107 protein-coding genes, 1 tRNA gene and 1 pseudogene (2 of these 109 cut by a window edge) are annotated in these 113,765 nt (G+C 61.5%); 55 read left to right on the forward strand and 54 right to left on the reverse strand.

Features of this window, described 5'->3' with window-relative positions; all coding sequences use genetic code 11:
- The 4 genes from PBR20603_RS10320 to PBR20603_RS10335 all read right to left on the reverse strand — a co-directional run.
- Positions 1-373: the beginning of a sulfate adenylyltransferase subunit 1 gene (locus PBR20603_RS10320; protein ID WP_150559441.1), read on the reverse strand. The gene continues 929 nt to the left of window position 1, outside the view; only the first 373 of its 1,302 coding nucleotides appear in the window; its start codon is at positions 371-373; its stop codon lies off the left edge, out of view.
- A 99-nt stretch (positions 374-472) separates the two neighbouring features.
- Positions 473-1,420 (reverse strand): sulfate adenylyltransferase subunit CysD, encoded by a 948-nt coding sequence (gene cysD / locus PBR20603_RS10325; protein WP_150559442.1) that lies wholly within the window; start codon positions 1,418-1,420, stop codon positions 473-475.
- A gap of 105 nt (positions 1,421-1,525) precedes the next feature.
- Positions 1,526-2,242 (reverse strand): phosphoadenylyl-sulfate reductase, encoded by a 717-nt coding sequence (locus PBR20603_RS10330; RefSeq protein WP_150559661.1) that lies wholly within the window; start codon positions 2,240-2,242, stop codon positions 1,526-1,528.
- A gap of 104 nt (positions 2,243-2,346) precedes the next feature.
- Positions 2,347-3,123 (reverse strand): sulfite exporter TauE/SafE family protein, encoded by a 777-nt coding sequence (locus tag PBR20603_RS10335; protein WP_150559443.1) that lies wholly within the window; start codon positions 3,121-3,123, stop codon positions 2,347-2,349.
- Between the two features lie 133 nt (positions 3,124-3,256).
- On the opposite strand from PBR20603_RS10335, the gene PBR20603_RS10340 reads away from it, so the two are divergent.
- The 11 genes from PBR20603_RS10340 to PBR20603_RS24575 all read left to right on the forward strand — a co-directional run bounded on the left by PBR20603_RS10340 (position 3,257) and on the right by PBR20603_RS24575 (position 12,391).
- On the forward strand, positions 3,257-4,198 hold the full coding sequence (locus tag PBR20603_RS10340; protein WP_150559444.1) for a CysB family HTH-type transcriptional regulator: 942 nt from the start codon (positions 3,257-3,259) through the stop codon (positions 4,196-4,198).
- A gap of 771 nt (positions 4,199-4,969) precedes the next feature.
- Complete coding sequence (locus PBR20603_RS10345; protein WP_150559445.1) at positions 4,970-6,139, forward strand: ABC transporter substrate-binding protein; 1,170 nt, start codon at positions 4,970-4,972, stop codon at positions 6,137-6,139.
- Between the two features lie 7 nt (positions 6,140-6,146).
- On the forward strand, positions 6,147-7,031 hold the full coding sequence (locus PBR20603_RS10350; RefSeq protein ID WP_150559446.1) for an NAD(P)-dependent oxidoreductase: 885 nt from the start codon (positions 6,147-6,149) through the stop codon (positions 7,029-7,031).
- A gap of 120 nt (positions 7,032-7,151) precedes the next feature.
- A tRNA-Leu gene (locus tag PBR20603_RS10355) sits at positions 7,152-7,236 on the forward strand.
- A 375-nt stretch (positions 7,237-7,611) separates the two neighbouring features.
- Positions 7,612-7,806, forward strand: coding sequence for a helix-turn-helix transcriptional regulator (locus PBR20603_RS10360; protein ID WP_150559447.1), 195 nt, complete (start codon positions 7,612-7,614; stop codon positions 7,804-7,806).
- Entirely contained in the window at positions 7,803-8,669 is an 867-nt protein-coding gene (gene repC / locus PBR20603_RS10365) for a replication protein C, IncQ-type (protein ID WP_150559448.1), read from the forward strand. The genes PBR20603_RS10360 and repC overlap by 4 nt, the downstream gene beginning before the upstream one ends.
- Positions 8,670-9,277: 608 nt before the next feature.
- On the forward strand, positions 9,278-9,949 hold the full coding sequence (locus PBR20603_RS10370; RefSeq protein ID WP_150559449.1) for a hypothetical protein: 672 nt from the start codon (positions 9,278-9,280) through the stop codon (positions 9,947-9,949).
- Entirely contained in the window at positions 9,946-10,530 is a 585-nt protein-coding gene (locus tag PBR20603_RS10375; RefSeq protein WP_150559450.1) for a PAAR domain-containing protein, read from the forward strand. Before PBR20603_RS10370 ends, PBR20603_RS10375 begins: the two co-directional genes overlap by 4 nt.
- A gap of 4 nt (positions 10,531-10,534) precedes the next feature.
- On the forward strand, positions 10,535-11,422 hold the full coding sequence (locus tag PBR20603_RS10380) for a hypothetical protein (RefSeq protein WP_150559451.1): 888 nt from the start codon (positions 10,535-10,537) through the stop codon (positions 11,420-11,422).
- Complete coding sequence (locus PBR20603_RS10385) at positions 11,419-11,820, forward strand: DUF7079 family protein (RefSeq protein ID WP_150559452.1); 402 nt, start codon at positions 11,419-11,421, stop codon at positions 11,818-11,820. Before PBR20603_RS10380 ends, PBR20603_RS10385 begins: the two co-directional genes overlap by 4 nt.
- Entirely contained in the window at positions 11,810-12,391 is a 582-nt protein-coding gene (locus tag PBR20603_RS24575; RefSeq protein ID WP_150559453.1) for a PAAR domain-containing protein, read from the forward strand. Before PBR20603_RS10385 ends, PBR20603_RS24575 begins: the two co-directional genes overlap by 11 nt.
- Positions 12,392-12,565: 174 nt before the next feature.
- Here PBR20603_RS24575 and PBR20603_RS10395 read toward each other — a convergent pair whose 3' ends face one another.
- The gene (locus PBR20603_RS10395) at positions 12,566-13,264 is read right to left on the reverse strand and encodes a YozE family protein (protein ID WP_150559454.1); all 699 of its coding nucleotides are present in this window, start codon (positions 13,262-13,264) and stop codon (positions 12,566-12,568) included.
- Positions 13,265-13,635: 371 nt separating this feature from the next.
- On the opposite strand from PBR20603_RS10395, the gene PBR20603_RS10400 reads away from it, so the two are divergent.
- From PBR20603_RS10400 to PBR20603_RS10410, 3 genes are all read left to right on the forward strand, one after another.
- Entirely contained in the window at positions 13,636-14,475 is an 840-nt protein-coding gene (locus tag PBR20603_RS10400) for an abortive infection family protein (RefSeq protein WP_150559455.1), read from the forward strand.
- 42 nt (positions 14,476-14,517) lie between these two features.
- Complete coding sequence (locus PBR20603_RS10405) at positions 14,518-16,263, forward strand: ATP-binding protein (protein ID WP_150559456.1); 1,746 nt, start codon at positions 14,518-14,520, stop codon at positions 16,261-16,263.
- A gap of 167 nt (positions 16,264-16,430) precedes the next feature.
- Positions 16,431-17,165: an AbiU2 domain-containing protein gene (locus PBR20603_RS10410; RefSeq protein ID WP_246174532.1), complete on the forward strand. Its 735-nt coding sequence runs from the start codon at positions 16,431-16,433 to the stop codon at positions 17,163-17,165.
- Here PBR20603_RS10410 and PBR20603_RS10415 read toward each other — a convergent pair.
- The 3 genes from PBR20603_RS10415 to PBR20603_RS10425 all read right to left on the reverse strand — a co-directional run bounded on the left by PBR20603_RS10415 (position 17,148) and on the right by PBR20603_RS10425 (position 19,325).
- A complete protein-coding gene (locus PBR20603_RS10415; RefSeq protein WP_150559457.1) occupies positions 17,148-17,633 on the reverse strand; it encodes a protein-tyrosine phosphatase family protein in 486 nt (161 codons plus the stop codon). The genes PBR20603_RS10410 and PBR20603_RS10415 overlap by 18 nt on opposite strands.
- Positions 17,634-17,660: 27 nt before the next feature.
- Positions 17,661-18,017 carry a hypothetical protein gene (locus tag PBR20603_RS10420; RefSeq protein WP_150559458.1) on the reverse strand — a complete coding sequence of 119 codons (357 nt, stop codon included), beginning with the start codon at positions 18,015-18,017 and terminating at the stop codon, positions 17,661-17,663.
- A gap of 471 nt (positions 18,018-18,488) precedes the next feature.
- Entirely contained in the window at positions 18,489-19,325 is an 837-nt protein-coding gene (locus PBR20603_RS10425) for a hypothetical protein (protein ID WP_150559459.1), read from the reverse strand.
- 80 nt (positions 19,326-19,405) lie between these two features.
- Between PBR20603_RS10425 and PBR20603_RS10430 the strand changes: the two genes are divergently transcribed.
- Together PBR20603_RS10430 and PBR20603_RS10435 are read left to right on the forward strand one after the other, a co-directional pair.
- The gene (locus tag PBR20603_RS10430) at positions 19,406-19,657 is read left to right on the forward strand and encodes a hypothetical protein (protein WP_150559460.1); all 252 of its coding nucleotides are present in this window, start codon (positions 19,406-19,408) and stop codon (positions 19,655-19,657) included.
- Positions 19,658-19,684: 27 nt separating this feature from the next.
- Positions 19,685-20,020 carry a helix-turn-helix domain-containing protein gene (locus tag PBR20603_RS10435; RefSeq protein WP_150559461.1) on the forward strand — a complete coding sequence of 112 codons (336 nt, stop codon included), beginning with the start codon at positions 19,685-19,687 and terminating at the stop codon, positions 20,018-20,020.
- Between the two features lie 361 nt (positions 20,021-20,381).
- On the opposite strand, the gene PBR20603_RS10440 is transcribed toward PBR20603_RS10435, so the two are convergent.
- Complete coding sequence (locus PBR20603_RS10440; protein WP_150559462.1) at positions 20,382-24,035, reverse strand: hypothetical protein; 3,654 nt, start codon at positions 24,033-24,035, stop codon at positions 20,382-20,384.
- A 422-nt stretch (positions 24,036-24,457) separates the two neighbouring features.
- Here PBR20603_RS10440 and PBR20603_RS24315 point away from each other — a divergent pair, with 422 nt between their 5' ends.
- The gene (locus PBR20603_RS24315; protein WP_246174533.1) at positions 24,458-26,326 is read left to right on the forward strand and encodes a hypothetical protein; all 1,869 of its coding nucleotides are present in this window, start codon (positions 24,458-24,460) and stop codon (positions 26,324-26,326) included.
- A gap of 84 nt (positions 26,327-26,410) precedes the next feature.
- On the opposite strand, the gene PBR20603_RS10450 is transcribed toward PBR20603_RS24315, so the two are convergent.
- From PBR20603_RS10450 to PBR20603_RS10455, 3 genes are read right to left on the reverse strand one after another with little or no spacing between them, the layout of a single operon-like run.
- Positions 26,411-28,411, reverse strand: coding sequence for a DUF3732 domain-containing protein (locus tag PBR20603_RS10450; protein ID WP_174977870.1), 2,001 nt, complete (start codon positions 28,409-28,411; stop codon positions 26,411-26,413).
- A 1-nt stretch (position 28,412) separates the two neighbouring features.
- Positions 28,413-28,901 carry a three component ABC system middle component gene (locus PBR20603_RS24580; protein WP_425495801.1) on the reverse strand — a complete coding sequence of 163 codons (489 nt, stop codon included), beginning with the start codon at positions 28,899-28,901 and terminating at the stop codon, positions 28,413-28,415.
- A complete protein-coding gene (locus PBR20603_RS10455) occupies positions 28,901-30,220 on the reverse strand; it encodes an ABC-three component system protein (RefSeq protein WP_150559464.1) in 1,320 nt (439 codons plus the stop codon). The genes PBR20603_RS24580 and PBR20603_RS10455 overlap by 1 nt, the downstream gene beginning before the upstream one ends.
- A gap of 583 nt (positions 30,221-30,803) precedes the next feature.
- On the opposite strand from PBR20603_RS10455, the gene PBR20603_RS10460 reads away from it, so the two are divergent.
- Complete coding sequence (locus PBR20603_RS10460) at positions 30,804-33,161, forward strand: ATP-binding protein (RefSeq protein WP_150559465.1); 2,358 nt, start codon at positions 30,804-30,806, stop codon at positions 33,159-33,161.
- A gap of 100 nt (positions 33,162-33,261) precedes the next feature.
- Here the strand turns inward: PBR20603_RS10460 and PBR20603_RS10465 are convergent, their stop codons facing one another.
- Positions 33,262-34,554, reverse strand: a complete 1,293-nt coding sequence (locus PBR20603_RS10465; RefSeq protein ID WP_174977871.1) for a tyrosine-type recombinase/integrase — start codon at positions 34,552-34,554, stop codon at positions 33,262-33,264.
- Positions 34,555-35,143: 589 nt separating this feature from the next.
- Between PBR20603_RS10465 and PBR20603_RS24585 the strand changes: the two genes are divergently transcribed.
- The gene (locus tag PBR20603_RS24585; RefSeq protein ID WP_425495803.1) at positions 35,144-35,428 is read left to right on the forward strand and encodes a TRADD-N-associated membrane domain-containing protein; all 285 of its coding nucleotides are present in this window, start codon (positions 35,144-35,146) and stop codon (positions 35,426-35,428) included.
- A gap of 93 nt (positions 35,429-35,521) precedes the next feature.
- Positions 35,522-35,803, forward strand: coding sequence for a DUF2726 domain-containing protein (locus PBR20603_RS10470; protein ID WP_174977872.1), 282 nt, complete (start codon positions 35,522-35,524; stop codon positions 35,801-35,803).
- A 68-nt stretch (positions 35,804-35,871) separates the two neighbouring features.
- On the opposite strand, the gene PBR20603_RS10475 is transcribed toward PBR20603_RS10470, so the two are convergent.
- Positions 35,872-36,180 carry a hypothetical protein gene (locus tag PBR20603_RS10475; RefSeq protein ID WP_150559467.1) on the reverse strand — a complete coding sequence of 103 codons (309 nt, stop codon included), beginning with the start codon at positions 36,178-36,180 and terminating at the stop codon, positions 35,872-35,874.
- Between the two features lie 645 nt (positions 36,181-36,825).
- On the opposite strand from PBR20603_RS10475, the gene PBR20603_RS10480 reads away from it, so the two are divergent.
- Positions 36,826-37,146: a hypothetical protein gene (locus PBR20603_RS10480; protein WP_150559468.1), complete on the forward strand. Its 321-nt coding sequence runs from the start codon at positions 36,826-36,828 to the stop codon at positions 37,144-37,146.
- 253 nt (positions 37,147-37,399) lie between these two features.
- Here PBR20603_RS10480 and PBR20603_RS10485 read toward each other — a convergent pair whose 3' ends face one another.
- Positions 37,400-38,494, reverse strand: a complete 1,095-nt coding sequence (locus PBR20603_RS10485; protein ID WP_150559469.1) for an ArsO family NAD(P)H-dependent flavin-containing monooxygenase — start codon at positions 38,492-38,494, stop codon at positions 37,400-37,402.
- A complete protein-coding gene (locus PBR20603_RS10490) occupies positions 38,491-39,336 on the reverse strand; it encodes an AraC family transcriptional regulator (protein ID WP_246174566.1) in 846 nt (281 codons plus the stop codon). Before PBR20603_RS10490 ends, PBR20603_RS10485 begins: the two co-directional genes overlap by 4 nt.
- Positions 39,337-39,446: 110 nt before the next feature.
- Between PBR20603_RS10490 and PBR20603_RS10495 the strand changes: the two genes are divergently transcribed.
- Together PBR20603_RS10495 and PBR20603_RS10500 are read left to right on the forward strand one after the other, a co-directional pair.
- Positions 39,447-40,832 carry an FAD-dependent oxidoreductase gene (locus tag PBR20603_RS10495; RefSeq protein WP_150559471.1) on the forward strand — a complete coding sequence of 462 codons (1,386 nt, stop codon included), beginning with the start codon at positions 39,447-39,449 and terminating at the stop codon, positions 40,830-40,832.
- Between the two features lie 82 nt (positions 40,833-40,914).
- A complete protein-coding gene (locus PBR20603_RS10500; RefSeq protein WP_150559472.1) occupies positions 40,915-41,778 on the forward strand; it encodes an NmrA family NAD(P)-binding protein in 864 nt (287 codons plus the stop codon).
- A 29-nt stretch (positions 41,779-41,807) separates the two neighbouring features.
- On the opposite strand, the gene PBR20603_RS10505 is transcribed toward PBR20603_RS10500, so the two are convergent.
- The 4 genes and pseudogenes from PBR20603_RS10505 to PBR20603_RS24445 all read right to left on the reverse strand — a co-directional run bounded on the left by PBR20603_RS10505 (position 41,808) and on the right by PBR20603_RS24445 (position 45,067).
- Positions 41,808-42,698 carry an alpha/beta hydrolase gene (locus PBR20603_RS10505; RefSeq protein WP_425495804.1) on the reverse strand — a complete coding sequence of 297 codons (891 nt, stop codon included), beginning with the start codon at positions 42,696-42,698 and terminating at the stop codon, positions 41,808-41,810.
- A complete protein-coding gene (locus PBR20603_RS24590; RefSeq protein WP_425495805.1) occupies positions 42,685-43,812 on the reverse strand; it encodes a glycosyl transferase family 8 in 1,128 nt (375 codons plus the stop codon). Before PBR20603_RS24590 ends, PBR20603_RS10505 begins: the two co-directional genes overlap by 14 nt.
- Before the next feature lie 336 nt (positions 43,813-44,148).
- Positions 44,149-44,841: pseudogene (locus PBR20603_RS24595) on the reverse strand (tetratricopeptide repeat protein); the annotation flags it as partial.
- Positions 44,842-44,944: 103 nt separating this feature from the next.
- Positions 44,945-45,067 (reverse strand): hypothetical protein, encoded by a 123-nt coding sequence (locus PBR20603_RS24445; RefSeq protein ID WP_281355996.1) that lies wholly within the window; start codon positions 45,065-45,067, stop codon positions 44,945-44,947.
- Positions 45,068-45,164: 97 nt separating this feature from the next.
- Between PBR20603_RS24445 and PBR20603_RS10515 the strand changes: the two genes are divergently transcribed.
- Positions 45,165-45,710: a glutathione peroxidase gene (locus PBR20603_RS10515; protein WP_150559474.1), complete on the forward strand. Its 546-nt coding sequence runs from the start codon at positions 45,165-45,167 to the stop codon at positions 45,708-45,710.
- Between the two features lie 214 nt (positions 45,711-45,924).
- Here the strand turns inward: PBR20603_RS10515 and PBR20603_RS10520 are convergent, their stop codons facing one another.
- The 18 genes from PBR20603_RS10520 to PBR20603_RS10605 all read right to left on the reverse strand — a co-directional run bounded on the left by PBR20603_RS10520 (position 45,925) and on the right by PBR20603_RS10605 (position 62,379).
- Complete coding sequence (locus PBR20603_RS10520; protein WP_150559475.1) at positions 45,925-46,896, reverse strand: VOC family protein; 972 nt, start codon at positions 46,894-46,896, stop codon at positions 45,925-45,927.
- 34 nt (positions 46,897-46,930) lie between these two features.
- Complete coding sequence (locus tag PBR20603_RS10525; RefSeq protein WP_150559476.1) at positions 46,931-47,896, reverse strand: PDR/VanB family oxidoreductase; 966 nt, start codon at positions 47,894-47,896, stop codon at positions 46,931-46,933.
- 44 nt (positions 47,897-47,940) lie between these two features.
- Positions 47,941-48,387, reverse strand: a complete 447-nt coding sequence (locus PBR20603_RS10530; protein WP_150559477.1) for a RidA family protein — start codon at positions 48,385-48,387, stop codon at positions 47,941-47,943.
- 17 nt (positions 48,388-48,404) lie between these two features.
- On the reverse strand, positions 48,405-49,436 hold the full coding sequence (locus PBR20603_RS10535) for an aromatic ring-hydroxylating oxygenase subunit alpha (RefSeq protein WP_150559478.1): 1,032 nt from the start codon (positions 49,434-49,436) through the stop codon (positions 48,405-48,407).
- 64 nt (positions 49,437-49,500) lie between these two features.
- On the reverse strand, positions 49,501-49,719 hold the full coding sequence (locus tag PBR20603_RS10540; RefSeq protein ID WP_150559479.1) for a recombinase-like helix-turn-helix domain-containing protein: 219 nt from the start codon (positions 49,717-49,719) through the stop codon (positions 49,501-49,503).
- Complete coding sequence (locus tag PBR20603_RS10545; RefSeq protein ID WP_150559480.1) at positions 49,719-50,081, reverse strand: hypothetical protein; 363 nt, start codon at positions 50,079-50,081, stop codon at positions 49,719-49,721. Before PBR20603_RS10545 ends, PBR20603_RS10540 begins: the two co-directional genes overlap by 1 nt.
- Positions 50,082-50,093: 12 nt before the next feature.
- Positions 50,094-51,104 (reverse strand): ABC transporter substrate-binding protein, encoded by a 1,011-nt coding sequence (locus PBR20603_RS10550; protein ID WP_150559481.1) that lies wholly within the window; start codon positions 51,102-51,104, stop codon positions 50,094-50,096.
- 74 nt (positions 51,105-51,178) lie between these two features.
- Positions 51,179-52,675 carry an aldehyde dehydrogenase gene (locus tag PBR20603_RS10555; RefSeq protein WP_150559482.1) on the reverse strand — a complete coding sequence of 499 codons (1,497 nt, stop codon included), beginning with the start codon at positions 52,673-52,675 and terminating at the stop codon, positions 51,179-51,181.
- A gap of 13 nt (positions 52,676-52,688) precedes the next feature.
- Complete coding sequence (locus tag PBR20603_RS10560) at positions 52,689-53,507, reverse strand: aspartate dehydrogenase (RefSeq protein WP_150559483.1); 819 nt, start codon at positions 53,505-53,507, stop codon at positions 52,689-52,691.
- Positions 53,500-55,152, reverse strand: a complete 1,653-nt coding sequence (locus tag PBR20603_RS10565) for a thiamine pyrophosphate-binding protein (RefSeq protein ID WP_150559484.1) — start codon at positions 55,150-55,152, stop codon at positions 53,500-53,502. The genes PBR20603_RS10560 and PBR20603_RS10565 overlap by 8 nt, the downstream gene beginning before the upstream one ends.
- Positions 55,145-55,951, reverse strand: coding sequence for an SDR family oxidoreductase (locus PBR20603_RS10570; protein ID WP_150559485.1), 807 nt, complete (start codon positions 55,949-55,951; stop codon positions 55,145-55,147). Before PBR20603_RS10570 ends, PBR20603_RS10565 begins: the two co-directional genes overlap by 8 nt.
- Positions 55,948-56,889, reverse strand: a complete 942-nt coding sequence (locus PBR20603_RS10575; RefSeq protein ID WP_150559486.1) for an IclR family transcriptional regulator — start codon at positions 56,887-56,889, stop codon at positions 55,948-55,950. The genes PBR20603_RS10570 and PBR20603_RS10575 overlap by 4 nt, the downstream gene beginning before the upstream one ends.
- A 1-nt stretch (position 56,890) precedes the next feature.
- Positions 56,891-57,799 carry an alpha/beta fold hydrolase gene (locus PBR20603_RS10580; RefSeq protein WP_150559487.1) on the reverse strand — a complete coding sequence of 303 codons (909 nt, stop codon included), beginning with the start codon at positions 57,797-57,799 and terminating at the stop codon, positions 56,891-56,893.
- A 100-nt stretch (positions 57,800-57,899) separates the two neighbouring features.
- The gene (locus PBR20603_RS10585) at positions 57,900-58,457 is read right to left on the reverse strand and encodes a cupin domain-containing protein (protein ID WP_150559488.1); all 558 of its coding nucleotides are present in this window, start codon (positions 58,455-58,457) and stop codon (positions 57,900-57,902) included.
- A 41-nt stretch (positions 58,458-58,498) separates the two neighbouring features.
- Complete coding sequence (locus tag PBR20603_RS10590; RefSeq protein WP_150559489.1) at positions 58,499-59,290, reverse strand: SDR family oxidoreductase; 792 nt, start codon at positions 59,288-59,290, stop codon at positions 58,499-58,501.
- Between the two features lie 18 nt (positions 59,291-59,308).
- Positions 59,309-60,091, reverse strand: a complete 783-nt coding sequence (locus tag PBR20603_RS10595) for an ABC transporter permease (protein ID WP_150559490.1) — start codon at positions 60,089-60,091, stop codon at positions 59,309-59,311.
- 39 nt (positions 60,092-60,130) lie between these two features.
- Entirely contained in the window at positions 60,131-61,000 is an 870-nt protein-coding gene (locus PBR20603_RS10600) for an ABC transporter ATP-binding protein (RefSeq protein ID WP_150559491.1), read from the reverse strand.
- A gap of 302 nt (positions 61,001-61,302) precedes the next feature.
- Positions 61,303-62,379 (reverse strand): porin, encoded by a 1,077-nt coding sequence (locus PBR20603_RS10605; protein WP_174977890.1) that lies wholly within the window; start codon positions 62,377-62,379, stop codon positions 61,303-61,305.
- Positions 62,380-62,871: 492 nt separating this feature from the next.
- Between PBR20603_RS10605 and PBR20603_RS10610 the strand changes: the two genes are divergently transcribed.
- The 4 genes from PBR20603_RS10610 to PBR20603_RS10625 all read left to right on the forward strand — a co-directional run bounded on the left by PBR20603_RS10610 (position 62,872) and on the right by PBR20603_RS10625 (position 67,529).
- A complete protein-coding gene (locus PBR20603_RS10610) occupies positions 62,872-64,029 on the forward strand; it encodes an FAD-dependent monooxygenase (RefSeq protein WP_150559493.1) in 1,158 nt (385 codons plus the stop codon).
- Between the two features lie 64 nt (positions 64,030-64,093).
- Positions 64,094-64,966 carry an IclR family transcriptional regulator gene (locus PBR20603_RS10615; RefSeq protein WP_246174535.1) on the forward strand — a complete coding sequence of 291 codons (873 nt, stop codon included), beginning with the start codon at positions 64,094-64,096 and terminating at the stop codon, positions 64,964-64,966.
- Positions 64,967-65,277: 311 nt separating this feature from the next.
- Entirely contained in the window at positions 65,278-66,270 is a 993-nt protein-coding gene (locus tag PBR20603_RS10620; RefSeq protein WP_150559494.1) for a hypothetical protein, read from the forward strand.
- 131 nt (positions 66,271-66,401) lie between these two features.
- Positions 66,402-67,529 carry an aminotransferase class V-fold PLP-dependent enzyme gene (locus tag PBR20603_RS10625; RefSeq protein WP_150559495.1) on the forward strand — a complete coding sequence of 376 codons (1,128 nt, stop codon included), beginning with the start codon at positions 66,402-66,404 and terminating at the stop codon, positions 67,527-67,529.
- A 116-nt stretch (positions 67,530-67,645) separates the two neighbouring features.
- On the opposite strand, the gene PBR20603_RS10630 is transcribed toward PBR20603_RS10625, so the two are convergent.
- A complete protein-coding gene (locus PBR20603_RS10630; RefSeq protein WP_246174568.1) occupies positions 67,646-68,278 on the reverse strand; it encodes an ArsR/SmtB family transcription factor in 633 nt (210 codons plus the stop codon).
- A 207-nt stretch (positions 68,279-68,485) separates the two neighbouring features.
- On the opposite strand from PBR20603_RS10630, the gene PBR20603_RS10635 reads away from it, so the two are divergent.
- The 3 genes from PBR20603_RS10635 to PBR20603_RS10645 all read left to right on the forward strand — a co-directional run bounded on the left by PBR20603_RS10635 (position 68,486) and on the right by PBR20603_RS10645 (position 72,670).
- Complete coding sequence (locus PBR20603_RS10635) at positions 68,486-69,715, forward strand: cytochrome P450 family protein (protein ID WP_150559497.1); 1,230 nt, start codon at positions 68,486-68,488, stop codon at positions 69,713-69,715.
- A 212-nt stretch (positions 69,716-69,927) separates the two neighbouring features.
- Entirely contained in the window at positions 69,928-71,316 is a 1,389-nt protein-coding gene (locus PBR20603_RS10640; protein ID WP_150559498.1) for an MFS transporter, read from the forward strand.
- A gap of 100 nt (positions 71,317-71,416) precedes the next feature.
- Complete coding sequence (locus tag PBR20603_RS10645) at positions 71,417-72,670, forward strand: Hsp70 family protein (RefSeq protein ID WP_150559499.1); 1,254 nt, start codon at positions 71,417-71,419, stop codon at positions 72,668-72,670.
- Between the two features lie 130 nt (positions 72,671-72,800).
- On the opposite strand, the gene PBR20603_RS10650 is transcribed toward PBR20603_RS10645, so the two are convergent.
- The 6 genes from PBR20603_RS10650 to zwf form a co-directional block, all read right to left on the reverse strand.
- On the reverse strand, positions 72,801-74,300 hold the full coding sequence (locus tag PBR20603_RS10650; protein ID WP_150559500.1) for an AMP nucleosidase: 1,500 nt from the start codon (positions 74,298-74,300) through the stop codon (positions 72,801-72,803).
- Between the two features lie 166 nt (positions 74,301-74,466).
- Positions 74,467-74,676: a dodecin gene (locus PBR20603_RS10655; protein ID WP_150559501.1), complete on the reverse strand. Its 210-nt coding sequence runs from the start codon at positions 74,674-74,676 to the stop codon at positions 74,467-74,469.
- A 46-nt stretch (positions 74,677-74,722) separates the two neighbouring features.
- Positions 74,723-75,295: a MarR family winged helix-turn-helix transcriptional regulator gene (locus PBR20603_RS10660; RefSeq protein WP_174977873.1), complete on the reverse strand. Its 573-nt coding sequence runs from the start codon at positions 75,293-75,295 to the stop codon at positions 74,723-74,725.
- A gap of 149 nt (positions 75,296-75,444) precedes the next feature.
- Positions 75,445-77,316 (reverse strand): bifunctional transcriptional regulator/glucokinase, encoded by a 1,872-nt coding sequence (locus tag PBR20603_RS10665; protein ID WP_174977874.1) that lies wholly within the window; start codon positions 77,314-77,316, stop codon positions 75,445-75,447.
- Complete coding sequence (pgl, locus tag PBR20603_RS10670) at positions 77,294-77,971, reverse strand: 6-phosphogluconolactonase (RefSeq protein WP_150559503.1); 678 nt, start codon at positions 77,969-77,971, stop codon at positions 77,294-77,296. The genes PBR20603_RS10665 and pgl overlap by 23 nt, the downstream gene beginning before the upstream one ends.
- A gap of 76 nt (positions 77,972-78,047) precedes the next feature.
- Positions 78,048-79,523: a glucose-6-phosphate dehydrogenase gene (zwf, locus tag PBR20603_RS10675; RefSeq protein ID WP_150559504.1), complete on the reverse strand. Its 1,476-nt coding sequence runs from the start codon at positions 79,521-79,523 to the stop codon at positions 78,048-78,050.
- 291 nt (positions 79,524-79,814) lie between these two features.
- On the opposite strand from zwf, the gene edd reads away from it, so the two are divergent.
- The 5 genes from edd to PBR20603_RS10700 all read left to right on the forward strand — a co-directional run bounded on the left by edd (position 79,815) and on the right by PBR20603_RS10700 (position 84,359).
- Positions 79,815-81,662 carry a phosphogluconate dehydratase gene (gene edd, locus PBR20603_RS10680; protein ID WP_174977875.1) on the forward strand — a complete coding sequence of 616 codons (1,848 nt, stop codon included), beginning with the start codon at positions 79,815-79,817 and terminating at the stop codon, positions 81,660-81,662.
- Between the two features lie 111 nt (positions 81,663-81,773).
- Positions 81,774-82,238: a hypothetical protein gene (locus PBR20603_RS10685; RefSeq protein ID WP_150559505.1), complete on the forward strand. Its 465-nt coding sequence runs from the start codon at positions 81,774-81,776 to the stop codon at positions 82,236-82,238.
- Between the two features lie 67 nt (positions 82,239-82,305).
- Entirely contained in the window at positions 82,306-83,187 is an 882-nt protein-coding gene (gene dapA / locus PBR20603_RS10690) for a 4-hydroxy-tetrahydrodipicolinate synthase (protein ID WP_150559506.1), read from the forward strand.
- 68 nt (positions 83,188-83,255) lie between these two features.
- A complete protein-coding gene (locus PBR20603_RS10695) occupies positions 83,256-83,783 on the forward strand; it encodes a hypothetical protein (RefSeq protein WP_150559507.1) in 528 nt (175 codons plus the stop codon).
- A 72-nt stretch (positions 83,784-83,855) separates the two neighbouring features.
- Positions 83,856-84,359 (forward strand): DUF1120 domain-containing protein, encoded by a 504-nt coding sequence (locus PBR20603_RS10700; RefSeq protein ID WP_150559508.1) that lies wholly within the window; start codon positions 83,856-83,858, stop codon positions 84,357-84,359.
- Between the two features lie 81 nt (positions 84,360-84,440).
- On the opposite strand, the gene mgtA is transcribed toward PBR20603_RS10700, so the two are convergent.
- A complete protein-coding gene (gene mgtA / locus PBR20603_RS10705; RefSeq protein ID WP_150559509.1) occupies positions 84,441-87,182 on the reverse strand; it encodes a magnesium-translocating P-type ATPase in 2,742 nt (913 codons plus the stop codon).
- A gap of 70 nt (positions 87,183-87,252) precedes the next feature.
- A complete protein-coding gene (locus PBR20603_RS10710; RefSeq protein WP_150559510.1) occupies positions 87,253-87,438 on the reverse strand; it encodes a hypothetical protein in 186 nt (61 codons plus the stop codon).
- A 594-nt stretch (positions 87,439-88,032) separates the two neighbouring features.
- Here PBR20603_RS10710 and PBR20603_RS10715 point away from each other — a divergent pair.
- Entirely contained in the window at positions 88,033-88,635 is a 603-nt protein-coding gene (locus PBR20603_RS10715) for a phosphatase PAP2 family protein (protein ID WP_150559511.1), read from the forward strand.
- A 144-nt stretch (positions 88,636-88,779) separates the two neighbouring features.
- Here PBR20603_RS10715 and rnk read toward each other — a convergent pair whose 3' ends face one another.
- Positions 88,780-89,205 carry a nucleoside diphosphate kinase regulator gene (gene rnk, locus PBR20603_RS10720; RefSeq protein WP_150559512.1) on the reverse strand — a complete coding sequence of 142 codons (426 nt, stop codon included), beginning with the start codon at positions 89,203-89,205 and terminating at the stop codon, positions 88,780-88,782.
- Between the two features lie 134 nt (positions 89,206-89,339).
- Between rnk and hemL the strand changes: the two genes are divergently transcribed.
- The 5 genes from hemL to ribD all read left to right on the forward strand — a co-directional run bounded on the left by hemL (position 89,340) and on the right by ribD (position 93,999).
- Positions 89,340-90,644, forward strand: coding sequence for a glutamate-1-semialdehyde 2,1-aminomutase (gene hemL / locus PBR20603_RS10725; protein WP_150559513.1), 1,305 nt, complete (start codon positions 89,340-89,342; stop codon positions 90,642-90,644).
- A 91-nt stretch (positions 90,645-90,735) separates the two neighbouring features.
- Positions 90,736-91,350 (forward strand): LemA family protein, encoded by a 615-nt coding sequence (locus tag PBR20603_RS10730; protein ID WP_150559514.1) that lies wholly within the window; start codon positions 90,736-90,738, stop codon positions 91,348-91,350.
- Positions 91,351-91,360: 10 nt separating this feature from the next.
- Positions 91,361-92,350, forward strand: a complete 990-nt coding sequence (locus PBR20603_RS10735; RefSeq protein ID WP_150559515.1) for a TPM domain-containing protein — start codon at positions 91,361-91,363, stop codon at positions 92,348-92,350.
- A 5-nt stretch (positions 92,351-92,355) separates the two neighbouring features.
- On the forward strand, positions 92,356-92,895 hold the full coding sequence (locus PBR20603_RS10740; protein ID WP_174977876.1) for a TPM domain-containing protein: 540 nt from the start codon (positions 92,356-92,358) through the stop codon (positions 92,893-92,895).
- 6 nt (positions 92,896-92,901) lie between these two features.
- Positions 92,902-93,999 (forward strand): bifunctional diaminohydroxyphosphoribosylaminopyrimidine deaminase/5-amino-6-(5-phosphoribosylamino)uracil reductase RibD, encoded by a 1,098-nt coding sequence (ribD, locus tag PBR20603_RS10745; RefSeq protein ID WP_150559517.1) that lies wholly within the window; start codon positions 92,902-92,904, stop codon positions 93,997-93,999.
- 97 nt (positions 94,000-94,096) lie between these two features.
- Here ribD and PBR20603_RS10750 read toward each other — a convergent pair whose 3' ends face one another.
- Genes PBR20603_RS10750 through PBR20603_RS10760 form a run of 3 tightly spaced genes read right to left on the reverse strand, consistent with a single transcriptional unit; the run spans position 94,097 to position 95,894 of the window.
- Positions 94,097-94,858 carry a 2-keto-4-pentenoate hydratase gene (locus PBR20603_RS10750; protein WP_150559518.1) on the reverse strand — a complete coding sequence of 254 codons (762 nt, stop codon included), beginning with the start codon at positions 94,856-94,858 and terminating at the stop codon, positions 94,097-94,099.
- The gene (locus tag PBR20603_RS10755; RefSeq protein WP_150559519.1) at positions 94,855-95,685 is read right to left on the reverse strand and encodes a 2-keto-4-pentenoate hydratase; all 831 of its coding nucleotides are present in this window, start codon (positions 95,683-95,685) and stop codon (positions 94,855-94,857) included. Before PBR20603_RS10755 ends, PBR20603_RS10750 begins: the two co-directional genes overlap by 4 nt.
- Positions 95,685-95,894 (reverse strand): tautomerase family protein, encoded by a 210-nt coding sequence (locus tag PBR20603_RS10760; protein WP_150559520.1) that lies wholly within the window; start codon positions 95,892-95,894, stop codon positions 95,685-95,687. The genes PBR20603_RS10755 and PBR20603_RS10760 overlap by 1 nt, the downstream gene beginning before the upstream one ends.
- Positions 95,895-96,043: 149 nt before the next feature.
- Between PBR20603_RS10760 and PBR20603_RS10765 the strand changes: the two genes are divergently transcribed.
- From PBR20603_RS10765 to PBR20603_RS10790, 6 genes are all read left to right on the forward strand, one after another.
- Positions 96,044-96,949 carry a LysR family transcriptional regulator gene (locus PBR20603_RS10765; RefSeq protein WP_150559521.1) on the forward strand — a complete coding sequence of 302 codons (906 nt, stop codon included), beginning with the start codon at positions 96,044-96,046 and terminating at the stop codon, positions 96,947-96,949.
- Between the two features lie 414 nt (positions 96,950-97,363).
- On the forward strand, positions 97,364-98,476 hold the full coding sequence (locus tag PBR20603_RS10770) for a branched-chain amino acid ABC transporter substrate-binding protein (RefSeq protein ID WP_150559522.1): 1,113 nt from the start codon (positions 97,364-97,366) through the stop codon (positions 98,474-98,476).
- Between the two features lie 104 nt (positions 98,477-98,580).
- Positions 98,581-99,504 carry a high-affinity branched-chain amino acid ABC transporter permease LivH gene (livH, locus tag PBR20603_RS10775; protein ID WP_150559523.1) on the forward strand — a complete coding sequence of 308 codons (924 nt, stop codon included), beginning with the start codon at positions 98,581-98,583 and terminating at the stop codon, positions 99,502-99,504.
- A gap of 8 nt (positions 99,505-99,512) precedes the next feature.
- Positions 99,513-100,787 carry a high-affinity branched-chain amino acid ABC transporter permease LivM gene (locus PBR20603_RS10780; RefSeq protein ID WP_150559524.1) on the forward strand — a complete coding sequence of 425 codons (1,275 nt, stop codon included), beginning with the start codon at positions 99,513-99,515 and terminating at the stop codon, positions 100,785-100,787.
- Complete coding sequence (gene livG / locus PBR20603_RS10785) at positions 100,784-101,551, forward strand: high-affinity branched-chain amino acid ABC transporter ATP-binding protein LivG (RefSeq protein ID WP_150559525.1); 768 nt, start codon at positions 100,784-100,786, stop codon at positions 101,549-101,551. Before PBR20603_RS10780 ends, livG begins: the two co-directional genes overlap by 4 nt.
- A complete protein-coding gene (locus tag PBR20603_RS10790) occupies positions 101,551-102,252 on the forward strand; it encodes an ABC transporter ATP-binding protein (protein ID WP_150559526.1) in 702 nt (233 codons plus the stop codon). The genes livG and PBR20603_RS10790 overlap by 1 nt, the downstream gene beginning before the upstream one ends.
- A gap of 129 nt (positions 102,253-102,381) precedes the next feature.
- Here the strand turns inward: PBR20603_RS10790 and PBR20603_RS10795 are convergent, their stop codons facing one another.
- On the reverse strand, positions 102,382-102,879 hold the full coding sequence (locus tag PBR20603_RS10795; protein ID WP_150559527.1) for an SRPBCC family protein: 498 nt from the start codon (positions 102,877-102,879) through the stop codon (positions 102,382-102,384).
- A gap of 2 nt (positions 102,880-102,881) precedes the next feature.
- Positions 102,882-103,214: an ArsR/SmtB family transcription factor gene (locus PBR20603_RS10800; protein WP_150559528.1), complete on the reverse strand. Its 333-nt coding sequence runs from the start codon at positions 103,212-103,214 to the stop codon at positions 102,882-102,884.
- A 241-nt stretch (positions 103,215-103,455) separates the two neighbouring features.
- On the opposite strand from PBR20603_RS10800, the gene ribBA reads away from it, so the two are divergent.
- The 4 genes from ribBA (at position 103,456) to PBR20603_RS10820 (ending at position 107,041) form a co-directional block, all read left to right on the forward strand.
- Positions 103,456-104,577, forward strand: a complete 1,122-nt coding sequence (gene ribBA / locus PBR20603_RS10805) for a bifunctional 3,4-dihydroxy-2-butanone-4-phosphate synthase/GTP cyclohydrolase II (RefSeq protein ID WP_150559529.1) — start codon at positions 103,456-103,458, stop codon at positions 104,575-104,577.
- Positions 104,578-104,708: 131 nt separating this feature from the next.
- Positions 104,709-105,224, forward strand: coding sequence for a 6,7-dimethyl-8-ribityllumazine synthase (gene ribH / locus PBR20603_RS10810; RefSeq protein ID WP_150559530.1), 516 nt, complete (start codon positions 104,709-104,711; stop codon positions 105,222-105,224).
- Positions 105,224-105,676 (forward strand): transcription antitermination factor NusB, encoded by a 453-nt coding sequence (nusB, locus tag PBR20603_RS10815; RefSeq protein ID WP_039375864.1) that lies wholly within the window; start codon positions 105,224-105,226, stop codon positions 105,674-105,676. The genes ribH and nusB overlap by 1 nt, the downstream gene beginning before the upstream one ends.
- A gap of 159 nt (positions 105,677-105,835) precedes the next feature.
- Entirely contained in the window at positions 105,836-107,041 is a 1,206-nt protein-coding gene (locus tag PBR20603_RS10820; protein ID WP_150559531.1) for a pyridoxal phosphate-dependent aminotransferase, read from the forward strand.
- Positions 107,042-107,233: 192 nt separating this feature from the next.
- Here the strand turns inward: PBR20603_RS10820 and PBR20603_RS10825 are convergent, their stop codons facing one another.
- A complete protein-coding gene (locus PBR20603_RS10825; protein WP_150559532.1) occupies positions 107,234-108,307 on the reverse strand; it encodes a lytic transglycosylase domain-containing protein in 1,074 nt (357 codons plus the stop codon).
- 569 nt (positions 108,308-108,876) lie between these two features.
- Between PBR20603_RS10825 and PBR20603_RS10830 the strand changes: the two genes are divergently transcribed.
- From PBR20603_RS10830 to PBR20603_RS10840, 3 genes are all read left to right on the forward strand, one after another.
- Complete coding sequence (locus PBR20603_RS10830) at positions 108,877-110,427, forward strand: UbiD family decarboxylase (protein ID WP_150559533.1); 1,551 nt, start codon at positions 108,877-108,879, stop codon at positions 110,425-110,427.
- 235 nt (positions 110,428-110,662) lie between these two features.
- A complete protein-coding gene (locus PBR20603_RS10835) occupies positions 110,663-112,171 on the forward strand; it encodes an NAD-dependent succinate-semialdehyde dehydrogenase (protein WP_150559534.1) in 1,509 nt (502 codons plus the stop codon).
- A gap of 411 nt (positions 112,172-112,582) precedes the next feature.
- Positions 112,583-113,765, forward strand: partial view of an APC family permease gene (locus PBR20603_RS10840; protein WP_150559535.1) — the 5' portion only. The gene runs 434 nt beyond the window's last position; the window shows 1,183 of its 1,617 coding nt (coding positions 1-1,183); it begins with the start codon at positions 112,583-112,585; its stop codon lies beyond the right edge, outside the window.

Raw genomic sequence — 113,765 nt, forward strand, 5'->3', positions numbered from 1 at the left:
TGGCATCGACCAGCACGATCGCGGCGTGCGCCGTCGACGCGCCGGTGACCATGTTGCGGGTGTACTGCTCGTGACCCGGCGTGTCGGCAATGATGAACTTGCGCCGTGCGGTCGTGAAGTAGCGATACGCGACGTCGATGGTGATGCCCTGCTCGCGTTCGGCTTCGAGGCCGTCGGTGAGCAACGAGAAGTCGATGTCTTCGCCGGCGGTGCGCTTGTGCTTGGCGCGGGCAAGCGCTGAGAGCTGGTCGGTCAGCACCGATTTGCTGTCGTACAGCAGGCGGCCGATCAACGTGCTCTTGCCGTCGTCGACGCTGCCTGCCGTAATGAAACGCAGCACGCCGAGGTCTTCCTGATGCGGGGTGAGGCTCATGGTCTTCTCAACTCGATTGCGTGGCCCCCGGTGCGGTGAATCTGCGCGCCCGGCGGGCCGGTGTCTCTGAACGTAGGAGGAGGTCTGCCGTGAGGCGCCTCAGAAATACCCTTGCTTCTTGCGCTGCTCCATCGCCGCCTCGGACGTCTGATCGTCCATGCGGGTCGCGCCGCGCTCCGTGATGTCGGTCACCGCCGTCTCGGCAATGATCTCCACCGGGCTACCGGCGACGCTTGCCACCGGGCACGTGCAACTGATGTCGCCCACGGTGCGAAAGCGCACCGATGCGGTCTCGCTCGTCTCGCCGTCCTGCTTCGGCGTCAGCGGCGTGACCGGCACGAGCAAGCCGTTACGGCGCACGATTTCGCGCTCGTGCGCGTAGTAGATCGACGGCAGATCGAGGTTCTCGCGTGCGATGTACTGCCACACATCCAGTTCGGTCCAGTTCGAAATCGGGAACACGCGCAGGTGCTCACCGCTGTGCAGACGCGCATTGAACAAGTGCCACAGCTCCGGGCGCTGTGCTTTCGGGTCCCACTGGCCGAACTCGTCGCGGAACGAGAAGATGCGCTCCTTTGCACGGGCCTTCTCTTCGTCGCGGCGAGCACCGCCGATCATGGCGTCGAAGCCGTGTTCGGCAATCGTTTCGAGCAGCGTCACGGCCTGCGCCGCGTTGCGCGAGTCGGTCTCGCGGCGCAGACGCACCGTGCCGCGGCGGATCGAGTCCTCCACATGCCCCACGACCAGTTCGGCACCCAGGGCCTTGGCGTGACGGTCTCGGAATTCGATCACTTCCGGATAGTTATGGCCGGTATCGATGTGAACGAGCGGGAACGGCAATACGGTCTTGCGGTTCGGGCCGAGGCCGAAGGCCTTGAGCGCCAGATGCAGCACCACAACCGAGTCCTTGCCGCCCGAGAACAGCAGCGCTGGCTTGCGGCACTCCGCCACGACCTCACGCAGGATGTACATCGATTCGGCTTCGAGCCAGTCCAGATGATCCATTCGCGAGCCATTGGCCTGCGCGACTTCGTGCATCGCACCCATAGTGTTCCCTTCCTTGACGATTCCGAGATTGCCGAGATTCGATTTACCACGATGTGGCGCCATTTCGTCGCGCCGCATCGTCATATGTCTTGCTTGCCCGATGCCTTAATTCGACTGCACCGAGACGGGGATCTTGCTCAGGTTGCCGGCGTGCAGGCCGCACTCTTTGCTGTCACGCGACTCCCACCACCAGCGCCCTGCCCGGCTATCTTCACCCGGGCGGATGGCGCGAGTACACGGCTCGCAACCGATGCTCGGGTAGCCGCGCGCGTGCAGCGGGTTGACCGGAACGTCGCGTGCCGTGAGATAAGCCCACACTTGCGCTTCGGTCCAGTCGAAGAGCGGGTTGTACTTGGCGATGCCACGGGCATCGTCCTGCTCGGCGAACGCCAGTTCGCCGCGTGTGACCGACTGCTCGCGGCGCTGACCGGTGAGCCAGGCGTCGGCATCGGCGAGCGCGCGGCCGAGCGGCTCGACCTTGCGAATCTGGCAGCAGGCCTTGCGCAGGTCCACGCTCTCGTAGAACGCGTTCGCGCCATGCTCGGCCACGTAATGCTCAACGGCGGCGGCCTGCGGCACGTACTGCACGACATCGTAGCCATAACGCGATTTGATCTGGTCGATCATGCCCAGCGTCTCGGCATGCAGACGGCCGGTATTGAGCGTGAAGACCGTGATCGGCAGTTGCTGACGCAGAATCACGTGCGTGATCAGCATGTCTTCGGCGGCCAGGCTGCTGGCGAATTTCACGTTGCGATGCGAGCCCGCGATGCGTGCGAGGCGCTCGGCCAGCACGGCTTCCATGTCGTCGAGCAGCGCCATGTCCTGATGCTCGGCATCGGTCACATTCGACGGCACGGCAGCCGGGGTGGGTTCCCAGCGGGATTCGTTTCGCATATCGCGAACTCCTTATTGTCTGTGGGGTGTCAGCCGACCAGCTTCACTGCCGCGAGCGTGAGCGTTGCCGCCAGCGCCCCGCGCACAATGCGCTCGGGCAGGTGACGGGTGAGCTTCGCGCCCAGCCATATTCCAGGCAGCGAGCCGATCAACAGACTGCCGAGCAGTGCCCAGTGCACCGTATCGAGCCAGATATGGCCCAGCGCGGCAATCGCCGTGAGCGGCACGGCATAAGCAATGTCGGTACCGGCGACTTCGGCAGGTTCCAACTGCGGGTACAACATCAGGATCAGCGTTGCGCCAACGGCACCGGCGCCAATCGAGGAAATCGTCACGAGCACGCCGATCAATGCGCCGACCACGACGGTGGCGACCGCCTGCCTGTTGCCCGTCAACTGCCAGTTCGGGTGCGCGTGCAGCGCCGCCAGCAGCTTTGCGCGGAACAACAATGAGAGCACCGTCAGCAGGACCGAGGCGGCAATCGTCAGCTTGATGACGTGAAGCGCCGCGTCATCGATGCCGCCCAGACGCTTCAGGAACAGGATCGTCACCAGCGCCGCCGGCAGCGCGCCGAGCGTGAGCCGGCGCACGATGTGCCACTTCACATGCCCGTGCGAACGGTGTGCGACGGTGCCAAAACTCTTGGTAATCGCGGCAAACGCCAGATCCGTGCCCACGGCGACCGGCGCAGCGTAACCAAGCAACAGGGTGAGCAGAGGCGTCATCAACGAGCCCCCACCGACACCGGTCAGGCCGACCAGCAGGCCGACGCCAAATCCGGAAAGGGGTTCGAGCCACAGCGACATGTATGACGTTCCTGTTAGGTCCTTAATGCCTGGCGGGAATAACGTTATCGAAACAGTGGCACCCACTGTAATGAAAACCCTATATACTTCAAACGAATTAAAAATTGTTTGTATATTTTCTAAAGTTATACAAATGAACCTGCACCAGTTCCGTTTTGTGCGCGAGGCCGTTCGTCAGAATTTCAACCTGACGGAGGCCGCCAAGGCGCTATTTACCTCCCAACCGGGGGTGTCCAAGGCCATCATCGAGCTGGAAGAAGAGCTTGGTGTTGACATCTTTGCCCGGCACGGCAAGCGCATCCGTAATCTGACTGAGCCCGGGCGCATCATCTTCGAGTCCGTCGAGCGAATCCTGCTGGAGGTGGAAAGCCTCAAGCGGATCGGCAAGGATTACGCTGCGCAGGATCAGGGCAGCCTGACGATTGCCACCACGCACACACAGGCCCGCTATTCGCTCCCGCACGCGGTGGCCGAGTTCAAGAAGCGCTTCCCGAAGGTGCGTCTCTCGATCCTGCAGGGCAGCCCGACGCAGATTGCCGAGATGGTGTTGCACGATCAGGCCGATCTGGCGATCGCGACCGAGGCAATTGCTGGCTATAAGGATCTGGTGTCGCTGCCTTGTTATCAGTGGCAGCACGTGGCCGTGGTGCCGCCCGATCACCCGCTGCTGCAATTGGCGTCTGTCGGCATCGAGGATCTGGCGAAGTACCCGCTAATTACCTATGATCCGCAGTTCGCCGGACGCGCCAAGATCGATCAGGCGTTCGCGCTGCGTCACGTACAGCCGGACATCGTGCTCGAGGCCATCGACGCGGACGTCATCAAGACGTACGTGGAACTGGGACTGGGCGTGGGGATTCTGGCGGGCGTGGCCTTCGACCCGGAGCGCGATCGCAATCTCCGGGCGATCCACGTGGGGCATCTGTTCGGCACGAACGTGACTCGCGTCGCGCTGAAGCAGGGTGCCTATTTGCGTGGATACGTCTTCACGATGGTCGAACTACTGTCGCCAATTCTGACTCGCAAGCTGGTTGAGCAAGCGTTGCGCGGCGAGCACGAAAGTTACGAGCTTTGATGTCCTGACGCGCCGAAGCGGGCGCGCCTTGGCTGGCGAGCCCCTTCGCCAACGTGAATGCCACCGTGAACGCCATCGAATTCCGCTGCGAAATTGATGCGCGCGTCCTCCCTGAGTCCTCTCAAATAGTGTGTCACCGGCGCCCCCGCCCGTTTTGCGGGGCGCTTGCCCGGATCTCCACACATCACCTCGTTGAATGCCTGCTGGACTTTCTCGACCTTGGCGAGCTTTCGCGGATGGTGAAGGTGTGTCGTCCTGAGGTCATGGAGCGTCGAACATATATAGGCGTATCGAAATTGCGTTTCCGGCGTGTTATCGGATGCCGAGAACGAGCGCAAATCGAGATTCCTGATGGCTTTGAACAGGTGTCGGAACGAACCCATCGTGACTCGGCCTTGTTCGTTTCGTGCGCCCTGGCTGCAGCGGGCTGCCACGGTCTCACTCAAACGCACGAGTTGGGATGAGACAGGGATTCGGGAAAAGAACGTCATACTTCAAAAACTCCATCGGATTTACGGGGGGTGCGCGACCGCGAGCCCCGGTCGCGGGATGCCCGCTGACCGCGCATGCTCTGCGGTGGTGCGCTGGCAAAGACAGGGGCCAATGCCGACGTGTTCCCGACCGGAGACTGCCACGCCCGAATCGGGAAATCCCCTCCTCCCACCGCTCGAGCCGAACCCCCTGATGCCGTGAGCCGGGGCACTATTTTTCTTAGCTGGCCGAACGCAACCTGTGCGGTATGCTTACGCGATTCGACCAAAAGGAGACCCCATGCGCTCACCTCTTCGTGGCATCCGTCTGACGGGCGTGCTGCTTGCCCTGACCCTGACCGGCGTAGTGACAGCGGCGCGTGCCGACATCACTGTCGGCATCGATCTGTCGTCGACCGGCCCGGCGGCCGCCATCGGCATCGCCAGCAAGAACGCCATGCAACTTTGGCCTGACCAGATCGGCGGTCAGAAAGCGCATTACGTCTTTCTCGACGACGGCTCCGACCCCGGCACGGCCGTGAAGAACGCGCGCAAGCTCATCAGCGAGAACAAGGTTGACGTCATCGTTGGCCCGAACATCACGCCGAGCGCGTTGGCCATGCTCGATCCGATTTCCGAGGCGGAAACGCCGATGATCACGTTGATCGGCTCGGCCGTGGCCGTGGAGCCGCAGGATGCCAAGCGCCGCTGGGCGTTCAAGATGGCGGCAAACGATTCGGCGATGGCCGACGTGATGACGCGCTACATGGCGAACCACGGTATCAAGACGGTGGGTTTTATCGGCTTCGCTGATGCGTACGGCGAGAGCTGGTGGAAGGAGTTCTCGAAGTTTGCCGAACTGCGCAAGCTGAAGATCGTGGCGCAGGAGCGCTTCAACCGGACGGACACGAGTGTCACGGGGCAGGTCTTGAAGCTGATGTCGAGCAAACCGGACGCCATTCTGGTTGCCGGGTCGGGCACCCCTGCCGCGCTGCCGCAGCGCACGCTGCAGGAGCGTGGCTATACCGGGAAGATCTATCAGACGCACGGCATTGCCACCTACGACTTCGTTCGTGTGGGCGGCAAGGACGTGGAAGGCACGCTGTTCCCGACGCAGCCGGGTGTGGTCGCCAAGACATTGCCGGCCGGGCATCCTGCGCGCACGGCCGCGTTGGCCTTCACGAAGAAGTACGAGGCCAAGTACGGTGCCGACACTGTCACGCAGTTCGCCGCCGACGCCTATGGCGTGTGGGATCTGCTCAACAACGCCGTGCCACGCGCTGCAAAGGTGGCGGCACCGGGCACGCCCGCATTCCGGACAGCGCTTCGCGACGCGCTTGAGTCCACACACAATCTCGCGATCCCGAACGGCATCATGAATCTGAGCCCGCAGGATCACGTTGGGCTGGATCAGCGCGCGGGGGTGATGGGCCAGATCAAGAACGGCAAGTTCGTCTACGTTTCGGACTGATCGCGGCATGACGACATACACCGTAGCGTTTATTGGGCTGGGCGCCATGGGCGGCCAGATGGTTCGTCATTTGATGGCGGCGGGGCATCGGTTGCACGTGTATGCGCGCCGGCCCGAGGCCGCCGCGCCGTTCGTCGAACAGGGGGCGAAGGCGTTCGAGACGCCCGCGCAAGCGGCAGCGGAGGCTGACTTCGTCGTGACCAACGTCACGACCACGCAGGATGTGGAAGAGGTGCTGCTCGGCGCGCAGGGCGTGGTTCATGGGGCGAGCCCGGGCACCGTCTGCATTGATCACAGCACGATTTCGGCGGAGGCGACGCGGCGCATGGCGGCGCGTCTGGCGCGCCACGAGATTCAGCTCGTGGATGCGCCCGTGTCCGGCGGTCCGTCACGTGCGGCCGATGCGTCGCTGTCGATCATGGTCGGCGCGCCACGCGACGTCTTCGAGAAGGTCAAGCCGCTGTTGTCGGTGCTGGGCACGACGATCACGCATGTGGGTGACGTTGGGGCGGGTCAGGTGGCAAAGGCTTGCAACCAGATCGTTCAGGTGATCAATATTCAGGGCATTGCCGAGGCGATGCTGTTCGCGGCGCGCAATGGCGTGGATCAGGACAAGGTCATCGAGGCGATTTCGAACGGTCTGGCGGGCAGCCGGATGCTCGACATGATGGGTCCCAAGATGGCACATCGGGATTTTTCAGCCGGGATCGAAGCCCGTCTGCACGACAAGGATTTCACGATGATCCTGGACGCCGTGGCTGACGCAGGGCTATCGCTGCCCGCGCTGACGCTGGTGAAGGGGCAGTTGTCCGCATTGATGGAGAACGGTTGGGGCCGTGACGATACCTCGTCGTTGCTACGCGTTCTGGAGGGGCAACAGCAAGTTCACTGAATCCTGGCGGGGCGGGCTTGTGGCCGAGAGAAATTTCGGTCATAATCTCGCCTTCGTCCGGTGAGCCCTCAGGTTCCTCGAACGAATCACGCTGCGACACCGCTCGGTGAACGCACACCTGCCCAGGTGGTGAAATTGGTAGACGCAGGGGACTCAAAATCCCCCGCCGCAAGGCGTGCCGGTTCGATTCCGGCCCTGGGCACCACAAGAAATTCCCTCAGCATTTTCAAGTAGTTCTGGAGCACGAAGTAATTTCCAGCTCAAGACTATTAGCTCGCGAGATTTTTACTGTGTACAGAACCGTACACAGAATCGCCGGGGATTGAAATCGCTGAGAGGATAGTTGGCATTTTCGACGCGAGTGAAAAGCTCAAGCCGAATCCCTATCGAATTCTATAAATCGATAGATAAATGTCATCGAAATTCCCCCAATCATCCCCCTCCAATCTCGCTATACGACATCAGACGTAAAAGTACGTCACCGGACCTCGATGGAGCCACCCACTTCGTCGAACGAGGCATATTGAGATATTGAGGACACATTTCCGGATTTGCTCCCTTGGGGAAATGGAAATGCGTGATGAACACTGCAGACTCGCTGCTTCGCCTGCCCGAAGTACTCGCCATCATCCCCGTGTCGCGTGCGACATGGTACGAAGGCATCAAGTCTGGCCGCTTCCCGGCCCAAGTGAAACTCGGCCCCCGCATCGCTGCGTGGCGCCGTAGCGATATCGACCGCCTGCTCGCATCCCTCGCCAGCGGAGATGCCGCATGAGCAAGCATGCTCCGACGTACGCGAAGCTCGCGCATGCGATTGTGCACATTCCCGGGCTATTCCGAAGTTTGGCGCCCGGTGAGCGGCGCGCCACCAAGCACGACGTTTCACACCAACTTGGCGAGGTGTCAGTCAGGTGCATCGGCTTTGAACCCCTCGACGCTGTCGACCTACGAGTCTTGCAGGGCGTAGTTTCGATTGTCACGTCTGAACTGGCGAGCGTTCGCCCTCTTCTTCGTGATGGCCGGACCCATAAGGCGTCGCTGATGCTAGCGGGCACCCAAATGACCGAGCGAGTGCTTGGTGCGCGCTTCAACCTTGCGGCACTGGCCCGTTCGTCAGGATTCGACCAAGGCGGAAGTGCTTACCAAAAGATTCGAGCCTCACTCCAACGCCTGTCAAATGTCTCCGTTGTTCTGAAACGCGAGAACCAGCAGGGCTCGTGTCATCTGGTCGGCAATTATGTGTTGGACCAACACACTGGCGAGCTCGTCATGTCGCTAAGTCCGCTACTCTCAGCGGCCGTCCTCGCAAGGCGAGGGTATTTGCGAATCAACATGAGTGAGGTGCGTCTGCTGAAGAAGGAGGTTGCGCTCCTGCTCCACAACCGCCTCCACTGGATAAACCAAGGCACTGCGCGCCACGTAACACTGGACACGCTCATTTTGTATGCGTACCCGGATGCCCAAACCGGCACGACACTACGAAAGCGCAGGAAGGCGGTGCGCGATTCCCTCGGAGAACTTCGACGCATCGGCTGGTCTGTAACTGAGACATCGAAAGAAAAATTTTGCATCAGCCGCCCCCTCCGCTCCGTAGCCGACCGCCCGCAAACCTCTTCGGTCAGTACGTCAAATTGGTAACGGGGGTCGCGTCAAATTGGTAACGGCCGCACGTCAAATTGGCAACGCCTCGATTTTGGGCACAGGCAAGAATCCCAGTGAATTGAGACCTGTTTTCGACGATGCGGCCCTGCGCCTGAATGCGGTCAAGGTTATTTATCTGATGTGTTTTTTTATTAATCAATAGCCCCGCGCAACAACGCCCGAACAGTTGCGCGGCATCTCGCTCACCAAAGCACAACTCCACTCCGGCACGGCACGAGATAGTCGACGTCGTGGATTTTGCCTGCGGCGCGGCAGCCAGGGTGAGCGGCACTGAGGCCCGCACTTCCCCTCGCAAGAGAGAATCGGAGCCCGCAGGTCACCATGGCGCGACTTGAAGCGCAGCACCGTCGCAGCATTTACTGTCGTCCCGCCTAGTTGCCGACAAACCTTCGCCTACCAAGTTTCTCCTCCACCGAAGCTACTAGGTAGCTGAAATAACAAGGCTCCTTGGTTCGGCATTTCGATGTTTCGAAGGCCAGCAGACGACGTTTGGGAGCAGGCTCAACAAAAAATGGGATTTATCTCGTTGACCTTGAGAAGGGGCAAGCAAAAAATCGAAGGTTTATTCCTGCCGGCGGCGTCCAATGGAAAGCCAACAAGCTCTCGATGTCAAAGATACTAAACGCTTCCTCTCGCAAGACCCGGAGCTCTATCTCGCAGTCTGCAACACGCCGACGGAAGAATGTCAGGACCGAGTCGTAGTGCGATGCTCAACCGCACCGTTTGGTAAGTGCATCGACGCGTACCTGACGCCTGTGGACGCTGCAATTAGTGCCTGGTGGTCAAGCAGTCAGGATATTGAATATCAGGTACTGCCATCCTCCCGCTTTGACCCCTCCGAGTTCGTTGCGGATTTCGGGCGTTTGGTGATGCACATCCAGTTGGGATACGCAGCTAAGAACGGCCAAATCATTTCTCACGCGGAAGGGCGTCCTGCCGGCATGGGGATGATAGAAGTGCAACACTTTTGCCCTGGCGAAACGCCTCGAATCGAGTACTCGATGGACGAGGAGACGAGCCTGGTTGTATCCAAGCTGTTCTCGGCCTCAGGTCTCCCGAGTTATCGCGAAACGTTCGATTTGCTCCGCGTGTGGTCCACATTTCAACTCGAGCAATCGGTGCGTGCCGCCGCTCGGTCGATGCGCCGTTTGCTGCCCCCAAAGACTGAAAGCAATCAAGTCGCGTTCTTCAACCCTTTTGACGAGAAGTGGATGTTCCTCCCCGCCTCCGCGCTGTTGCCGGCGGAGACGACATGAAACGCTATTTCATCATGGTCGGCGACAAAACAACTCGCAATGGCGTTGTCATTGAGGGCGAGCCGCGGGCACGTAATCAGACCACTCCGTTCTCGACACTCGGAAGCAAAGTTTATTGCCCCGCCTGCAAAACCACCGGGTTCATTGTTGGTGCCGGCCCTTCTCGTCGAGCTCAATTCCTCGGCAAGCTTGTAGCGCTGGATGGCGACCTATGTCGCTGTGAATGCGACCCGCCCCCTCGTTTGATTGCCTCACAGCGAGCGGCGTGCATAAGTTTTGATGCCAAGGAACTCTCGGCTCTAGGCTACGACCATTTTGGTAACCCCTTACCGGTATCCGAATCCGGCGATAGGTTCATCTCATTCCGGTTGGTCGACGACCATTCCCTAGCAGGGCTTCGGTGTATTGCACATTTCAACAATGGATTGACAAGCACTGGAACGATTGACGCAGACAACCGCCTTCACATCGAGAATCCGGCCGGTTCAAGCTGCCGACAAATCGAATTTGGGTTCCCAGATTCGGGCCCCAGTAGCGTTCTGTGCGACGCGTTCATTCAAACCTTAGCTTCCCAGGAATAATCGGATGTCTACAGCAAGTGCAGCTCAAGCGTCTCGGGACGACAGCGCCATTTCCTTCGCGGGCCCGTTCGAAGTGAACAAGGAGCATGAGGTTCCGGGCATCCTTGACACAGCGCTTTCGCAGTTTGTGGCGACAGCTCAAAAGATTGCCATCGACTTCATCCAAGACGCACAAGCTCGCGCAGAGTACATGCGTCAAATTGGCGAGATTCCAAAATTAGTGCGCGCTGAGGTTGCGGCGGGCCGCGTGGGCGTGGCAGAGGGAGTGGTTTTTGCGCAGACGATGCGCAACCAAATAATGATGGAGACGCGTGCCGCGACGTCGGCTGGCACAAAGGCCATCATCGAAACGTACAAGCGGGAAGGCAGGTCAAAATCATTCTTGCTTGAAAAGTACAGTGTCATGATTGCCGACCCAGGTGCTAAGGCGCGAATGTCGCCAGAAGCGTTGAACGATTACGTGCAGTCGATTGCAGACGGCAAGCGGCCCAGTGTCTTCCAACAACTGACACAAGAACAGCGCAGCCGGGTCTACTACGCCATCATCGATGCGGCAGGAAAGGACAGCGCCAAGTTCAGTACTCGGGCAGTACGTTTGGCCGCAGCGGGAAAAGTCTTTACCGCGCTGACCACTATTTTGGTATTGACGGAAATTTTCAATGCGAAAGACAAAGTTCAGGAAATTAACCGTCAAGGCTCAATTTTGGGAGGGTCATTGATGGGGGGCGTTGCGGGTAGTGCGCTCGTGTCCCCCGTTTGCGGCCCAGGGGCTCCGATTTGTGCGTTCGTTTTGATTCTCGTGGGTGGAATGGCGGGCGGAACAGTCGCGGAGAAGGTCAACGACCTTTACCAAGAAGAATTGCGGCATTTTCGAGGTTGGAGAATCAAATGACCGACTCGGCACGCAGAAACTGCTGGATTACGCTTTCAGACCTTTTCGTTGACAACGTGGTGGATGTCCGAAGGGTCGCGTTTCAGTTGGTAAAGCATTGCCAGCCAATGACCGACGAGGACATCCGGCGAGCATTCTTTTACGAGGTGGCGCCCGTTCTCGGACCTCAAACGCTCTCCCCTGCGCCATTGGTATGGACCGAGTTTGATTCAGATGGGGTAATCGAAGATGTGACAGCGCGAATCCAGCGTCGTGCTTTGAGCCCGTTCTTCCATATGCGTTGCCTGATTGGCGATTTCGCGTGCCGACTATGGTTTGCATCCATTTGGAAGGACGTGGCCAAGGCCGTTGCCGAGGAACGTCACTCGAGCCAAGCTGGAGATATGAATGCGCCGTAACTTCTTACTTAAAGGGGACCAATCTACGAACGGCGGCACTGTTCTAGAAGGAGACCCGACGTTCACGTGTGACGGCATTCCCGTGGCATTTCACGGCGCAAAAGTCTATTGCCCTGAATGCAAGTCGACAGGGGCAATTGTTGGGTCCGGGCCAACGCTGAGCATGACAAACGAGAAAGGTCAGCAGCAAGCCTTGGAGGGAGACTTGTGCGTTTGCAAATGCGAACCACCTCCAAGAATGCTGGCGTCGCGCCGAGACACGTTCCTGGACTTATCGGTTGAGCAGTTGACGCAGCAAGGATACGACGCAAGCGGCCGCAGACAACCGCCGACCGCTCCCACCCAACGCGGACGTCTTGTGTTCAAGTCGCGCGACGGGTTCTCGGTTGCTGGCCTGCGATGCCGGGCGTATTTTTCCGACGGCTCATCTGCTGACGGCGTGTTCGACGGGCAGAATCGCCTTGTCTTCGACGATGTTTCGGCGCTCGACTGTCGCCACCTAAGAGTAATGGCTGCCGCCCCCGTGCATGGCTCCATGTGCGATTCCTTCCTGGATGCGATTGCACGATAGCGACGAGCGCGAACCGAAACCAACGCCCATCAAAGCTGGATAGGGGTAGAAAGGGATACGACAACGGTTGCGTGGTTACTCACTCCAGTCATACCTACCCCAGCGCGTACTTCACAGCATCAGTTGCTGCTTTTCGTGCGCTGGGGCGACGGCCACTAGCCCCGAATCACTCACTTAGCCCACTTGTGGCCCGCATTTGAGAAACTCAGCATGAGCGTCTCGCATAGCCCGAATAGCGCCGTCCACCGCTCCCTGCGAACTCAGATAGTCAATGAGTTCCTCCAGAGACGCCTCGGAGACAGGAAAATCCCTATCGGACTTAACATCGCGCGCTAAATCACCAATCGGTTCATCACGATTTATCTGGCGCAAAATCCATCTGTTAAATGGACTACGCGAAGCTTCCTTCGCGACTCGTGCTTCATGGTATGCCGCAACGTCTTCGCTCAGCACATTCGTCGGATTGTCTGGTCGACGCAGATTACGCAGTTCGGCGGGTGACCAAGTCTCGAAATTGAGGGCGCTACGAAGGTATCGCTCAACGCTTTTCTCGCGGTCATGCATCCCGTCAAAGAAGTGCTCGGCGGGGACCATTTGGTCACACATGACACAGAAATATTGCGCCGCATCCGTCTCGCTTTGGTCGCCGTGCAGATAGTGGCGCGTACGAGCGTCTATCAGGCTCGCGGCAGGGACTCTGGTTGGGACTTTAGCAGAGTCGACCCCACGGACGAGCTGTGACCAGTTTCGATAGCCGCAATCAGCAGCAATTCGAGCCTGAGCCGCATGTAAAGGGATGCACTTGCCGCGAGCGAGCCGTTTGGCGTTGCGACGGAGTTGCTCGAGCTGAGCAAGAGAAATTGTGGGTTTCATGGCTAATCTCGTTAGCGGCTACCCGATTTCAATGCGCCCACCCAAGAAATCCGCAGTAGCCCTTGAGATAGGCCTTGGATTAACTTTGCTACTTCTAATCGCTATCGATTCCGATTTAGCCTAGGTGGGCGGGCAAGCCGGCGTCTCGGCTTATAGACCGGATTGTAGCAGCAAGACCGACGTTGAGCATTTTCGATTTTTCAGTATCCCTAGACGACCTATCGGTCCGTGCCTAACGTACATTTCAACCGATGAACGACAATCGAAATGGCGAAGCAGTCACTGATTCATCGAATCGCTCGGCCGAGCAAGCCACAAACCATGAGGCATAATCGTCGAGGGAATGCATCTAAAGACCATACGGGGTACTTATGGAGCCAGTCCTTCCGATTGACGATTCGATTATCGCTGCAGTCGCACAATTGATTGATGATTCGAAAGGCGGCGGCGAGCGCAGGGAGCCATCGCACAGTGAGATTGACTTCTATATTTCACGGGCGAACCTGAGCCATTTCGACCCGAAGGCCCAGGGGCAAACAGTTGGCAAAGCTAAACGTGTGCGAGCTACCCTTCACTCCGCATTAGAGGAATGCCCGGCCAACGGCTCAAAGCTGATTGGCCTGCTGATGGCGAAGGTTCGGGCCTGCGGTGGGTTTCGCCATGACTCTCCCAATTTTGTCGGCATCGAAGCGATAACGAATGCTCAGGCCGCGTTTGCATCGTCCGGTATTCGTTTGCTTGGCGACGGCCAGGTCCTACCTTTAGTACTTTCTAACCTGAAGGGGCGGGACCTAACTAAGGCTCTCCAAATTTATGCGGAGCGTGCCCAACGTGGGGCTGCGGATGCCGCTCTTGTGACGGGCACAGGCAAAGACTTGCTGGAAGCTGTCGCCGCCCACGTTGTTCAGACGATATTCGGTCACTACTCGACGAGCGACAACTTCCAAATCTTGATGGGCTCAGCGTTCGCCGCACTCAATCTTGCAGTTCCTGAAACGCCGCTCTCGAAAGATGAGCCAGCGGCCCGGCCGCTAGAGCGTGCCCTGTTTCAGTCAGCAGTTGCCGTAAATAAGCTAAGAAATCGGGAAGGCACCGGCCATGGACGTCCATGGGTTACGTCGCTAACAGACGCTGAGGCGAAGGCCGCCATTGAGACAGCCGGCACCGTCTCCACGTACCTACTAGCCAAGCTCAAGGGCCACTCATCGTAACCGCTCCAACATACTGTCGCTCAATAATCCGGGTAAAAGAAAATGAAGAGAAATTCCGCTCGCTTTCAGGTGAACTCGCGAATTGCCAGCCTTTTAGGGCAAGAGTATTCATCCACGGAGAACGCGCTAAGAGAACTCGTTGACAACGCATGGGATGCGGATGCCGAGAGCGTTTCTGTCTCATTGCCTGAGCCAATGAGCGATGACCCTATCATCATTTCCGACACCGGAACTGGGATGACAACAGCGGAGCTCGAAGCTCACTATTTGAGTATCGCCGCAGACCGGCGCGTTCGAAGCGGGGACAGAACCAAAGGGAAGGACAGACTGGTGAAGGGCCGCAAGGGCATCGGAAAGTTCTCCGGCCTCATGGCTGCTTCTGTAATGCGGCTCGAAACGTACGCTCGCGGAGTAAAGACAAGTTTCTTACTCCGGACAGAGGATTTAGCGACCGTTGAAGACATCGAACAGTTACCAATTGTCCTCGAGACCGAGCCCTGTAATGAGAACGTTCACGGTACCCGAATTACGTTGAGCGCATTGCATCAGACTCTTTACTTTCCAACCCCACAGAAACTCAGGCAGGTACTTCTCCAAGAATATGGTCGCGAAGAAGAGTTCCGTATCGAAATTAACGGCAAGGACCTTGGCGTTGACGATGTCCAAGGCCTGTTTCGACAACGTACACTGGATGTTCCCGACGTCGGTGCGGTGAACCTTAGATTTGCGATTTCCGACAAAAAGTCCGGAGTTCGCGCTCCCGGTATTGTTATTCGGGTCGACGGTAAGTCTATCGGGAAACCTTCGTTCTTTGGCCTAGACGGTCAGGACGACTTCCCCCCCAAACTCCTCAAATGTCTGTACGGAGAAGTGGACGCAGATGGACTCCGTGACCACGTGACAGCGGGTTGGGACAGTCTCATAGAGAACAGCACCCTCCTTGAGCGCGTGGCCGAGTTGATTCGTCCGCTACTGTACGACGCGTTTAAGGAGAAACACGGGCAGGAAATGCAGTCGGCTCACGCCAAATTGAAGCGCGAGATTCGACAGCGCGTTGCTGCCCTACCGGAAAACCGGCGTGAATTCGCAGAACGCGCTATCAAGAGAGTTCTTGACCGCTACTACCAAGAGCCACCATCCAAGGTCGAACCATTTATCTTCGTTTTGCTTGAAGCGCTTGAGCGCACAGAGTACGGCGCAGTAGTACAACACCTTGCGGACGCGCGAGCCAAAGACGTTTCTGCGCTTGCGGACGCGCTGGACGAATTCGCCCTAGTGGATTTGGCGTACCTCGTCGACCAAGCACGGGCACGCGAGGCCTTTCTTGACGAACTGGAACAGCTCTCAAATGCCCAAGAGACAAAAGAAGCTCAAATGCACAAAGCGATTGAGCGAAGCCTCTGGGTGCTAGGTCCGGAATACTCGATGTTCAGTTCGAATCGGACGCTACAAAAGCAAATCGAAGAATTCATCGGAGGGAAGTTTTCCGGAGAAAGAGCGAACCGACGGCCAGACTTGCTTCTCAGTGAGGACATGTCCGGTAGATACCTATTAATTGAATTCAAGCGCCCATCCCACGTACTAAACCGCGACGACTACAACCAGGGTACAGATTACAGGCACGACCTCGCGAAGGTGCTGACCAAGCCAATTGACGTGCTCATTATGGGCGGAAAACGCGGCCCCGATTTCCCGACAACGAACTTGGAGCCGGATGTGGCCGTCGCAACGTTCATTGATGTCATATCCACAGCTAGACGCCAACTGCAGTGGCAGTTGTCACGTTAATGCGTATCGGTGAGCAATGCCTTTGTGACCCTTGGCGTGCTATTGAATTTCAAGGACCGAGCTGAAAGTAATCTTGGACAGTTTGGTACTTGCAATTACAGCCCTACTGCTTCCACACCATTTGCATCGGGGACGGCTGGGGAGGCTTCATCCTCTGAGGATGCTTGATGATGACAGACGAGAATGTGGCGTCAGCCATTGAAAGATTGAAGGCGCTCGTGCGAGCAGCAGAAGATGAGGCGGTTCTCGCTGTCATGCTTCACGAGAGTTGGAAACCGACGGCCTACGACATCGACCTTCAGGCACGAATGGGAACCTCGTGCGCGACTCATACGTTCCAAATCGTGCGCATGGCGCTAAGGCGCGAGCTCCTGCTAGCGGTCCCACGTGTTTGGGATACAAACAAGCAGGCTGTGAGATTGACCGCGATTTCGGAGATTCTGCGCGACGAGCGATGCTTCGACGCGCTCGTGCGTGAACGCGCCGAACACGTTCGAGTTCGCCCTGACCCCGAGGGCTTGATACGCGACGCGCTGTCGCCCAAACGGGATAAGGTACTGGCGCTTACACGAAAGTACATGCAGAACGGCGAGTGCGCCTCAGTACTGGCGGACCTCAGGTCTATCAGACACGAACGTCTCGCGCACAGGCAGGTCGAGCCAGCCAGAGTTGAGCATAAGCAGGCCACCGACGAGCAAATCGAAGAGCTATATCAAGACACCCTCGCGATTGTCACGCACCTGCTCTCGCTGGTGCTAGCCAATGCCTTCGATATTGCCAACCAGACCTCCGAGGTGTACGGAAATCACGCTCGTTTCTTCTGGGCGGCGGCTAGGGGAGAGAGGACAGAGGGGCATCCGAACTACCGACCGCCCGGGGGACTGTTACATGCCGGTATGTAGCGTTGTTATGAGCCGCACGACCGACGGGTTCGCATGCGTCATCGCTTCAATGTCGACTTGGTAGCCATATAGGCGATGCAGTCCAAGAGCTACTGCACAGGAGCGGGAATAGCCTCCCTCGCAATGCACGACAATGGATTCAATCGAAGTCGGAAGACTTTCCACAAAGGCACGTATCTCTTCGGCCTGCCGAAGCGTGAACGCGCTCGCCAGCTTCTCTCGTGCACGGGTTGATATGGCTGGGTTGAGGTGGTCCACATCGGAAAAACTCAATCGCAAGACGTTCCTGAAGTCGCTGAGCTTTGCTGTCGGGCGCTCTGGCGCCGTAATGGAAATTACCGCGACAGTTGGGATGGCGGGTAACCGCTCAGCATCCGCTCTCGACATCGCAAGCACCTGTCGCGGCCCAGGCGGCGGTTTGTAGAGAAGTGCAACAAGGTTCTTCGAGCGATGACTCGAACGAGGCATACGTACCTCCTCAAGCGAAGCCCAGCCTTATTCAGTTGCGGATTCGTCAGCGAGCCGCTTACGCATTTTCTCAAGCATCCACTCGCACTCCTGGTTGCTCAACTCCCACTCCCCCGTGCTCACTTTCGCTCGCACCGAAGACTCGACGCGATTGATAGCCTCGTCAAGCCCCCATTTTTTCTCAGCCATCTTCCTTCTGCAGAAGGACGCCAATTGCCCAGAGAGGCGCACGCACTCATCATATCGCTCGCGGAGTTCGTCCTCTGTATACCCCGCGACGTACTTGCCCTCAACGCGGCGGACGCCAATCTTGGGTTGATAGCCGGGCATGGTGGAAATCGTTGAATCGCGAGGGAAGTCTTCTGGAATCGCGTCATTACTCATTCCCCCCTCCATCCACGCTTGCAGTCGTCCTCAGATGCACTCTCAGCATCGCGCGAAGTGCCGCATCTTCATAGGTTGAGCCGGAGGCACAAATGCTTCCTATCCGACATATGGCATTCCCATCACGAACAAATAGCGAAGCACCTAGAGCTTTGGCTCGCGCCATGATGGCCGGCTCCAGCCCTGTCACCGAAAGCTGACGTATCAACTCCAGGAGGGGCAACTCGTCCAGAACGTCCTTAATCACCTCCTGGTCAGGCTGCGCGAGGTCACACGTGCACGGATGCGCATTCATAAGAATCGTTACCGCGTCTCCTAGGCGTCCCATAGCACTCCCCAATTGAATTTGTCCGGTCGGCGGCTTCGAGACAAACCACGTACCGAGATTTCGATTCGCTGTTCCAAGTTGGAACACCCGCACTGGCTGACTTACGCATTCAGCCTGATTTCAGATGTGGAACGCCACGGTGACTATCGGTTCTCCACCTCTTTCCTCACGCGAGCCCCGTCATATTTTCCGTTGACGAGATAACAGGCGACACCTGGTGCATACAGGTCTGCGAGGGCAACGAATTTCGGGCCTTCGATTGTTGTCACCCCTACCTGAGGCAAACGGACTTCGAAGATTGGGCCACAGTTTGTCTTGGTTCCGACCGAGGGATATTGACGTAGCTTGTTGGTCGCATCTCGCAGCATCGCCCTTCTCAGATACGCTTCCTGCGCCTCACGCTCCTGATTCCAACGGGCCGATGACGTTGGTGTGCCGACACGTAACTTTGATGCCTTCTGAACCAGTGGCTCGATATCTGAAATGTCCTGAACCTGTCCGAATTTCATGCTGTACGTTACCGTGAAGTTGGCAAGTGCCCCACTCAATCCCCGAGGCCGCACCATGTCCCGCACAATGCTCGCGACATCTTTCGACCCTCTGTATGCCACCGCCTCCTCTAGGTAATCCTCATTCACGTGTGCAACAAAGTCAGCCGTTCCTGAGAAACGTTCCGGCACCCCGGTTCCACCGACGCGAACAAGGTCCTCACATACCCTTTCTAACGTACACGCCGCCCATTGGGGTCCCGCCATTACATAGGCATCCTTGGTACGGTAGACCTCAGTCAACTTTTCGCCAGAGCTGAGCTGAACCGTCGCTGCTCTGAACATCCGCTCATTCGTTGGCGTAAACACGTTTATCGAAGCAATATCCTTCGCATTGATGAGTCGGTTTCGAAATTTCAGTGCGACGACCCGATTCTCCGTTGTCCATACTCGTGTCGGAGAATTGCCATCACTCCGGTAGACGTACGCCACCCTGTTATCCGGATACACCTGCAACGTCTCACTTAGCGCTTGCGTCGCTGTCTGTCGCTCGCCTGACGAGACAGTCGTACATGCTTGCAGAAGCAATACTGGGGCCAGCGCCGCGACAACCAATCTCATTAGCATCATCTCCAAGTCAGCTCTTCAAATTCAGCGACGTTCCGCTCTCGCAGAACGCTTTCGCGCTGCGGCGCGGCAATTTCGTCGCTGCACAGGACGCATCAGCAGTCGTCGCAGTACGTCCGCAGTTGAGCGAACGTCCAAACAGCTCGGTAAAAGCGGCGGTGAGTTACGGCAAATTCTACGAATTACGTAGAGATTGAGCAAGGCAATTCTACGAGTATCGTAGGATGACTACCCAGCAACCCGCGACCATCTTCGGACGTCGGCTCAGAGAAGCACGACGGCGGAAAGACATTCCACAGGATTTGCTCGGAGTTCGCATCGGACTTGATGAAGGTACTGCAAGCGCACGAATTAGTCGCTACGAAACCGGGGTTCACGAACCGCCGTTCAGCATCGCAGTCAAAATTGCTGCAGCACTTAGTGTCCCGACAGCGTACTTTTATTGCGAAGACGACGGTCTCGCCGAGATTGTTCTCATGTGGGGACGCGCATCGAAAGCCGAGCGAAAACGGATGCAAGACCTTGTCGGTGCAACGCGTTCAACTGATGGTGCTAGCTGAGTGGGATGCAAGTAGTGATTAGCGCCAACAGCTTCGCCCGTTTGACTTTGAAACGGGTACGCTGCTGTGAAAGGCAGTGTGTGCCACGGCGACTTCCGGTCTTTAATGTAGCAAACCTTAGCGTCTTAACGCATTAGTACGTGCGAAACGATGTTTCGTCGATAGTTGTGGCCGCCGAGGCTCATTCGGCAGGACGTGTGACCTTTCTCCACGTATCGCCTCTCGCACGCACCTAGTGAGGGGTAACAACTCGGACTGCTGGCCCCCGAGGCCGCGGCCCTCTTAGCCTGCGAGAAGGTAGCGGCAAAAGTACGATTGGTCGAGGCACGAGCGGTCGGACAGAACTCGCGTTTCGGGAGAATCACTCCTCAGTTCGCCCTAGCCCGCCTTTCTCCGCTCCCCTTACCTTGAGGTCTGCGACAAAGAAGACGATTGCGACCTCACGACGGCCCTCACTGTAGGTGGCCAAATACCCTCTTGTCTCAAAATCTGGTGGCCCCAAGGGCTCGCAGTCCTTGTACTTGAGACCAGATGGCACGTCATTCTCAAGCACATCCCTGACACAGTCGAGAACTGGGCCAAGCTCCTTCGCGTACGAATACGTGACATGAAAGTAGATGTCGCAGACGCCGTAGTTCAGGAGCTTGTCGAAGTGCGACTTGATGTTGCTGCGGTCGACTCCGTGGCACACAAGTGCTTCATAAATGGTTAGCTCGTGGTTAGATACCAGAACGACCGCGTCCCGTTCCCCAGGATTGCCGTTAGGTGTTGCTCCACCGAGAGACTGGTCATTCACGCCCCAAGTCGTCACTTCGAGCGATGCTCGAAGCACAGCCCGCACGGCACTGTTGAGGTCATTTTCAAAGCGTCGCTCGTCGGCCTGATTCCCTCTATCACGAAGCATGGCGGCCATCTGTTGAAGCGTCGATACAGCCCGCGACACCTGCCGCATGAGATAACGTCGAAACCCGCCCCCGGCGGGACCAAGAACGTCACCAACTTGAGTAGGCGACAACTGACTAAGTTGCTGCAACGCTGCCCGAATATGCACAATCGAGTCGATGGTGTCCGACGCCGAGGTGACGTTCGGCACCGCTTTACCGGCCTGAAAATCGCGCTTAAGGGCACCAAATTGCTCGGTTTCACCGAATTCCGCAATTGCAGCATCTAGCAGCGCCATTGCCTCGTCACTCAACCCCATTTCTGATTTTGCGAGTATCGCAACTAGTTCGACGTTTGAACTCCGCACCTCGCGGCGATGGGCGGAGACGCTTTCTAACGCCTCATTCGGCCGGCACAACGCCAGCAAAAGCATCCCTCGATTGGCGAGCAAGTTACTGCGAGCAGCGCTCGCATCAGCAGCTACGAATGCGTTGATTTCTGCAAGCAAGCCTTCCCCTGCCACCTTGCTCTCACCTATCAACGGATTTAAGGTTGGCCCCAAAATCTGATGAATTGCAACTGCGAAGACATTCTCCTGATACACCGGTGCAGCATCTGGACTTGCTGCAAGACGACGCAGCACATGTCCCGCGCCTGTTAAATCGCCATTTGGCCGAAGGAGCTGGGACGTGGCTCCATAGAAGTCCAAGTAGTTCTGAGCTTGACGCTTCGCGCCATCATCGAGAGTTGACGGGACCACAGCCGCATCGAGTGACGGCCAGTCTTTCTCATTGAGAAGAAGTCTAAGCTCGAGGTTGAACAGGCTAAGCCGAAATTCCGATGGTGCACGGTTCAAGTCTTCATGGATGTCGCCTAGATGCTCCCGAGCAAGTGCGTACTCGCCTGCAACCAAAAGCGCCTCAATACGACGCTCAAGTTCCGGCCACGTCCAGAACTCTGACGCCTCTCCCGGCGTCAACTGCCGCAACCTTGCCTGGATGCCAGATTTCGCTGCAGCGGGGAGATGTTTACACAACTCGGCAAGTAGGACCGGGTCGTCAGATACAGCCAGCGCTTGCAACAAAGTGTCTCGATGATGGTCGCTTACCCGACGCAACGCAGCCGCCAAATCAAATGCAGGCGAACCGTCCTCTCGCGTCAGGCTTCGACTTGGGCTGTACCTGTCCGTAATCGCTGCGACTCGCCCCTTCTCGGAATGCTCGACGGCACTGAGCAAGATGAGCTTTCGCAGAGCGTCGATGAGCTCAGTCGGCACTCGTTCGTTTGGCCAGCCTGCGACGGCACGCGCGAGAAGCCGCACGTGCACTCTCAAGGTACGAGCAATTGAATGGCGGAGAGCTGGAATATCCTCGTTCGAGGCAGATGCCAGCAGCTTCGCACTGTCGAACGGAATTAGCAGTTCGTCGCGGTTGACCAAGGTCTGAGCGAACGCAGAAGTGACTAAGCGCGCCGCGAGCTCCGGGGGCAGGCTCGGCGCGTCAGTCCAGTCGAGTTGCATCTTACGCGCAAACTGCGAATACAGCGTGACTATAGGGAGAGTATCGACATCCGAAGCTCTTGAGAGGCATTCAAGGGCGACGAGCACGCCCATGAAGCGCGCCCTAGGCACGTTATCTTCATGCTCCGCTTGTCCTATCAGATGCAGCAGTATCTCGGCCTGAAGCTCCCGGTTTGCCGTTCCGACCATCGCGAGAATCTGACGTCCAATGGGTTTCCTTGAGTCTGCAACAGCGTGCGCGCGACCTGTGCCAGCGGCATAACACCATGTGACCAGCGATGCACAATCTTCGGGAGCAAGAACCCCCTTCTCAAAATGGTAAGCCACGAGCGAGAGCGCGTCTTGGACGGCAAACGCCTTAGCCTGCGCGTCACGACTCACATGGCGGTCGCTATACCGCCCGACTGGTGGCCTCCCTTCGATGGTCAATTTTGCAGCCAAGCATGCCGTGCGCGGCTGCATGAGCATATCTACCAAGAGCTCTGGCGCGGCATTTACGCGGAACAAAAGGTTTTGCAGCGCCATCGGATGATCGGCCGCAAATGACAGAATCTTCGCGCGAGCGTCCGTAACTCCTGGGCCGATGTTGGTCTCTTCCAGCTCGGAGCAAAGCAAATCAAACGCAAAGCTAACCGTGCTGGACCCAACGCGCCCCATAATGAGATGCTCAACGTCGAGCAACGACAGCCAATCGTGCCGGAACACTAGTGTGGATGGCGCCGCTTTAGCTACACCTCTAAGGTACAGTTGCTCCGCCGGAATCGAAAATGTCCGTATGAGCACGTCGGCAAAGCGTGGAGTGTCCTCTTCCCAATCTAGCCACAATGATTGACGTTCCAAAACTCGATGCGCCGCCTCTCTGCAAAGTCGCATCGCAGTTTCTCCCCAATGGACGTTCCATCGGCAAACACCGAGAACGCAACACCACGCAGACCACTCCAAGAATGCTCTATCGACGGCATCAGTGTCAGCGACTGGCAATTCCGAAAAATCACGGCTTACGCAGTCCTCACAAGTGAGGTCTTGCCCGGCACCGTTGATAGCAACTGCCTCACTTGGCTGTGACATAGGGCATCGCAACTCCCATAGCCGGCTCGCGAGCCAATGGGGATTTCGTGTCGGAATACGCGTTTTAAGCCATCCTTCTGCCAATATTCTGGCTGCCAGCTCTTGCATGTCGGGTGGTATGACCACAGGCTTTGCAACAAGGCGCGGCTTACTTAGCGTTAAGAGGAACGCCTTTGTACTCGGACTTGGGTAGCTAACGCGTGAAGCCGCGCCCATAGGCACACTTTGCATAAGCCAGCGCGCTCCGTCGAAGAACACCCAACCTAGGTCCTTCAGCTCCTTGAATGTGGGCGCAGCGTCGGCGATGCGCTCCTCTGATTCGTCCCAAGACTTTGCGAGGTCCAGTGCGCCGCCAGAATATTCCAATCGGTAATACTGAGCGAGGCGGAGGAGACTCAACTCGTCGACTAATCCATCCCTCTCAATAATGGAAGGTTGCTCGTTCGACCACGACAGCCATCTTTTGAACGACTGCCTCAGTTCCTGGCGAACTTCCAGCGGTCTCCACATCCCTTCGAGCGGACGCATCGCTTCGACCTGTGTCACGACTTCCCCCATCGAATACTTTTTTATTTGGCAATTCTACGTAAGGCCATTGTTTAGCCAAATAGCACAAACACTTTCCTTACCCCGGAGTTCCGCCGTTCTTTAGTAATACTCGTCCACAGACGTACCCGACCGGAGAGAGAAATCGTGAACGCAGCGATTATCGATGCGAAACCAGCGCTACTGCGCCCTTCCTCGTCTCATTTGCACTATACGGTGGGCGAGCAACTCTTCACCCGCATTTCATCCCCCTGAATAGTACCTGCACCACGGCCGCCTTCCAATTTCAAGGGAGGATGACCATGCGAGAAAATTCCAAATACGAATCAAATAGTTACGGAATCCGCAGGTATTTCACTCCGTCGTCTATAACTGCCTCGCAGACGTCGAAAAGGAAGGAAGTGCGAGCCCGTAAGCGACGCATGACACCTTTGACTTACAAAGACCTGACTGATGAACAGGCACGCCAAGTGCAGTTGCATAAGGTGAACGAGCAAACCGCGGCCAATCGAGCCACTGCTCTCCGGAAATTCCTGAGCGCAAATAAAGTTGGATTTGAAGACGTGGTGGGTCCTGAAATGCGTGAACGCTTTCCGGATGCTATTGAGCGGTTCATTAAGACGCTACAAGATGAAGGGCGAACTCCTCGAGCCATCTCCAACACGCGAGCAGCACTGCGGCCATGGCGAGATGCTGTTATTCATCACGACACCATAGTGGCAGTCGAGCAACGCGTAGGAACGCCGTTCGTTCTGGCGCTGAAAGGTGTTCTCGGAGACCTCCCTGTCGGGCGAGTCGCAAAGCAGGCGGGAATCCCCTCCGACATGCTTCGAGGTTGGCTGATTGGGAAGCAGCCTCGGGGAAGCAACGCCCAATACATCCTCCGGTTCGAACGGTTCTTTGGCCTGGAACACGAGAGTATGGTCGTCTTGGCCGGAGTGCGGCAGAAGGGTCAACGGACCGCATCTGACCTTCGGCCCGCAGAGAATCAATACAACGGAAGGATGTTCGCTTTGACTCGGCAGCCGTACTGTGCCAAACCCAGCGAAAATTCACCGCTTCGAAAACAATGGTACGACTACGTCAGATACAAGACATCTGCGGTCCCTATGCTGAAACGGACCAAGCGTGGAAAGTGGCGCATTTCGCCATGTCCGGTGCACCCGGAGACCGACGCCAACTGGTGGGCTTTCCTTGACGGAAAGGAAGTCGCTAGCGCACGAATTGCTTGGGCTGGTGTTTCATCGTACCTAGGATGGTTGGCACTCCCCGAGGAAAGTGGAGGAAAGAACATCCCCGCGGACCAACTGCAAACGCTCGCCTGGCTCACTGCGCCTGAGTTTCTCGAATCCTATTTGGATTGGATGAAAGAACGAATTGGAGTGCGGAATCAGAAGACCACTCAATTTCTCGCGTTCATTGCCTCGCTTGTTCGACCGAAATTTGGCTATCTTTGGCAATCTGAGAAACTCTTGACCACCCTACCTGGGGCGTACTCGTCCGACACTTGGCAAGCGCTCTGTGAGCGCCAACTGGAACTAACCGAGCAACTAACATCGGCTTACCATGGTGAAATTGAAGTATCTCGAGATTCGTTCGAACCCATACGGTCCATCGTACAGTTGTCACAGCCGATGGAAGCGATGGTCGACATGATTGCACGCATGAGAGCTAATCGGCCCGTCGGCGGCGCACCGTCAATCGCTGCGCTCTGGTCACGCGACATGGCCCTCATCAAGCTGCTTCTCTCGAATCCTCTGCGAAAGCGGAACGTTGCCCACTTGACTTGGCGCGCGGACAACACTGGCGAGTTGTATCAACGTGGGGATGGTTCATGGTGGATTCGTATCCCAAAGTCAAAGTTCAAGAACAGGAACGGTGCGGCCGGAGACTCGGTCTACGACTGCGGGGTCCAGCAATCTGCATGGAGGGACATCGAGAGCTACCTTCTCGTTCACCGTCCCGTATTGCTGCAATTCCCATCAGATTTGGTCTTTCTGACCAGAGTGGAGCGAGGTGCGACCTCGCACCGCCCGTGGGAACAGCTTGGCGCGCAAGTGCACACGTTAACGGCGCGCTACATTCCGGAAAGTGGAGGCTTTGGTGTCCACGCGTTTCGACACATTGTCGCGACGTCCATCCTGAAAGCCGATGGTGGAACCCATAAGACTGCCGCACGAGTGCTGAATGACCGTGTAGCCACCGTTGAAAAACACTACGACGGATTGACAAGCAATGATGGCACCGAACAGATGACCCGACTGCTCAACGCACAGTTCAGCAGGATGTGAGTCCTAAGCAGATAGCGAATTCTCCAAAGTGCCCGGCATTGTCCGGGCACTTTGCATGAGCGGCATGAGGCCACTACTCCTCCCTCAACGGTCGAACCACTCTTGTGGGATTAGCCCGTCGCCTTCACTCTTCCACGCGGCAACCGGGTTCATGTGCTTCACGCTTCCCCAGATGGACATGTCAGCATGTTCAACGACGATAATCTGATATTTGAACTTAGCACGTTCGATTCCGCGCGTTAGGGCTTGGAATATGCAACGGGTATCGTCAATATCTGCGTCCCGGAACCCGCGGAGGCCCTCGGCCTGGTCGTCGTGTTCATCAAGGAGGTTGCCCCCCGAATGGGCGCTTGGAAAGAAAACTTGGCTCGGTTGGTCAATGGCGAGAAAACTGAAGACGGGACCGCTTACACGTTCTGGTTTGGTGAAAAACTCATGCAATGCTAGAAATGTCGATACGTGATACGCCATCCAGTTCGCGCCACTACCAATTTCCCAAAGATAGTCTCTATGGGGGTCGGTGACTCGTGAAAACGTCAACGTCAGTTCTTTCTGGTCAAGTTCGACGGTTGCGGTCGACTTGAGGTCGAACCATCGCGCATAGCCTTTGATTAGCGCACCTAGTTCTGTGGCAACTTCTCTCTGACGGGCCTCGCGACCGGAATTTCGGAAATACTCGTCCAACAGGGCCAGTTTTCTCTCAGCGTCCCCGACGCTTTTTCCTAGGTCATCGTCGCCCGCCAACGTCTCCAGTGCCCCCAGAAGACTCTGCAATTTCCCGAGGAATACGTACACTCGACCGAGAGAATCAGCTGGCATTGAGGTTTTGGACTCAAGACTAAGTCGGTACATGCGGGCCTTGTGAAGTACATCCTCAGCCTTAGTGAGGTTCTTTCCCAGAGCTTCCATCTGACGGTCGACAATCGGTCCCTCAAGCAGAGCGGTTGACATTCGTGTCAGGCCATCAAGCTTCTCCTCAAGACCACTTAGTACATAGTGGTTGTGATTGGTCTCCGAGCCGCACACGACACATGACTCGTCTTTCACCAAGCTACGCTGAAGCCAATCGAGGTTGATGACACGAATCCTTTCGTCGTTCACCGCGTCAGTAAGCCTTTTGGCCCGTTCTGATAGTCCGCGATAGTCGCGCAATTCCTGTGCCAAGTCGTCCACTTCTCTCTGGGCTGCCTCCTCCTGCTCAATCGCCTCATTGAAGAGTTCATTTGAGAAGCCGCGTTGCGTTGCACGCAGTCGTTGTGCTAGATGCCCCGAAATGTACGCCGCATTAAGCGCCTTTAGAGACGTTACGCACCCATCAAGGGACGTGTCACCTCCCTTATTTGACAGCCCCAATTCTACTGATTCGTTCCAGAGCGCCATGACATCAATTTGCCACGACGAGAAGGCGACCTCACGACTCCTCTGCTCCTTATGAAGGGCATCAAGACGCTTCACGAGTCTCGTGCGCTCCCGCGTCTTCTGCAAGTACTCGGCGTCGACGATGCCAAGCGCGTATGGCAATACGCGCTTGAACTTGTCCTTATGTTCATAAGTATCAGTCTTATAAAAGAGAACATTTGGATTTGCGACGATATGCTGAGGAAGGAAGTTGAACGCGGCCAAATCTCGATATGAGGGAGGATTTTCCGCATTTTCAGCATCTTCGTCGTCAACCAGCGACATGTTGGTAACGCGTGCGATGCGATTGAACTCATCCCTAAATTGAGGCGGGGTGTGTGTTGCTTTGATTTGTGTTGGCAAAGGAGCGTCGCCGCCATCGAGCATCACTATAAAAAATTCGCCACTACCAAAGCTATTTGGGGGAGTGCGACGTCCAACCAACATCCAGGTACCACGAATCCTAATTTTTAGACCGAACCACTCAGTCTTTTGGCGAATTTCCCCAACAGGTATGGTGCATCGCCTCGCACCTAGGCAGTAGTCAATGATGGCAAGAATCGACGACTTTCCGGTTCGACTGCGTCCGTGAATAACATTGACTTTGTCTTCTTCGAACTCTAGCGTGCGAATCTGGAAACGTTGACTTTTGGGCCAAAGAATCAGTTGCGAAATGAAGAATTGCATATCAGTGTAGGCCGAGTGCAGCAAAGAGCTCTGCGGGGGAGAAATCCTTGAACCAGTTCGCGAGACGCAGTACGGCTCCTGACGATTCACTGTCGATGCTCGTCGGACTACTTCCGTGTGGCCACCGTAACGGAGCAAAGGCAAACGCCCTTTGGTCTGCATCGAAGCGCCTGACGAGAAGCCCTGTTGCGCATGCGATGTTGAGTCCCTGCGCAGAAACAGCCGCATGAGCACTGACCCTATAGGCCAGTCGCTCAACGATGCGAGGCTCATCAGCTATGACAACACGCAATGGTGTCTGGAAATTTCGACTCCAAATACCTCTGCGGCTAGGACCATGCCAAACAAGGGGCAAGACGAGCAAGAGCTGCTCGAACGTCGGGTACCGGCTGTTATCCGTGCGCCGCTGGTATTCCTTTGTAAAACTAGCAAGAAGGAAGCACGCAAGCGCACTGTTGTGGATGAGCGAACGGTCGATATAGCCCGACATCAAGAACCTCCTTCATCATCGACTTCCTGCTGGGGACCGTATTCTGGATGCCAGTAGACAAAAAACCGTCCATCTTGCTCATTCGCCATCTGATGGTAGTGCCCGTGGGTAAAATACGAGTTGGCCGTTTCGTACCTTCCGAGTGGGGCCTTGAAGTTCTCATCCAACGTTTTGGTAAGTGTCCGCCGACCAATTGCTTCTGGCGTAACGTCCGCTTGCGTCATCAATTCCATCTCCGCATTGTCTCGGCAGTCTTGCCAACGTTGGTGGAGATTTTCTTCGCGCGTTTCCCAGTCAACGTGGTTGAACCCCTCCTTTTCAAGCCGTACCCGTTCAACGTAAAAAGCCCAGTACTTTTCCAAGTGTCGGTCCATGACCTTCGTCGGAACTTCAAGCCGCGATAGTTGCTTTAGAAATAAGAACTCATGCTCGCTGTTTGCAACTAAGTTCTTAAAATCAACATGCATCATCGGGCGGTCGAGGTACTTGTACAGAAACCTGCGGTCTCGCTCGTTGTGAAGATGGTCTCGAAATTCCTGAGGAGACAGCCAGACCGCCTCTCCGGTAGCCCAAGCTTTACGACATGTGTCGACGGCAATCCCGAGCAAATATTGATAGACCTCCTCTCCCTGCCCGGCGAGCGCCGACGGTAGCTGAAAAAGCTCAATGGTGGCTTCACGTGGTTGCGAGACCGAGCCGGCACCTCCGTTGTCCAATAATTTCAGTCCACGGACGAGATATCTGAGGTCATCGTCGTCATACTTTAGAACGGATTCTGCCTCTGCCTGCACTGCAGAACGCCTAGTCGAGCTCTTAGGCGTCGATGTGGTATCCGTCGAAGCACTCGCCCCCCTATCGAGAATAGTCCGAGCCTGCTCACGTAGCGCTAGTACCGCCGCCCTCACCTCCTCTTCCGACGTTGCGTTTGAAAGTACGCAGGCCAATGCCCTCTCAGGGACTTTGACGTTCGTTACCAAACAAAACTGGATGGCGGCATACTGCGTTCGCAGCGAGTTGGCATGACTCAGCCAAACGTGCAGCGTGTGCCACAACTTATAGCTACTGTCCTGGAAAGGTTGTCCTGAGGACTGGACCGTATTTGCATCCTGCTCAAGTCGTGCGCTCACTGAGCCAGTGTCATTTCGCGTTAACTCCGCAACATCATCCAGCGTCTCGATACCAACAAGCGTCCGTTTCGCATTCCCCGAAAAGAGTGAATACAACGCACGTTCGAACTGGAACGTAAACGCCACAATAGTCGGCGCGGCATTGGTATCGATTGGCTTTTCTACTTCTGGATTCCTTTTTCGCTCACTCATACACATCCCCCGATGAGACGCTTAGTTTCTCTGATACGGCGGAATCGGGAAATACTGTACAAACAGACAGCCCCCCCCTCCTGGAAAACTTAAGCTCTCGAAATATCGGTTAGCGCAGCCCTTCCGATGTCAAGCAGGTGCCAAGCATTGAGAAATACGTCGCCTAGCAGAATTCCTTTTGAGTATTCGCCATCCACGGAGCAGATAACAGCCCCTCCCATCTCGGCTTCGCCGCATCGGCTATGGCAAACCATCATGCATTCCTCACAGTTACATCTGCGACTTTCAGGATTTATGGCGACAGAAGAATCTACAGTGCATACAATAAAAGCGAACAGCATTGTGGGCTGCATACAGCGAATTGCCATTTTTCATCGCTTCTTCGCCTGCTATCGGTCCCCAAAAAACCCTCAAACGTCAACGCATAAATGGGGGCAGGAACGAGTACTCGCGCTACCGAATTCCTATGGTCACTACCGGACGACAAGTTCGGCACACCAGAGCATATGAAATTGGTGTCGACGGTCAAAGTGTCGGCCCATGAAAAATCACAAAGGTACCGACAGAAGCAGGGACGGGGATAATGGCTATTACACGAATTCAAAAGTTGCAAGCCTACCGGATATTTCGCGATTTCGAATGGGATGGGCTTCCGGACTTCGGCAGATACAACTTGATATATGGCTGGAACGGTGCGGGCAAGACGTCGCTTTCTACATTGTTCAGAAGCATGCAGAGGCGACAGTCTCCAGAGTCGGGGGCGATTGAGATTGTAGTTGACGGGAAAGTAATCACTGGCACCGATTTCGCTTCGGAAAAACTGCCCCCAATACGCGTATTCAATCGTGATTTCGTAGACCGCAATGTTTTCGAGACCCCGGGGCACGAATTACCACCGGTGTTCTACCTTGGCGAAGATAGCTCGGAAAAACAGCAACGGATACTTGCACTACAAGCCCAGAGTGACGAACTTTCTATAGACCAAAAAAAAGTTTCTGCAAGGAAAGCGGCGGCGACGGATGAGCTAAATGCATTCTGCACGGCTCAAGCTCGGAGCATTCGAAACCTCCTCCTTGGCGACAGCCGCTACAACAACTACGAGGCTCCGAAATTCAAAGAGTTGATGCGCCGCTTATCTTCGGCCACTGCCCTGCCCGCACTGCTCGAAACTCAACAACGAATGGAAGCAGAAGAGGCCGTCGCCGGACGACCTCTTCCAAAACTGAGGGTCCCTTCATTCGGAGACCTGGACCTTGTTAGTTTGACCAACAAGCTGAGTAAGGAGCTAGCAACAACGGTTGTTGCTAGCACTATCCAGGAGTTGGTTGAAAACCCCCAAGTCGCCAACTGGGTCGAGCGCGGCCTGCACCTTCACTCTGACGGACAGACACAGTGCCACTTCTGTCAACACGAGCTGAAACCAGAACGACTCGCGGCTCTATCTGCTCACTTCAATGACCAATTCAATGCTCAGCAAGCGCGATTGGCGAGGCTTTCAGCCGAAGTTGACTCACTACGCAAAGTAGCACGTACGCGCGAGATTCCTGAACGCTCCGCGCTGTACCCCCAATTTACTGAGGAGTACGACCTGGCGCTGAAGAAGCTAGACCAACACTCCGTGTATGTCGAGACATATCTCGATAGCCTCTCGCGTGCCGTCGAAGCCAAAAAAACTCAACCATTTACCGAAATTAAGCTATCGGATTACTTGGGTTTAGGGCATTCCGAGAATGACTCTGGGTTCTGGTCATTCGTTCGATTACTAATGAACGGCCTCAGCGCCATAGGTGTTAGCTCCGGGTTTCAGGCGATGGAGTCCATTGCAGAACTGGTCAAGAAGCACAACGAACACTCGGAAAACTTCGAAAATTCCGCGGCCGACGCGCGCAAAGCGCTCGAGCTCGATGAAGGGCTAAAAGCATTCCATGAGTGGTCTACCCGACAGCGAGCCGTGAGTGCTCTGGAAACGGAGTTCAAAGAGGTGGTAGAGCGGCTCCGCCCGCTCGCGGGCCAGATTACGGAACTTCAGCGCTCGATTCGACAACATCGCCAACCGGCCGAAGAACTGACTCGCGAGTTAGCCGCATATCTTGGTCGGGATGAACTCCGCTTTGAGACTAGGGACAACGGCTACACCGTCATGCGCGGTAAGGTGCCAGCGATGCACCTTAGCGAGGGGGAGCGCACCGCAATCGCCTTCATGTACTTTCTTAAGACGCTTGAGGACTCCGATTTCAAATTGAAATCGGGTGTTGTGGTGATTGATGACCCGGTGTCCAGCCTTGATGCGAACTCCTTGTTCTGCGCTTTTGGGTACATGAAAGAGCGCACCAAGGAGGCAAGCCAGCTGTTCGTGCTAACCCATAATTTCGGATTTTTCAGGCAGGTGAAGAACTGGTTCAATTTCGCAGGGAAACTGAAAGGGGGCCTCTACAAGCCCGAGACATCTAAGATTTCCCACTTCTACATGCTTGGCATGAGTGTGGAGGATGGTCAACGCAGTGCGTATTTGAGAACTTTGGACTCGCTCCTTCATGAGTACGAGTCGGAGTATCACTACATGTTTAGGCTTGTGAAAGATGGAGCCTCAATGGCGCCGCCGACCAGTCTCGCGGAGGTGTACGGATTGCCGAACGTTGCCCGACGGCTTCTCGAGTCATTTTTGTCGTTTAGGGTGCCCGGTCATGCAGGCAACCTCAAACGTCAGATGGAGGAACTCGTTGGTGAGCCTGCAATGATGGCGAGAGTTATCCGATTTCTGCATACCCACTCTCACATGGAGCAGGTCTCAGACCCTGAACACGATATTTCCATCCTGTCCGAAGCTCCTGCAGTACTCGCGGATTTGCTCAGGATTGTCGAGACCAATGACAAGAAGCATTTCGATGCCATGATGGCGCTAATGGACGAACGCGGTGCCGAGATACCTACGGCGGCGTAGTGTCGCGAACCGTGAGCTGCCGCCGGACAAAGCAGCTCGACGGAGTCAAGATACCTGCGAGGTCCGCCCGCGTGAGCGGGCATAGTGGCGGCGGATTGGTTTAGTCCCCCGCTGTCAGATAATTGTGCATTTTTGTGAGCGCATCCGTTTTCTCATCGAGGAAATCGTACGAGTTGTAGTGCCGCATCTCCACACCGTGCAAGTTGTGAGACTGAAGGTGATTCCTAACCTCGGCGTTTACCTTCAATTTACTTAGTAACGTGGTAACGCCGGAGCGAACGCGTTTTAGCTCGAAATTATCGAGATTTCCATCAACCACACTCTTCGCCCACGCCCGGGCGGTCGTGGTACTGAGCGGCTTCGCCGGCGTAACTGAAATGGCAAACTCCCCACTCTCGGGCGCACTCATGAGCTGCAACTCAGTAAGTGCGGCGCTTGCAGCGGGAATAAGTGGGACCACAATCGAACGCGCGGTCCCCGTGCGCCCTTTCGTATCGCGGAGTTCCAAAACCGCATCTTTTTCGTCCGCTCGCCTCAACTTCACCAATTGTTCAATACGCTGCCCGCCAAGCAGCAAATGCAGCCGCAGGAATGCCGCCTGAGGCCCAGGGCCGCTAATCAATCGCCAGTACTCACGCATTTCGTCCGGTTGGAGCGCATTTTTGTCCACGCCGCTGCCAGACCGAATGCCCGCAACGTCAGCCACAGGATTTTGTTTGACTCCGAATGCTTTGAATTCCTCTGAAACGGTCGGATTGTTGGCTGCATCTCTCGCCATTGCGAAGGCCGCTCGCAGGTAGGCCTTGAGCTTACGAGCGGTAGTGCGTTTGCCGTCTTTGAGAACGTTCCGCAATATCGTTGCGACGTGCTCGGAGGTCACTTCGCGTGCCGGCATATTTGCCGTGAGGGGAAATGCGTTCAAGACGTTTTTTGCGAATAGATTTCGCGCCTGCTTTGCAGTTTCCGCGTTTCTCAATGCCAATGAAGCGACGTAAAGGTCAAAGAGCTTATTCAGCGTAAGAGTTGCTGCCACTGCAACTTCTCGTCTGACCACCTCATCCGCTTTGCGCTGAGCAACTATGGCCTCATACCCGCCCTGGGAAAGCGCCGCGTAGTGCGTTTCAGCCATATCCTCAGCGGCGACGTGCGCAGCACGCTGCGAATAACCATTGGTGGTTGGCGCCTTACTCAACGGCGGAGCCGACGAATCGTACAACCCGATTTGGTACGCCGCCGACTTGCCGCCAATAGTTACGCGCCAATAGAACACCAACGCCCCTTTTCCCGTCTTCCTGAGCACAAGCGTGCCGCAGGGCGTAACAGACTCCAACTTCAAGAATTGCCGAGGTCTGATTTTGGCGATTGCGTCGCGTAGCGGCACTACCTTCTTCATATGCATCCCGAACTATGTACACAGAATCGTACACAGTCTACGTCAAGATGGCATTAGACACCACCGGACAACACCGGACCATCATCTCTTATAAATCATTGGTTTGCGTCAACAACAACGTCCAGCAAAATCCGCCATCATCCAATCGAAGGGGACTCAAAATCCCCCGCCGCAAGGCGTGCCGGTTCGATTCCGGCCCTGGCACCACAAGCTCTATATCCCGCAAGGCTTCCCCGGCGATTTGGCGTAATTTTGGCGTAGACGTGCGCAGCCCGGCAGTGGGTGCTCTGAACTATGGCCGCTTCGACATCCTCCGCCATATTGCATCTCGAAAACGCACGGTAGTTCAGCACATAAAACTGGAACGTAAACCGCTGACTTACAATATGTGCTCTCCATGCTGTGGCAATTTTACAGCGGGCAAAAGCCGCCGTAATTCACGAGAGCCACAATCCGCGCGAGCGTCCCTTTCGCGAACAATTAAAACGACGGATGAATCGAGACGCTGAATCCAATTTGGGATGTACTCGGCCCCCAAATTGCAAAATCGATTAACGAGGCGGGCTATCAAATTCAGCGCGAAAAATCCATCCAGAATGCCGAGGAAACGCTTCGGAAACACCCCGAGAAGCCGCAGTTTGCGTGGGATCTTGCACGCGCAAAACTAGAAAGCTATCTCGATAGAAGTCCGAGTCAAGCAAGATCAATTTACTTGCTGACAATGATCGTGATGCTCATTGGTTTCGGCTTCATCATGTTCGGTTTGTATCAAGCTACCCAAGCCCCAGACCGTTTGGCAGTAGCAGTGGTCGCCTCAGCATCGGGCGTCATCGTCTCGTTTATTGGTGGTTCTCATCCAGTCGCCAAAGACTAGGTGGTCTGCCTCCGACATCTGGCAGCCCAAACAGAGCGTGCATTTCACAGACTACAGTCCATAACTGCCTCCGTGCAGGTTGCAGTATGTCGCTTGGCAAGTCCGCGCGAAGACGAATCACGACAATCACAACCCGGAGAAGTCTATGCTCGATGCCGCCGTGATTTCTCCGTTGTTGCGGCTATCGAGCTTGGTGATCCCTCTCATGACCGAGAACGACAGAAAACGCGCGACGAGAAGAAGGATGCGGTGATGAAGGCCATCGGCGTGCGTCTCATCCGGTTTGACGTCAGACGCTATCCATCCGAATTTGACGTGCGCAGGCAAGTGCTTGGCGAAAACGAGCCTGGGGAAGGCCAGCCGATGGCCGCGTAGCGAAACGCGAGGGTGAATCCACAGATAGTGGATTACGGCCCACCGCAATGGATGGGCCGCAACAGCGGTTACCGCACCAGCCTCGGTTTTTCACCCCCCTTCGCCGCGTGAAGAATGACATGAGGCCCCATCAACATATCCGTCGCCACCATCGCTTGCGCGAACGTCTCGAAGTAAATCGCGTGCTCGGGGTCGGCCACATGCGCTCGCCTGATTTCTCCCGCGGCCTCGTCCCAAGCGTAACCGAGGTATTTCTTGTATTCGTGGAACCAGACCACATGCCCTTCACGCGCCAACGACTTAGGGAGGTCGAGCCCGTCGTCGGCCCGGCCGCCGTTTCCTCCATCCTTTCCGTCGCATTTGGTTGAATCATTCATCCAAGTCTCCTGAAATGTGAGTGGATTGAGCCGACCTAACGGCTAAATCCATCATCGCAGGAGTGTCGCCCCCTGAGTTTCAGTAACTTCCGAATATCCCCGCCTATGCGTCGACACTCGAAACGTTTCGACGCGCGGCGAAAACGTTTGTGACGTATAACAGGCGAAGAGAATGCGGGCTGAGAGTTTGTCGACGGCGGCTGACGAAGTGCACGCTGAACTGTAGTGGCTTGATCCCCTCGGACTGCGGCACCGCCAGACATCTCCAGTTTTGGATGCTACGGTTGTTCGGAGGGAGGTCAGTTCTCACTCACAGCACAATTCTGAATTTCGCTCGACGGCGCGCGGCACCCGACGGCGTTACCCCCCCCCATCCGGCGACTACGATCTTCCCGGACAAGCTCCGGAAACTCCGCTCGGTTCGCTGGCTAGCCCTTGCTCGCCGTCCCGGCCACACGGTTCGCCCATATCACACCGACATCCATCCGACCCGCATCCCTCCATCGATTTGGGAAACACGCCGAACCTTTCGAGTGGCAACGTCCGAAGCGTGAAATTCGGACGTTGCTGAAACTCAAGTGACTTCACTACTGCGATGATCGAAGCGTCCCTCAATTCGGAAGGGGCAACTTCAGGGAGCAACCTATGAGTGATTCGAAAGGTGTGAATTTGGGATCTCGGGGTGCCGGCGCAACGAAGCAACGCGAGGCGGGCCAGACACCGAATATGCCGAAATCGCTATCAAGCAAAGGGTACGTCGTGTGGTTCTACGACCATGGCGAATATCTGGGACTGGCGTGGAACGAATCGGCTGCGGAGATTGAAAGAGCCCATGTCGCGAATGCCGATCATGCGATCTACTTCGAGACGTTCGCGCAAGCGGCCGTCGCCCGCGACAAATACATCAGCCCTTGCCGGGTGCTTCATTCACGCGGACCGGGCAAACGGCCGACGTTGATGGGCTAGTCTGCCCGAGGATCCGTCACCGATGGCGGATCCTCACTTCCACGCCGGGAGCGCTCTCCACGCGACAGTTGCACTGACCATGAGACCTTAACGGCACGCGACTATCCCATCCCGGAAAGAAGGTACGTTGCGGCGATCCATGCTGTACTGACCGTCACGAACGCATTCCGATCAGTCGCCAGGTGAGCGTTGCAGCTCGCGATGCAATCGGTTGCCGATCAAATGAAGATCGTGATGCACCGCGCCCATTTCGCTACGAACGCTCACGCACTTGCTCGCCGAGGAATCCCACGATCTCCTGTGCTGTCGCCCGGGCGCTGCGCGTCACACCGATCAGCGTCGCCGACGCGTATCCTGTCCACTCCCCATATCCGACAAGCCATAGCCGTGGCACATCGACAGCACGTGTCCCTGACACGCGAATCCGTCCGTCGGCGTCCATGATCCGCAGCCCCTGCAAATGGGCCAGCGCCGGCCGAAAACCCGTACACCAGATGACGAGATCGACCGGCGAATGCGTGCCGTCCCGCCACACCACGCCGTCTTCCACGAACCGCTCGAACGGACGCACCGCATGCAAATCGCCGCGCTCACGCGCCGCACGCAAAGACGGCACCATCACGATATGCCCGAGTCCGTTATCCGGATACGGATCGGGCAAACCGCGCTGGGCGGCCTGCCAGCGCGCTGTGGCTCGCTCGAAGAGTACGCGGCCATCCACCTCGTCCGGCAAGTAGGACGGCGGCGTCAGCGTGACCCAGGTCGCCTCGCTCACGCCCGATACCTCGGCGTAAATCTGAGCCCCCGAATTCCCGCCGCCAACCACCAGCACTCGCTGCCCATGCAGATCGTCCGCGCCGCGATAGTCCGCCGAATGCATCTGGCGGCCCCGAAACGACGTCTGTCCCGCATATGCCGGTACATACGGCGAACGCCACGACCCCGTCGCGCTGATCACCGTGCGCGCCAGCCAGTCGCCGCAGTCGGTCTGCACCCTCAGACCGCCGCGCTGCTCGACGACGCCGGTCACCTTCACGGGACGCTGCACCGGCACCGCGTAGCGCGTCTCGTACGCACGCAGATACGTCACAACATCGTCGCGCGACGGGAAGTGCCGCTCGCCTCCCGGCATGGGCCAACCCGGCAGCGAACTCCATTGCGCGGGAGAAAAAAGTTGCAGCGACGGCCACGCCGCCTGCCATGCGCCGCCGGCCGTGGCCTGATCGTCCAGAACGACATAGTCCACCTGCCAACGTCTCAGGAAATACGCCGTCGCCAGCGCCGATTGGCCGCCGCCGATGACCAGCGTGTCGACGCTTTGCAGCGATGCCGCGTCCTGCCCACTCATGGCATCTCCTCCTCATGCAGATGCGCGAGCGGCCCCACCTGCCGAAAATAGCGCCCCGGCGACTCGCCGAACGCACGACGAAACATGGCGATGAAATTGCTGGGAGTCGAATACCCGAGCGAATCGGCAATCGTGCCGACGGGCTCTCCATTGGCCAGCCGCTCAAGCGCACTCACCAGTCGCGCCTGCTGCCGCCACTGGGTGAAGCCCATGCCGGTCTCGGCAACGAATAGCCGTCTGGCCGTGCGCGACGAAACGCCCGCGCGCTGGGCCAGCGCCTCCAGCGACGCATGTCCGCCCAGGTCGTCAAGCACCGCGCGGGCCACCCGCAGCACGCGCGCATCGGTCGGCATCGGCAGGCCGAGCGGCTCCGCCGGTGCACGCTGGATCTCGTCGACCAGCACCTGCGAGAGGCGCATCTCTTCCTCCGTCAGCGCGTCACGCGACGCCCACGATACGGCCCGCTTGACCAGCGCTGCCAACAACTCCGACACTCCGACCACGCAAGGCGCCGACGGCAACCCCGTTGCGGCACACGGTGCCACGAGCACCATCCATCCGCTGACCACACCGGTGAGCGACACACAATGCGTCAAGCCCGGCGGAATCCACCCCGCCCGGTAAGGCGGCAATACCCACGCGCCAAACGGCGTATGAACGTGCACCAGCCCCGAGTGGATGCAGAACAACTGACCGCGCAAATGCGAATGCCAGTCCAGCTCGCGCGTGCCGACCCGGAACAGGCTGCGATCATGATCCCGTCCGCCAAACGCCCACACCGGCGGGCCGTCGAGCCGGTCATTCGGCCGGTACTTGGCGAACGGCGAATCGGAGAGTGACATCAAATGGGCATCAGGTTGGGAGTCCGGCGTATCGACGCTCATCGCTTTGTCCGATTTACATTGTTTTATGACCAAACGATGTTATCAGGTCAGCAAACAGCGCGCAGACAATGACCGAAGTGCCACTGCCGGCCGCCTGCGGGCGGCTCATCGAAATCATGTCTGCCTTGCATGTCACCATCATCGGCGCGGGTCTGGGTGGCCTGTGCCTCGCTCAGGGGCTTCGCCGCGCGGGAATTCCGTTCGATGTCTACGAGCGCGACGACTCGCCCGCCGCCCGCTTCCAGGGTTATCGCCTGCGTATCGACGCCGATGGCCTCGACGCCCTCACCCAATGCCTGCCCGAGGGCCAGATCGAACGGGTACGCCAGCGCGCCGCCGTGGCGCGCACCGGCGGACGCTTCGTCACCCCGCAGCTCGACGACGCCGACGTTGTCCTGCCGCCGAGCTGGCACGATGCCCACACCGATGCCGCCATCGCCCGGCACCGTCGCCACCCCCCGTCAACCGCCGCTCGCCGGACGGCGCCACCCGACGGCATTCCCGGCGACCTCAGCCTGCATCGGCAGACGCTGCGCGAGATTCTGCTCGACGGCATTCTCGATCGAGTGCACTTCGGAAAGTCTTTCTCGCGCACAACAACCACGAAAGACGGCCGTCGCATCGCGCACTTCGAAGATGGGTCGTGCAGTGCGCCGGGACTCGTCGTCGCGGCCGATGGAAGTCACTCCCGCGTGCGCGAATACGTGCTGCCGGGCATGGCGCCACGCGATACCGGCAATGTCTGCTGCTACGGCCTGACGCCGCTATCCACCGCGCTGCTCGTGCTTATGGACCGTCACGGTGAAGCTACCATGATGGAAGGCAGCACCGTGGTATTCGCTAACGGCTTCGCCGTCGTGATCGAGGCCATGTTGTTTCGCCGGCAACCCGGCAACGAGGTCCCCTCGTCAACCCCCGTCGCGCCTGACCGGATGCCGCTCTCGCCGGTGTCCGATTACCTCTACTGGGCCTTCATCGGCCCGTCGCAAACGCTGCTTGGCCCCGCTCACGCGAACGGCGAGCAGCCCGATCCGGCCCCGCTCGCCCGCATCGAAGCCCTCACCGATGGCTGGCATCCACACCTGCACTCACTGTTTGCGCACGCAGCGCCCGACACCATCCGCACGATGCCCGTGCGCAGCACCACCAGCCCGCTCCCCTGGCAGGTCGACGGCGTCACCGGCCTGGGCGATGCCGTCCACACCATGAGTCCGGCTGGCGGGCTAGGCGCGAACACGGCACTTCGCGACGCAGCACAACTGGCCGAACATCTGCACGCCGTAGCGCAAGGACATCGCCCGTTGGCCCAGACCATCGCTGCCTACGAACGCGAGATGTGCGAGCGAGCGCGCGAAGCCGTGCGGCTGGCCGACGCAGGTGCTGCGTTGCTCAACGCCCGCCGCGCCCCGCCGCACGCGCCCGCGCGACCCGCCGCCGACGCCGTCCGTTTATGAGACCGTAACGCTCCCGTGTTACTTTTACGGTAACGCTCCCGTGTTACTTTTACGGCAACGTTACTGCGCGCGAGGAGTGACCATGTACACCGTAATGGGCATCACGGGGCGAGTTGGCGGCGTAATCGGGCACGATCTGCTCAAGGCAGGCTTGCCGTTGCGAGCCATTGTTCAGGACCCCGTCAAATCCAGTCGATGGGCGACACTCGGCGGTGACATCGCGGTCGCGGAAAACGGCGACGTCGACGCACTCACGAACGCGTTTCGCGGCAGCGAGGCGGTATTCGTCATGCTGCCGCCGAACGCCGACCCCGAGCCGGACTTCTCGCACGCGCGGCACCTGATCGACGCCATCCGGCAAGCACTGGCCGCGACAAGGCCGAAGCGCGTGGTGTGCCTCTCGAGCATCGGCGCAGATTGCGAATCTCCCAGCCTGCTCACGGCGCTGCACATGTTCGAGACGGCGATGGTGTCGCTCGCGTTGCCGGTGACGTTCCTGCGTCCTGCCTGGCTGATGGAGAACTTCGCATGGGACATCGCGCCGGCACGCGAGCGCGGCGAACTTCCGAGTTACCTGCAACCAGTGGATCGGGCGATTCCGATGGTCTCGACGAGCGACGTTGGTCATTTTGCTGCCCGCGCCATGCAGGCGCATTTCACCGACGAGCGCGTCTGGGAAATCGAGGGCCCGGATCGCTACTCGCCCGACGACATCGCTGCGGCGCTCGCCCGCGCGCTGGTTCGCGACGTCCGTGCCGAGGCTGTGCCACGCGCGGGCTGGGACCCGCTGTTCCGGGCGCAGGGCATGCGCAATCCGCTGCCGCGCATTCAGATGCTGGATGGTTTCAACAGCGATGGCTTCCGGTTCCGCGAGGGTGGCCAACATACGCTGCGAGGCGAAGTCACGCTCGTTGAGGCGATCGCCGCGCTGGTGCGGGAAACCTGACTGGACTCGCAGGCGTCGTCCCGTTCACGTCATGGACGGCCGTCGCAAACCGGCGTCTGCGCGAGCAGATCGCGCCAACGCTGCGCCCAATCTCCGTCGTGGGTCACGCCGTTCACTACGCGAGTCTTCACGCACGTCCCGCCCGCGGCCGACGCAAAGCGGCGTGCGACCTCCGGCGGCACGACCGTATCCTGTGCACCGCTGAAATGAATCTGAGCAATGCCGGCAACCTGCCGCGCAACGTCGATGGGATTGCGCGACGCAGGCATCGGCGAGACCCGGTGCATTTGATTGACGTACTCGACGTCGAGATTGCCCGCCACGGTGCGCAGCGCCGCCACGTCATGTCGACGGGCCGCGACCAACACGGCGATGGCTCCGCCACCGGAGTACCCGACAAGCTCGATGGGCTGTCCGGGCAAGCGCGCCGCCAATTGTCCGACCGCGCCATCCATCGCATTCACAACCTCAGGAGCGAAGCGCTTGCCGGTCCAGTATGCGACCTGACAGCGAGGATTGTCCGGCATCGGTGTGAACTGGCACGGTCGTGCCAGATAGGCAACATTGGCGGACGAATCCGCGGCGGCGAGCGCCAGACCGGTCGCGGCGACTGGCGTCGGATCGAGCGACGGCTCCGTACGCGAGACCCACGCAAGACCGTCGCCTTCGATGTAAATGCGCAACGGCTTGTCTGCGCGAGTGATGCGCGAGAACGCCGTAAGGCGGAAGTCGCCTGCGACGAGCACTTCCCGTTGCAATCCGGCGGGTTTGGCGAGCGAGTCGGCGTGCGCGTCGCGATCCAGACTGGCGCAGCCGGAAACCAGCCACGCGAACCCCAGCACGCTCACGCAGAGCAGCCCGCGCAAGGATCCGGCCCGGCCTGCCCGGCCCTCGTTACCGGCGCGATCAGGCCGCGCCATCATGCCACTCAGCCACAAACTGCTTGAGGGCCTGCGCCATGCGCTCGACGACAGGCGCCCATTGCGCGCGGGCCTCCTGACGGAAAAGACGCATTCCCGGATACCACGGGGTATCGTCCCGATCGAGCAGCCAGCGCCAGTCGGGGACGAACGGCAGCAACACCCATACCGCGCGCCCCAAGCCTCCCGCCAAATGCACTGGCGATGAATCGACGGAGATCAGCAAATCGGCGAGATGCAGAATCGCCGCGGTGTCCTCGAAATCGCGAATCTCATCGCTCAACGACACCATCGACATGCCCTCGGGCGGCGTCTTCGCCTGCGCCGAAGCCGGCCCCTTCTGAATCGACAGGAACGTCGCCCCGCTCGCGCCCAGCGGCGCGAGTTGCTCAAGCGGCATGGACCGATTGCTGTCGTTGACGTGTTCCGGACGTCCGGCCCACACCACGGCCACCCACGGCCTGGGAACGTCGGCCAGTCTCTCGCGCCAATGGGCAACGCGTTCGGGATCGGCTGTCAGATACGCCACGTCGCCGGGCAAATCGGCGAGCTTCAGGCCCATTGCCATCGGCAGGCTCATCAACTCGCAATGCTGATCGAAGGTCACGGGCAACGTCCCGCGAGCGACGATATCGTCGTCGCCCCACATGCGCTTCGCGATCGACAACGTCTCGTGATTCACCTCGAAAATCACGCGCGCCTGACTGCGCTCACGTGCCCAGCGCGCCATTCGCATGAACTGGAACGTGTCACCGAAGCCTTGCTCGTCGTGAATGAGAAGCGTCTGGCCGGGAATCGGCTGACCGTCCCATCGCGGGCGTTGCACCTTGCGTTCGATGGACTGGGTATGTTCAAGGCTGTAGCGATACCGGTACTCGCGCCAGCCGCGCTCGAAGTCACCCAGCAAGAGCAACGCCTCGGCAAGGTCGAAGCGGTTCGACAGATCGCCCGGCACCTGACGCGCCAGCATATCGAGCAGGTCTCGCCCCTCGCGGGCCTTGCCTTGCGCGCGCAAGACGATCCCGAGCAACCGCCACATGGACACGGGCGCGGCGCCGGCTGCCACGACTTCACGGAGCATCGCCTCTGCCCCCTCGTAGTCATGTGAATGCATGCGAGCCACGACCGCTTCGTGAATGGCAGCGAGATCCGGCGACACCGTCGGCACCGTCGGCACCGTCGCGGTCGCGCCCTCCGGCCCGGCGCGCTCGATGGCATCCTTGGCTGCGCCCGCTGTGTTGCGCGCTGCGACATCCGCCTCGACGTCGGAAAGTGCCGCCCGCGCATCGGCGCTTTCGGGCTGAAGCGTGACGGCTTCGCGGGCATTCGCCAGCGCTTCGTCCAGTCGCCCGACAAGACGCAGAAGCCGGGCACGCGCTACGAGCGTGGAAGGATGCTTCGGCGCAAACGCCGACATCACCTCGACGATCTGCAGCGCAGAAGCCACGTTGCCGCGCGCGAGTTCGACGTCGGCGAGGTTGCGGTAGGCGTCGACGAACTGCGGGGCCAACTCGATGGCGCGGCGCGCCAGCGTCTCCGCCTCGGCAAAGCGCCGCTGCGCACTCAGCAGCGACGCCAGATTGCTGTGGGCATCGGCGCGCTCGGGGTCGCGTTCGAGCGCGCGCCGGTAGTGCGTCTCGGCGACGTCCAGACGCCCCAGCAGACGCGCCGTATTGCCGAGATTGTTCTGCGCATCAGCCGACGCCGGCAGCAGTTCGCTCACGCGTGTGAGGCATGCCATGCTCTGCTCGAGCTGACCAGTCTCCTGCAACACAATCCCGAGATTGTTCCATCCTGCGGCGAACGCCGGGTCCAGCTCAACGGCCCGACGGCCGGCCGCCAGCGCATCGTCGAGACGCCCGGACTGCCGGCACATCTCGGCCAGATCCGACCAGCACGACGCGGGCGCATTCGGTGACCGGCAGGCAACCCGAAGATGATCGATGGCCATGTCCGGCTTGCCATAAGCATGCGCCATGAGGCCCAGCAGATAATGCGCATCGGGATGTTCGGCAGACACTTCCAGCACGCGACGGCATAGCGCTTCCGCCTGCGGGGCTTGCCCCGCCTGCCAATGCGATTGGGCCAGCGCGATTGCCTGCGCGAAGGTCAGCGTCCCGGCGGAAGAAGAAGGGGAAGACATCGGAAAGAAATGGGGAGCAGTGGGCACTGCGCGATACTTTCACGGCGGTCGCAGCCATGTCAATGACTGCAACCGCCGGCCCTGCCTGAATGGCGTCAGCCGATCAGAAGCGCTGCTGCACGCGCACGATACCCGTGTGCGACACGAAGCCCGAGCCAGCTTGCAGGTCGTAGCGAATCGAAGCGCTCAGATTGTTCGCCTTCATCAGCGTGAGACCCAGCGACATCTCGGCCAGATCCGACGCTCATGACACACCGCCACGCCCAGCGCGCTTCACAGGCTTGCGCTACACTCGGCGAACCCATCAAAGACAGGGAATTCCCATGAGCACGAATATCGAAACCATCGCCGTCAATCGCAACGACGGCGCCGCTGCAACGCTGGGCGATTACGCCGGCAAAGTGCGTCTGGTCGTCAACGTTGCGTCGAAGTGTGGCCTCACGCCGCAGTACGAAGGGCTCGAGCGTCTGTACGAAGACAAGCGCGCCGCCGGTCTCGAAGTGCTGGCCTTTCCCGCAAACAACTTCAAGGGTCAGGAACCCGGCACCGACGCGGAAATCCTCGAATTCTGCACCACGCAATACAACGTCACGTTTCCGCTGTTCGCAAAGCTCTCGGCACTCGGCGACGACCGTCACCCGCTCTACACGGCACTTGTCGAAGCACAGCCCGAGGCCATCGGCGAAGGCCCGTTCCGCGAGCGTCTGAAAGGATTTGGCGTCGAGCGGGAGAACCCCGCCGATGTGCTGTGGAACTTTGAGAAGTTCCTGATTGGCCGCAACGGTCAGGTCGTGGCCCGGTTCTCGCCGGACGTGAAGGCGGACGATCCGCGTCTCGTTGCCGCCATCGACGCCGAACTGGCAAAGTAAGCCGCCTCAAAGGGGCTCATCTTCCCCGGTGTCGCAGCGCCGGCAAGACGGTCGCCGGCGCGCAACGTGCCCCTCGGGCAACCACTCACCACCTGGGCAAGTCGCCGCCCGGGCCTCATGGTGCAACGTCACGCGCCGGTTTCCGCTTCTCGCGACAACTCGCGAAGCCGGACACGCCGATCCCCCCGGTTCGGCGCGCCCGCCATGACCCGGATCAGCGCTTGGCTGTGTCGGTCATGAACTTGCCGGTCGGCGCTTCGCCGCCCTTCTTCTGGCGACGTGTGTTGCCATCCAGCCCCCCGTCGACCGCCCATTCCGCAAACACCGTCGGCCCCGGCTCGAAGTCACGCGGCTGCCACTCCGGCGTGAGGATGTCCTCGTCGGCGTAGTACTCGATGAGTGCACCGCACGGATTCTTGAAGTACCAGAAGTACGCCGACGAAATCGGGTGACGGCCCGGCCCCAACTGCGTTTCCCACCCGCAACGGTCGATATGCATGCCGCCGCCGAACACCTCGTGAATATCGCGCACGGTGAACGCGACGTGGTTCAGCCCCCGTTTGCCGTTGGGCAACGCCAGCAGAAACAGATCGTGATGGCCGCCGTGGGGTGCACAGCGCATGAACGCACCCCGCGCGGGATAGCGATCGGACAGCTCGAAGCCGAGCTTGTCTTCGTAGAACGCCTGCGTGGCCGCCAGCGCATTGGTGAAGAACACGACATGGCCGACTTCGATCGGCTGTGCGCGTTCGTACACCGGGCTCGGCGTATTGACACGCTGCGCCGGAATACCCCACGGGTTGGTCGGTGCACCCTGCACATCGACCGCACGCTTGGCCGTCACTTCCACCCGCATCGCCAGACCGTTCGGGTCGATGCAGCCGGTCGCGCCGTCCTTGAAGTAATAGCCAGGCTGGTCTGCAAGCCGGTCGGCGATCGCCGCCACCTCATCGGCAGTCGTCACCCCCCACGTGACCTCGCGCAAGGTCGGGCCGTCTTCCATCGCGGGCGGCAGCGAGGGGTCGTCGTGACGCACCGCCAGCACACGGCACCCGTTCAGCGTTTCGAAGCGTGCCCCATTGGCGTCAGCGGACACTTCGGTGAGTCCCCAATCGCCCAGAAAACGACGGCAGGTGTCGAGGTCGGTGACCCCGTAAGTAATTTGTTCGATGCCCAGAATCGTCATGGCAGTCTCGGGTAAGGGTTCGGAGTTGGAGAGGTCACAGATCCAGCGTCAGACGGCCGCCCTTGCAACCGGACACACAAATCATCATGACCTTGTTCCCGGCACGCTCGGACGCGCTCAGTACCGAGTCGCGATGATCGGGGCAGCCGTCGAGCACGCGCGTCTCGCATGCGCCGCACACCCCTTCCATGCAGCTATGCTCGGCGTCGATACCGGCGGCAAGCAGCGTGTCGAGCAGCGTCGCGCCCGCTGGCACAGCGATCTCCTTGCCCGACTTCGCCAGCGTGACGACATAGCCTTCGGACGTTGCGGGCGGCGGCGCATCGGGAGCCGCGGCAAAACGTTCGATATGCACATTGGCGATGCCGGCGTCGGCACACGCCGCCTCGAAAGCGTCGAGCATCACGCCGGGGCCGCAGCAATACGCGTGCGTGCCCGCCGGCTGCCCCGACAGAAATGCCGCGAGCGAGGCAGGCTTGCCGTCGTGCTGATCGTCAAAGTGATAAGTGATGTCGCCACCCAGTGCCTCCAGTTCGTCGACGAAGGCCGCTTGCGGCGCCGTGCGGGCGCAGTACATCAGCTTGACGTGGCGGCCCAGCGCGCGCAAACGCCGGTACATGCAAAGGATTGGCGTCACGCCGATGCCGCCCGCGACGAGCACCGTATGCTCGGCGGTTTCGTCGAGCGCGAAGTGATTGCGCGGCTCGGAGATGTCCAGCGTCATCCCCACGCGGAAATTGTCGTGAATGAAACGCGAGCCGCCGAGGCTCTTCGGATCCGCAAGAATGCCGAGGACATAGCGGTTCGCCTCGCCCGGCGCGTTCACGAGCGAATAGCTGCGCACCAGTCCGCTCGGCAGATGCAGATCGATGTGCGCACCCGGCGTGAAGGCGGGGAACGGCGTGCTGCGGCCCGGCGCAGGCACGAGTTCAATGCTCATGATGCCCGCCGCTTCATAGCGAAGCGTGCGCACCATCGCCGACAGGTTTGACTTGCTCATAACGCCGCTCTCTGATGTTGCTTGTTCTGATGACGTCCGCCGCTTCAGCCAGCGGCGGACAAATCGATGTCGAGCCGCGCAAACGCCTCGATCTCTACGCGCAGTTCCGGGAACACCAGACCGCTTACCTGCACGAGCGTCGAGCACGGATACGCGCCACCGTTGGCCGCAACGTCCGCGAAGACCTCGCGGCGCGCACGGCCGACGTCGTCCTTGTCCGCAATATCGGTCACGTACACCACCAGCTTGTAGATGTTCGCCAGACTGCCGCCGCCCGCCTCGACCAGCGCGCGGATCTTGCCAAGCACCACGAGCGTCTGCTCATAGGCGCCGAGCGGCCTCTGCGACGCTCGCGTGGCAGGGTGAGCGGTCATGCCCGACATCACGATTTCATTGCCGAAGCGAATGCCGTTGCTCCACGTCGCCGTGCCCTGATCGGGTACGGCGGGTGCACGGATGCGCTCGGCATTGACAGGTTGATCGATTGACATAAAGCGTCTCGCGCGGCTTACGCCTTGCCCTGCTGCATGCGCTCGAGTTCCGCCTTGGCCAGATTCTTCAGATGGCGGCGCAGACGCACGATGCCCATGTCGTGTTGATACAGGTGCTCGTTCTGATTGGCGTCCGGCTCCATATCTTCGAGCATCACGCGATCCTGCTCCAGCACCGCCCAGTGACGTGCCTCGAGGCGATTGCGATACAGGAAGCGCCACGTGTCGCGCTGCCAGCCGCCGAGCTTACGGCAACGCCAGTGGAACACGGCGGCGAGCGTCGGCGAGATCGGCGTGTAGCTGCCCACGATCACGAAGTTGCCGCCGGGTCCGCCCGTCTTCGGGTACGGAATCTCCAGACGCATCCAGTGCGTGCCGGTATCGGCCCACTCGGTCCAGTCGAAGTTCACGTCGCGCTGGCCTTCCTTCTCGAACACGAACCCTCGGTCCGTGTCGCGAATGCGGAAAGCGGCCGAGTTGTCGCCCTCGGCCATCGAGTGCGACTGCTTGTGCAGATACGTGCCGTGCATCGGGTCCATCACGTTATCGAGCACATAGCGGTAGTCGCCCTTCCACTCCGTGTAGCACAGGAACGACGAAAATTCGCCGTCGGCATCGAGTTCTTCCGGCAACACGAGCGGCGGCGGTGTGTCGATGTTCTCGGTGGCGTTGTACAGCCAGATCGCGTCGTTACGCTCGACGATGTGATAGGACTGCGTCGGGCGCGAGCCTTCGAGCTTACAACCTGGGCTGCCCGGCACACGCATGACCGTGCCGTCGCAGCGCACTTGCACGCCGTGATAGCCGCACGCGATGCGGTCTCCCATGACGATGCCCTTCGACAGCGGTGCGCCACGGTGCGGGCAATGATCGTCGAGCGCATGCACCTTGTTGTCCTGATCGCGCCAGAACACCAGCTTCTTGCCAAGACGGCGCAGCGACACCGGCTCGCGGCCGATCATGTGCGACGGGCAAATCGGATACCAGAGTTGCTTCAGGCCGCGCTCGAGAATGGCGTCGGCGGTGAGGATAGGCTGTTGCGTAGTCATGGGGGATGCCTCCATCGCGGTCGCTGCGTGCGTTCGGCAGGCAACGATCGCGCTATGTGATGTTTTACTCTTCTGCCAGTCGTGCGATCTGCGCGGTGTAGATCGCTTCGGTCCACACGTCGCCCTCCTGCGGGCCGGGGCCCGTGCGGTTCAGATAGGCCACGAGCCCCGCCAGGTCGTGCGTACCGGCGGCATAGGCACGCTCGATGGCGTCGCCCAGCAGGCTTTCGTATTGCGTCGGCTCATGACGACGCGCTTGATGCGGTTCGAGATAACGGTCCATTATTTCCCTCCATTGCGAACCCGTTCGCGAATGCGCGCGTGCACGGGTACGAAGTCGTAAGTCGGATAGCATTCGGTGCGAAACACACCCCAGGCGGAACGCTCCAGTTCGACGTTGACCACCGGCAGCAGATGCGGCGGCAGTTCGAGCGTGACGATCTGGCCAAAGCCCATCGCCACCGTCCACGACACCACCTTCACACCGGCGGGCGGAAAACGCTCCCACCATTGCGCCGCTTTCAGGCGCTCCTGAAAATCGTCGAGATTGTTCGACTGATCGTGACGCAGGAACACCGTCAGCAGCATCGTTTCGGACTGGGCGGTGGACGTCGCGTCCGACAAGCCCGGTGCGTTTTCGCTCATGGTCGTCTCGCGTTACTGCACGAACTGGTTGGTGAACAGGTCAGCCGGGTTCGACTTCTCACGAATGACCTTTTCCTGCGCATAGAAGTCCTGCAGCTTCGTCACGCGCGCCGGATCGAACGCGCCCAGACGCTGCTGACCCGGATAGACATTGCGGGCGTAGTACGTGAGGATCTTCTCGATCTCGGCTTCCTTGCCCTTGTAGGCGGGTACCGTCGCGCAGTACTCCTTGGCGGCGCCGGCCGGGTCACGCATGATCTCGGCCACCGACTTGATCGTTGCGCGCACGAACTTCCGGATCATCTCCGGCTTCTCGGCGATGGTCTTGTCCGACGCCAGAATCGCCTGTGCCATGCCCGGGAAATACTTGTCCGTCGACGTCATCGTGATCTTCACGCCGGCGTCTTCGATGTTCTGCGCCCACTCCGGCGTGCCCACCATCGCTTCGGCCTTGCCCGTGGCAACCTGCTGCCACACACCGGCCGGACCGGCGCCCTGAATACGTGCGTCGTTGCGCGTCAGACCGGCAGAAGCGAGCAGGCCGAGCGTGGCGTAGAAACCAGTGTCCTGATAGGCCAGCACGGTGATCGTCTTGCCCTTCAGATCAGCGGGCGACTTGATGTTTGCGTCGTCGCGCACAACCAACTGATGCAGCGTGCGCCCGCCCAACAATGCGACGCCCTTGATGGGAATGCCGTTCGGACGCAGCACGATCGGCGTGTCGCCCAGCCCCCCGCCCAGATCGCCATTACCGGAGGCGAGTTGCTTGCCGACGTCGGCGCCGCCTTGCACCGTCAACCAGCGCACCGACAGCCCCTCGGCCGCGTAATACCCCTTCTTCTCGGCCAGCATCAGCGGCGCGAAGGCCGGCAGGTTGGCCGGTGCCGGGAGCAAATAGGTAATCTGCTGGGTGGCCGGCTGGGCCATGACCGGCGCCGCCAGACTCGTGAGTGCGGCCACTGCGCACAGGCCAGCGGCTTGACGCGCGCGGCGCGCCAACGATGCACGGAAAATCGACAACATATCTCTGCCTCGCTCAAGTATCGGGTTACCGCGATGCCCCGTGCATCGCGGCTTGCTTTGGCACTACCTGTCGTTCACACCCGGCCCGCCCACGCGAGCGGGTTTTCGTTCATGCCCCAATAGAGGCTCTTCTGGTTCGTGTATTCCAGCAGGCCCAGACGGCCCTTCTCGCGGCCCATGCCGCTCTCTTTCCATCCGCCGAACGGCGTCGAGATCGAGAACTGCTTGTAGGTGTTGATCCAGACGGTGCCGGTCTCGAGCGCACGGCCAAGGCGCCACGCACGCTTGTAGTCGCGCGTCCAAATACCTGCCGCCAGACCGTAGACGCTGTCGTTAGCCTCGGCCAGCAGGTCGTCTTCGTTCTCGAACGGCAGTACCGCCAGCACCGGCCCGAAGATTTCTTCCTGCACCATGCGCGCCTGATTCGTCAGCCCCGCGATGATGGTCGGCTGATAGAAGTAGCCCTTTTCGCGGCCGTCGCCCGCCGGACGCTCACCGCCGCACAACAGACGACCGCCCTCTTCCAGTCCGATGGCGACATAACGCTCGATGGACTCACGATGCGCAGACGTCACGAGCGGCCCCATCTGCGTGTCTTCGCGCAGCGGATCGCCCACGCGCAACTGTCTGGCGCCCGCAACGAGCCTTTCGACAAACGTGTCGAAGATCGCCTTGTGTACGAACAGGCGCGAGCCGGCGATGCACGACTCGCCCGACGAACTGAAGATGCCGTAGAGCACACCGGCCACGGCGTGATCGATATCGGCGTCTTCGAACACGATGGTCGGCGACTTGCCGCCGAGTTCGAGCGAGACCGGCATGAGCTTGTCGGCCGCCAGCCGCGCAATGCCCCGGCCCACCTCGGTGCCGCCCGTGAAAGCGACCTTCTTGACCTTGGGATGGCGCACGAGAATGTCGCCGATGACCGAGCCCTTGCCCGGCAGCACCGACAGCACACCCCGCGGCACACCGGCGGCTTCGCAGATGCGGCCCAGTTCGAGCGAGGCGAGCGGCGTGACTTCCGCAGGCTTGAGCACCACGGCGTTGCCGGCTGCGAGCGCAGGCGCAAGTTTCTGCGCGTCCGAGGCAATCGGCGAATTCCATGGCGTGATGGCAGCCACCACACCGAGCGGTTCGTGAACGCTCATCGTCAGGTAATCGCCGCGCGAAGGCGTCAGCGTTTCCTCTAGCGTCTCAAGGCACGAGGCGAAGTAGCGGAACGTGCCCGCCGCGCTCGCAACGAGCGCGCGTGTCTCGCTGATGGGTTTGCCGTTGTCGCGACGTTGCAGATGCGCAAGGGCTTCGGCACGCTGCGTGATGCCGTCGGCCACGTGATGCAGCACAGCAGCACGCTGATGCGGCTTCAGACCGGCCCAGTCGGCGCGACGCCACGCGGCGTCGGCCGCTTCCACGGCTTCGACGGCGTCCTCGGCTCCTGCCGCCGCGATCTCGGCGTTCACACTCTCATCGGCCGGGTACAGGCTCTGATAGCGCTTGCCGGTGCCGGCGCGCCATTCGCCGCCGACCAGAATGTCGCTTGAAAACCCTTGCAGCAAATCTTGATGGCTCATGATGCGCTTCCTGCTAGATCACACAGTTCGCAACGCGATTGCGTAGCGCACGAATGGCGGAATAGGCGGTCAGTGCAGACGTCTTGGGGTTGTCCGGCAACGGCTTGCCGCACATCTCCAGCGACATCTCGCCGAAGGCGCCACGTGCGGCGATGTGATGCACGTTGCGCGTGGTCGCGGGGTCGGCAATCAAACGCACGCGCGTGGCATCGAGGCCGAGACCCGCGATGGCCACGGTCGCCGCCACGTTCGCGTTCTTCGGGTACAGACGCGCCGCATCGCGGGCGCTGCCTTCGAAGATCACGGTCGCGGTGGTGAGCGTCGCCAGATCGCAGACCTGTTCGGCCGGCGTGCCCTGCCAGCCCAACGGCGGCTTGCGTCCGGTGTAAAGCACCTCGTCCAGACCGCCTTCACGCGCCGCGGCAATGGCGTCGATGCCACCGATGGCGCCGGAGAGCAGCGTGACGGTGGACGCGCCATCCTTCGCGGCTTGTTCAAGCGCGGCGAGCAGATCGGTGTCGGACAGCGCACCAATCGACGCCACCGCACAGTCCACCCCCGACTTGAGCAGAGGCACGACATGGCCCGACAGCGCGCTATGACCCGCGCACTCGAGCACGAAGTCCGGACGGCTGGAGAGCGCTTGCGCCGACGACACCACTTCGGTCTCGGCACGCACGCACTCGCGAACACGTGCGGCGGCATCTTCCGGCACGATCACGTGGCCCACGCGAAGGTACGGATCGCTCGCGCACGCCTCGTAGACCTTCGAGCCAATCGCGCCGAAACCGATCAGCGCGACATCAACGCGACGATGGTTCAGTTCATGCATTCGCGGGCTCCCGGACCGGCGGGCCGGCAAAATGCGAGGCAAAATTGCCGACCGACAACATGTCGACTTCGAGCAGCACCGGGCCGTCGTGCGCAACGGCGCGGGCAACCGCCCCTTCTGCCTGATCGATCGCGGTGATGCGCTCATGCTTGAGTTGCAGGCTCGCGCAAAACGCAGCGAAGTCCGGTTGATGGAGTTGCACGTAGTGGCGGCGGCCGCCGTATTGCGCGTCCTGAATGTTGCGGATCACGCCATAGCATTGGTCGTTCATCAGCAGAATCACCACCGGCGCCTTTTCCTGCACGGCCGTCGCGAGCTCGCCCACGTTGACCATCAGGCCGCCGTCGCCGCACAGTGCCACGGTCTTCTTCGCGTTGCCCGCGAGCGCCGCGCCGATCCCCATCTGCATGCCCTGACCGATACCGCCGCCCAGTGCGTGAACGCCCGCACGCGGCGAGAAGACCTTCAACAGACGGTTGCCCCACGTGCTGTTCGAGATCGTGACGTCGCGCACCCAGTTGAAGTCCCGGCCCAGCGCACCTTGCAGTGCAGCGACCAATTGACGGTAAGGCCCGAGACCCTCGGCCACCTGCTTGACGGCAGCGTCGCGTGCAGCCGCGAGATCGGCGTGGAACGCCGGATCGACCGAGAGACGTCCTTGCAGACGATCCGCCAGCGCATTGAGCACGCGCCCCGCGTCGCCCTGAACGAACAGGTCGTTGCGATAGCCTCGGTTGTCCGCCAGACCATCGGCGTCGACCCGATACAGCGGGCGTGGCAGCGCCAGCTTGTACTTGAGCGTTTCGTTGCCGCGCAGACGCGAGCCGACCACGAGCACGGCGTCGCAAGTCTTGTAGAACTTCTCGACTGTCGGATGAATGTTGAACGCGCCCAGCGTGGCCGCGTGATCTTCCGGCACGATGCCGCGACCTTGCACGCTAGTCACCACGCCAAAGCCCATGTCGACCAGGCGCTTGACGGCCGCCTCCGCACCGCGAGCGCCGCCGCCCAGCCACAGCAACGGGCGATGCGCGCCCGCCAGCTTGTCGGCCAGCTCGGTCACGCGGGCGTCGTCATGCGTGGGCACGGGAATATGTGGTGCCGCCAGATCGGCAGGCCATTCGATTTCCGCTGCCTGAATGTCGATGGGAATCTCCACGCTGACCGGTCCGCTCGGCGCCGTAAGCGCAGCGCGCACGGCTTCACGCACGGTCGAGAGCGCCGTGTCGGCGCAACGTACGCGATAGGCAGCTTTGGAGATCGAGTTCAGCATGCTGAGCTGATCCGGCGCTTCGTGAATGTAAGCGAGATCGCGGTCGAGGAATTCGGTTTCGATCTGACCGGTAATGTGCAGTACGGGCGTGCCGGCCGTCAGTGCTTCGACCATGGCGCCGGCCGCGTTACCGGCGGCGGTACCCGTGCTCGTGAATGCCACGCCGAGACCGCCCGACACGCGTGCCAGGCCGTCGGCCATATTCAGCGCACCGGCTTCGCCGCGTGCGCCGACATAGCGAATCTTTTCACGACGCGCGATGGCGTCGAGGATCGGCATGTTATGAATCGAGATCACGCCAAACGCGGTCTTCACACCGCACTGTTCGAGAAACGCCGCGATGACTTCGCCGACGGTGGTTTTGTTAGACATGTCTTGCCAAGCCTCCGGAAACATCGATATGGCTACCCGTCGTGTAAGACGATTGCGGGCTTGCCAGGAAAAAGATCGCTGCGGCCGCCTCTTCAGGCTTGCCCAGACGTTGCAACTGGATTTGCTTCTTGCGCGCCAGCTCCCCGGTCCATTCCTCCCAGGTTTTGCCTTCGCCCTGCGCGGCAAAGCGCCGGCGCCACTGGCCCGACTCCACCAGTCCGATCAGGATGGAGTTCACGCGCACACCGTCGGGCGCGAACTCGCTCGCCATCGAGCGCACGAGGTTCTGAACCCCCGCACGCGCCGACGACGTCGCCACCATGTGCGGCTCGGGCTGAAGCGCGAGCAGCGAGTTGACGCAAACGACGGCGGCGTCTCCCGTCTCGCGTGCAGCCTCGCGCAGCATCGGCAAGCAAGCGCGCGTGGTGCGAATCACGCTGAAGTACTTCAGCTCCAGCTCTTCGCGCCAAGCCTCATCGGTGGTGTCGGCGAACGTCGAGACACGGCCCTGTCCGGCGTTGTTGACGAGCATGTCGAGACGACCGAACTCGCCGCGAATGCGCTCGGCCAGTGCGCTAACGTCGTTCGCATCGAGCACATCGCATTGCGCAGCGATAAGGCGCGCCTGCGGGTAACGTTCGCGCAAATGGGCCTCGGCTTGCGCAAGACGCTCAGGGTTACGGCCGCAGATCGCGACAGCGGCGCCCGCGTCGAGCAGGCGCCCGGCAGTGGCAAGGCCGATGCCGGACGTACCGCCAGTGACCAGCGCCGCGCGCCGGGTGAGGTCGATCTTGATCATTTCAATCCCAATGACTTCATGTAGGGGGGGGTTTGGCCGTCGGTGCCCGGCCGGTAATTCAGGCGATGCGAGAGCGCATCGGCCGCCTCACGCACCTGGCCGATGAGCCCTGCGTCGAGCATCGACGAGTCGATGTTGGCGCGCGGAATGGTGACGGTGATGGCGGCGCAAATGCGGCCCGCGTCGTTGCGCACCGGCGCACTCACCACACTGATACCTCGCTCGAACGACGAGGCCGACACCGCATAGCCGCGCTCGGCATCCTCGCGCACGCGCTCGAACAGTTCTGCGAGCGTCTCGGGCGTCTGCGGCGTGTATTTCTCCAGCGTCTTTTCCGGATACAGCGCGCGAAGTTCGGCCAGCGTCAGGTCGCCCATCAACACATGGCCATGCACCGTGGCATGTGCCGGCAGACGCGTGCCAACATTGACCTTGATCGAATTGAAAACACCGGCCACGCTCTGCGCCTTCGCCACGAATACGATGTCGCGTCCGTCGCGAATCACGATGTGCGATGTCAGTTGGGTCGCGTCGCGCAGCCGTTCGATGATCGGAATCCCCAGATCGGTCAGCTCCAGCGAACTGAGGTATTCGAAGCCCAGACGCAGCACGGCCACCCCCAGACGGAAATTCTTCTCGCTGCCCGCGCGCTCCAGAAAACCCATCGCTTCGAGCGTTTGCAACAGACGAAAGACGGTCGTACGCGGAATACCCAGCCGCTGCGACAGCTCCGGTGCGCTGAACACGGCTTCGCGCGGCGAGAACTGCGTGAGGATGCGCAAGCCGCGCTCGAGGCCCGGCACGAGGTAACGCGTCTCGGACGTCGCGCTTTGCGCGATGTCGTCGCCGTCGGTCTGCGCGTCCTGAACGCTCAGTGCGTCGTCTTCGGTCTGCGCGTGGGCCGTCGTCATTGCGCGCTTCGGGGTTGCCGGTGCCATATCAACGCTCTCCTGCCGCAACGCGTTCGAGCCATGCGGCAAGCGCGGCATTCAGAACGTCGGGGGTTTCGATATACGACGCGTGTCCCGCGCCTTCGATGATCTGCAGCGGTACGCCTGCCACTTCGGCAATCGTCTGACAGGCCGCAGGGGTCGTGATGGCATCCTGCGCGCCGACCGCCACGGCGACGGGCCCGGCGTGTGCAGCCACGTATTGCGCCAATTCGCCCGCAACATCGCCGTTCGAGAGCAGGTGCGTCGCCTGCCGGTAGCCGGCGGGCTGCACGCGTGCCATGTTCCACTTCACCCAGGCCCGCGGCAGGTCTGCGGCGTTCGGGGCGACGAGGTTGTCGCTGCGCTCGCGCGCCATGCCGGCCGGGCCGAGCTTGTCGAGCATCGACAGACGGCTGTCGCGTTTGGTCAGGCGCACTTGCGCATCGGCCTTGCCATAGCCACCGGCCGGCGAGCAGAGAAAGAGTCCGCGCACACGCTGCGGCGCGCGGCTCGCAAACTTCGTCGCCATGATCGCGCCCAGCGAATGACCGACGAGGGCGACGCTGTCCAGCCCGAGTGCATCGAGCCACGCCTCGAGGGCGTGGGCATAGGCGTCGGCGTGCGGTTCGGCGTCGGCGACATTCGACGTCTGTCCATACCCGGGGGCGTCCCACGCGTAAAGCGCGGCATCGAGCCCGGTGGCTTCGAACTGCGCCAGCCACGACGCGGCGCCGGAACCGATGCCATGCAGCATCACAACCGGCATGCCCTGCTCGGCGGGTACGCCCGAGCAACGATAGCCGACGGTGCCCGCGCGCGTAGCGATGGTGCGGTACGGGAAGGCGTTCAGTCGCTCGCGCAGCGGTGCGACGGTGGCGTCTTCGGGCACTTCAGGCAATAGGGCTTCAGCTTGCATGGTCTGGACTGAACGTCTTGCTTAATGAATTCCTGCCGGTGTGGCGCCTGCCAGCGGCGAGCGCCTCACCGGACTTTCCGGAGCAACCGCCCCGGGCGGCTTACTTCTGTTCGCGTTTGATCTTGGCGAGCGGCGAATCCGGCGGATACGTCGGCGTGACCGGCTTTTGCGAGCCGAGCATCACGCACATGAGCGCGTCTTCGTCGCCGATGTTGATTTCCGTGCGATACACGCCCGGCGGCACGGAGATGAGGTCGCGCTCACCGAGAATGGCTTCCCACGTCTCGCCGTCGCGCTCGCAGATCACCTTCATCTTTCCGCGCATCACGAAGAAGATTTCCTCGACGTCCATATGGATGTGGCTCGGGCCGATGTTGCCGGCCGGGATCACCATCGTCGAGAACGTGAAATGACCGGCAGGCACCGTGTTGGTGTCCTTGGCCACGCCCGTGCCGCCCGTGCCGACATAACGCATTTGCGCGCGGCGGTACTTCGGGTCGTAGTCGGCCTGGAACTTCAGCGCGTCCCAGTCGTACTTGCGCGTCGAGAAACGCGCCACACGTGTGTCCAGCCAGTCGCCGAACGCCTGACCTTCGGCCTGTGTCCAGCTTTCGACGGCCTGTGGCGTCGCGGTGTTTGTAGCTTCGGCTTGCGCCATGTTGTCACTCCTTGAAGGCGTTGCGAATGAGGGGCAGCTCGTCAGGGCATGACGAAGCCGCCGTTGACCGGCAGAACCTGCCCGGTCACGAAACGGGATGCATCGGAGAGCAGGAACAGCACCGGGCCGGTCACGTCGTCAGGCACCTGAGCACGCGGCAGCGCACGCCCCTCCAGATAGTGACGATGGCGCTCTGCGGGCACGTATGCCGTGGCCTCGACCTCGACGAGCCCCGGCGCGATGGCGTTCACGGTGATGCCGTAAGGGCCGAGTTCGCGCGCGAGCGAGCGGGTCATCGACATCACCGCGCCCTTGCTGGCGGTGTAGGCGAGCAGACGCGGTGCGCCCCACAGCGCCGTGTCCGACGCGATGTTCACGACGCGCCCTTGCCCGGACGCGCGCAGGAACGGCAGCGCCGCGATCGTCATGAGCCACGTGCCACGCACGTTGACGTTCATGACCGCGTCCCACGTCTCGATGCTCAACTCGGTGGCCAGCTTGCCGCCCGAATGGGTTATCGCACCATTGTTGACCAGTCCGTCGATGCCGCCCATTTGTTCGGCAGCCGCCTTCGCAGCGGCCTCTACCGAGGCCGGATCGCAGAGGTCAAGACGCACGAACGACACGGCGTATCCGCTGTCTTGCAACTCGGCCGCGAGCGCTTCCCCGGCCTGTGCGGCGATATCGGCGATCGTCACTTGCGCACCGCGTGCCACGGCGGCGCGCACGAATCCCTCGCCGAGGCCCCGCGCACCGCCCGTGATGAGCAGCTTCTTGCCGTTGAGCGGTGCCAGCGAGTCGGTGTCGAGCGGGAGGATGGGCAATTCGGTCACGATGGAATTCCTCGGCGCTCAGGCGATGTTCATGGACGCGCGCGGCACGTAGTGCAGTGCGCGGCGTTCGAGCCAGACCACGGCGGCGTAGGCCGCGATACCGATGACGGTGAGCCCGGCGATCGCGACGAACACCATCGCGGTATTGCCCTGACCTTCGCCGTACACCAGCAGATAGCCCAGACCACGGTCGCCGCCGACCAGTTCGCCGACGGTCACGCCGATCACGGCCAGCGTCGACGCAATGCGCAAGCCTGCGAAAAGCGCCTGCATGGCCGAGGGAAATTCAACGAAGCGGAAGATTTGCCAGCGGCGGCCGCACAGCGCGCGCACCAGATTGACCATGTCGGGATCGACGGAGCGCACCGCGCCGAGTACGTTGATCATCACGGGGAAGAAGACGATCAGCACGGCTACGAGAATCTTCGGGTAGATCGTGTAGCCCATCCACATCACGAACAGCGGCGCGAACGCCACTTTCGGCGCGATCTGCAGTGCGAGGATGTACGGCGAGAGCATGGCTTCGGTCGACGGCGACAAGCCGAGGATCACGCCGATCAACACGCCCAGTGCCGAGCCGATCACGAAGCCCGCGATCACTTCGAGCGCCGTCACGCCGATGTGCAGCCAGAGGTTCTCGACTTCGAACATGCGCACGCCTTCGACCAGCGTCGACGACAGCTTGGGCAGCACGAACTCGGGCACGCCGAACGCCGTCGGGCCCCATTGCCACACGGCCGCGAAGATCAGCAGCAACACGAAGCTGCCCGCGCTCAGTTGCGTTTTCGAAAGGGATTTCATAGCGAGGATTCCAGTGTCTTGCAGTGTCGGGAGCCGAGATCAACCGAGGTGGTCGTCACGGCCGACCTTGAGCAGTTCCATGAGATGGGCCACGTATTCGTTCATGCCCGCCTGCTTGCGGCGCTCGATGGGGTTATCGCGATGTGGCAGATCAATCGTGATTTCTTCGATGATCGTGCCGGGGCGCTCGCTCATCACGAACACGCGATCCGACAGCGCAATCGCTTCTGCGAGGTCGTGGGTAATCATCAGCGCGGTCTTGCCTTCGGCGGCAAGCATCTGCGCGAGGTCTTGCTGGAGCACCATCTTGGTTTGGGCGTCGAGCGCCGAGAACGGCTCGTCCATGAGCAGGACATCCGGCTCGACGGCCAGCGTGCGAGCCAGCGCCGCGCGCTGACGCATGCCGCCCGAGAGCTGGTGCGGATAGTGATTTTCGAAGCCCTTCAGATGGCAACGCGCAAGCAGCGCCTTGGCCACTTCCGCACGCTCCGCCTTGCTGCGCCCGCGAATCTGCATGCCCAGCTCGACGTTCTTCTGAATCGAGCGCCACGGCATGAGCAAGTCTTTCTGCAGCATGAACGCGACTTGCTGCGACGGGCCGCGCACCGGCTTGCCCGCGAGCGTCACCTGGCCTTCGCTGGGCGCATACAGACCGGCGCCCATGTTGAGCAGCGTGCTCTTGCCGCAGCCGCTAGGGCCGATCAGCGAGACGAACTCACCGGACTTGATGCCGATGGACACGTTCGAGACAGCCGTCATTTCGCCCTTGCCCTGGCGATTTTTGAACCGACGCGTGACGCCGCGGTATTCGATGGCGAACGGCAGGAGTGCCGCCGCCGGCTGCGCCTGACGTGCGTCGGCATACGCCTCGGCTACGTTCGCGTCCTTCAATTGAATCGACCTGAGCATGGGAAACCACCGTGTTTCTGGATGTTCAACTTGCCTCGGGCAGCCTGCCGCATCACTTCGCCTGCATGGCTTGCCAGCCTGTCTTTCCCTTACGGGTTACGTTTCACATATGAAACGTTGATTTACTTATGGATCAATTATAGGGAGTGATGCGCGCAGTCAAAATTATTTTTTGCCTAGGGGAAACCCGAGTTCATTGCGTTTTCAGTGCGCAGCCCGGTTGTCTGCGCGAAAAAAACGCCGGCGGGCAAAGGCCGGCCGGCGTATGAAGTGAGACCACTGGGTGAATCAAGAACGTTGCGTCAGAAGGCGTGATGCACGCCCGACATGATGACGACCTGGCTTGCCGTCGACGATGCGCCAATCGTGTTGATCGCCGTCACCGCGCCATTGCCGCTCGCGTGCTGATAGACGCCGCTCACGTACACCTGCGTGCGCTTCGAAAATGCGTAGACGTCGCCAAGGCTGACCTGCGTCCAGCGCTTGCCGGACATCGTGGTCGTTGCCGCGCCGAAGGTGATCGTGTTCGCCACGCTCGTCGCATAGTTCGCGCCGCCATCGTACGACTGGTAGGTATCGCTGAAGCCCGGCGACTGGAGTTTCACGCGCGTGTACAAGGCGTGCAGCAGCCACGGCCCGAACCCATACGACACGCCGGCGCCCATGTTCTCGACGTTCGCGGCCGCATAAGTGCCGACCGGCTGCCCCTGGAAGGTTGCGCCACCGAGAACGGCCACGTTCGGCGTGCGGTTGTTCTCGTTCGAGTACACGGCAGAGGCCTTGAGGCCGCCGTTCGTGTAGTTCGCCGCCACGCTCCACTTGCGACCGTTGGCGAAGTTCGTGTTGTTGCCCAGCGAGATCATGGCACCCGCCTTGAACCCGGCGAAATCAGGCGTGACATAGCGCACCGAGTTGTCGACCTGCACCACAGACGTGTTGGCGAGTTCGTCGAGATTGCCCGGGTGGAACATGTACCAGTTCATGCCCAGATAGGCCGTGCTCATCGGGCCCAGCCAGTCGAAGTTGAACGTGGTCATGTGACCGATGGTGACCGTCCCCATCTTGTCCGACTGCAGACCCAGCCACGACTGCCGGTTGAACATGGAACCGGCTTTGAGCGTGCTGCCGGTAAGCGTCGAGAACCCGTTTTCCAGCAGGAAGATGGCGCGGTTGCCGCCCCCCAGATCTTCCACGCCGCGCAGGCCCCAGCGATCCGGCTGCGTACCGCCCTGCTGAGCGATCCAGTTCGCGCTGCCGCTCTGGTTGTTCACGTAGGCCACGCCCGCATCCATGCTGCCGTAGATCGTGACGTTGCTCTGCGCCTGCGCTGCGACCGGCACGCCAGCCGCCAGCAGCATTGCTGCCGCCAGCGTCGTCATGCCCGGGATCCGCCCCATCGGAAACCGCTTCATCTGTGTACTCCTGTCGTTCGATGATTCGAGAACGGTGAAGACGCCGCACACGGCGCGCGGCGACCCAAGCCGGTCACACCCGTCGCACATTCGCATTATTGACGTTCCACCTATGAAACGTTGGATTACTTATGAAACCAACTGTGCAGAGCTTAGGCCACGTGAGGGGCGAGTCCCGCAGCGGAGATACACGAATTGATGAGAGGAAATTGGCGTGATAACGCGCGCACGTCCGGCGGCAATGTGCCGGCATGATGCGCGATCGGGCACACCGCTCGTCCCGTTGACGTTGCAGGAAGTCCACGGCTCCCGCCCTTTTCCGCGAAGTCGTTCGCTCAGGATTTACCCGGGGCCCCCTTGCGATCAATCGAATCAAAAACAATAATATTTGAACATCATGTTCATATTTGAACGTTTTATTTTTCCGATTCATCGTCTCTTTTGTCAAAGGATGTCCCCATGCAAGCTCCTCTCATCGGCATCAACGGTGCCGGCATCGGCGGTCTGGCCACCGCCATCGGTCTGATCCGTGCGGGTTTTCGTGTGCGTGTGTACGAGCAGGCGTCGCAGTTCGCCCGTGTGGGCGCGGACATCAACCTGACGCCCAATGCCGTGCGCGCGCTCGACGGCCTCGGTGTCGGCGATGCGCTGCGCAAGACGGCGGCGCAACCGAGCCATCGCATCAGCCGCACGTGGGATTCAGGCGAAGAGACGTCGCGTCTGGAGATGGCACAGACAGCGCAATCGAAATACGGTGCTCCGCAGCTCACGATGCACCGCGCCGATCTGTTGCAGGCGCTAGAGCAGGCGGTGCCCGCCGAGTCGATTGCGCTGGGCAAGAAGCTCGTGTCGTTCGAAGCGCCGGAAGCGTCACAGGCCGGCCGCATTCGGCTGACGTTCGCGGATGGCACACATGACGACGTCGACGTGCTAATCGGTGCGGACGGTATTCACTCCGTGGTGCGCACTGGCTTGTTCGGGCCGGAGTCGCCAGAATTCACTGGCGTCGTGGCGTACCGCGCGGTCGTGCCGGCGGACAAGCTCGACGGCGTGCCGAATCTTGACGCGTTCACGAAATGGTGGGGGCCGAATCCGTCGAGTCAGATCGTGACGTTCCCGCTCAATCTCGGCCGCGACATCTTCGTGTTCGCCACCACGCCGCAGGATAGCTGGACGCTTGAATCGTGGACCGCGCCGGGCGACGTGCATGAGTTGCGCGCCATGTATGCCGACTACCACCCCGAGGCCCGCGCCCTTCTCGCCGCGTGCGACAGAGTGCTGAAATCGGCGCTCTACGTGCGCGACCCGTTGCCGCAATGGTCGCGCGATCGCGTGTCGCTGCTTGGCGACGCAAGCCATCCGATGATGCCGTTCATGGCGCAGGGAGCTGGCATGGCGATCGAGGATGCTGTGGTACTGTCTCGCCACCTTGCTGCCGCGGGTCCAAGCGCCGACGCCGCCGCCCTCGCTGCTGCGCTCGCGCGCTACGAAACGTCGCGGCGCGAGCGCACGGCACGCGTGCAGATCGGCTCGCGCGGCAATCAATGGCTCAAGGAAGGCGGCAATGCCGATTGGGTCTACGAGTACGACGCGTGGCAAGTTCCGCTCGCGGCCTGAGTGACCTCTGGCGGCGCCAGCACGACATGCTCGCCGCCCCCTTTCGATGAATGGAATCGAACGCATGACCAAAGCTTCGCAAATCGCTGCAACCGCTACTGACGCCGCTACTGACGCCGCCACGACGGACGCTCACGACGCCACGCAAGCGGGCCTCGTGACGCCGGTCATGCGAGCACTCAAGCTACTGCGTTTCGTGGCGGACGGCGGGTCGACGGCCAACCTGAGCGAAGTTGGGCGCCGCATCGGTGTGAATCGCGTGACCGTCATGCGTCTGATCGAGACGCTGCAATTCGAGGGTGTGCTTGAACCGTTGCCGCAGGGCGGGCACCGTCTCGGATTGGGGTTTCTGACGCTGGCGGCCAGCGCGCTCGCTGGCGAGGATCATCTCGCCACGGCGCGGCGCGTGCTCACGCGCGTGACGAACGAGACGGGACTGTCGAGCTATCTGACCGTGCTCGACGGCGCTCAGGTTCGCTACTTGTTGTGTGAAACCCCGGCGTTGCCGCTCGTCAGCAACATTCGTGCGGGAAGCCGCGTCACGGCGCATCTGACGGCCCCCGGCCGGTCGCTGCTGGCGCATCTGAGCCCTGAGCGACGCCGTGCGCTGCTCGGCCCGGAACCGCTCGCGGCCGCCACGGCGCAAAGCGCCCGCACGTATGCCGCACTCGACGCCCAGTTGGCTCGCGACCGTGACGCCGGATGCGCCTGGAGTCAGGACGGCTTCGAAGCGGGCATCGACGCCTGCGCGGCCGCCGCGCTGGACGCGCATGGCCGGCCACTGGCCGCGCTCAGCGTGGCCGGCCCGCGCTCACTGGTCGGCACCGACACGGTGACGCGCGAGCGTACCGCTGCGGCGGTGAAATCCGGCGCCGCCGATCTCGCCGTATTACTGGCAGACGCACCAGCGTTCCTGGCGGCTGCCGGGCGTCTGTAACGCGCCAATGACGCCAGCCACCCGCTGGCGAAGTACGCCCTCCGGTACGTTTGCGGCAAGTGCATCCATTTGGAGGGTTTCGATGCGCCACACGCCGTGTCGCGATGCATGATGTGTTCCAGCCGCTCATACGACGGGCGTCGCCCGGCCCGTAATTTCCGGTAATGCGTCGATACGCGTTATCTTGCGGAGCACCCCAAAACCAACTGCTACGATGGAACTCACTCTGATGCGTCTTTGCGATGCGTCGTGGCGGAAGGCATGTGTGCGGTCTACCGCATCGCCCCAGTTCACTCACGGCGACGGCTCGAATGAAGATCAATGCATGGTGGTGGCGCGCGGCGGCGGCCGGCGCATTGTGCAGCGCCTCGGTCTTTGCACAGGCGCAAGAAGCCACGGTCTACGCGGGCGGCATGAACGCGCGCGACGATAACAACGCCCACACCTATGCCTGGGGTTTCGAATACAAGCAGGCACTCACAGAACACTTCTCCACCAGTTTCACGTGGATGAACGAGGGCCACGTGCCCGACCATCACCGTGACGGCTTTGCCGCGCAGTTCTGGGCGCATCAGCCATTCTTCGACCGGCGCTTCGATCTTGCCTTGGGCGTAGGCCCCTATCGCTATTACGACACCGTCGCCGCCAATCGCGGCAAACGCTATCAGGACGATCATGGCTGGGGCGCGATGTTCTCCGTCGCAGCCACTTGGTACTTCAAAAGCCGCTGGTACGTGCAGGCACGCGCTAACTACGTTCAGTCGCCAACGAGCGTCAACACGGTGACGTATCTGCTGGGCGTGGGCTATCAACTCGAGAAGCCTGCGTCGGCCGGACCACTCACCGGGGGCAATTCACAAGCCGTGCCGACGGGCGACGTGCTCTCCGTGATGGCGGGTCTGTCCGTCGTCAATAGTCTGGACTCGCAGAACGCCGTTGCCGAAGCCATCGAATACCGGCATGGCTTCGGCCGCTTCTTCGACGGCACAGTCTCACTCATCAACGAAGGACGCAGCAATCTCGGCAGCCGTCAGGGGATTGCCGCGCAAGCGTGGATCAAGAATGACTTCTTCGACAGCCGCTTCAGCCTTGGCTTGGGTTTCGGGCCATACGTCACATGGAACAAGTACAAGCAGAATCGTGAAGCGGACGGCGCGCAGAACGTCGTGGCGGGCCTGCTCACGATGAGCGCCGCCTATCGACTCGCAGATCACTGGGTGGCGCGCGTGTCATGGAATCGTGTCGTGACAGGCTACGACCGAGACAGCGATATCTTCCTCGCAGGCGTCGGGTACAAGTTCTGAACGCACTCGGAATACGCCCCGCAATCCCCATGCGCCCCATCGCCAAAAATGGTGCGTTGCATCTATAGCCGAACTCCCCACCGAGTAGAATCCGGTTTATATATTTCATTCTTCCCGTATCGGAGGCAGACGTGCCCGGACTACTTCCCAATGTCGACCGCGAGGGGCTCCTCGAATATTCGGTCGTGTACACCGACCGATCGATCAACCATATGTCGCAGCGCTTTCAGGGCGTCATGCGCGATATTTCCGGTGTTCTGAAAAAGGTCTACAACGCGAAGTCGGCAGTCATCGTGCCGGGCAGCGGGACTTTCGGCATGGAAGCCGTGGCCCGGCAGTTCGCGACGAACAAGAAATGTCTGGTCATTCGTAATGGCTGGTTCAGCTTCCGCTGGTCGCAGATTTTCGACATGGGCAGCATTCCGTCCGAATCGATCGTCTTGAAGGCGCGTCCGGTCGAGCAAGGCAGGCAAGCTGCCTATGCGCCGGCTCCCATCGAAGAGGTGGTCGCCGCGATCCGGGAACACAAGCCGGACCTGGTCTTTGCCCCGCATGTCGAAACCGCCTCCGGAATGATGCTGCCCGACAACTACCTGCGTGCGGTGGCCGACGCGGTTCACGAGGTTGGCGGCATGTTTGTTCTCGATTGCATCGCCTCCGGTACGGTCTGGGTCGACATGCAGGCCTGCGGCGTCGATGTTCTGATCAGCGCACCGCAAAAGGGGTGGAGTGCGTCACCCTGCTGCGCGATGGTCATGCTCAGCACGCTGGCACGAGAGAGAATCGAAGCCACCACGAGTACCAGCTTCGCTTGCGATCTTCGCCAGTGGCTGCAGATCATGGAGGCCTATGAGAAAGGCGGGTTTGCGTATCACGCCACGATGCCGACGGACAGTCTCACGACATTGCGCGACGTGATGAAGGAGACCGAGGCCTACGGCTTCGAGAAGGTGCGGGCCGAACAGCTTGAACTCGGGCAGCGCGTTCGCTCGCTCTTGGCGAACAAGGGGTTCAAGAGCGTGGCTGCGGAAGGTTTCGAGGCGCCGGGTGTCGTGGTCTGCTACACGGATGACGATGGCATACGCACCGGGAAGAAATTCGTTGACGCCGGCTTGCAGATCGCGGCAGGCGTTCCGCTTCGCGTCGACGAGCCCGACGACTTCAAGACCTTCCGTATCGGGTTGTTCGGTCTGGACAAACTGCATGACGTCGAAGGCGCAGTGAACCGTCTCGCCAAAGCGGTGGACAGCATTTCGTAACGCGCTTTGCTGATGAATTCGACCTACGCGGGCAGTTGCGCGTCTGGTCGCACAAACAGGATGCGCCACACCCCGCCTATATCGGCGGGGTGTTTCTTTTTGGACGATGAAAGCGCTTAGACCGCGATGGCGGAGAACTTGCGCTCCCCCAGCGGCGTGACGCGCAATGCACGTGGCTCACGTGAGGGTTCGAGCCATTTGGCATGAAGGCATGTACTGAGCAACGCTGCCCCCAATGCGCCGCCGAGATGCGGCTTGCGTTCGCTCCAGTCAGGACAGGTGCAGGCGAAACGCCGACGGCGGGCACGAGCGGAAGTCAGATCGACACCGAGGCCCGTCAGTCCATCGACACCCGCGTCGGTCAGCGCGACGTCGCTACCGTCGATCCGAAGCCAGCGCTGGACGCGCATCCGCTCGAAGATGTCGACGGCGATTTCCCCGGCGAGATGGTCGTAGCAAGTGCGCGCATGACGCAGCGGGACAGGTGTGGCGCGACTGACCGGCACCGGACGCGGACGCAGTTCTCTCGTCGCCAGCACGGCGCTGGCCAGTGCCTCGATGGCAGCGGCTGTTTCAGGCGTAGCAATGCGGAAATATCGATGGCGTCCTCGCGCTTCCTGCGCAAGCACGCCGCCGTCGACAAGTCGCGCCAGATGCCCGCTGGCACTAGAGGGGGAAAGCCCGGCAACCAACGCCAGTTCCCCCGCCGGACGCGCCGAACCGTCCATCAAGGCCCAGAGCATGGTCATTCGGCCGGCGTCCGCGAGCAGCGCCGCCAGTGAGCTGACACTGGGGGCGTGATCTCTTGCGATGTCCACAGATAGACTCCCTTGAAGAATATGAGTCGCAGTATAGGCGCGGCAATGCGATCAACACTTCAGCACGTCATGAAGCATGCCATTCGGGCCGTGCGGCAGAATTGGCATTGTCGATACCCACTTCATGAACGCCCTGCCATGCTCGCTGCCAACGTCGATTCCCATTCCGTACCGCCGCCGGCCAATGCTTTGGCCGCAGTTACTCACCCGAATCCGTACCCGTATTACGCGTCGCTTGCCGAACGGCGTCCGTTCGACTTCGACGCCTCGCTCGGCCTGTGGATCGCCGCCGGACCGCAAGCGTTGGCGGCAGTGCTGCGTCATGCCGCGTGTGGCGTTCGCCCTGCCGGCGCACCGGTCCCCGTCCCATTAGCCGAAGGCGCCGCTGGCGACTGGTTCGGTGCGCTCGTCCGAATGAACGACGGCGTAGCGCACGCCGCCATGAAGCCGTGGCTCAAAACGCGACTCGCCGCACTGCAGGCCAATGGCGCCGTACTCTCCAAACTTCGCGATGCGAGCCAAGCGGCGTGCGCGGATGCCTATCTCGCATGTGGCGACGCCATCACCGCTCGCCTGGACGATTTTGTCTTCCGTCAGCCGATTTACGCCCTCGCAACGTGGCTCGGCGTGCCTGCCTCACAGTGGACAGACGTTTATGACGACGTCCGGCAGTTGGTCGCCGCCATGGCGGAGGCCGCGAAGCCCTCGCCGCGCGCCGACGTGCTGGCGCGTGGACACAGCGCCGCCACCTCGATGCGCAGCCGCGCGATACGCTGGCTCGAACGTGAAGCCGACCCGGACACCTGGTTGCGCGACACGGCACGAAGCGCTGCACGTGACGACGCGATCGATTACGGCGCACTCACCGCGAACATCGTCGGCCTCTTCACGCAAACGCATGACGCCTGCGCCGGACTCGTGGCCAACAGCTTGCGCAGACTGGCGCGGCGCGCGTCGCCCCCTCCAGCACCGAACACCACCGGCCGCATGACGCTTCCCGCCAACCTCGGCGTCGCCATCGCGGCCGTCGGCGACGTCATCCGCCTTGATCCGCCCTTGCAGAACACGCGGCGCTTCCTGCATGCGCCCGCCGTCATCGGCGAGCGGACGTTGGCGCGTGGCGATGCAATACTCGTTGTGCTTGCCGCAGCCCCCGCCAGCGCCGCCCCCGAGGACACCGCATGGACCTTCGGCCACGGTGCGCACGCGTGCCCGGGGCGCGCCCCCGCCAGTACGATTGCCGCCGTCGGCGTTCAGACGATTCTCGACAACGATGTCGATCTGATGTCGACAGCAAACGGCACCGCCTATCACCCGCTCGGCAACGTGCGCATCGCGCGTTTTCATGGGGACACCTCAATGTCCTGATACACCGCGCTTGCGTGATTCGCCATCGTTTTATCTGATGAAATTAATATTCCGCCAGATAAAACAGCCTGTGCGATACGAAAACCCCGCAAACACAAGGCTTTGCGCGGCGCCACAACGCCGTTCGAGGATTTCGGGCAGGATGACGCATTCTTTCGCGCATGGGCGTCACCACGTTCGGGCGCGCGACCGTTTCGTCTTCCGCTGCTCTCATGTCCGACACACACACTGACGGCATGCCCATGCCCGCCCGGGTCTGGGCCGTTGCAACCGTCATGCTCGCCATCTCGCTCTCCGTGCTCGATGGCGCCATCGCCAATGTGGCGCTGCCCACGATCGCACGCGATCTGAACGCAAGTCCGGCCACGTCGATCTGGATCGTCAACGCCTATCAGCTCGCCATCACCATCTCTCTGCTGCCGCTCGCGGCGCTGGGCGAGATCGTGGGCTACCGCCGCGTCTATATCGTTGGTCTCGCGCTCTTTACGGTCGCCTCACTGGCCTGCGCCCTCTCGGATTCACTCGTCACGCTCACCCTCGCACGCGTGGCGCAAGGCTTTGGCGCAGCCGGCATCATGAGCGTGAACACCGCACTCGTGAAAGCCATCTACCCGTCTCGCTGGCTCGGACGCGGCGTCGCGCTCAACTCGCTCATCGTGGCAGTCTCATCTGCCGCAGGTCCGACGATTGCCGCCGGGGTACTGTCCATCGCGCACTGGCCGTGGCTCTTCGCCATCAATGTACCGCTCGGCATCGTCGCCTTCGCGATCGCCGTGCGCTCGCTGCCCGATACCGCCCGCGCCTCGCACCCGTTCGACTGGGTCGGCGCCCTGTTGAGCGCGCTCACCTTCGGCTTGCTCATCTCCGGCATCGATTCTTTCGGGCACGGGCAAGCGCCCTGGCTAGTGGCCATCGAAATGGTCGCCGCCATCGTCATCGGCACGATCTTCGTGCGACGCCAGCGCACCCAGCCGGTACCGCTGCTGCCCGTCGACCTGCTACGCATTCCGATTTTCGGGCTGTCGATTTGCACCTCGATGGCGTCGTTCTGCGCGCAAATGCTTGCGTTCGTCTCGCTGCCCTTCCTCCTTCAGGACACGCTCGGCTTCGATCACGTCCAGACCGGTTTGCTGATGACGGCGTGGCCGCTTACCATCGTGGTCGTCGCCCCCCTGGCCGGACGTCTGCTCGAGTACTACAAGCCGGGCCTTCTGGGCGCGATCGGTCTGAGCGCGTTCGCCCTTGGCCTGCTCGCGCTCGGCCTGCTGCCGGCACACCCGCATTCGATCGACATCGTCTGGCGCATGGCACTGTGCGGCTTCGGTTTCGGCCTCTTTCAGTCGCCCAACAATTACGCGATGCTGATGTCCGCGCCGGCACATCGCAGCGGCGGCGCCAGCGGCATGCTCGGCACCGCGCGTCTGACCGGGCAGACGACGGGCGCCGCGCTCGTCGCCCTCGTCTTCAGCGTTGCGCCGGAAGGCTTCGGCACGCGCGCGCCGCTTTATGTCGCGGCCGCGTTCGCGGCGGTGGCCGCCGTGGTGAGCAGCCTGCGCACGTTACCGTCGGCGCAGCCAGGCGCGAAATCGGCGCGCGGATGACAGGCGGGCACCGGCGATCCCGACGCGTTCCCCCGGCCGCCCGCCCGGCCGTGCTACACTGCCGACCTTTTACGGCTCGCCTGCGCGGGCCGCAAACGCCATGAGTTTTTGCGCCATCGATTTCGGCACTTCGAATTCTGCCGTCGCCGTGCAAGACGGCGCGGCCATGCGTCTGGTCGAACTTGAAGCCGGCTACGGCACATTGCCGACCGCCGTATTTTTCAACGCCGACGAAGGCGGCCGCGCCTCGTTCGGCCGCCAGGCCGTCTCCGATTACGTCGATGGTTACGACGGGCGCCTGATGCGCTCGCTCAAAAGCCTGCTCGGCTCCTCGCTGATCGAGAGCACTACCGATCTCGGCAACGGCTCCGCGATGCGCTACATCGACATCATCGCCACCTTCCTTCGTCACCTGCGCACGCACGCCCTCAAGGCCGACGGCGGCGATCTGCGTCAGGTGGTCATGGGCCGCCCCGTGTTCTTCGTCGACGACGACCCGCGCGCCGACGCCGCCGCGCAACGCTCGCTCGAACAAAGCGCGCGCGATGTGGGCTTCCAGGACGTTCAGTTCCAGTTCGAACCGATTGCGGCCGCCTTCGATTACGAGTCGCGCCTCGACCGTGAGCAGCAGGTACTCGTCGTCGATATCGGCGGCGGTACGTCGGACTTCTCGCTGGTACGCGTTGGGCCGGAGCGCGCTCGCCATCTCGACCGCAAGGGCGACGTGCTCGCCCACCACGGCGTACACATCGCCGGCACCGACTTCGACCGGCGCATCGAACTGGCCACGATCCTGCGCGAACTCGGCTACAAAGCGCTCGGCCCGGACGGCAAGGAAGTGCCCAACCGGATTTATTTCGATCTGGCCACGTGGCATCTGATCAATACGGTCTACACGCCTAAGCGCGTTGGCGAACTGGCGCTCACCGCGCACCTGTACGCCGATCCGGCGCATCACCGGCGCCTCATGCGCACCGTCGAGCAACGCCTGGGGCATGCGCTCGTCGGTCATGCGGAAGACGCAAAGATCGAGGTGTCGTCAGGGGGCGAGACGAGCATCGACCTCTCACTGATCGAACGCGAGTTGACGGTGGCGTTCTCGGAAGCGGGACTGGTCGAAGCGGTCAGCGACGAGATCGCAAGCATCACGGCAGGTGCGGTCCACACGGCCGCGCTGGCAGGACTGCGCGCGGAGGATGTCGATGCGCTCTATTTCACCGGCGGCTCCACTGGCCTGCGCTGCCTGTCCAGCGCGATGTGCGCTGCCTTCCCGAAAGCCACCCCGGTCTTCGGCGACCGGCTCGCCAGCGTGGCGCTGGGGCTGGGCATTCACGCGAAGCGCGTGTTTTCCTGAGCCTCTCCCATTGGGCGCCAGCACTGTCTGGGCATCATGAAAAAAAGCGCGCAGACCTTTCGGTCGCGCGCTTTTTTCATACCGTCCGGCGATCAGCGCAAACGTGACCGTCGCAGCCGCCGGGGCGGCGTTACTGGAACGCGACTTCGTTGAAACTGCGCAGTTTGCGACTATGCAGACGATCCAGGCCGTTATCGCGCAACAGCTCCATCGCCTTCACGCCGATCTTCAAATGCTGGTCGACACGCTCGCGATAGAACCGGTCCGCCATGCCGGGCAGCTTCAGCTCGCCGTGCAGCGGCTTGTCGCTCACGCACAGCAACGTGCCGTATGGCACCCGGAAACGGAAACCGTTCGCCGCGATGGTGGCGCTCTCCATATCGAGCGCAATCGCACGGCTCTGACTCATGCGCTGCACCGGCTCTCGGTGATCGCGCAATTCCCAGTTACGGTTGTCGACGGTGACGACCGTGCCCGTGCGCATCACGCGCTTGAGTTCGAAATCGTCGAGCTGCGTGACATCCGCCACGGCACGCTCAAGGGCAACCTGCACCTCCGCCAGCGGCGGCACCGGCACCCAAAGCGGCAGATCGTCGTCGAGCACGTGATCCTCACGCACGTAGCCGTGCGCCAGACAGTAGTCGCCCAGACGCTGCGAGTTACGCAGCCCGGCGCAGTGTCCCAGCATCACCCAGGCATGCGGACGCAGCACGGCAATGTGATCGGTGATGGTCTTCGCGTTGGACGGACCCACGCCGATGTTCACCATCGTGATGCCGGTGTTGTCCGGCCGCACGAGGTGATACGCCGGCATCTGCGGCAAACGCGGTGGCGGCGTGCCCTGCGCATCGCGCGCACCCAGGTTCTGGTTCCAGTGCGTCACGTTGCCCGGTTCCACGAATGCCGTGTACTGGCTGCGGTACTCGCGCATCGCCGGGTCGTCGGTTGCACTCATCAACTCACGCCCCAGTTCGACGAACTCGTCGATATAGAACTGGTAGTTCGTAAAGAGCACGTAGTTCTGGAAGTTCTCCGGGGACGTCGCCGTGTAATGACGCAAACGTTGCAGCGAATAGTCGACGCGCGGCGCGGTGAACAGCGCGAGCGGCAGGATCTCGTCAGGCAACGGATCGCGCGTGCCGTTCACGATACTGTCATCCATCGTTGCCAGATCGGGCACGTCGAAGACCGTGCGCATGGCGCGCAGGTGCGTCTGATCGAGATCGCCCTCGAGGTACACGCCGTCCTGATAGGCGAAGTGCACGGGGATCGGCTCGTCGGAGACGCCGACCTCAAACGCCACGCCGTGATTGTGTGCCAGGCGTCGAAGCTGTTCGATGTAGTAGCTCTCGAACAGATCCGGTCGCGTGACCGTCGTCTGATAACTGCCCGGACCGGACACAAAGCCATATGACAGGCGCTTGTCCAGTTGGGTAATGTCTTCGGTCGTGATGCGGATGAACGGGTAATGCGCGCTCACACGCCGCGCCTGATCTTTCTGTGTGGAAAAACGTTCGAAAGCAGCGCGAAGATATGCCGTGTTGGCGTCGTAAATCGTCTTCAGGTAGGCGACGGCTTCCACCGGATCGGTGATCGATCGGGTGGCATGGACCGGTTCTTGTTCGGACATGCGCAAACCTCTTCTGTCTTTTTCATGATCTCGAGTATGCGCCTATTGTGACACGACTGGATGACATCCGCGGTGTGCCTGCGTCATGCGTTTTTTCAGGGGCTGAGGTCCTGGATGACGCAGGCAGCGCGGGACGTCGAACGTCGCGGGCAACGGTCTGCCAGGGTCAGTCTTCCAGTCGCACGCCGACCTTGAGCGTGACCTGCCAGTGAGCGACCTTGCCGTCCTCGATGTGACCCCGTGTCTCGATGATCTCGAACCAGTTCAGATTGCGCAACGTCTTGCTCGCGCGCTCGATGGCGCACTTGACCGCATCGTCGATGGACTTGGCCGACGAGCCGGTCAGCTCGATCTGCTTGTACACGTGATTCGTCATGACAGTCTCCGGGGTTGGTTTGGAGACCTCCCATGCTAGGCGTGTGCTACTGCGGGCGCAAGTCGGGGCATTCCGACGTGTCGTCGGGACCGTCAATGGGATGGGAGGCAGAACTCTCGCCTTCGCACGCCGCGGGCGCGCGACGCAACGTTGCCGGCACCACGGTATCGAGCGGCGTTGGCACGACGTTCGTCAGATTGCGGCGCACCTTTTGCAGCAATTGCGTGAGTTGCACCGTCTCGAAGGCCGTCAGCCCGTGCAGCGCTTCATTGCGCACCTCGTCGGACAGCATGCGAACAACCTGCAACTGCTCGGCTGCCGAGCGGGTGACAAACAGCCGTTCGATACGCGGATCGCGAGCGTCGGGACGACGGCGTACCCAACCCGCCTCCTCCATGCGCTCAAGCACGCGGGCGAGAATATGCGGCGGGGTTTCGAGAATATCGCCCAACACACTTTGACTCACGCCACGATTGGCGTTGAGAAAGACGAGCAGGCGGCATTGCGCACGTGTCATCGGCAGCGCGCGTTGCGCAAACTGCTCGAAACGGCGCCCGAACAGACGCTGGATGTCTGCTACGAGAAAGCCGAAACGTTGGCCGGAATCGGACACTTTCATATCCGGCATCATACTTAACATGTTTACTAATATCAAGCGACCGGGGTATCGGCACAGCACCTCGAAGCCTGCTGATGTGGGAATGGCCACGGTGTGCGCCGTGGCCATTCGATTTTCCGCCTGTCGATCGACCGGAATCCGGACGGATTTCAATCGGCCGTCGACACGGCCGAATCCTGGCCGCTGCCGTGTCCCAGCCAGTCGAGCGCGCCCTCGCCCGCCGTCTCCGCCCCCGGCCCGGCACGACGTATCGCAACGCCGACCGCCAGCACGTCGATAGCGGCGAGATGCAGAATCCGCGCGATCATGGTCACGTGCGCGCCCATCGTCTCGACGTGGTCGTTCGGCAACACGAGGGTCGCCTTGCGCGCCAGCGGCGAGTTGCGCGCCGTGAGTGCGATGACTTTCGCGCCACGTGCCACCGCAATGTCGACGGCACGGTTCAGGTCCGCCGAGCGCCCCGATGCGGAAATCGCGACCACGACGTCGCCGTCCCGCAATAACCCCGCCGACGCCTGCAACAGGTACGGGTCGCCATAGGCGATCGTGGGCATACCGAAGCGGAAGAACTTGTAGTGGGCATCTTGCGCGATGACCCCGGAATTGCCCAGACCGTAAAACTCGATGCGGTGCGCGCCATCTAGCAGCGTGACAGCCGCCTCGACCGTGCGTGCGTCGAGATGCTCGCGCATCTGAAGAATCGACGACACGGTGTTGTCGAGCACCTTTGCACTGAACTCTGCCGCAGAGTCTCCCACGTGCACCTGACCGTGACGCACAGGTAGTGTCCCCGTCAGCGCGCTCGCAAGTTTGAGTTTGAAGTCCGACAACCCCTGACAGCCGAGCTTGCGGCAAAAGCGGATGACCGTGGGCTGGCTCACCCGCGCGAGACGGGCAATTTCCGACACCGGCTCCGCAAGCAATGCGCGCGGCTGCTTTAGCGTGAGCTCCGCTACTCGCTGCTCGGCCGGACTCAACCGGTCGCGCAAGCGATGCAGACGGTCGATCAGGGCGCCCGCACCTGCCGCATGTGTGCCAAGTTGCTCGGCAAGAATGGCGGACGTGCCGAGAAACGCCGGGTGATCCGCCGTGATCACGTACGTCGGAATCTTCTTCAGGTAGCCTTCGAAACGGCCCTTCGCCTCGAAGCGCTGACGAAACGGCGAGTCCTCGAACAGCTTGCCGAGCTTCGGAATCACGCCGCCGCCCAGATACACCCCGCCGACGGCGCCCAACGACACCGCGACATTGCCTGCGAGCGTGCCAAGCATCGCGCAGAAGCAATCGACCGTCTCGCGCGCGAGCGCATCGCCTGCCTGGGCGAGCTTCACAATGGCGGGCGTCTCCAGCGGCTTCACGTCACGCGCCGCCCGATCCGCCAGCGCCTGATAGACGAGCGCCATGCCGGGGCCCGCAACGAGCCGCTCGAACGACACGTGCGCGAAGTGCTTCCACGCATAGCGCAACACGTCGACTTCGCGCTCGTCGGCCGGTGCAAAGGTGGTATGGCCGCCCTCGCTACCCAGCGCGATCCAGCGATCTCCCGCCGGAATGAGACCGGACACGCCAACGCCGGTGCCCGGGCCAAGCAGACCAATCACGCCATTGGGCTGCGGCTCTCCTGCCCCCACCTGCCGCTTCTGCGCATCGGACAAGTAAGGCAGCGCCATCGCGAGCGCAGTGAAATCGTTGACGACCAGCAGCGTCTCGAAGCCTAGCGCGCGACGCGTCGCTTCAATCGAGAAGTGCCAGTCGCGATTCGTCATGCGAATCTCGTCGCCTTCGATTGGATTGGCGATGGCAATCGCGGCGTGCTGCACCGGTTCGGCGTGATCGGCCTCGTCAAGATAGGCGCGAATGACTTCGGGAACACCGGAATAATCGTCGCAGGCATAGTCCCGGATCTCGACGAGATCGCCAGGCGAAATTTCCAGCGCGAAACGGGCGTTGGTGCCGCCGATATCGGCCAGCAGTCGCGGACCACTCACGTGCGGCGGATTACTCCTCACTCCAGAAGACATCGATCTTCACTCCTTCACGGTGGATCAGCCGGGAGATGGCGTTGTCCTGTTCCTCGGTTTGCGCCGCTTCGAGCACTGCGCGTTTGGCGGGGCCTTGAATCTGCAGAATGAGATGCTCGCAAGCCGCCAGCGCCGCAAGCGACCACGACACGCGCAGATACGGCGCACGCTGCGGCTGCACGAGCACGAATTTGTGGCGAGTGGTGATGGCGTCGTGCCATTGCGGGGCGTCGGCGAAGAGCGACGCCGTATGACCGTCCTCCCCCATGCCAAGCACGCACACTTGCGGCACGCCGTGCGTCCAGGTGTCGTTGAGGGTCTGCACTTGCAGCGAGGCGTCGGTCTCTGTGTGGACAAGCGGCAGCCATTGCGCGCCCTTGGCGCCGGGCAGCAGCGTCTCGGCAACCAGACGAGCATTGCTCTCGGCATGCGTCGGCGGCAGCCAACGGTCGTCGACGAGCGTGATGTCGATGTCGCGCCACGCCACGGGCAACCGGGCCAGTTGGGAAAGAAATGCCTTGGGACTCGTGCCGCCCGACACCGCGAGTAACGCGCGCGGGCGAATGGTCAGCGCTTCGTCGAGCCTCGCCACGACCGCGTTGGCGAGCGCCAGCGCCTGCGCCTCACGCGTGGGGAATGTGCGCCAGTGAATCATGCGTGTCTGCCTCCGGTTTGCTTGGCTGCGGACTGGCTGCGCCGGACGATGACTGCACCTCGCCCGGCGATCCGTCTCAGTTGTCTTCTTCGACCCAGCTCGAGCCGTACTGCGCAAGCAGCGCGCTGGCGGCGGGCGGCCCCCATGTCCCGGCGGCGTAACGCTTCGGGCCCTTGCGCTGACGCGACCAATGCGCCTGGATCGGTGCGACCCAACGCCAAGCGTGCTCCTGCTCATCTCGCCGGACAAAGAGTGCGAGACGCCCATTGATGACGTCGAGCAACAAACGCTCGTACGCATCCATCCTGTGCCCCTTGAAGAACTGGTCGAATGCCAGATCGAGGTGGACCGATTGCAGCGTCATGCCTTCGCCCGGCTGCTTCGCCAGACAGTTCAGCCGCATGGACTCGTCCGGCTGCAGACGGATGACGAGACGATTCGCGCCCGGGTGCGCCGTTGCCTCGCCTAGCAGCGGATAGGGAGTCGCGCGATAGTTGACGACGATCTCCGCCACGCGCTCACCCAGGCGCTTGCCGGTGCGCAGGAAGAACGGCACGCCCGCCCAGCGCCAGTTGTCGATATCGACCTTGAGCGCAACGAACGTCTCCGTCTGGCTGTCGGCCGGCACCCCCGGCTCGTCGTCATAGGCCGGCACCGCCGTCTTGTCGATAGCGCCCGCGCCGTACTGGCCGCGCACCACGTTGCGGGCGACCGTTTCGTCGTTGAGCGGGCGCAGCGAACGCAAGACGCGCAGCTTCTCGTCGCGCACGGCATCGGCGTCCATCGACAGCGGCGGCTCCATGGCGACGATGGCCAGCAGTTGCAGCAGATGGTTCTGCACCATGTCGCGCAGCGCGCCGGTCTGTTCGTAGAACTCGCCACGTCCCTCAACGCCGATGGCCTCGGCAATCGTGATCTGAATACTCTCGATCAGTTCACGCCGCCACAACGGCTCGAAAATCGCATTCCCGAAACGCAGCGCCAGCAGGTTCTGCACCGCCTCTTTTCCGAGGTAATGGTCGATGCGATAGATCTGGTCTTCACGGAAGATCGCGCCCACGGCATCGTTGATCGCCACCGACGAGGCCAGGTCATGCCCCAACGGCTTCTCGAGCACGATACGGCTGTTTTCGTTGAGCTGGGCGCTGCGCAGTCCTTCGCAGATGGGGATGAACAGCGAGGGGCCCGTCGCCAGATAGAAGATCCGCACGCCCTGGCGCGCGATCAGACGCTCGGCCAGCGCCCCGAACTCCTCCTCCCGGCCAAGATCGAGCGGCATGTAGTCGATGGTGGCGAGAAAGCGCTTCCAGGCGTCCTCGTCCCAGACGTCGGGCTTGATATGTTCACGCGCATGTTCCTCGCACCATGCGCGGTACGAAGCGGCATCCATCGGTTTGCGGGAGATAGCCAGAATGTGGCCGGTATCGGCGGCGGCGTCCGAACCCAGTTGGCCCGTGCGGAACGCCCGGAACAGCGCTGGCAGGACTTTGCGCAGTGACAAATCGCCGGTGGCGCCGAACAACACAAAGGTATAGGGTGAAGGCGTGTTCATAGAGAGCGTGGACTCCGTACAACCGGGCACTCCGCATTGACACTGCCCGACGACGGCCGAACTTGGCAGGCGCCCGGATGTCACTGAAGAAGCGCAACTTTGACACTGCATTGTAGTTTAACTACACTTCGAATCAACAAAATCTCGTGCTTTGACTACATCATCTGCCGATGATCTAGGACAGGGCATAACGTCAAGCCAGCATGCGAATGGTGTCGCCGGCGTCGAACGCGTCACCCCGCGTCACCCGCGTCATCCGCATCGGGCGACCCACAACGTCCCGGAATCACCATGACCCAGCCTTCGCACAACGTGTCGCTGCATCCGGTGGTACAACGCGTGACCGAGCGCCTCATCGAGCGCAGCCGGTCGTCCCGTCAGGCTTATCTGGAAGGCGTCAGCCGCGCCACGCAGGGGCAGCCGGGGCGCGAAACGCTGGGGTGCGCCAATCTCGCGCACGCGTTGGCCGCCGCGCCCGCCGACGACCGCCTCAAGATCCGCACTGAGCGCACGCCCAATATCGGCATCGTCACCGCCTATAACGACATGCTTTCGGCGCACGCGCCGTTCGCCGAGTTCCCCGACATCATCAAGTCCGCCGCGCGGGCGCATGGCGCGAGCGCGCAAGTGGCCGGCGGCGTACCCGCGATGTGTGATGGCGTGACGCAGGGCTATGCGGGGATGGAACTCTCGCTGTTCTCGCGCGACGTGATCGCGATGGCCTCGGTCATCGCGCTCTCGCATCAGATGTTTGACGCCGCCATGTTCCTCGGCGTGTGCGACAAGATTGTGCCGGGGCTGGTGATCGCCGCACAGGCGTTCGGCCATCTGCCAGCCGTTTTCTCTCCGGCCGGCCCGATGCCGTCGGGGTTGCCCAACGACGAGAAGTCGCGCATCCGGCAGGAATACGCCGCCGGCCGCATCACGCGCGCGGCGCTGCTCGACGCCGAACTGGCCGCGTATCACACGGAAGGCACCTGCACGTTCTACGGCACGGCCAACAGCAATCAAATGCTCATGGAGTTCATGGGGCTGCATCTGCCGGGCGCGTCCTTCATCAACCCGCATACGCCACTGCGCCATGCGCTCACGCAGGCCGCGACCGCTCGCGCCGTGGCGCTGGCGAATTCCGGCATCAATACGTCTCACATTCTTGATGAGCGGGCGTTCATCAACGGTGTTGTCGGCCTGCTCGCCACGGGCGGATCGACCAACCATACGCTGCATCTTGTCGCCATGGCTCACGCGGGCGGCATTCTGCTCGACTGGCAGGACTTCGCCGATCTGTCGGACGTCACGCCGCTGCTCGCTCATGTCTATCCGAACGGCAAGGCCGACGTGAATCAGTTCCACGCCGCAGGCGGCCTGAACTTTCTCATCCGGGAATTGCTTGATGCCGGTTTTCTGCATAACGATGTGACGACCGTCATGGGCCACGGTCTGCGCGCCTATACACAGGAGGCCTTTCTGCGCGACGACGTGCTTTCCTGGCAAGACGCCCCCAAGGACAGCCTCGACGAGAACATCGTGCGGCCGGCCGCCAGGCCGTTCGCACGCGAAGGCGGTTTGCGCATGCTGGAGGGCAATCTGGGCCGCGCGGTCATCAAGTCGTCCGCCGTCAAGCCGGAGCACCAGAAGGTGCGCGCCCCGGCTCGCGTATTTTCCGATCAGGAGTCCGCACAGGCCGCGTTCAAGGCGGGGGAATTGACGCGCGACGTGATCGTTGTGGTGCGCTTCCAAGGGCCGCGCGCGAACGGCATGCCGGAGCTGCACAAGCTCATGCCGATGCTCGGCCTGCTGCAAGACGAAGGCCACCACGTGGCGCTGGTGACCGACGGACGGATGTCGGGTGCGTCGGGCAAGGTACCGGCGGCCATCCATCTGTCACCGGAAGCGGAGCAAGGCGGCATGCTCGCCCGCGTGCAGGACGGCGACATCCTCGTCATCGACTGCGAAAGCAACGTGCTGCATTGTGAAGTCGACGACGCTACGCTCGCTGCACGCACCCCGGTGCCGGTGCCGCAACGGCCGTTCGATCCGTGGCGCAACGTGTTCCGGCGCTTCCGCGACAATGTCGGCGCTGCACCACACGGCGCCTGCGTGCTGTTCAACGATGCAGAGTATCCCAAGCCGCACTGACGCGCAGCGCCGCCACCTTGCCCGTAGGGCGTCAAAATCTTGACGCCTTTTTTACCCGCGCCTCCCTAGACTGGCCTCGTTGTCACTCTTGTCGTCAATCGACACGTTGCCATGCCTACCCTTGCTCAGCGCGCCAGCCTTGAACCTCCCGGTGCAAACACCACCTCGGCCGACGCCTTCCATGCCTACGGTGCAACGCCCGCCCAAGCGGCGCGCGCTTCGGTTACCGCGACTGGCACTGCCATCGGCGCTACGCCGGCGAGCACGCAAACTTTTCCCCCGATCGACGTTTTCGCAGCACCGCGGCAACGCAATCGACACACCCCTCGCGTGCGTCTCGACGCGACGCTCGACATCACGCTTAGCCGCGCCGCCGTCTCGACGCTCGCCATCACCCTGGCGATGAGTCTGCCGCTGCCGTGGCGCGTCGAGACGATCCGCCCGATTCGGCGCGATACGGCTGCTGTGGTGTCGATCGCATTGCCGCGAATCGAAGCCTCGCGGGCGATGCACGCCGTCATGCAATCGTTGCCGGAAGCGGAGTTCGGCGCGCTGCGTCTGCGCCCTGCTGCCTGAGCATTCGGTCTCCTGACGATTGCTCGATGCTTCTCGCATTCCCCAGACAACCCTGCTCCACCCTGTTATGAACACTGCCATCTTCGAAGGCGTGTGGATTCCACTCGTCACGCCCATGACCGGCGCTAATGGCGCTCAGATCGATCGCAACGCGTTCGCGCGCCTGGTCGATTATTACCTTGCTGCGGGAGTGAACGGCCTCGTCGTGGCCGGCACTACGGGGGAAGGCACCCTGCTGGATGACGACGAGCGCCGCTGGCTTGTCGAGACGGCCTGCCATCTCGCACGTGGGCATGCCCCGGTAGTGGCCGGTGTCGGCGCCGCCGACACGGCCAATGCTGCGCGGCAGATACGCAGCCTCGAAGACCTGTCGCTTGCCGGGTATCTCGTGCCCCCGCCGTATTATCTGCGTCCGTCGCAGGAGGGCATTCTCTGGCACTACCGCACGCTGGCGGGCGGCACGCGCAAGCCGCTGGTGCTCTACAACGTGCCGCTGCGCACGGGCGTGACGCTCAGCGTAGAGACGATCCGCGAGTTGGCATCGCACGATGCGTTCGCGGCGATCAAGGAGTGCGACGCGCATCCGCTCCTGCATCTGCCGTCGCAGGTCTCCATGCGCGTGCTGTGCGGCGACGACATGCAGTTGCTGCCTGCCCTGCAAGCCGGGGCGACGGGATGCATCTCGGCGGCGGCTCACGTGCGTCCCGACCTCTATCTGAAGCTGCTCCGATACGTGCGTGACGGCGACATGGCCCACGCGACGACACTCTTCAACGGCATGAAGCCCCTCATTCGCCGGCTGTTCGCCGAGCCGAATCCGGTGGCGATCAAAGCCGCACTCGCCTCGCTGGGGCTATGTGCGCAGACGGTTCGCCGTCCGCTCATGCCTTGCACGCCCGCGCTTCACAAAGAGATCGACGCCCAACTCGAAGTGACGATGGCGTTCTGAATGCGCATGCCGTTCGTCACAACGCGTTAGCACGTCTGCCCGAAAGCCCTTACGACAGGACTCCCGTTATGGATGACATCGAACAGCGCCACCGCTGCGTCGCCCGTCTGCTCATCAAGCTCTCGGGCACGACGTTAGCCCGGCTCGCTTATGCGACCGGCATCACAGGCAACACGATTTCGCGCTGGGTGCACGGTGACCACTGCGCGTTGGGGCCGCAGGGCCGCGACAAGCTGTTCACGGCGCTGGGTGCTTACAGCGACGGCACTCACGTACGACTCGCCCCGCGTGCCACGGGCGCCGCACAACCGGTGTTTCAGATCAACGGCCTCGTGCAGGCCGAGCGTTTCGCCACCCTCGCCGCGCTGACGATGACGCGGTTCGTCGCCGCGCGGGAGACATGTCAGGGCAAGACACTCGTGAGCGTTGTCACGGACATCAGCGGGCAGACCACGGCGCTGCTCGTCGGCACGCGCGAAGCGCTCGATGAGTTGTATGCGGAACTGGGGATCGTGGTCTCGCCGAAACGCCGTTTGGAGGCAAGCCTCCGCACTTACGCTTCAGGCAATGAAGCGGCGCGTCTACACTCTAACTGACCGCAATTGGCGTAGATCGAAGCCGATTACCGGCTATCCATTTTTGGCCCCCCGTCAACGATGGAGCGTGTCATGACGACAGACCGCATCAACAAGCGCATGAAGGTATACGCCACGCAAGGCTGGCAGGACACGGGATACAGGATTGGCGCACAACCTGCGCCGAAGGTGATCCTGCGAGCCGAAGGCGAATGGTGTACGCGCACGGACGACCGCAAGTTCGGACGCCGCGACGCCGACGGGCGCACGCCGAATTCCGGCGCGACATATCTGCATAAGGTTTCAGGCGACGAAGGGTATCCGTATCACGGCCCTGATGCGCTGATGGGTCAGTTGATTGGACGATTCGGCAAGGACGGCGAGCCGTTCCTCATCGGCAAGCACAAGTCGTTCCGTGTCGATGGGATGCCCTCGGACGTGTCGCTGTGGCTATGCTGCAACGATCCGTTGGGAAGCGCCAAACGCGACAACGATGGTGCGCTCGACGTGACACTCGAACTGGACGACGCCCGTGACGTCTTCGCGCCCCGCAGCCAGCACTTTGACCGCCCGTCAGGGACTTGGGTTGATGATTGAGGGTCGCGGCACCGCGCAATGCGAGTACCAGCGGCGACCTCTTCGCCGCTGGTCTTGCGCACCGCACGGAAACGAGCCACCTCACTGCCACCCGAACCGTCGCGCGAACACGCCTTTCATCGTCTGCGTGAGCACGGCGTAGGCGAGCAGGATGGCGGCGAGCATCGGGAAGTACGCAAGCGGCAGTGCCTGCATCTTGAACGTGTCAGCGAACGGCGACATCGGCAGCATCAGGCCAATCAGCATGACCGCGCCCGTCATCAGCAACAGCGGCCACGCAGCGCGGCTCTGCACGAACGGAATGCGGCGCGTGCGGATCAGGTGAACGATCAGCGTCTGCGACAGCAACCCTTCAACGAACCAGCCCGATTGGAAGAGTGTCTGGTGCTCGGCACTGTTCGCCCCGAACAAATGCCACATCGCCACGAACGTCAGCACGTCGAAAATCGAGCTGATCGGGCCGAAGAACACCATGAAGCGCGACAGATCCGCCGGGTTCCAGCGCTGCGGCCGCGTCAATTGCTCGTCATCGACGTTGTCGAACGGAATCGTTGTCTGCGACAAATCGTAAAGCAGGTTCTGCGTGAGCAATTGCAGCGGCAACATCGGCAGGAACGGTAAAAAGGCGCTCGCGATCAGTACCGAGAAGACATTGCCGAAGTTCGAACTGGCCGTCATCTTGATGTACTTGAGCATGTTCGCGAACGTGCGCCGCCCTTCGATCACGCCCTGCTCGAGCACCATCAGGCTCTTCTCCAGCAAGATCAGATCGGCGGCTTCCTTGGCGATGTCCACCGCCGTGTCGACCGAAATGCCGATGTCGGCCGCACGCAAGGCCGGTGCATCGTTGATGCCGTCGCCCATGAAACCGACCACGTGACCATTGGCACGCAGCGTTCGAACCAGACGCTCCTTGTGCGCCGGCGTGAGCTTGGCGAACACATTGGCACGCTCGACCGTTTGCGACAGTTCGGCGTCGCTCATTGCCTCGATATCGTCGCCCAGCACGCAGCCATTTACCTTCAGGCCAACTTCCCGGCAGACCTTCGCCGTCACGAGATCGTTGTCGCCCGTGAGCACCTTGACGTCGACGCCTGCCGCCGCGAGCGCCATCAATGCGGGCGCCGTCGACTCCTTGGGCGGATCGAGAAACGCGATATACCCGACGAGCACGAGGTCGCTCTCGTCCGCAATTCCGTAACTATCACGCACCGGCGGCAAGTGGCGCGTCGCCACCGCCACCACGCGCAGCCCCTCGGCGTTCAGATCGGCCGTCACGCGACGCAAGCGAGCCAACACATCAGGCGTGAGCGGCTCGACATTCGCGCCATGCAGCACGCGGTCGCATACTGCCATCACCTCTTCCACTGCCCCTTTGCAAATCAGCTCGTGGTGCGCACCGTTCTCACTGACGACCACCGACATGCGACGGCGCTGGAAGTCGAACGGAATCTCGTCGATCTTGCGGTAACGGTTGACCACATCCAGGCGCTGATGCAACTCCGCGTGATCGAGCACAGCCACGTCGAGCAGGTTCTTCAGACCCGTCTGGTAGAAGCTGTTCAGATAGGCATACTCGAGCACGTCTTCGGAGGCGTGCCCCCAGACATCGGTGTGACGCTCGAGGCAGATCTTGTCTTGCGTGAGCGTGCCGGTCTTGTCCGTACACAGCACGTCCATCGCGCCGAAGTTCTGGATCGCATCGAGCCGTTTGACGATCACCTTCTTGCGCGAGAGCACGACCGCGCCCTTGGCGAGCGTGGCCGTCACGATCATCGGCAGCATTTCCGGCGTCAGGCCCACCGCCACCGACAGCGCGAACAGCGAGGCTTCGAGCCAGTCGTGTTTGGTGAAACCGTTGATGAGCAGCACGATGGGCGTCATGACCATCATGAAGCGAATCAGCACCCACGACACGCGGTTCACGCCTTGCTGGAACGACGTCACCGTCGGTTGCAACGCCGTGACACGTTGCGCGAGCGAGCCAAAGAAAGTGCGCGCCCCGGTCGCCACCACCACCGCCGTGGCCGAGCCGCTGACTACGTTCGTCCCCATAAACGCGAGGTTGTCGTAAGCGAGCGGGTTGCTCCCGCCCGACTCGCAGGCGTGCGCAAATTTCTCGACGGGCAGCGCCTCGCCAGTGAGCGCCGATTGCGAGACGAACAAGTCCTTGGCCGCGAGCATGCGAACGTCCGCCGGAATCATGTCGCCTGCCGCGAGCAGCACAATGTCGCCCGGCACGAGTTCGGCCAACGGAATTTCACGGCCCACGCGCCCCAGACGGCGCACGTTGTCAGCCTCTGCGCCTCCATCGCCCGAAATTTCGCGACGCAGCACAGTGGCCGTCGTGCTCACCATCGCCTTGAGCTTCTCGGCCGCCTTGTTCGAACGCGCTTCCTGCACAAATCGCAACACCGTGGAAATGATCACCATCGACGCGATGATGATCGTTCCCTCGGTGTCGTCGGTCGCATAAGACACAGCGGCCAGCGCCGAGAGCAGCAGATTGAACGGATTGCGGTAACAGTTGAACAGGTGCCGCCACCAGGGCAACGGCTTCTCGTGTTCGACTTCGTTAGCGCCGACATGCGCGCGCACGTTGGCCGCTTCGTCGTCGGACAGGCCGTCGCGGGTAGTACTCAGGCGTGCGAGCAGATCCGGGCCGGCGTCGCGGGCGGCGTCGACGAGACCGGGCGGTGCCTCGTGGCCGTGCGCGGGCGCATCGAGGGTTTCGAGCATGTCGCGGCGACGGAAGAAGCGCAGGCCAAGGCGCGCGCCAAGCACCGTAATCAGCCGCTCGCTGAGCGTGAGAGCTTGTTGCATCGGATACATCCTGAAAATGCTGAGAGGCACCAGCGGATAGCCGGTGCCCCGGGAACGTCTTGAGGTGGCGTCAACCCGCCGCTTTTTCGCGGCGAACGAACGCCCGCAGCCACTGCCCGAGACGCGCCCCCGCGCCCGGACGCACCGATACCGTGGCGTCCGGATGCGGATCGACGTGATAGTGATGCAGGCACTCGCTCGGCAGCATCAGGGCTTGCGGATTGCCTCCGCGAAGGGTCATGGAGTAACGGAACACGATGAATCTCCCGGCCGCGCGGCAATCTGCCCGGCGCAAGCGATGGGTTCGTGCTTCCCGGCCGATGCTCAACGGCAAACGGCCCGAAAACGAACACACGCGCACGGCAGGACAGCCCGAACGGCAGATGTACAACTAATTAGGGAGCGTGCTACGAAAGATGGACGCCATCGGTACAGCCCAATAAAACCCGTTGACGCGCCGGCCAAGGGATAGGGCAATCGAGACGTACATCAGAGGTGCGCGCCAACCCGGCTATGCGAGTTAGCGGCAGGGAAGATCCCGGGGACTAACTCGCGGTGATGGTGTCGACCTGCGCCGACCGGCAACTACCACTAGAACTACTGTCCACGGAAGGACCTCCTGAGAGCTATGACGGCGCGATTTTACCCCCGAGTGCGTCGAAAGAAAAGTGACAATTCAACGTGTTACAAAATGATGACAAATGCAACTTTCCAACGGAAAGCGGCTCAGTCAGAATTCGTCATGTTTTCGTCACAATCCGCCTGCCGGCGGCCGTCGATGCACCGGCACTGCGTGTAGCCCGGTAGCGCCCCGGACGACCGGTGGTCACATTCTCGCCTCCCGGACTTCATGGATTCGTTCAACCGCGCCCTCTTTCTGGCCATCAATGCCTCGCCCGATGTGAGCGAAGGCGAACTGGCCGTCGCCATCTTCCTCGCCAAGTATCTGATTCTCCTGCTGCCGGCAGGACTGGCCACGCTATGGCTCGCAGGCGGGCGTGACCGCGAGAGCGCCGTGCACGGCCTGCTCGGTGTGGGGCTCGTGCTGATGGTCAACTTCGTCATCGGGCTGGCCTGGTTCGAACCGCGGCCGTTCGCCGCCGGTCTGGGCACCAACCTGCTCGCCCATGCCCCCACGAGTGCCTTTCCCAGCAACCACGCGTCGATCATGTTCACGTCGGCATTCGTCCTGATGAGCGCCGTGGCGCGCACGCCTCGCCTGCTCGGCCGGCTGCTGCTGATTTGCGCGCTGCCGGTGTGCTGGGCACGCGTCTATCTCGGCGTTCACTGGCCGGTGGACATGCTCGGCGGACTGATGGTGTCGATTGTGGTGGCACTCATCATGCGCACGGCGAGTGCGCGCGAAACGAGCCGTATCGTCTCGGCAATCCTCGAAGGCATCTATCGCCGGTTGATGGCATGGCCAATCGCGCGCGGCTGGCTGCGTCGCTGAAACAACGGGACGTGGAATACGTGAGAACTGCCGCGGGAACTGGCGCAGGAACTGGCGCAGGAACGACGAGGAACTTCGGAAGTGCGGGGAACGTTGGGAGACTCGGGAGATCCGAATCTCCCAATGGTGCTGCGCAGAGGGAAATCAGCGGTGGTATTCGCCAGCGGCTTCGGGCTGGTAATCGATGCCGAGCAATTCCAGCTCGATCAGGTGACCGCCCGGCACCTGCCAGTGAATCGACTGGCCGACGCGCAGACCGAGCAGCGCACTGCCCACGGGCGCCAGTACCGAAATACCGCCTTCCGTGCTCGCCAGGTGTTGCGGATAGACGAGCGTCACACGATGCTCCTGCTGCGTAGCGAGATCACGATAGCGCAACACCGAATTCATCGTGGCGACGTCGGCCGGCATTTGCTCCGGTTCGACGACGCTTGCCCGGGCGAGCTCTGTTTCGAGTGCCTCCACATACGGCAATGCCGCGCGCGGCGCCTGCGCGGTGAGCGCTTCCAGGCGGTCGAGGTCGAGAGTCGAGACAGTGATCGAGGGACGTTGCGAGTGTGCGGTGGACATGTCGACGGGCCTGTTTTTCCTTGACGTTGAGAGAGTGGCCTTCAATCTAACAGAAGCCCCGCGCGGCGAGAAGTCCCGGACTTGACCGCCATCCGCTAGAATCGACGCATCAAGACGTCAGAAAAGCTGAATTCATGTCCGAAACTACTACGAACGCCGCCCTCTTCGAGCGCGCCCAGCAAACCATTCCCGGCGGCGTCAATTCGCCGGTGCGCGCCTTCCGCTCGGTCGGCGGCACTCCCCGCTTCATCGCCCGTGCGCAAGGTCCCTATATGTGGGATGCCGAAGGCACCCGCTATATCGACTACATCGGCTCATGGGGCCCGATGATCGTCGGCCACCTGCATCCGGACGTCGTCGCCGCCGTGCAAACGGCCATGTCACAAGGCTTCAGCTTCGGTGCGCCCACCGAGGCCGAAGTGGTCATGGCGGAGGAAATCTGCCGCCTGGTCCCGTCCATCGAACAGGTGCGTCTGGTGTCCTCGGGCACCGAGGCCACGATGAGCGCGCTGCGTCTGGCGCGCGGCTTTACCGGCCGCAACAAGATCGTCAAGTTCGAAGGCTGCTATCACGGTCACGCAGACAGCCTGCTGGTCAAGGCAGGCTCGGGTTTGCTCACGTTCGCCGATTCCACGCGTAACGCGCCGTCCTCGGCCGGTGTACCGCCCGAAGTCACGCGCGACACCCTCGTGCTCGAGTACAACAACGTCGAGCAACTTCGCGAGTTGTTCGCCGGACAAGGCGGCGAGATCGCCGCCGTGATCGTTGAGCCGGTGGCCGGCAACATGAATCTGGTGCGCGGCTCGCGCCACTTTCTGCAGACGCTGCGCGAGCTGTGCACCGCACACGGCGCCGTGCTGATCTTCGACGAAGTGATGTGCGGCTTCCGCGTCGGCCTGGGCGGTGCGCAAGCGCTCTACGGCATCACTGCCGACCTCACCTGCCTGGGCAAGGTCATCGGCGGCGGCATGCCCGCAGCGGCATTCGGCGGACGACGCGACATCATGTCGCACCTCGCACCGCTGGGCGGCGTTTATCAGGCAGGCACGCTGTCGGGGAACCCGCTGGCGGTGGCCGCAGGTCTCGCCACGCTCAAGCTGATTCAGGCACCGGGCTTCTACGAGGATCTGGCCAAGCGCACGTCGAAGCTCGTCACCGGGCTCGTTGACGCGGCACAGGCCGCCGGTGTGCCGTTCTCCGGCGACAGCGTCGGTGGCATGTTCGGCTTGTACTTCCGCGCCAATGTGCCGCAGAGCTTCGCCGAAGTCACGACATCCGACGTTGCACGCTTCAACAAGTTTTTCCATGCGATGCTCGATCGCGGCGTCTATCTCGCGCCGAGCGCCTTTGAAGCGGGCTTCGTCTCGGCAACGCACGACGACACGATCCTCGACACCACGCTCGAAGCTGCCCGCGACGCGTTCCGGGCGATCGCCTGAGCGTGACGCGTCACGCATCACGCACCTGTCATCGACAATAATTCGCTCAGGTCACGGGTAAGCCCGTCTGACCCCAACAGGGAGAAACACCATGCAAATGCTGCTGCCGACCAAGCTGCGTCAATCGTTTGTGCGCTGGATCGCACTCGGACTGCTCACGTCGTTGCTGTCCGCCTGCGGGTACAACGAAATCCAGGTCAAGGACGAAGCGGTCAAGGCGGCCTGGAGCGAGGTCGTCAACCAATACCAGCGCCGCGCTGATCTGGTGCCGAATCTGGTGAACACGGTCAAGGGCTATGCCTCGCACGAGCAATCGACGCTCACCGAAGTGATCAACGCCCGCGCCAAGGCCACGAGCATCACCGTCACGCCGGAGACACTCAACGACCCCGAGGCGTTCAAGCGCTTTCAGCAAGCACAGGGGGAGCTGTCGGGGGCGCTTTCGCGTCTGATGGCCGTCTCGGAGAATTACCCGAACCTGAAAGCCGACGGCCTGTTCCGTGACCTGCAATCGCAACTGGAAGGCACGGAAAACCGCATCACGGTGGCGCGCAACCGGTTCATTCAGGCGGTGCAGGACTACAACGTGTATGTGCGTCAGTTCCCGAACAACCTGACGGCGAAGATGTTCGGCTACTCGACGAAACCGAACTTCACGGTCGAAGACGAGAAGGCCATTTCGACTGCGCCGGCCGTCAAGTTCTGAGGATCACGTCATGGCTGCTGCCTCTGCTGTCTCTGCTGTCCCTCTCGTCACGACAGGCGGCTGCGCGTTGCCGCCGTGCCATCGGGTGACGACGTATGACGCGAGCGGCAGCATCGCCGGCGTCCGACAGCACACCGCACGGGCGCGCGTGCTATGGGTGCTTTGGGCGCTGGTGCTGGCCTGCCTGTGCTGGCTGGCATTGCCGGCCGGCGCGGAAGATCTGGTCGCGGTGCCCGCGCTCACCGCGCGGGTGACCGATCTCACGGGAACCCTCACCCCCGAGCAACGCAACGCACTCGAGACGCAACTCGCACAATACGAGCAACAGCGCGGCAGTCAGATCTTCGTTCTGATGGTGCCGAGCACATCGCCCGAGACCATCGACCAGTACAGCATTCGCGTGGCCGACGCCTGGAAGGCCGGCCGCAAGGGGGTCGACGACGGCGTCATCATACTCATCGCGAAAAACAATCCGAACGACCTGCGCAAGATGCGCATCGAGGTCGGACGCGGCGTGCAAGGCTCGCTCACCGACGCCATCTCCGGGCGCATCCTGCGCGACGTGATGGCCCCGTATTTCCGCAACGGCGACTTCTTCGGCGGACTGGCGGCAGGCGTTGCGGCAGTGCAGGCCGCCATGAACAACGAGGCCCTGCCCGCGCCGAATCTGCCCTCGACGCGCGCTCCGCACTCGGATCTGTCCGATTTCCTGCCGCTACTCTTCATCGTCTTCATCATTGCGATGGTCGTCATCATGGAGAGCCGCCGGCGCTTCCGCGGTCCGGGGCTGACGGGGGCAGACGGCACCGACCCGCGCTCGCGCGTGCTCACCGGCCAACGCGGACGCATTGGCGCGGGTGGCTTCGGCGCCGGGCTCGGAGGCGGTCTGGGCGGCTGGGGACGTAACGACGGCGGCGGGTTCGGCGGCGGAGGCGGGGGTGGTTTCGGCGGTGGCGGGGGCGGCGGATTTGACGGCGGCGGCTCGTCGGGGAACTGGTGATGGCGATGACACAAGAACCGATCACGACGCAACACAAGCCGCACGACGTCTCGCGCTGGTTGCGGCACCTGGGCACCTGGCGCGCGCACGCCCGATGGATTTTCCCGGACAAGGCGCTCGATACGCTCGAAGCTGCAATCCGCGAGTCGGAGACCGAGCATCGCTGCGAGATCCGTCTGGTGATCGAAGCCGCGATGCCGCTTGCGGCAGTTTGGCAAGGCCACACATGCCGCCAGCGCGCCGTTCACCTGTTTCGCCAGCTCGGCATCGCCCATACGGGCGAGCGTACCGGCATCCTTCTGTATATCAACCTCGCCGATCACGATATCGAGCTGATCGCCGACAAGGGCGTCAATGCACTGGTGTCCCCACGCACGTGGGATACCGTCGTTACGCAAATGAGCGCCGGATTCCGTGACGAACGTTATGTCCAGAGCGTGCTCGACGCGCTGAACACCCTGCGCGGCATTGCGCGCGAATCCCTGCCGGCCCATGCCGGCGCAGCGCCGGACAATGCCTTGACCGACCGGCCGCTGATCCTCTGACGTCTCATGTTTTCCGAACAGGATTTTGCTTACATGCGCCGCGCGCTGGCACTCGCCGAGCGCGCGATGTTCACGACTACGCCGAATCCGCGCGTGGGCTGCGTGATCGTGCAAGACGGCCGTGTCATCGGCGAAGGCTTCACGCAACCTGCCGGTCAGGACCACGCCGAAGTGCAGGCCATGAAAGACGCTCGCACGCGTGGCGAATCGGTGCGCGGTGCGACGGCCTACGTCACGCTCGAGCCGTGCAGCCATTACGGCCGCACGCCGCCGTGTGCGAAGGGACTGATCGAGGCGGGTGTGAAACGCGTGATCGCCGCGATGGAAGATCCGAACCCGCTCGTCGCGGGACGCGGCCTGACGATGCTGCGCGACGCGGGCATCGAAGTACGCTGCGGACTGCTGGAGCAAGAGGCGCGCGAATTGAACATCGGTTTCGTCGCCCGCATGATGCGCGGCACCCCGTGGGTGCGTCTGAAGGTTGCCGCCAGCCTCGACGGCAAGACTGCCCTGAACAACGGCGTGAGCCAGTGGCTCACCGGCCCGGCAGCGCGCGCCGATGGACATGCGTGGCGCGCACGGGCGTGCGCGATTCTCACCGGCATCGGCACCGTACGGGAGGACGATCCGGCACTCACGGTGCGCGAGGTCGAGACCACGCGCCAGCCGCTGCGCATCGTTGTCGATTCGCATCTGGATATTTCCCCGACGGCCAGAGTGCTCGCAAACGGCAACGCGCTCGTGGTCTGTGCGAACGGCGCTACGGACCGTGCGTCCCGCCTGCACGATCTTGGCGTGGAAGTGCTCGATCTGCCCAATCCGAACGGCAAGGTCGACCTGTCTGCGCTCCTGCGCACGCTGGGTGAGCGCCAGCTCAACGAAATCCACGTGGAAGCCGGCTACAAGCTCAACGGCTCCCTGCTGCGCGAGCGCTGTGTGGATGAGTTGCTTACGTATCTCGCGCCTTGCATCGTCGGCGACGCGCAGGGCATGTTCAATCTGCCCGCGCTCACATCGCTCGATGACAAGCTCGCCCTGAGCTTCACGGACGTGCGCATGATCGAAACCGATCTGCGCGTGATGGCTCGCTTCAAACGCGACTGAGTCCGCATCACCCCCCAAAAAAACGGGGCATACCGTCTGGTGCGCCCCGTTCTTCTGTTCAGGCCGAAGCCCCGGCCCGGCCGTACGGCCGGCTCGCTCAGACGTGGAAGCCCACGCGGCCCAGCGACTCCATTTCGACCGACACATACTGGCCCGGCTGGATGTACTCGGCCGGCGTAGCGCCGCCCGCCATCACGATCCAACCCGCCTGCAGCGGCTCGCCCGCCGCCGCCGACAGACGTGCCGCCGCGACCAGAGAGCGCAGCGGATGGCCCAGCAACGCCGCCGTCGAGCCCACTTGCACCGTGCGTCCGTTGATCGTCATTGCCAACCCCAGATTCGAGAAGTCGACGTGCGGGTCGTGCCAGGCGCCGATCACGAAACCGCTCGATGACGCGTTATCCGCGATCACTTCCGGCAGCGTGAACTTGAAGTCCTTGTAGCGCGAATCGATGATCTCGATGGCCGGCGCAATCGCCTCGACTGCCGCGAGCGCCTGCGGGCCCGTGACGTTCCCCTCGAGCGGCTTCTTCAGAATGAAGGCGATCTCCGGTTCGACGCGCGGATGCACATAGCGCTTGAAGTCAATGGATGTGCCCTCTTCGACCTGCATGCCGGACGTCAGACGTCCCCAGATCACGTCGGACAGCCCCATCTGAATCATCTTGGCGCGGCTGGTGAAACCCATCTTCACGCCAACGCGAGTCTCACCGCGCTGCGCGCGACGGGCGAGCGATGCCGCCTGAATGGCGTAGGCGTCGTCGAGCGACAGACGGTTGTCGGTATCGAACTGCTCGACCTCGTGCGCAAAGTGCGCTGCGTCGTCGAGCCGCTTGGCGTAGTCTTGAATGTGGCTCATCGCGCAGCCTCGCTGGCAGGTTCGAACACGGCGCGGACCGAGCCCAGGCCGTTGATACGGGTTTCGAAAATGTCGCCCGGCGTGACCGCGGCCATCGGGCCCAGGGCGCCGGAGAGCACCAGATCGCCAGCCTTGAGCGGCGTACCCACGGCCGCCATCGTGCGGGCGAGCCACACCACGGCGTTGATCGGGCTGCCCAGACAGGCCGCACCGGCCCCCACGGACACCGGCTCGCCGCGACGCTCCATCACCATGCCGCACATGCGCACGTCGAACTCGGAGAGCCGCTTCGGCGTGTTGCCGATCACGTAGGCCGACGACGACGCGTTATCGGCGATCGTATCGGTGATGCGGATATTCCAGTCGGCCACGCGGCTGCCAACGATCTCCAGCGCGGGCAAGGCGTATTCGATGGCGTTGATGACATCGAGCTGGCCCGGGTGATCGACGTTCAGATCGCGCCCGATGACGAAGGCGATCTCGGCTTCGATCTTCGGTTGCGTGAGGATCGATGCAGGGATCGGTTCGCCATCACCGTAGCCCATGTCGTCGAACAACATGCCGAAATCGGGCTGGTCAACGCCAAGCTGCTTCTGCACGGCAACCGACGTCAGGCCGATCTTGCAACCGACGATGCGGCGCCCGGCGGCCAGGCGACGCTCGGTGTTGATGCGCTGAATGGCGTAGGCGTCGTCAATGCTCAACGGCGTGTAAGTATCGCGCAGCGGGGCGATGAACCGGTGGGAGCGCTCGGCTTCGAGGAGCGCATCGGCCGCCTGTTGCAAACGCGCCTGCGTGGCCGCGTCGCGCTGTGTGATCGCCGTCATCACGCGCCTGCCTTGGCCGGCGCGGCCGGCTCGTCCTTGGTGCGCTCACCCACCGCCCAGTGCGCCGCCGGGACCTGCGTGGCAAACACGCGGATCGATTCGAGCGGTGCCCCAAGCGTTTCATGCACGGTGCGCGCCACGGCTTTCACGCAAGCCTTCACGGTGGCGTCGTCGCGGCCTTCGATCAGATTGATATGTACGATTGGCATGATGCTGTCCCCTGAAATGCCGAAAAGATAGCCTTCTGACCGAATGATGCGCGCATCGACAAGATACCGTCCAATACCATTTTTTCAGATTCCGATACCATTTCGGTATTGAGTCATGACACCGGTCATGGCACCGGGACGGGATCTCTATGGACATCAAGCAAATGCGGTACTTTCTTGCCGTCGCGCAGGAAGGGCATTTCGGGCGGGCGGCGCAGCGGCTGAGCATGGCGCAGCCGCCACTCACCCGGCATATCCAGGCGCTCGAAGCGCAGTTGGGCACACCGCTATTCGTACGCACGCCCAAAGGCGCCACACTGACCGCCGCCGGGCAGACGCTGCTTGCCGAGGTGCCGAATATCCTGTCGCTGGCGCGTCGCGCAGAGGAACAGACGCGCCTGGCCGGCGAGGGCTATATCGGACGCCTCGATGTCGGCATCTTCAGCTCGGGCATTCTCAATGTGATTCCGCGATTGCTGGCGAGCTTTCATACCGAGCGTCCCGAAGTGAAGATCGGTCTGCACAACCTGTCGAAGACGGAACAGATCGCGGCGCTGCGCGAGCGGCGTATCGCCATCGGCTTCAATCGGCTGATTCCGGACGAACCGGACCTCGTCGTCGACTGGATTCATCGAGAGCCGTTTCTGGTCGCGCTCTACGAAGGTCATCCGCTATGCAAGCGCGCCTCGTTGACGTTGGCCGATCTCGATAACGAGCGGATGATCCTCTACCCCAACGCCCCGGTGCCGGGACTCGCCGAAGAGGTCGCCGCCGCGTTCCGCAGCGAGGGCGTGACGCTGCGGGTGGAACAAGAGGTGGAGGACGTGGTCACGTCGATTGCGCTGGTGGCGAGCCGCTTCGGTGTTTGCGTGACGACGGAGTCCGCGGCGAACCTGCGTTTGCCCGGCGTGGTGTACCGGCCGTTGAAATCGCAGCGTCTGCGCGCCATCGAGCTCAATTGCATGTACCGGCGCGATGACGACTCCCCCATTCTTGCGGCCTTCCTCACGCTCATCCGGCAATCCCGCAATCAGCGTCGCACATTGACGATGTAGCGGCTTCGCATACTCAGCCATATACCGCATCGGATGCAAAACTTCACAATTGGATTCCAATGAATTGCAGATTGTATCCAAAATGTCCTGCTCGACAATCTGCACGTCCGATTTAACGTGGCCCCGATTTGCCGATTTGAATCGATTTCACGCCATTTCTCATCTGCGTAGTACTACGGATCATCGCTGTGACGACTCTTATTTTTTTCTTCCGACCCTTTTGAAATCCTTTATTCATGCGGGTTTCAAGAGGGCTCCGGATACCTGTTCCAATTGAACTGCGTATTACGCTACTATGGCGCATCGTTCGTGCCGCCAGCGGCTTGAATGATCCAATACCGACAGGTTCAGCAGTCGATCAAGACCACCGCACGCCCGGGTAGTCAAAAAATACAAATCAAGGAGATGTCCACAATGCAGTTCCGTCACAAATCCCTGTTCGTCGCCGCTGCTCTCGCCTTCATTGGAACGGCCGCCAACGCTGAGACCGTCAAGATCGCTATCGCCGGCCCGTTCAGTGGCTCGGTTGCCCAATACGGCGATATGGTCAAGGCCGGCGCGTTGACCGCCATCGAAGAAATCAACGCAGCAGGCGGTGCGAACGGCAACAAGCTGGAAGCCGTGATGATGGACGATGCATGCGAGCCGAAGCAGGCCGTCGCCGTCGCCAACAAGATCGTCAGCCAGAAGATCAAGTATGTGATCGGTCACGTGTGCTCGGGTTCGACGATCCCGGCATCGGACATCTATGAAAACGAAGGCGTGGTGATGATTACGCCGTCGGCGACGGCACCGCAACTGACCGAAGGCAAGAAGCGCCACTTCATCTTCCGCACGATCGGCCGCGACGATCAGCAAGGCCCGGCAGCTGCGCAGTACATCATCAACAAGGTCAAGCCGAAGAAGGTTGCCGTGCTGCACGACAAGCAGTCGTATGGCCAGGGCATTGCCTCCTCCGTGAAGAAGGACCTCGACGCCGCCAAGATCCCGGTCGTGCTGTTTGAAGGTATCAACGCCGGCGACTCGGACTACTCGGCTGTCATCACCAAGCTCAAGTCGCAAGGCGTGGACTTCGTGTACTTTGGCGGCTACCACCCGGAAATGGGCCTGCTGCTGCGCCAGGCACGTGAACAGGGCGTGAAAGCCACGTTCATGGGTCCGGAAGGCGTGGGCAACAAGGACGTGACGGCGATCGCCGGCCCGGCCTCGGAAGGCATGCTCGTGACGCTGCCGGCCGACTTCACCGCCGATCCGGCCAACGCCAAGCTGGTGAAGGCTTTCGCCGACGCCAAGCGCGATCCGAACGGTCCGTTCCAGATGCCGGCCTACACGGGCGTGCAACTGATCGCCAAGAGCATTGCCGGCGCGAAGAGCACCGACCCGGAAAAGGTGGCCAAGTACCTCCACGCCAACACGTTCGACACGCCGATCGGCAAGGTTGCGTATGACGCAGCCGGCGATCTGAAGTCGTTCAAGTTCGTGGTGTACACCTGGCACAAGGACGCCACCAAGACCGCCGCCAACTGATTCCCTGACGCTTTACTGGCCAGCGAATCACCCCCTGCCGCCCGCCGACCCCGGCGGGCGGCGCGCATTCGCGCTCGGCCCCCGCTCGTCGCGAGGCTTCCCGCATGAACGAATTTTTCCCACAGCTAGCCCAGCAACTGGTCAATGGCCTGACGCTGGGCGCGATCTACGCGTTGATTGCCATTGGCTACACAATGGTCTACGGCATCATCGGCATGATCAACTTTGCCCACGGCGAGATCTACATGATCGGCGCCTATGTCGGGCTTGTCACACTGACTGCAATCGGTTCGGCGGCAGGTTACCCCTTGCCGCTCGTGCTGGGCGCAGCGCTGCTGGTGTCGGTGCTGATCACGGGCCTGTACGGCTTCGCGATCGAGCGGGTGGCGTATCGCCCGCTGCGCGGCGGACCTCGTCTCGGACCGCTGATCTCCGCCATCGGTATGTCCATCTTCCTGCAGAACTACGTGCAGATTGGCCAGGGCGCGCGTGACGTGTCCGTGCCAATGCTGATCTCGGGCGCCATCGACATCCCGATGGGCGACTTCACCGTCACCATTCCCTACGCTCGCATGTTGATCGTGGGCGTGACGGTCGCGCTGATGATCCTGCTCACCCTGTTCATCGCTAACTCGCGCATGGGCCGTGCCTGCCGTGCCTGCGCCGAGGACATGCGCATGGCCAACCTGCTCGGCATCGATACGAACCGCGTGATCTCGTTCACGTTCGTACTCGGCGCCATGCTTGCGGCCGTCGGCGGCGTGTTGATCGGCCTGACCATCGGCAAGCTCAATCCGTATATCGGCTTCATCGTCGGCATCAAAGCCTTCACGGCGGCGGTGCTCGGCGGTATCGGCAGCATTCCCGGCGCCATGCTGGGCGGCGTGCTGTTGGGGCTGGCGGAGACGCTCGCCTCGGGCTATATGCCCTCCGAGTACAAGGACATCGTGGCGTTCTGCCTGCTGGTGCTGGTGCTGCTGTTCCGCCCGACCGGCCTGCTGGGCAAACCCGACGTCGAGAAAGTCTGAGGTCGACCATGACACAACAACTCACGCTCAAGTCCGGCGCCGCCAATCGTGCGCCGGCAGGCGACACGCTCAAGGGCGCGGTTATCGCCGCGCTCGTGACGATCGTTCTCACGGCCCCCATTCTGGGCCTGCAACTGAAGCTCGAAGGCTATCAGGTGGTGCTCGAGCAGCACTGGCGTCCGGTCTGGATCGCCGCAGCCATCGTCTTCGTGTTCCAGTTGCTCAAGCCGCTGCTGATGCGCTCCAAGCGTGCGGTGAAGCTGCCGGCCATGCCCGTCATGGGCCGTCGTCAGCAACTGACCGCGATATGGGTGCTGCTCGCCGTCGGGCTCGTGTGGCCGTTCATCGGCTCACGCGGCGCGGTGGACGTGGCCACGCTCGCCCTCATCTACTGCGTACTCGGTCTCGGCCTGAACATCGTCGTGGGCTTCGCCGGTCTGCTCGATCTGGGTTACGTCGGCTTCTACGCGGTCGGCGGTTATACCTATGCCCTGCTCAACCAGTACTTCGGCCTGACGTTCTGGGAATGCCTGCCGCTCGCCGCGCTCATGTCGGCCACGTTCGGCTTCCTGCTCGGCTTCCCGGTGTTGCGCCTGCGCGGCGACTATCTCGCCATCGTGACGCTGGGCTTCGGTGAAATCATCCGGTTGCTGCTGAACAACCTGACGAGCATCACCGGTGGTCCGGATGGCGTGTCGGGCATTCCGAAACCCAGCGTGTTCGGCTTCGAAATGGCGCGCTCGGCGAGTGTCGAAGGGGCAAAGACATTCCATGAGTTGATCGGCCTGCCTTACAGCGGTTCGCACATGGTGATCTTCCTCTACCTGCTCGCGTTTGCGCTGGTGGGCTTCACGCTGTTCGTCACGAGCCGTCTGATTCGCATGCCGATCGGCCGTGCGTGGGAAGCGCTGCGCGAAGACGAAATCGCGTGCCGCTCGCTCGGTCTGAACCCGACGCGCATCAAGCTCTCGGCGTTCACGCTCGGGGCATCGTTCGCCGGGCTTGCCGGTGCGTTCTTCGCTGCGCGTCAGGGGTTGGTCACGCCCGAATCATTCACGTTCATCGAGTCGGCGCTCATCCTCGCCGTGGTGGTGCTTGGCGGCATGGGCTCGCAGATCGGCGTGATTCTCGCGGCCATTCTGCTCACGATCCTGCCGGAAGTCGCCCGCGACTTTGCGGAATACCGCATGCTGATTTTCGGTCTGGTGATGGTGCTGATGATGATGTGGCGTCCGCAGGGTCTGTTGCCCGCCACCCGCCCGCATGTGGAGTTGCCGCAATGAGTGCAGAACTGTTGAAACTCTCCGGCCTGCAGATGCGCTTCGGCGGTCTGCTCGCCGTCGACGGCGTCGAATTCGACGTCCGAAAAAACGAAATCTTCGCAATCATCGGCCCGAACGGTGCAGGCAAGACGACCGTCTTCAATTGCGTAGGTGGGTTCTATCGCCCGACGGGCGGCTCGATCGTGCTCGACGGCGATAACATCACCGGCCTGCCCAGTCACATGGTGGCCCGGCGCGGTCTCGTGCGCACCTTCCAGAACATTCGCCTCTTCCGCCAGTTGACGGTCGTGGAGAACCTGCTCGTTGCGCAGCACATGCGCGTTCACAGCGGCTTCCTGCAGGGGCTCTTCTCGACCGGGGCGTTCCGCCGTGCCGAGCGCACAGCGCTCGAGCGCGCCAAGATGTGGCTCGACCGCCTGGGCCTGACGGCCGTTGCCAACCGCGAGGCGGGCACGCTGTCGTATGGGCATCAGCGGCGCCTCGAAATCGCGCGCTGCATGATCACCGAGCCGCGTCTGCTCATGCTCGACGAACCGGCAGCCGGCCTGAACCCGCAGGAGAAGGTCGAGTTGCAACAGCTCGTCGACAACCTGCGTCACGAATTCGGTATCTCGGTGCTGCTCATCGAGCACGACATGAGTCTGGTGATGGGCGTTTCGGACCGGATTCTCGTGATGGAACACGGCAAGCCGATCATGATCGGCAAGCCCGACGAGGTGCGCAACGACCCGCGCGTCATCAAGGCCTACCTCGGGGAGGAATAATGCTGAAGCTCGAACAGATCCATACCCACTACGGGGCCGTCGAGGCGCTCTCCGGCGTGTCGATCGAAGTGAACAAGGGCGAGATCGTCACGCTCATCGGCAGTAACGGCGCGGGTAAAACCACGTTGATGATGACGGTGTGCGGCACGCCTCGCGCATCGAGCGGTCGCGTGATGTTCGAGGGTAACGACATCACCGCCCGCCCCACGCACGAAATCATGCGCATGGGGCTGGCGATTTCGCCGGAAGGGCGCCGCGTGTTTCCGAGTCTGACCGTGATCGAAAACCTGAAGATGGGCGGCTTCTTCGCGTCCAGGGACGAGATCGAGGCCGGCATGGACCACGTCTTCAAGTTGTTCCCGAGACTCGCCCAGCGCGGCAAGCAGCGCGCCGGCACGATGTCGGGCGGTGAACAGCAGATGCTGGCCATCGGGCGGGCATTGATGAGCCGTCCGCGCCTGCTGCTGCTCGACGAACCGACGCTCGGCCTGGCCCCGCTCGTGATCGCGCAGATCTTCGACATCATTCGGGCGATCCGCGAAGAAGGCGTCACGGTCTTTCTGGTGGAGCAAAACGCGAACAAGGCACTGCACGTGGCCGATCGTGGCTATGTACTGGAAACTGGCCGCGTCGTGCTCGCCGACTCGGCAGACAACTTGCTCGCGAACGACGACATCAAGCGCGCTTATCTTGGCGCGTAATGTCGCGAACGGCGGCAATGCACGCCGCCGCGAGCCGACGTCGAAAACAAAGGGGGGCGAGCCTTCGGGCACGTCCCCCTTTTTGTCACGCCTGGCCGAAAACGTGAAACCCTGGGCCTCGTCCGGGTGTCACTTCATCAGTTCGACCAACTGATCGAGCGCCTTGCCCCAGCCATCGTGGAAGCCCATGGCCTCGTGCTGCGCACGCGCGGCTTCGTCACCGTGAATGGCAATCGCGGTATAGCGCGTGCCTTTGCCTTGCGCCTCCATCAGCACGGCCGCCGTGAAATGAAAGCCGCCATGCTCTGCCACGGGCGCAGGGGCCGGACGAAAACCCGGCAGCACTGCATTCGTCCAGACCAGCCGCGAGTTCTCGACGACTTCCAGATAGCACCCGTCATTGGGGAACTGCTGCCCCTCGGGAGAGCGCATGACAGTGCGGAACAGTCCGCCCGGACGCAGATCGATCTCGCACTCCACGGTCTGCCACGGTGCGGGCGTGAACCACTTCTTGATGTGCTCGGGCTGCGTCCACGCCGCCCACACACGCTCGCACGGCACGTCGACATAGCGCTCGAGCACCAGATCCAGCGTCGGGTCGATCGAAAAAAGAATGGCACGGCTCATGTTCAAGTCTCCCTCGTCTGCAGCAGATAATTGTCGAGTTGCTCCAGGCGGCGCGTCCACTTGTCGCGCTGCAATTGGAGCCAATCCTGCGCACCGGCCAACGTCTGCGTTTCCAATGCGTAGGTGCGCACACGCCCGCTTTTCCGCGAGATGACCAGACCGCTCTCCTCCAGCACGCTCAAATGCTGCGTGAACGACGGCAACGCCATCGAAAACGGACGCGCCAGTTCGCTCACCGAGGCGGGGCCAAGCGTCAGGCGCTCGACGACCGCGCGTCGCGTGGGGTCGGACAGCGCCTGAAAGATCCGGTCGAGAGGGATGGATTGATTAGCCATACGCCTAACTATAGTGGCCGCAATTACTTAGGTCAATGCCTTTGTGTTTGGGATTCGTCGACTGCCAGTCAGGCGAGCACCGATGCCTTGAGGCGATTCTTCCGAGATCCGACGCGTACGTCGCCGGAATTGTCCGCACCCGCCGATTTTCCGGGGGCCATAGCGCGAGATTCGGCCGCAGCCGCGCACCGGCTTGGCGTAGAATAGAGCCTTTCCAAATTCAGCCCCCGCGTTGTCCGCTATGCCGTTGGCCACTACAGAAGAAATCATTGCCGAGCTGAAGGCCGGCCGCATGGTTGTCCTCGTCGACGAGGAAGATCGTGAAAACGAGGGCGATCTGGTCATGGCGGCCGAGTTCGCAACGCCCGAAGCCATCAACTTCATGGCCAAGTATGGCCGCGGGCTGATTTGCCTCACGCTCACGCAGGCGCGCTGCAAGCAGCTCAACCTGCCGCTGATGACCTACCGCAACGGCACGCAATACGGCACCGCATTTACGCTGTCGATCGAAGCGGCCGAGGGCGTCACCACGGGCATCTCGGCGGCAGATCGCGCGCGCACGGTCCAAACGGCCATCGCGCCCGAGGCACGTCCCGAAGATATCGTGCAGCCGGGCCACGTGTTCCCGATCATGGCGCAGCCCGGCGGCGTGCTGGTGCGCGCAGGTCACACGGAAGCCGGTTGCGATCTGACGGCAATGGCCGGTCTCACGCCCGCAGCGGTGATCTGCGAGATCATGAACGACGACGGCACGATGGCACGCCTGCCGCAGTTGCTGGAGTTCGCGGAGCAACACAACATCAAGATCGGCACGATCGTCGATCTGATTCACTACCGCAGCCGCACCGAATCGATGATCGAGACGGTCGCAACGCGCGAAATGCAGACGGCTTGGGGCACCTTCCAGGCAACCCTGTACCGGGACAAGCCGAGCGGCAACCCACATCTGGCATTGGTACGCGGCACGCCGACCCCGGCTGACGAGACACTCGTGCGCGTGCACGAACCGCTTTCGGTGCTGGACCTGCTCGAGACCGGCGTATCGACACACTCCTGGACGCTCGCAGGCGCCATGCAAGCCATTGCCGAAGCGGGCAAAGGCGTGGTCGTTCTGCTCAATTGCGTGGAAACGCCGGAGCATCTGTTCAACCAGTTCGAAGCGCTCGACGAATCCGAGAAGGCGGCACGCGCCAAGCGCCGCCCGGTAGACTTCCGTACGCACGGCGTTGGCGCGCAAATCCTGCGCGAACTGGGCGTCGGTAAAATGCGAGTGCTCTCGAGCCCGCGCAAGATCCCCAACATGGCAGGTTATGGCCTCGAGGTGACCGGTTTCCAACCGATGCCCGGCGCCGAAACCGCCTGAGTATTTCTGTATCGATCCCCTGCCGGCGAACGGCGGCGAGGGATCATCTTGCCGAGCATTGCCTGTCTCGGGCATGTCGGCACAACGTTGGCTGCACCGCCTGGACGGTACTTTTTTAGAGGAAGCCCATTATGGACATCGGACAATACCAGCCGGAACTCGACGGTGAAGGCCTGCGCGTGGGTATCGTGCAAGCACGATTCAACGACGCCGTTTGTACGGCGCTGCGCACTGCCGCTGTGGCTGAACTCGACCGCCTTGGCGTCGACGGCGAAGACGTGCTGCTCGTGACGGTGCCCGGCGCACTGGAAATTCCGCTGGCATTGCAGAAAATGGCCGAAAGCGGCCAGTTCGACGCGCTCATCGCGCTCGGCGCGGTCATCCGCGGCGAGACATATCACTTTGAGCTGGTCTCGAACGAAAGCGGTGCCGGTATTACGCGCATCGGTCTCGATTTCGGTATCCCCATCGCCAACGCGGTGCTCACGACCGAAAACGACGAACAGGCCGAAGGGCGCGCCGCTGAAAAGGGCCGCGATGCTGCCCGTGTGGCGGTAGAAATGGCCAATCTGCTCGAAGCCATCGACATGCTCAGTGGCGACGACGACGGATCGGATGAAGACGACGAAGAAGAGGAAGATCGGTAATGAAGAGTGCTCGCCGCCGCGCGCGCGAATTTGCGTTGCAAGGGTTGTATCAATGGCTGCTCTCGCGCGACCACGCGGGTGAGATCGATGCGCACCTGCGCACCACCCCCGGCTACGACAAGGCTGACCGTGCCCACCTGGATGCACTGCTGCACGGCAGCATCCGGGAAGCGGACGCCTTGTCGCAGCAACTCCAGCCGTACCTGGACCGCCCGGCCGCCGAGTTGTCGCCGGTCGAGCATGCGGTGCTCGTCATCGGTGCCTACGAACTGATTCACCACCTGGACATTCCGTACCGTGTGGTCATCAACGAGGCCGTCGAACTCGCCAAGACCTTTGGCGGTGTCGAGGGCTTCCGCTACGTGAACGGTGTCCTCGACAAGTTCTCGGCGGAAGTGCGTCCGGATGAAGTCGCCGCAAATCGCAACGGCGGTCGCGGCAAAAGCGCCTGACGCTTGGCAAAGCTTGGCAAGGCATCTCAGGTCCGTTAGGGCCTGACGAGGCCTGCCGGATAAGCCGAACGGGGTAGCCACCAGCCCCGGGCACCCGCCCCGCCAGCCCCTCCCGCCCCTCCCGCCCCTCACCCACTCGTTCCGTCTCCCCCCGACATCATGGATCGCACCCCTGACCTCGCCCCCCCCACGCTCAAACTCGCGCAACGTGTCGACGACATCGCCCCGTTTCACGTGATGGAGCTAGCCAAGCAGGCGGCGCTGCGAGAAAAGGCGGGACATCATGTGATTCACATGGGCATTGGCGAGCCGGATTTCACGGCGCCCGACGCGGTGATCGAGGCGGCAGCGAAGGCCATGCGCGATGGGCGGACGCAGTACACCGGTGCCATGGGCATCCCTGCCCTGCGCGAGGCCATCGCCAGCTACTACCGCAGCTATTACGGTGTGGATGTCGACCCGGCACGCATTGTCGTGACGGCGGGCGCGTCCGCTGCGCTCGTGCTGGCCTGCGCGGCGCTCGTGGGCGTGGGAGACGAAGTGCTGATGCCGGACCCCTGCTATCCGTGCAATCGTCATTTCGTCTCGACGTTCGACGGCAAACCGGTCTTGATCCCCTCAGGCCCCGCAGAGCGCTTCCAGTTGACGGCCGAGCGCATTGAATCCCACTGGGGTCCGGCAACGAAGGGGGTATTGCTCGCTTCCCCGTCGAACCCGACGGGCACGTCCATCGAAACGGACGAGCTGTCCCGCATCGTCAAGACCGTGCGCGCACGGGGCGGCTTCACGCTGGTCGACGAGATTTATCAGGGCCTGTCCTACGATGGCAAGCCGACCACGGCACTGTCCTTCGGCGACGACGTCCTGGTGGTGAGCAGCTTCTCGAAGTATTTCAATATGACGGGGTGGCGCCTTGGCTGGCTGGTCGTGCCGCCGTCGATGGTGCCGACGTTCGAAAAGCTCGCGCAGAATCTGTTCATCTGCCCGTCCGCCGTGGCGCAACATGCCGCAACGGCCTGCTTCCTCCCGGAAACACTGGCGATTTACGAATCGCGCAAGGAAGCGTTCCGCGAACGCCGCGATTTCGTCGTGCCGGCGCTCGAACGCCTCGGCTTCAAGGTGCCCGTGATGCCTGACGGCGCATTTTACGTCTACGCAGATTGCTCCGGCGTATCGCACCCGCACGCCGCCGACAGCGACCGTCTCACGCAGTCGCTGCTTCAGCAGGCAGACGTCGTGCTCGTACCGGGACTCGACTTCGGTTTTGCCGAACCGCGTCAATACATCCGTTTGTCATACGCCACGTCGCTCGCGCAGCTGCACGAGGCGATGGACCGGATCGGAAAGGTCTTCGCGGCGGGCTGATTCCGCCGAGGGATGCGCTGTCGTCCCGCCGTCGTGCCTGCGCAAAACAAAAAACCCATCGAATCGCTTCGATGGGTTTTTTGTTGGCTGCGCGTCGCCTCTCTATATAGATAGGTATCGCGCATTGCCGAGGATGATTTGCCCGAAGGCGACACGCCGGCCGTGGCGCATCTTCCGAGGTCGATCGTTCGATCAGGCGGCGGTGCTGTCGTCCGCTTCGAGCGGTTTGGCAGCCGCAGCGGCCTTGCCTGCCGACGTCGACGCCGATGGCGCAGGCGCCGAACCGTTCGATCCGGTCAATCCGGTCGATTCGTCCGACTTGCCTGCCGAGACCGGTTTCGCCGACGGCTTGGCCGAGCTGACGATCACCGGCGCCTGCGGCGCGTTCGGCGAGACCTTGCGTCCCATGGTGACGCCACGCAGACGATCGCGCTCGGCGAGCACCTTGGCGCCATAACCGCCGTCACCCGCGCTGGTCGACCCCACATACAGGCGCAAACCACCGGCGAGCGAGCCGCCACGTGCGATGCATTCCTTCAGGATCAATGCCCCCACCTTGATATTGGCGAGCGGATGCAGTGCTGCCTCGGGACCGCCGAAGTATTCAAGCTTGTCCTGATGCACCTTCGACATGACCTGCATGAGGCCCTGTGCGCCGACAGTGCTCTCGGCATACGGGTTGAAGCCCGACTCAATGGCCATCACCGCGAGCAACAGCAGCGGATCGAGTCCGACTTCCTTGCCCGTCGAGTACGCAGCGCGCACGAGATTGCCTGTCACGTCACCGGCCACGCGATAGCGGCGTGCCAGATAGTCGGCCACGGCGATCTGCTCGCGCGTGTCCAGCACCTTGGTGGCACGCGCATCGGCGGCCACACGTTGGTTCGGGATGTAAGCGGCCAGAACAGCGGCCGATGGCACGTGTTGTGCCGCTTGCGCCGTCATCGACGAGTCGGACGGGGAAACCTGTGCGACCGTGCCGCCGTTGGCGCCCTGGCTGGCCGCATTGGCCGAACCGGTGGCTGCCTCGAGCAGCGGGCCCACGTGCGACGCCAGATCGGCGCGCCACGTCGGTCGTGCCCACAACGCCAGCGTGCCGACCACAGCCACCAGACCGACCGCGCTGGACGTATACAGTCCAACACGACCGCCATGCCATGCAAGGCGACGCCAATCGCGGCGAGCCGCAGCTACCGCTGCCGCACCGCGTGCGCCGAACGCACGGATAGCGGCCAGTAGCCAGGGTGATAAACCAGACTTCTTCATACTACGTACTCCGGTTACGCCGTCACCACGGGGTGGCCCCGGGGCGTAAGGAAACGAGCCGGTATGCCCGCCAGGCATCCCGTTAAGTGCTCATTTACGGCATATGGAACGAGGCGGTGCATCGCGTTTGTCATTGACGATGCCGCTACCGCCGCAGCGCGCCGACCTGTTCAGGTCCCCGGCGCTGACGAGCTATCGCTCGCGCTGCTTCCTAAAACACTGGCATCCCGACCTCGGTGGGAAAACCAGCCACTGAAAATCCACGTCGATGTTGTAGTTGTCGCTAAGCTTGAGCGGGTCGGCCTACCCGTCATCGAAGCCGCCTTTCTGGATTCAACGGGCGGATTGTAGCAGCCACATATAAACAGTCAATACTATTATTAGTCAAAATCATTACCAAAAGTAATTTGTAACGGCTGTTTTGCCGTGACGTTCAGATGCCTTGACCGGTAAAATGCCCTGCCTCACCCCGCGTTTACAAGGGTGCCACCCCGACATTCTTCGAATTCAAACGGCCGTTTTCACCGGACGTATGAATTTCGTAAAAATTTTTGGTAACGGTTTGTTTCATGAAATATCTCGATCTTCGTGACTTCACCGCGCAACTGGAGCGATCCGGCCAGCTTCGTCGCGTAGACGTGCCGGTCTCGCCGGTGCTGGAGATGACGGCGCTCGCCGACCGTGTCCTCAAAGCGGCAGGTCCGGCGCTGTGGTTTGAGCGGCCGACCGGCTACGACATGCCGGTGCTTGCCAACTTATTTGGCACCCCTGAACGAGTGGCGCTCGGCATGGGCATCGACAGTGGCGAGAACGCCCTGGGTTCGCTGCGTGACATCGGCCGCCTTCTCTCTACGCTCAAGGAACCCGAGCCCCCTCGCGGACTGAAGGATGCGGGCAAGCTGCTCGGCATGGCCAAAGCGGTGTGGGATATGGCCCCCAAAGAAGTCAGCAGCCCCGTGTGTCAGGAGATCGTCTGGGAGGGCGACGACGTCGACCTCGCGCGCCTGCCGATTCAGACTTGTTGGCCCGGTGACGCGGCCCCGCTCATTACGTGGGGCCTCGTCATTACCAAGGGGCCGCATCGCAAGCGTCAGAACCTCGGCATCTATCGCCAGCAGGTCATCAGCCGCAATCAGGTCATCATGCGTTGGCTCGCCCATCGGGGCGGGGCACTCGACTTTCGCGAGTTCGCACAGGCGAACCCGGGCAAGCCGTTCCCGATTGCCGTCGCGCTTGGCGCCGATCCCGCGACCATGCTGGGCGCCGTGACGCCCGTGCCCGATACGCTGTCCGAGTATCAATTTGCCGGCCTGTTGCGCGGCAGTCGCACCGAGTTGGCCAAGTGCGTGACGCCGGGGCTGGAGTCGTTGCGTGTCCCCGCGCGCGCCGAGATTGTGCTCGAGGGCTTCATTTATCCTTCCGAGCAAGCGCGAGACGTACCCGAGGGCGCCCCGCCCCCCCCGTCGCGCGGTGCGACAGCGGGTTACGACCACGCGCTCGAAGGCCCTTATGGCGACCACACCGGCTATTACAACGAGCAGGAATGGTTTCCGGTGTTCACGATCGAGCGCATCACGATGCGTCGCAACGCGGTCTATCACTCGACTTACACGGGCAAACCGCCCGATGAACCCGCCGTGCTCGGCGTGGCGCTCAACGAAGTGTTCGTTCCGCTGCTGCAGAAGCAATTCCCGGAAATCACCGATTTCTTCTTGCCGCCGGAAGGTTGCAGCTATCGGATGGCCATCGTGCAGATGAAGAAGGCCTACCCGGGGCATGCCAAACGCGTGATGTTCGGAGTGTGGAGTTTCCTGCGCCAGTTCATGTATACGAAGTTCATCGTCGTGGTGGACGAGGACGTCGATATCCGCGACTGGAAGGAAGTCATCTGGGCGATCACCACGCGCGTCGATCCGACCCGCGACACCACCCTCGTCGACCAGACGCCCATCGACTATCTCGACTTCGCCTCGCCCAAAGCGGGACTCGGTTCCAAGATGGGCATTGACGCGACCAACAAGTGGCCGGGCGAAACTTCGCGCGAGTGGGGGCGTCCCATTGAAATGACCGCCGACGTCGACGCTCGCATGGCTGCTCTATATAGGGATCTCGGCCTGTAATACCGGCCGTGCAAGCCGGATTGCGATACACCGGCGGCCATCGGGCTGCCGGTATCGCTCGTTCAGCGCCCTTCGACACCGCTTCACCCCCTGCGGCGATCACGCGTCACGAACGGCGCATGGCATTGGAGTAAGCTGGCACCCGACAAACCGACAAGCCGTATCCGTTTCCGTCCCCCGCACGGCACGCTGTCCCCCCGACGGCGCCGCGCGGTCATCGAGAGGAGAGCTGATCGTGTCATCCCCCCGCCAATCCACGCCTTCGCGCGCACCGGCTAACGTCCATCCCGCGCTAGCCCGTCTGAAAGATCCCGAACTGCTCAAGTCCGACGCCTATATTGACGGCGCCTGGACGCCAGCCGACTCCCGCGCCACCTTCGCCGTCAACGACCCGGCCACCGACGCGGAGATTGCTCACGTCGCGGACCTGGGCGCCAAGGAGACCGAGCGCGCCCTCGTGGCCGCCGAAGCCGCCTTGCCCGAATGGCGAAGCATGCCGGGCAAAGCGCGTGCCCGCATCATGCGCCACTGGTTCGACCTCATCATGCAGGCTCAGGACGACCTCGGTGCCATCATGACTGCCGAGCAAGGCAAGCCTCTGGCCGAGGCCAAGGGCGAAGTGGCCTACGGCGCGTCGTTCATCGAGTGGTTCGCCGAGGAAGCCAAGCGCATCGACGGCGACGTGCTCGGCTCGCCTGAAGCCGGCAAGCGCATGCTGGTGCTCAAGCAGCCGATCGGCGTGTGCGCCTCGATCACGCCCTGGAACTTCCCAATCGCGATGATCACCCGCAAGATCGCCCCCGCGATTGCCGCCGGCTGCACCATCGTCGTCAAGCCGGCTCGCCTCACCCCGCTCTGCGCGCTGGCGCTCGCCGAACTCGCCAACCGTGCAGGGCTGCCCAAGGGCGTCTTCAATGTCGTGACGTCGAAAAACTCGTCGGACGTGGGCAACGTGCTCACGTCGAGCCCGCGCGTGCGCCATCTCTCCTTTACCGGGTCGACACCGGTCGGCGCGACGCTCATGGCGCAATGCGCGCCGACGATCAAGAAAGTCGCGCTCGAACTGGGCGGCCTCGCGCCGTTCCTCGTGTTCGACGATGCCGACATAGATGCCGCCGTGGAAGGCTGCATTGCCTCCAAATTTCGCAATGCCGGGCAGACGTGCGTCTGCGCGAACCGCATTTATGCGCAGGAAGGCATCTACGACACGTTCGTGGAGAAACTCACCGCCGCAGTGCGCAAGCTGCGCGTGGGCAACGGCTTCGAGCCTGGGGTCGCGATCGGCCCGCTCATCGAAGACGCTGCCGTAACGAAGGTTGAGCGCCACGTCGAAGACGCCCTCGCCAAAGGCGGCCGCGTGACGGTCGGCGGCAAAGTGTTGCACGGCCGCTTTTTCGAGCCAACCGTAGTGGCCGATGCCAGCGCCGACATGCTCGTCGCGCACGAGGAAACGTTCGGCCCGTTGGCGCCGGTCTTCCGCTTCAAGGACGAAGCGGACGGCATTCGTCTGGCCAACGCCACCGACTTCGGTCTTGCGTCCTATTTCTTCGCCCGCGACGTCGGACGGGTCTGGCGCGTCGCCGAAGGCATCGAAGCCGGGATGGTCGGCATCAACACCGGCCTGATTTCGAACGAAGTGGCCCCTTTCGGTGGCGTCAAGCAGTCCGGTCTGGGTCGAGAGGGCTCGAAATACGGCATCGACGAGTACCTTGAAATGAAATACCTCTGCCTTGCCGGCATGTGATATTCATCTGACCCTTTAATATTTTGTAATAGGCACTTTCCCACTCCAAGAACCGCGTCCTGACTGGCTTGTACGCATTTTGCCGTAACGTCGTCGAATCGGATGCCATTGGGAAAGTGTTACAAAGTCCCACAGACGCGGGTCGCCTCGGGTAGAATCGCGCTTTTTTCGCGAACAGCGACTCCGACCCCAATTCGCTTTCTGCACGCTCCCCCGTGCGCGGCGACATTGGAACGGCCGACATTCGCGAAGCCGATCAACAAAGTCGTGCCCGTCAGCGCCGCCCCCGCGCCGTCATGCTCCTTGTGACGGTGACCGGCCTGCCGGCAGTTTGTCCGCCCTCGCGCAGCGCACCGCCCCGCCCTCATCGGGGCCGGCGCCTGCTCCCCCCGGGCGTGGAGAAGACATCGAATGGATAACAATCAATCCCTCAAGCGCAACATCGGGCCGTTCGCCCTGATGTTGACCGGTCTCGGCTCGATCATCGGCTCCGGCTGGTTGTTCGGCGCGTGGAAAGCCGCCAAGATCGCCGGCCCCGCTGCCCTTTTCGCCTGGCTTATCGGCGCCGTCGTCATTCTGGCCATCGCGCTCACCTACGCCGAACTGGGTGCCATGTTCCCCGAGTCGGGCGGCATGGTGCGCTATTCGCGCTATTCGCACGGCAGTCTGGTCGGCTTTATCGCGGCATGGGCCAACTGGATCGCCATCGTGTCGGTGATTCCCATCGAAGCCGAAGCGTCGATTCAGTACATGAGCACCTGGCCGTACGACTGGACGCGCAACCTGTTCGTCGACGGCACGCTCACTGCCAGCGGCCTCATGCTCTCCGCGCTGCTCGTGATCGTCTACTTCATGTTGAACTACTGGGGCGTGAAGCTCTTCGCACGCGCCAACACGGCAATCACGCTGTTCAAGTTCGCGATTCCGGCGCTGACCATTGCAGGTCTGATGATTGCGGGCTTCCATCCGGGCAACTTCAACCTGGCCGAGCACGGCGGTTTTGCACCGAACGGCATGTCGGCCGTGCTGACTGCCGTCGCGACGTCGGGCATCGTGTTCGCGTTCAATGGCTTCCAAAGTCCGGTGAATCTCGCGGGCGAAGCGCGCGATCCGGGCCGCAGCATTCCGTTTGCCGTGGTCGGCTCGATTCTGCTCGCGACCGTCATCTACCTGCTGCTGCAAGTCGCCTACATCGGAGCGCTCTCGCCCGAGCAACTGGCGGGCGGCTGGCAGATGGTGAGCTTCAGCTCGCCGTTTGCCGAACTGGCCATTGCCCTCGGCCTGAACTGGCTCGCCATCGTGCTGTACTTCGACGCGTTCCTGAGCCCGAGCGGCACCGGCACCACCTATATGGCCACCACGAGCCGCATGATCTACGCGATGGAGCGCAACCGCACGTTGCCCGAAATCTTCGGCCGCGTGCATCCGCTGTATGGCGTGCCGCGCCCGGCAATGTGGTTCAACCTGGCGATCTCGTTCGTCTTCATGTTCTTCTTCCGTGGCTGGGACTCGCTGGCCGCCGTGATTTCCGTGGCCACGGTGATCTCATACCTGACCGGCCCGATCAGCGTGATGGCGCTGCGCCACTCGGTCC

The sequence above is a fragment of the Pandoraea bronchicola genome (assembly GCF_902459805.1).
Taxonomy (GTDB): Bacteria; Pseudomonadota; Gammaproteobacteria; order Burkholderiales; family Burkholderiaceae; genus Pandoraea; species Pandoraea bronchicola.

Excerpts from the sequence above, each read along its gene's own strand:
- cysD (WP_150559442.1), bottom strand. The coding sequence starts at position 1,420 with ATGGGTGCGATGCACGAAGTCGCGCAGGCCAATGGCTCGCGAATGGAT.
- PBR20603_RS10330 (WP_150559661.1), bottom strand. The coding sequence starts at position 2,242 with ATGGCGCTGCTCGACGACATGGAAGCCGTGCTGGCCGAGCGCCTCGCA.
- PBR20603_RS10335 (WP_150559443.1), bottom strand. The coding sequence starts at position 3,123 with ATGTCGCTGTGGCTCGAACCCCTTTCCGGATTTGGCGTCGGCCTGCTG.
- PBR20603_RS10340 (WP_150559444.1), top strand. The coding sequence starts at position 3,257 with ATGAACCTGCACCAGTTCCGTTTTGTGCGCGAGGCCGTTCGTCAGAAT.
- PBR20603_RS10345 (WP_150559445.1), top strand. The coding sequence starts at position 4,970 with ATGCGCTCACCTCTTCGTGGCATCCGTCTGACGGGCGTGCTGCTTGCC.
- PBR20603_RS10350 (WP_150559446.1), top strand. The coding sequence starts at position 6,147 with ATGACGACATACACCGTAGCGTTTATTGGGCTGGGCGCCATGGGCGGC.
- PBR20603_RS10360 (WP_150559447.1), top strand. The coding sequence starts at position 7,612 with ATGAACACTGCAGACTCGCTGCTTCGCCTGCCCGAAGTACTCGCCATC.
- repC (WP_150559448.1), top strand. The coding sequence starts at position 7,803 with ATGAGCAAGCATGCTCCGACGTACGCGAAGCTCGCGCATGCGATTGTG.
- PBR20603_RS10370 (WP_150559449.1), top strand. The coding sequence starts at position 9,278 with ATGGAAAGCCAACAAGCTCTCGATGTCAAAGATACTAAACGCTTCCTC.
- PBR20603_RS10375 (WP_150559450.1), top strand. The coding sequence starts at position 9,946 with ATGAAACGCTATTTCATCATGGTCGGCGACAAAACAACTCGCAATGGC.
- PBR20603_RS10380 (WP_150559451.1), top strand. The coding sequence starts at position 10,535 with ATGTCTACAGCAAGTGCAGCTCAAGCGTCTCGGGACGACAGCGCCATT.
- PBR20603_RS10385 (WP_150559452.1), top strand. The coding sequence starts at position 11,419 with ATGACCGACTCGGCACGCAGAAACTGCTGGATTACGCTTTCAGACCTT.
- PBR20603_RS24575 (WP_150559453.1), top strand. The coding sequence starts at position 11,810 with ATGCGCCGTAACTTCTTACTTAAAGGGGACCAATCTACGAACGGCGGC.
- PBR20603_RS10395 (WP_150559454.1), bottom strand. The coding sequence starts at position 13,264 with ATGAAACCCACAATTTCTCTTGCTCAGCTCGAGCAACTCCGTCGCAAC.
- PBR20603_RS10400 (WP_150559455.1), top strand. The coding sequence starts at position 13,636 with ATGGAGCCAGTCCTTCCGATTGACGATTCGATTATCGCTGCAGTCGCA.
- PBR20603_RS10405 (WP_150559456.1), top strand. The coding sequence starts at position 14,518 with ATGAAGAGAAATTCCGCTCGCTTTCAGGTGAACTCGCGAATTGCCAGC.
- PBR20603_RS10410 (WP_246174532.1), top strand. The coding sequence starts at position 16,431 with ATGATGACAGACGAGAATGTGGCGTCAGCCATTGAAAGATTGAAGGCG.
- PBR20603_RS10415 (WP_150559457.1), bottom strand. The coding sequence starts at position 17,633 with ATGCCTCGTTCGAGTCATCGCTCGAAGAACCTTGTTGCACTTCTCTAC.
- PBR20603_RS10420 (WP_150559458.1), bottom strand. The coding sequence starts at position 18,017 with ATGAGTAATGACGCGATTCCAGAAGACTTCCCTCGCGATTCAACGATT.
- PBR20603_RS10430 (WP_150559460.1), top strand. The coding sequence starts at position 19,406 with ATGCTTGCAGAAGCAATACTGGGGCCAGCGCCGCGACAACCAATCTCA.
- PBR20603_RS10435 (WP_150559461.1), top strand. The coding sequence starts at position 19,685 with ATGACTACCCAGCAACCCGCGACCATCTTCGGACGTCGGCTCAGAGAA.
- PBR20603_RS24315 (WP_246174533.1), top strand. The coding sequence starts at position 24,458 with ATGACACCTTTGACTTACAAAGACCTGACTGATGAACAGGCACGCCAA.
- PBR20603_RS10450 (WP_174977870.1), bottom strand. The coding sequence starts at position 28,411 with ATGCAATTCTTCATTTCGCAACTGATTCTTTGGCCCAAAAGTCAACGT.
- PBR20603_RS24580 (WP_425495801.1), bottom strand. The coding sequence starts at position 28,901 with ATGTCGGGCTATATCGACCGTTCGCTCATCCACAACAGTGCGCTTGCG.
- PBR20603_RS10455 (WP_150559464.1), bottom strand. The coding sequence starts at position 30,220 with ATGAGTGAGCGAAAAAGGAATCCAGAAGTAGAAAAGCCAATCGATACC.
- PBR20603_RS10460 (WP_150559465.1), top strand. The coding sequence starts at position 30,804 with ATGGCTATTACACGAATTCAAAAGTTGCAAGCCTACCGGATATTTCGC.
- PBR20603_RS10465 (WP_174977871.1), bottom strand. The coding sequence starts at position 34,554 with ATGAAGAAGGTAGTGCCGCTACGCGACGCAATCGCCAAAATCAGACCT.
- PBR20603_RS10475 (WP_150559467.1), bottom strand. The coding sequence starts at position 36,180 with ATGAATGATTCAACCAAATGCGACGGAAAGGATGGAGGAAACGGCGGC.
- PBR20603_RS10480 (WP_150559468.1), top strand. The coding sequence starts at position 36,826 with ATGAGTGATTCGAAAGGTGTGAATTTGGGATCTCGGGGTGCCGGCGCA.
- PBR20603_RS10485 (WP_150559469.1), bottom strand. The coding sequence starts at position 38,494 with ATGAGTGGGCAGGACGCGGCATCGCTGCAAAGCGTCGACACGCTGGTC.
- PBR20603_RS10490 (WP_246174566.1), bottom strand. The coding sequence starts at position 39,336 with ATGTCACTCTCCGATTCGCCGTTCGCCAAGTACCGGCCGAATGACCGG.
- PBR20603_RS10495 (WP_150559471.1), top strand. The coding sequence starts at position 39,447 with ATGACCGAAGTGCCACTGCCGGCCGCCTGCGGGCGGCTCATCGAAATC.
- PBR20603_RS10500 (WP_150559472.1), top strand. The coding sequence starts at position 40,915 with ATGTACACCGTAATGGGCATCACGGGGCGAGTTGGCGGCGTAATCGGG.
- PBR20603_RS10505 (WP_425495804.1), bottom strand. The coding sequence starts at position 42,698 with ATGGCGCGGCCTGATCGCGCCGGTAACGAGGGCCGGGCAGGCCGGGCC.
- PBR20603_RS24590 (WP_425495805.1), bottom strand. The coding sequence starts at position 43,812 with ATGCATTCACATGACTACGAGGGGGCAGAGGCGATGCTCCGTGAAGTC.
- PBR20603_RS24445 (WP_281355996.1), bottom strand. The coding sequence starts at position 45,067 with ATGTCGCTGGGTCTCACGCTGATGAAGGCGAACAATCTGAGCGCTTCG.
- PBR20603_RS10515 (WP_150559474.1), top strand. The coding sequence starts at position 45,165 with ATGAGCACGAATATCGAAACCATCGCCGTCAATCGCAACGACGGCGCC.
- PBR20603_RS10520 (WP_150559475.1), bottom strand. The coding sequence starts at position 46,896 with ATGACGATTCTGGGCATCGAACAAATTACTTACGGGGTCACCGACCTC.
- PBR20603_RS10525 (WP_150559476.1), bottom strand. The coding sequence starts at position 47,896 with ATGAGCAAGTCAAACCTGTCGGCGATGGTGCGCACGCTTCGCTATGAA.
- PBR20603_RS10530 (WP_150559477.1), bottom strand. The coding sequence starts at position 48,387 with ATGTCAATCGATCAACCTGTCAATGCCGAGCGCATCCGTGCACCCGCC.
- PBR20603_RS10535 (WP_150559478.1), bottom strand. The coding sequence starts at position 49,436 with ATGACTACGCAACAGCCTATCCTCACCGCCGACGCCATTCTCGAGCGC.
- PBR20603_RS10540 (WP_150559479.1), bottom strand. The coding sequence starts at position 49,719 with ATGGACCGTTATCTCGAACCGCATCAAGCGCGTCGTCATGAGCCGACG.
- PBR20603_RS10545 (WP_150559480.1), bottom strand. The coding sequence starts at position 50,081 with ATGAGCGAAAACGCACCGGGCTTGTCGGACGCGACGTCCACCGCCCAG.
- PBR20603_RS10550 (WP_150559481.1), bottom strand. The coding sequence starts at position 51,104 with ATGTTGTCGATTTTCCGTGCATCGTTGGCGCGCCGCGCGCGTCAAGCC.
- PBR20603_RS10555 (WP_150559482.1), bottom strand. The coding sequence starts at position 52,675 with ATGAGCCATCAAGATTTGCTGCAAGGGTTTTCAAGCGACATTCTGGTC.
- PBR20603_RS10560 (WP_150559483.1), bottom strand. The coding sequence starts at position 53,507 with ATGCATGAACTGAACCATCGTCGCGTTGATGTCGCGCTGATCGGTTTC.
- PBR20603_RS10565 (WP_150559484.1), bottom strand. The coding sequence starts at position 55,152 with ATGTCTAACAAAACCACCGTCGGCGAAGTCATCGCGGCGTTTCTCGAA.
- PBR20603_RS10570 (WP_150559485.1), bottom strand. The coding sequence starts at position 55,951 with ATGATCAAGATCGACCTCACCCGGCGCGCGGCGCTGGTCACTGGCGGT.
- PBR20603_RS10575 (WP_150559486.1), bottom strand. The coding sequence starts at position 56,889 with ATGGCACCGGCAACCCCGAAGCGCGCAATGACGACGGCCCACGCGCAG.
- PBR20603_RS10580 (WP_150559487.1), bottom strand. The coding sequence starts at position 57,799 with ATGCAAGCTGAAGCCCTATTGCCTGAAGTGCCCGAAGACGCCACCGTC.
- PBR20603_RS10585 (WP_150559488.1), bottom strand. The coding sequence starts at position 58,457 with ATGGCGCAAGCCGAAGCTACAAACACCGCGACGCCACAGGCCGTCGAA.
- PBR20603_RS10595 (WP_150559490.1), bottom strand. The coding sequence starts at position 60,091 with ATGAAATCCCTTTCGAAAACGCAACTGAGCGCGGGCAGCTTCGTGTTG.
- PBR20603_RS10600 (WP_150559491.1), bottom strand. The coding sequence starts at position 61,000 with ATGCTCAGGTCGATTCAATTGAAGGACGCGAACGTAGCCGAGGCGTAT.
- PBR20603_RS10605 (WP_174977890.1), bottom strand. The coding sequence starts at position 62,379 with ATGACGACGCTGGCGGCAGCAATGCTGCTGGCGGCTGGCGTGCCGGTC.
- PBR20603_RS10610 (WP_150559493.1), top strand. The coding sequence starts at position 62,872 with ATGCAAGCTCCTCTCATCGGCATCAACGGTGCCGGCATCGGCGGTCTG.
- PBR20603_RS10615 (WP_246174535.1), top strand. The coding sequence starts at position 64,094 with ATGACCAAAGCTTCGCAAATCGCTGCAACCGCTACTGACGCCGCTACT.
- PBR20603_RS10620 (WP_150559494.1), top strand. The coding sequence starts at position 65,278 with ATGAAGATCAATGCATGGTGGTGGCGCGCGGCGGCGGCCGGCGCATTG.
- PBR20603_RS10630 (WP_246174568.1), bottom strand. The coding sequence starts at position 68,278 with ATGACCATGCTCTGGGCCTTGATGGACGGTTCGGCGCGTCCGGCGGGG.
- PBR20603_RS10635 (WP_150559497.1), top strand. The coding sequence starts at position 68,486 with ATGCTCGCTGCCAACGTCGATTCCCATTCCGTACCGCCGCCGGCCAAT.
- PBR20603_RS10640 (WP_150559498.1), top strand. The coding sequence starts at position 69,928 with ATGTCCGACACACACACTGACGGCATGCCCATGCCCGCCCGGGTCTGG.
- PBR20603_RS10645 (WP_150559499.1), top strand. The coding sequence starts at position 71,417 with ATGAGTTTTTGCGCCATCGATTTCGGCACTTCGAATTCTGCCGTCGCC.
- PBR20603_RS10650 (WP_150559500.1), bottom strand. The coding sequence starts at position 74,300 with ATGTCCGAACAAGAACCGGTCCATGCCACCCGATCGATCACCGATCCG.
- PBR20603_RS10655 (WP_150559501.1), bottom strand. The coding sequence starts at position 74,676 with ATGACGAATCACGTGTACAAGCAGATCGAGCTGACCGGCTCGTCGGCC.
- PBR20603_RS10660 (WP_174977873.1), bottom strand. The coding sequence starts at position 75,295 with ATGAAAGTGTCCGATTCCGGCCAACGTTTCGGCTTTCTCGTAGCAGAC.
- PBR20603_RS10665 (WP_174977874.1), bottom strand. The coding sequence starts at position 77,316 with ATGTCTTCTGGAGTGAGGAGTAATCCGCCGCACGTGAGTGGTCCGCGA.
- pgl (WP_150559503.1), bottom strand. The coding sequence starts at position 77,971 with ATGATTCACTGGCGCACATTCCCCACGCGTGAGGCGCAGGCGCTGGCG.
- zwf (WP_150559504.1), bottom strand. The coding sequence starts at position 79,523 with ATGAACACGCCTTCACCCTATACCTTTGTGTTGTTCGGCGCCACCGGC.
- edd (WP_174977875.1), top strand. The coding sequence starts at position 79,815 with ATGACCCAGCCTTCGCACAACGTGTCGCTGCATCCGGTGGTACAACGC.
- PBR20603_RS10685 (WP_150559505.1), top strand. The coding sequence starts at position 81,774 with ATGCCTACCCTTGCTCAGCGCGCCAGCCTTGAACCTCCCGGTGCAAAC.
- dapA (WP_150559506.1), top strand. The coding sequence starts at position 82,306 with ATGAACACTGCCATCTTCGAAGGCGTGTGGATTCCACTCGTCACGCCC.
- PBR20603_RS10695 (WP_150559507.1), top strand. The coding sequence starts at position 83,256 with ATGGATGACATCGAACAGCGCCACCGCTGCGTCGCCCGTCTGCTCATC.
- PBR20603_RS10700 (WP_150559508.1), top strand. The coding sequence starts at position 83,856 with ATGACGACAGACCGCATCAACAAGCGCATGAAGGTATACGCCACGCAA.
- mgtA (WP_150559509.1), bottom strand. The coding sequence starts at position 87,182 with ATGCAACAAGCTCTCACGCTCAGCGAGCGGCTGATTACGGTGCTTGGC.
- PBR20603_RS10715 (WP_150559511.1), top strand. The coding sequence starts at position 88,033 with ATGGATTCGTTCAACCGCGCCCTCTTTCTGGCCATCAATGCCTCGCCC.
- rnk (WP_150559512.1), bottom strand. The coding sequence starts at position 89,205 with ATGTCCACCGCACACTCGCAACGTCCCTCGATCACTGTCTCGACTCTC.
- hemL (WP_150559513.1), top strand. The coding sequence starts at position 89,340 with ATGTCCGAAACTACTACGAACGCCGCCCTCTTCGAGCGCGCCCAGCAA.
- PBR20603_RS10730 (WP_150559514.1), top strand. The coding sequence starts at position 90,736 with ATGCAAATGCTGCTGCCGACCAAGCTGCGTCAATCGTTTGTGCGCTGG.
- PBR20603_RS10735 (WP_150559515.1), top strand. The coding sequence starts at position 91,361 with ATGGCTGCTGCCTCTGCTGTCTCTGCTGTCCCTCTCGTCACGACAGGC.
- PBR20603_RS10740 (WP_174977876.1), top strand. The coding sequence starts at position 92,356 with ATGACACAAGAACCGATCACGACGCAACACAAGCCGCACGACGTCTCG.
- ribD (WP_150559517.1), top strand. The coding sequence starts at position 92,902 with ATGTTTTCCGAACAGGATTTTGCTTACATGCGCCGCGCGCTGGCACTC.
- PBR20603_RS10750 (WP_150559518.1), bottom strand. The coding sequence starts at position 94,858 with ATGAGCCACATTCAAGACTACGCCAAGCGGCTCGACGACGCAGCGCAC.
- PBR20603_RS10755 (WP_150559519.1), bottom strand. The coding sequence starts at position 95,685 with ATGACGGCGATCACACAGCGCGACGCGGCCACGCAGGCGCGTTTGCAA.
- PBR20603_RS10760 (WP_150559520.1), bottom strand. The coding sequence starts at position 95,894 with ATGCCAATCGTACATATCAATCTGATCGAAGGCCGCGACGACGCCACC.
- PBR20603_RS10765 (WP_150559521.1), top strand. The coding sequence starts at position 96,044 with ATGGACATCAAGCAAATGCGGTACTTTCTTGCCGTCGCGCAGGAAGGG.
- PBR20603_RS10770 (WP_150559522.1), top strand. The coding sequence starts at position 97,364 with ATGCAGTTCCGTCACAAATCCCTGTTCGTCGCCGCTGCTCTCGCCTTC.
- livH (WP_150559523.1), top strand. The coding sequence starts at position 98,581 with ATGAACGAATTTTTCCCACAGCTAGCCCAGCAACTGGTCAATGGCCTG.
- PBR20603_RS10780 (WP_150559524.1), top strand. The coding sequence starts at position 99,513 with ATGACACAACAACTCACGCTCAAGTCCGGCGCCGCCAATCGTGCGCCG.
- livG (WP_150559525.1), top strand. The coding sequence starts at position 100,784 with ATGAGTGCAGAACTGTTGAAACTCTCCGGCCTGCAGATGCGCTTCGGC.
- PBR20603_RS10790 (WP_150559526.1), top strand. The coding sequence starts at position 101,551 with ATGCTGAAGCTCGAACAGATCCATACCCACTACGGGGCCGTCGAGGCG.
- PBR20603_RS10795 (WP_150559527.1), bottom strand. The coding sequence starts at position 102,879 with ATGAGCCGTGCCATTCTTTTTTCGATCGACCCGACGCTGGATCTGGTG.
- PBR20603_RS10800 (WP_150559528.1), bottom strand. The coding sequence starts at position 103,214 with ATGGCTAATCAATCCATCCCTCTCGACCGGATCTTTCAGGCGCTGTCC.
- ribBA (WP_150559529.1), top strand. The coding sequence starts at position 103,456 with ATGCCGTTGGCCACTACAGAAGAAATCATTGCCGAGCTGAAGGCCGGC.
- ribH (WP_150559530.1), top strand. The coding sequence starts at position 104,709 with ATGGACATCGGACAATACCAGCCGGAACTCGACGGTGAAGGCCTGCGC.
- nusB (WP_039375864.1), top strand. The coding sequence starts at position 105,224 with ATGAAGAGTGCTCGCCGCCGCGCGCGCGAATTTGCGTTGCAAGGGTTG.
- PBR20603_RS10820 (WP_150559531.1), top strand. The coding sequence starts at position 105,836 with ATGGATCGCACCCCTGACCTCGCCCCCCCCACGCTCAAACTCGCGCAA.
- PBR20603_RS10825 (WP_150559532.1), bottom strand. The coding sequence starts at position 108,307 with ATGAAGAAGTCTGGTTTATCACCCTGGCTACTGGCCGCTATCCGTGCG.
- PBR20603_RS10830 (WP_150559533.1), top strand. The coding sequence starts at position 108,877 with ATGAAATATCTCGATCTTCGTGACTTCACCGCGCAACTGGAGCGATCC.